The organism is Arthrobacter sp. CAU 1506, from assembly GCF_005047635.1.
Classification (GTDB): domain Bacteria; phylum Actinomycetota; class Actinomycetes; order Actinomycetales; family Micrococcaceae; genus Crystallibacter.
This window is the reverse complement of record NZ_SUKC01000011.1, coordinates 1-115,343: the sequence shown is the minus strand read 5'-3', so window position 1 is coordinate 115,343 and position 115,343 is coordinate 1. Positions and strand designations below refer to the sequence as shown.

98 protein-coding genes, 5 tRNA genes and 1 pseudogene (1 of these 104 running past the window's edge) are annotated in these 115,343 nt (G+C 66.5%); 61 read left to right on the top strand and 43 right to left on the bottom strand.

What is annotated here, in order from left to right; translation table 11 throughout:
• The 3 genes from nadC to E4J89_RS13520 form a co-directional block, all read left to right on the top strand.
• Window positions 1-407 carry the end of a carboxylating nicotinate-nucleotide diphosphorylase gene (gene nadC, locus E4J89_RS13530; RefSeq protein ID WP_136786670.1) on the top strand. The gene continues 520 nt to the left of window position 1, outside the view, so only the last 407 of its 927 coding nucleotides appear in the window; the start codon falls outside the window, past its left edge; it ends in the stop codon at window positions 405-407.
• On the top strand, window positions 404-1,546 hold the full coding sequence (locus E4J89_RS13525) for a cysteine desulfurase family protein (RefSeq protein ID WP_136786669.1): 1,143 nt from the start codon (window positions 404-406) through the stop codon (window positions 1,544-1,546). Before nadC ends, E4J89_RS13525 begins: the two co-directional genes overlap by 4 nt.
• A 245-nt stretch (window positions 1,547-1,791) precedes the next feature.
• A complete protein-coding gene (locus tag E4J89_RS13520) occupies window positions 1,792-2,568 on the top strand; it encodes a hypothetical protein (protein ID WP_136786668.1) in 777 nt (258 codons plus the stop codon).
• A gap of 174 nt (window positions 2,569-2,742) precedes the next feature.
• Here E4J89_RS13520 and E4J89_RS13515 read toward each other — a convergent pair whose 3' ends face one another.
• The 6 genes from E4J89_RS13515 to E4J89_RS13490 all read right to left on the bottom strand — a co-directional run bounded on the left by E4J89_RS13515 (window position 2,743) and on the right by E4J89_RS13490 (window position 12,346).
• Complete coding sequence (locus tag E4J89_RS13515) at window positions 2,743-3,201, bottom strand: MarR family transcriptional regulator (RefSeq protein ID WP_136786667.1); 459 nt, start codon at window positions 3,199-3,201, stop codon at window positions 2,743-2,745.
• Window positions 3,194-4,303, bottom strand: coding sequence for an LLM class flavin-dependent oxidoreductase (locus E4J89_RS13510; protein ID WP_136786666.1), 1,110 nt, complete (start codon window positions 4,301-4,303; stop codon window positions 3,194-3,196). Before E4J89_RS13510 ends, E4J89_RS13515 begins: the two co-directional genes overlap by 8 nt.
• Window positions 4,304-4,470: 167 nt before the next feature.
• Window positions 4,471-5,622, bottom strand: a complete 1,152-nt coding sequence (locus tag E4J89_RS13505; protein ID WP_136786665.1) for an aromatic acid exporter family protein — start codon at window positions 5,620-5,622, stop codon at window positions 4,471-4,473.
• Between the two features lie 37 nt (window positions 5,623-5,659).
• On the bottom strand, window positions 5,660-8,965 hold the full coding sequence (locus tag E4J89_RS13500) for an efflux RND transporter permease subunit (protein WP_136786664.1): 3,306 nt from the start codon (window positions 8,963-8,965) through the stop codon (window positions 5,660-5,662).
• Window positions 8,966-9,013: 48 nt separating this feature from the next.
• Entirely contained in the window at window positions 9,014-10,507 is a 1,494-nt protein-coding gene (locus E4J89_RS13495; protein WP_136786663.1) for a malate:quinone oxidoreductase, read from the bottom strand.
• A 162-nt stretch (window positions 10,508-10,669) separates the two neighbouring features.
• Window positions 10,670-12,346 carry an ABC transporter substrate-binding protein gene (locus tag E4J89_RS13490; RefSeq protein WP_136786662.1) on the bottom strand — a complete coding sequence of 559 codons (1,677 nt, stop codon included), beginning with the start codon at window positions 12,344-12,346 and terminating at the stop codon, window positions 10,670-10,672.
• A gap of 128 nt (window positions 12,347-12,474) precedes the next feature.
• On the opposite strand from E4J89_RS13490, the gene E4J89_RS13485 reads away from it, so the two are divergent.
• Both E4J89_RS13485 and E4J89_RS13480 read left to right on the top strand, forming a co-directional pair.
• The gene (locus tag E4J89_RS13485; protein ID WP_169304006.1) at window positions 12,475-14,295 is read left to right on the top strand and encodes an ABC transporter ATP-binding protein; all 1,821 of its coding nucleotides are present in this window, start codon (window positions 12,475-12,477) and stop codon (window positions 14,293-14,295) included.
• A gap of 70 nt (window positions 14,296-14,365) precedes the next feature.
• A complete protein-coding gene (locus E4J89_RS13480; protein ID WP_136786660.1) occupies window positions 14,366-14,593 on the top strand; it encodes a hypothetical protein in 228 nt (75 codons plus the stop codon).
• 41 nt (window positions 14,594-14,634) lie between these two features.
• Here E4J89_RS13480 and E4J89_RS13475 read toward each other — a convergent pair whose 3' ends face one another.
• The 5 genes from E4J89_RS13475 to bcp form a co-directional block, all read right to left on the bottom strand.
• Complete coding sequence (locus E4J89_RS13475) at window positions 14,635-15,582, bottom strand: ABC transporter permease (protein ID WP_136786659.1); 948 nt, start codon at window positions 15,580-15,582, stop codon at window positions 14,635-14,637.
• Entirely contained in the window at window positions 15,582-16,583 is a 1,002-nt protein-coding gene (locus E4J89_RS13470) for an ABC transporter permease (protein ID WP_136786658.1), read from the bottom strand. Before E4J89_RS13470 ends, E4J89_RS13475 begins: the two co-directional genes overlap by 1 nt.
• A 90-nt stretch (window positions 16,584-16,673) precedes the next feature.
• Window positions 16,674-18,368, bottom strand: a complete 1,695-nt coding sequence (locus tag E4J89_RS13465) for an ABC transporter substrate-binding protein (protein ID WP_136786657.1) — start codon at window positions 18,366-18,368, stop codon at window positions 16,674-16,676.
• Between the two features lie 403 nt (window positions 18,369-18,771).
• Window positions 18,772-18,856: transfer RNA gene (locus E4J89_RS13460), tRNA-Leu, on the bottom strand.
• A gap of 110 nt (window positions 18,857-18,966) precedes the next feature.
• Entirely contained in the window at window positions 18,967-19,440 is a 474-nt protein-coding gene (gene bcp, locus E4J89_RS13455) for a thioredoxin-dependent thiol peroxidase (RefSeq protein WP_136786656.1), read from the bottom strand.
• Window positions 19,441-19,530: 90 nt separating this feature from the next.
• Here bcp and E4J89_RS13450 point away from each other — a divergent pair, with 90 nt between their 5' ends.
• Window positions 19,531-20,022 (top strand): MarR family transcriptional regulator, encoded by a 492-nt coding sequence (locus E4J89_RS13450; protein WP_136786655.1) that lies wholly within the window; start codon window positions 19,531-19,533, stop codon window positions 20,020-20,022.
• 135 nt (window positions 20,023-20,157) lie between these two features.
• On the opposite strand, the gene E4J89_RS13445 is transcribed toward E4J89_RS13450, so the two are convergent.
• The 7 genes from E4J89_RS13445 to E4J89_RS19425 form a co-directional block, all read right to left on the bottom strand.
• Complete coding sequence (locus tag E4J89_RS13445) at window positions 20,158-21,141, bottom strand: nitronate monooxygenase (RefSeq protein ID WP_136786654.1); 984 nt, start codon at window positions 21,139-21,141, stop codon at window positions 20,158-20,160.
• Window positions 21,138-22,199, bottom strand: a complete 1,062-nt coding sequence (locus tag E4J89_RS13440; RefSeq protein ID WP_136786653.1) for a 2,3-butanediol dehydrogenase — start codon at window positions 22,197-22,199, stop codon at window positions 21,138-21,140. The genes E4J89_RS13445 and E4J89_RS13440 overlap by 4 nt, the downstream gene beginning before the upstream one ends.
• Before the next feature lie 245 nt (window positions 22,200-22,444).
• Window positions 22,445-22,517, bottom strand: a tRNA-Lys gene (locus tag E4J89_RS13435).
• 111 nt (window positions 22,518-22,628) lie between these two features.
• A complete protein-coding gene (locus E4J89_RS13430) occupies window positions 22,629-23,708 on the bottom strand; it encodes a PQQ-dependent sugar dehydrogenase (protein WP_136786652.1) in 1,080 nt (359 codons plus the stop codon).
• Between the two features lie 3 nt (window positions 23,709-23,711).
• Window positions 23,712-24,353: a hypothetical protein gene (locus E4J89_RS13425; protein ID WP_136786651.1), complete on the bottom strand. Its 642-nt coding sequence runs from the start codon at window positions 24,351-24,353 to the stop codon at window positions 23,712-23,714.
• Window positions 24,354-24,596: 243 nt separating this feature from the next.
• Window positions 24,597-25,025: a hypothetical protein gene (locus E4J89_RS13420; RefSeq protein ID WP_240691888.1), complete on the bottom strand. Its 429-nt coding sequence runs from the start codon at window positions 25,023-25,025 to the stop codon at window positions 24,597-24,599.
• A gap of 149 nt (window positions 25,026-25,174) precedes the next feature.
• On the bottom strand, window positions 25,175-25,330 hold the full coding sequence (locus tag E4J89_RS19425; RefSeq protein ID WP_169304005.1) for a hypothetical protein: 156 nt from the start codon (window positions 25,328-25,330) through the stop codon (window positions 25,175-25,177).
• 72 nt (window positions 25,331-25,402) lie between these two features.
• Between E4J89_RS19425 and E4J89_RS13415 the strand changes: the two genes are divergently transcribed.
• Together E4J89_RS13415 and E4J89_RS13410 are read left to right on the top strand one after the other, a co-directional pair.
• Window positions 25,403-26,320 (top strand): LysR family transcriptional regulator, encoded by a 918-nt coding sequence (locus E4J89_RS13415; RefSeq protein WP_136786649.1) that lies wholly within the window; start codon window positions 25,403-25,405, stop codon window positions 26,318-26,320.
• Between the two features lie 13 nt (window positions 26,321-26,333).
• Window positions 26,334-26,933: a nucleotidyltransferase family protein gene (locus tag E4J89_RS13410; RefSeq protein WP_136786648.1), complete on the top strand. Its 600-nt coding sequence runs from the start codon at window positions 26,334-26,336 to the stop codon at window positions 26,931-26,933.
• A gap of 282 nt (window positions 26,934-27,215) precedes the next feature.
• Here E4J89_RS13410 and E4J89_RS13405 read toward each other — a convergent pair whose 3' ends face one another.
• Window positions 27,216-27,692 carry a nucleoside deaminase gene (locus E4J89_RS13405; protein ID WP_136786647.1) on the bottom strand — a complete coding sequence of 159 codons (477 nt, stop codon included), beginning with the start codon at window positions 27,690-27,692 and terminating at the stop codon, window positions 27,216-27,218.
• A gap of 133 nt (window positions 27,693-27,825) precedes the next feature.
• Between E4J89_RS13405 and ilvD the strand changes: the two genes are divergently transcribed.
• The 7 genes from ilvD (at window position 27,826) to E4J89_RS13370 (ending at window position 38,888) form a co-directional block, all read left to right on the top strand.
• On the top strand, window positions 27,826-29,529 hold the full coding sequence (gene ilvD / locus E4J89_RS13400; RefSeq protein ID WP_136786646.1) for a dihydroxy-acid dehydratase: 1,704 nt from the start codon (window positions 27,826-27,828) through the stop codon (window positions 29,527-29,529).
• 421 nt (window positions 29,530-29,950) lie between these two features.
• Window positions 29,951-31,852 carry an acetolactate synthase large subunit gene (locus E4J89_RS13395; RefSeq protein WP_136786645.1) on the top strand — a complete coding sequence of 634 codons (1,902 nt, stop codon included), beginning with the start codon at window positions 29,951-29,953 and terminating at the stop codon, window positions 31,850-31,852.
• A 2-nt stretch (window positions 31,853-31,854) separates the two neighbouring features.
• A complete protein-coding gene (gene ilvN, locus E4J89_RS13390) occupies window positions 31,855-32,367 on the top strand; it encodes an acetolactate synthase small subunit (protein ID WP_136786644.1) in 513 nt (170 codons plus the stop codon).
• 37 nt (window positions 32,368-32,404) lie between these two features.
• The gene (gene ilvC / locus E4J89_RS13385) at window positions 32,405-33,430 is read left to right on the top strand and encodes a ketol-acid reductoisomerase (RefSeq protein WP_136786643.1); all 1,026 of its coding nucleotides are present in this window, start codon (window positions 32,405-32,407) and stop codon (window positions 33,428-33,430) included.
• A gap of 190 nt (window positions 33,431-33,620) precedes the next feature.
• Window positions 33,621-35,210, top strand: a complete 1,590-nt coding sequence (gene serA, locus E4J89_RS13380; protein WP_136786642.1) for a phosphoglycerate dehydrogenase — start codon at window positions 33,621-33,623, stop codon at window positions 35,208-35,210.
• 166 nt (window positions 35,211-35,376) lie between these two features.
• Window positions 35,377-38,190 (top strand): ABC transporter permease, encoded by a 2,814-nt coding sequence (locus tag E4J89_RS13375; protein ID WP_346763386.1) that lies wholly within the window; start codon window positions 35,377-35,379, stop codon window positions 38,188-38,190.
• Entirely contained in the window at window positions 38,187-38,888 is a 702-nt protein-coding gene (locus E4J89_RS13370) for an ATP-binding cassette domain-containing protein (RefSeq protein ID WP_136786641.1), read from the top strand. The genes E4J89_RS13375 and E4J89_RS13370 overlap by 4 nt, the downstream gene beginning before the upstream one ends.
• A gap of 260 nt (window positions 38,889-39,148) precedes the next feature.
• On the opposite strand, the gene E4J89_RS13365 is transcribed toward E4J89_RS13370, so the two are convergent.
• Window positions 39,149-40,099, bottom strand: a complete 951-nt coding sequence (locus E4J89_RS13365) for a hypothetical protein (protein ID WP_136786640.1) — start codon at window positions 40,097-40,099, stop codon at window positions 39,149-39,151.
• 115 nt (window positions 40,100-40,214) lie between these two features.
• Here E4J89_RS13365 and metG point away from each other — a divergent pair, with 115 nt between their 5' ends.
• A complete protein-coding gene (metG, locus tag E4J89_RS13360) occupies window positions 40,215-41,777 on the top strand; it encodes a methionine--tRNA ligase (protein WP_136786639.1) in 1,563 nt (520 codons plus the stop codon).
• Between the two features lie 203 nt (window positions 41,778-41,980).
• On the opposite strand, the gene E4J89_RS13355 is transcribed toward metG, so the two are convergent.
• A complete protein-coding gene (locus E4J89_RS13355) occupies window positions 41,981-42,499 on the bottom strand; it encodes a hypothetical protein (RefSeq protein ID WP_136786638.1) in 519 nt (172 codons plus the stop codon).
• Window positions 42,500-42,584: 85 nt separating this feature from the next.
• Entirely contained in the window at window positions 42,585-43,991 is a 1,407-nt protein-coding gene (locus E4J89_RS13350) for an APC family permease (RefSeq protein ID WP_240691887.1), read from the bottom strand.
• Between the two features lie 182 nt (window positions 43,992-44,173).
• Between E4J89_RS13350 and E4J89_RS13345 the strand changes: the two genes are divergently transcribed.
• Window positions 44,174-44,500, top strand: coding sequence for a cupin domain-containing protein (locus E4J89_RS13345; RefSeq protein ID WP_136786637.1), 327 nt, complete (start codon window positions 44,174-44,176; stop codon window positions 44,498-44,500).
• A 289-nt stretch (window positions 44,501-44,789) separates the two neighbouring features.
• Here the strand turns inward: E4J89_RS13345 and E4J89_RS13340 are convergent, their stop codons facing one another.
• Both E4J89_RS13340 and E4J89_RS13335 read right to left on the bottom strand, forming a co-directional pair.
• Window positions 44,790-47,282, bottom strand: a complete 2,493-nt coding sequence (locus E4J89_RS13340) for an ABC transporter permease (protein ID WP_240691886.1) — start codon at window positions 47,280-47,282, stop codon at window positions 44,790-44,792.
• Window positions 47,283-47,309: 27 nt separating this feature from the next.
• Entirely contained in the window at window positions 47,310-48,083 is a 774-nt protein-coding gene (locus E4J89_RS13335) for an ABC transporter ATP-binding protein (protein ID WP_136786635.1), read from the bottom strand.
• A gap of 721 nt (window positions 48,084-48,804) precedes the next feature.
• Here E4J89_RS13335 and E4J89_RS13330 point away from each other — a divergent pair.
• On the top strand, window positions 48,805-49,935 hold the full coding sequence (locus E4J89_RS13330) for an LCP family protein (protein ID WP_136786634.1): 1,131 nt from the start codon (window positions 48,805-48,807) through the stop codon (window positions 49,933-49,935).
• Window positions 49,936-50,090: 155 nt separating this feature from the next.
• Here the strand turns inward: E4J89_RS13330 and E4J89_RS13325 are convergent, their stop codons facing one another.
• Together E4J89_RS13325 and E4J89_RS13320 are read right to left on the bottom strand one after the other, a co-directional pair.
• Window positions 50,091-50,792 carry a response regulator transcription factor gene (locus E4J89_RS13325; protein WP_136786633.1) on the bottom strand — a complete coding sequence of 234 codons (702 nt, stop codon included), beginning with the start codon at window positions 50,790-50,792 and terminating at the stop codon, window positions 50,091-50,093.
• A gap of 234 nt (window positions 50,793-51,026) precedes the next feature.
• A complete protein-coding gene (locus E4J89_RS13320) occupies window positions 51,027-52,208 on the bottom strand; it encodes a histidine kinase (protein ID WP_136786632.1) in 1,182 nt (393 codons plus the stop codon).
• Window positions 52,209-52,415: 207 nt separating this feature from the next.
• Between E4J89_RS13320 and E4J89_RS13315 the strand changes: the two genes are divergently transcribed.
• The 3 genes from E4J89_RS13315 to E4J89_RS13305 all read left to right on the top strand — a co-directional run bounded on the left by E4J89_RS13315 (window position 52,416) and on the right by E4J89_RS13305 (window position 55,133).
• On the top strand, window positions 52,416-53,480 hold the full coding sequence (locus tag E4J89_RS13315) for a 3-isopropylmalate dehydrogenase (protein WP_136786631.1): 1,065 nt from the start codon (window positions 52,416-52,418) through the stop codon (window positions 53,478-53,480).
• A gap of 66 nt (window positions 53,481-53,546) precedes the next feature.
• Complete coding sequence (locus E4J89_RS13310) at window positions 53,547-54,650, top strand: branched-chain amino acid aminotransferase (protein ID WP_136786630.1); 1,104 nt, start codon at window positions 53,547-53,549, stop codon at window positions 54,648-54,650.
• A 108-nt stretch (window positions 54,651-54,758) separates the two neighbouring features.
• A complete protein-coding gene (locus tag E4J89_RS13305) occupies window positions 54,759-55,133 on the top strand; it encodes a DUF1304 family protein (protein ID WP_136786629.1) in 375 nt (124 codons plus the stop codon).
• A 39-nt stretch (window positions 55,134-55,172) separates the two neighbouring features.
• Here E4J89_RS13305 and E4J89_RS13300 read toward each other — a convergent pair whose 3' ends face one another.
• Complete coding sequence (locus tag E4J89_RS13300) at window positions 55,173-55,793, bottom strand: hypothetical protein (RefSeq protein ID WP_136786628.1); 621 nt, start codon at window positions 55,791-55,793, stop codon at window positions 55,173-55,175.
• Between the two features lie 188 nt (window positions 55,794-55,981).
• Entirely contained in the window at window positions 55,982-56,389 is a 408-nt protein-coding gene (locus tag E4J89_RS13295) for a hypothetical protein (protein ID WP_136786627.1), read from the bottom strand.
• Between the two features lie 193 nt (window positions 56,390-56,582).
• On the opposite strand from E4J89_RS13295, the gene E4J89_RS13290 reads away from it, so the two are divergent.
• From E4J89_RS13290 to E4J89_RS13245, 10 genes are all read left to right on the top strand, one after another.
• Window positions 56,583-57,365, top strand: a complete 783-nt coding sequence (locus tag E4J89_RS13290) for an MBL fold metallo-hydrolase (RefSeq protein WP_240691885.1) — start codon at window positions 56,583-56,585, stop codon at window positions 57,363-57,365.
• Between the two features lie 51 nt (window positions 57,366-57,416).
• The gene (locus tag E4J89_RS13285; protein WP_127511563.1) at window positions 57,417-58,190 is read left to right on the top strand and encodes a fumarylacetoacetate hydrolase family protein; all 774 of its coding nucleotides are present in this window, start codon (window positions 57,417-57,419) and stop codon (window positions 58,188-58,190) included.
• Between the two features lie 5 nt (window positions 58,191-58,195).
• The gene (locus E4J89_RS13280) at window positions 58,196-58,396 is read left to right on the top strand and encodes a hypothetical protein (RefSeq protein ID WP_136786625.1); all 201 of its coding nucleotides are present in this window, start codon (window positions 58,196-58,198) and stop codon (window positions 58,394-58,396) included.
• 54 nt (window positions 58,397-58,450) lie between these two features.
• A complete protein-coding gene (gltX, locus tag E4J89_RS13275) occupies window positions 58,451-59,950 on the top strand; it encodes a glutamate--tRNA ligase (protein ID WP_136786624.1) in 1,500 nt (499 codons plus the stop codon).
• A gap of 144 nt (window positions 59,951-60,094) precedes the next feature.
• Window positions 60,095-60,166 (top strand) — tRNA-Gln (locus E4J89_RS13270).
• A gap of 62 nt (window positions 60,167-60,228) precedes the next feature.
• A tRNA-Glu gene (locus tag E4J89_RS13265) sits at window positions 60,229-60,301 on the top strand.
• A 50-nt stretch (window positions 60,302-60,351) separates the two neighbouring features.
• Window positions 60,352-60,427, top strand: a tRNA-Glu gene (locus E4J89_RS13260).
• A gap of 100 nt (window positions 60,428-60,527) precedes the next feature.
• Entirely contained in the window at window positions 60,528-62,321 is a 1,794-nt protein-coding gene (locus E4J89_RS13255; RefSeq protein ID WP_136786713.1) for a dynamin family protein, read from the top strand.
• Entirely contained in the window at window positions 62,318-63,928 is a 1,611-nt protein-coding gene (locus tag E4J89_RS13250) for a GTPase (protein WP_136786623.1), read from the top strand. The genes E4J89_RS13255 and E4J89_RS13250 overlap by 4 nt, the downstream gene beginning before the upstream one ends.
• Window positions 63,929-64,018: 90 nt before the next feature.
• Window positions 64,019-65,002 carry a thiamine-phosphate kinase gene (locus E4J89_RS13245; RefSeq protein WP_136786712.1) on the top strand — a complete coding sequence of 328 codons (984 nt, stop codon included), beginning with the start codon at window positions 64,019-64,021 and terminating at the stop codon, window positions 65,000-65,002.
• Between the two features lie 8 nt (window positions 65,003-65,010).
• Here the strand turns inward: E4J89_RS13245 and E4J89_RS13240 are convergent, their stop codons facing one another.
• A complete protein-coding gene (locus E4J89_RS13240) occupies window positions 65,011-65,730 on the bottom strand; it encodes an IclR family transcriptional regulator (protein WP_136786622.1) in 720 nt (239 codons plus the stop codon).
• Window positions 65,731-65,879: 149 nt separating this feature from the next.
• Between E4J89_RS13240 and leuC the strand changes: the two genes are divergently transcribed.
• The 6 genes from leuC to E4J89_RS13210 all read left to right on the top strand — a co-directional run bounded on the left by leuC (window position 65,880) and on the right by E4J89_RS13210 (window position 72,473).
• Window positions 65,880-67,346, top strand: a complete 1,467-nt coding sequence (gene leuC, locus E4J89_RS13235) for a 3-isopropylmalate dehydratase large subunit (RefSeq protein ID WP_136786621.1) — start codon at window positions 65,880-65,882, stop codon at window positions 67,344-67,346.
• 15 nt (window positions 67,347-67,361) lie between these two features.
• Window positions 67,362-67,961, top strand: a complete 600-nt coding sequence (leuD, locus tag E4J89_RS13230; protein ID WP_136786620.1) for a 3-isopropylmalate dehydratase small subunit — start codon at window positions 67,362-67,364, stop codon at window positions 67,959-67,961.
• A gap of 224 nt (window positions 67,962-68,185) precedes the next feature.
• Complete coding sequence (gene murA / locus E4J89_RS13225) at window positions 68,186-69,502, top strand: UDP-N-acetylglucosamine 1-carboxyvinyltransferase (protein WP_136786619.1); 1,317 nt, start codon at window positions 68,186-68,188, stop codon at window positions 69,500-69,502.
• 6 nt (window positions 69,503-69,508) lie between these two features.
• On the top strand, window positions 69,509-70,294 hold the full coding sequence (locus E4J89_RS13220; protein ID WP_136786618.1) for a lysophospholipid acyltransferase family protein: 786 nt from the start codon (window positions 69,509-69,511) through the stop codon (window positions 70,292-70,294).
• Window positions 70,291-71,325, top strand: coding sequence for an NAD(P)H-dependent glycerol-3-phosphate dehydrogenase (locus E4J89_RS13215; protein ID WP_136786617.1), 1,035 nt, complete (start codon window positions 70,291-70,293; stop codon window positions 71,323-71,325). Before E4J89_RS13220 ends, E4J89_RS13215 begins: the two co-directional genes overlap by 4 nt.
• On the top strand, window positions 71,322-72,473 hold the full coding sequence (locus E4J89_RS13210) for a D-alanine--D-alanine ligase family protein (protein ID WP_136786616.1): 1,152 nt from the start codon (window positions 71,322-71,324) through the stop codon (window positions 72,471-72,473). The genes E4J89_RS13215 and E4J89_RS13210 overlap by 4 nt, the downstream gene beginning before the upstream one ends.
• Before the next feature lie 260 nt (window positions 72,474-72,733).
• Here the strand turns inward: E4J89_RS13210 and E4J89_RS13205 are convergent, their stop codons facing one another.
• Complete coding sequence (locus E4J89_RS13205) at window positions 72,734-73,213, bottom strand: DUF3515 domain-containing protein (RefSeq protein WP_136786615.1); 480 nt, start codon at window positions 73,211-73,213, stop codon at window positions 72,734-72,736.
• A 135-nt stretch (window positions 73,214-73,348) separates the two neighbouring features.
• Between E4J89_RS13205 and E4J89_RS13200 the strand changes: the two genes are divergently transcribed.
• The 4 genes from E4J89_RS13200 to rsmD all read left to right on the top strand — a co-directional run bounded on the left by E4J89_RS13200 (window position 73,349) and on the right by rsmD (window position 78,247).
• Window positions 73,349-74,383: an LCP family protein gene (locus E4J89_RS13200; RefSeq protein ID WP_136786614.1), complete on the top strand. Its 1,035-nt coding sequence runs from the start codon at window positions 73,349-73,351 to the stop codon at window positions 74,381-74,383.
• Between the two features lie 152 nt (window positions 74,384-74,535).
• Window positions 74,536-75,474: a DAK2 domain-containing protein gene (locus E4J89_RS13195; protein WP_136786711.1), complete on the top strand. Its 939-nt coding sequence runs from the start codon at window positions 74,536-74,538 to the stop codon at window positions 75,472-75,474.
• Window positions 75,464-77,653, top strand: a complete 2,190-nt coding sequence (locus E4J89_RS13190; protein ID WP_136786613.1) for an ATP-dependent DNA helicase RecG — start codon at window positions 75,464-75,466, stop codon at window positions 77,651-77,653. The genes E4J89_RS13195 and E4J89_RS13190 overlap by 11 nt, the downstream gene beginning before the upstream one ends.
• Window positions 77,654-77,656: 3 nt before the next feature.
• On the top strand, window positions 77,657-78,247 hold the full coding sequence (gene rsmD, locus E4J89_RS13185) for a 16S rRNA (guanine(966)-N(2))-methyltransferase RsmD (protein WP_136786612.1): 591 nt from the start codon (window positions 77,657-77,659) through the stop codon (window positions 78,245-78,247).
• On the opposite strand, the gene E4J89_RS13180 is transcribed toward rsmD, so the two are convergent.
• Both E4J89_RS13180 and E4J89_RS13175 read right to left on the bottom strand, forming a co-directional pair.
• A complete protein-coding gene (locus tag E4J89_RS13180; protein ID WP_136786611.1) occupies window positions 78,230-79,000 on the bottom strand; it encodes a fused MFS/spermidine synthase in 771 nt (256 codons plus the stop codon). The genes rsmD and E4J89_RS13180 overlap by 18 nt on opposite strands.
• Window positions 79,001-79,003: 3 nt before the next feature.
• Complete coding sequence (locus E4J89_RS13175) at window positions 79,004-80,245, bottom strand: aminotransferase class I/II-fold pyridoxal phosphate-dependent enzyme (RefSeq protein WP_136786610.1); 1,242 nt, start codon at window positions 80,243-80,245, stop codon at window positions 79,004-79,006.
• 75 nt (window positions 80,246-80,320) lie between these two features.
• Here E4J89_RS13175 and coaD point away from each other — a divergent pair, with 75 nt between their 5' ends.
• From coaD to fmdA, 8 genes are all read left to right on the top strand, one after another.
• Window positions 80,321-80,818: a pantetheine-phosphate adenylyltransferase gene (gene coaD, locus E4J89_RS13170; protein ID WP_136786609.1), complete on the top strand. Its 498-nt coding sequence runs from the start codon at window positions 80,321-80,323 to the stop codon at window positions 80,816-80,818.
• Between the two features lie 47 nt (window positions 80,819-80,865).
• A complete protein-coding gene (gene galU / locus E4J89_RS13165; RefSeq protein ID WP_136786608.1) occupies window positions 80,866-81,798 on the top strand; it encodes a UTP--glucose-1-phosphate uridylyltransferase GalU in 933 nt (310 codons plus the stop codon).
• A 119-nt stretch (window positions 81,799-81,917) separates the two neighbouring features.
• Window positions 81,918-82,481 carry a DUF177 domain-containing protein gene (locus tag E4J89_RS13160; protein ID WP_136786710.1) on the top strand — a complete coding sequence of 188 codons (564 nt, stop codon included), beginning with the start codon at window positions 81,918-81,920 and terminating at the stop codon, window positions 82,479-82,481.
• A gap of 2 nt (window positions 82,482-82,483) precedes the next feature.
• On the top strand, window positions 82,484-82,687 hold the full coding sequence (gene rpmF / locus E4J89_RS13155; protein ID WP_127511582.1) for a 50S ribosomal protein L32: 204 nt from the start codon (window positions 82,484-82,486) through the stop codon (window positions 82,685-82,687).
• Between the two features lie 11 nt (window positions 82,688-82,698).
• Window positions 82,699-83,418, top strand: coding sequence for a ribonuclease III (gene rnc, locus E4J89_RS13150; protein ID WP_136786607.1), 720 nt, complete (start codon window positions 82,699-82,701; stop codon window positions 83,416-83,418).
• Window positions 83,411-84,400 carry a bifunctional DNA-formamidopyrimidine glycosylase/DNA-(apurinic or apyrimidinic site) lyase gene (mutM, locus tag E4J89_RS13145; protein WP_136786606.1) on the top strand — a complete coding sequence of 330 codons (990 nt, stop codon included), beginning with the start codon at window positions 83,411-83,413 and terminating at the stop codon, window positions 84,398-84,400. The genes rnc and mutM overlap by 8 nt, the downstream gene beginning before the upstream one ends.
• A gap of 322 nt (window positions 84,401-84,722) precedes the next feature.
• Window positions 84,723-85,367 (top strand): AmiS/UreI family transporter, encoded by a 645-nt coding sequence (locus tag E4J89_RS13140; protein WP_136786605.1) that lies wholly within the window; start codon window positions 84,723-84,725, stop codon window positions 85,365-85,367.
• 313 nt (window positions 85,368-85,680) lie between these two features.
• On the top strand, window positions 85,681-86,937 hold the full coding sequence (fmdA, locus tag E4J89_RS13130) for a formamidase (RefSeq protein WP_136786603.1): 1,257 nt from the start codon (window positions 85,681-85,683) through the stop codon (window positions 86,935-86,937).
• A gap of 86 nt (window positions 86,938-87,023) precedes the next feature.
• On the opposite strand, the gene E4J89_RS13125 is transcribed toward fmdA, so the two are convergent.
• Genes E4J89_RS13125 through E4J89_RS13110 form a run of 4 tightly spaced genes read right to left on the bottom strand, consistent with a single transcriptional unit; the run spans window position 87,024 to window position 92,813 of the window.
• Window positions 87,024-87,839: a serine hydrolase domain-containing protein gene (locus tag E4J89_RS13125; protein ID WP_136786602.1), complete on the bottom strand. Its 816-nt coding sequence runs from the start codon at window positions 87,837-87,839 to the stop codon at window positions 87,024-87,026.
• Window positions 87,840-87,847: 8 nt separating this feature from the next.
• A complete protein-coding gene (locus tag E4J89_RS13120) occupies window positions 87,848-88,924 on the bottom strand; it encodes an NAD-dependent epimerase/dehydratase family protein (protein WP_136786601.1) in 1,077 nt (358 codons plus the stop codon).
• The gene (locus tag E4J89_RS13115) at window positions 88,921-91,794 is read right to left on the bottom strand and encodes an alpha/beta fold hydrolase (protein WP_136786600.1); all 2,874 of its coding nucleotides are present in this window, start codon (window positions 91,792-91,794) and stop codon (window positions 88,921-88,923) included. The genes E4J89_RS13120 and E4J89_RS13115 overlap by 4 nt, the downstream gene beginning before the upstream one ends.
• Window positions 91,788-92,813, bottom strand: coding sequence for a 3-oxoacyl-ACP synthase III (locus tag E4J89_RS13110; protein ID WP_136786599.1), 1,026 nt, complete (start codon window positions 92,811-92,813; stop codon window positions 91,788-91,790). Before E4J89_RS13110 ends, E4J89_RS13115 begins: the two co-directional genes overlap by 7 nt.
• A 430-nt stretch (window positions 92,814-93,243) precedes the next feature.
• Here E4J89_RS13110 and smc point away from each other — a divergent pair, with 430 nt between their 5' ends.
• The 6 genes from smc (at window position 93,244) to E4J89_RS19745 (ending at window position 100,855) form a co-directional block, all read left to right on the top strand.
• Window positions 93,244-96,909, top strand: a complete 3,666-nt coding sequence (gene smc, locus E4J89_RS13105) for a chromosome segregation protein SMC (RefSeq protein WP_205754497.1) — start codon at window positions 93,244-93,246, stop codon at window positions 96,907-96,909.
• Between the two features lie 16 nt (window positions 96,910-96,925).
• The gene (locus E4J89_RS13100) at window positions 96,926-97,705 is read left to right on the top strand and encodes an alpha/beta hydrolase (RefSeq protein WP_136786598.1); all 780 of its coding nucleotides are present in this window, start codon (window positions 96,926-96,928) and stop codon (window positions 97,703-97,705) included.
• Window positions 97,702-98,421 (top strand): alpha/beta hydrolase, encoded by a 720-nt coding sequence (locus tag E4J89_RS13095; RefSeq protein WP_136786597.1) that lies wholly within the window; start codon window positions 97,702-97,704, stop codon window positions 98,419-98,421. Before E4J89_RS13100 ends, E4J89_RS13095 begins: the two co-directional genes overlap by 4 nt.
• 283 nt (window positions 98,422-98,704) lie before the next feature.
• Window positions 98,705-99,688, top strand: a complete 984-nt coding sequence (locus E4J89_RS13090; protein ID WP_136786596.1) for a PfkB family carbohydrate kinase — start codon at window positions 98,705-98,707, stop codon at window positions 99,686-99,688.
• Entirely contained in the window at window positions 99,685-100,467 is a 783-nt protein-coding gene (locus E4J89_RS13085; RefSeq protein WP_136786595.1) for a 5'/3'-nucleotidase SurE, read from the top strand. The genes E4J89_RS13090 and E4J89_RS13085 overlap by 4 nt, the downstream gene beginning before the upstream one ends.
• A 127-nt stretch (window positions 100,468-100,594) precedes the next feature.
• Window positions 100,595-100,855, top strand: a complete 261-nt coding sequence (locus E4J89_RS19745; RefSeq protein WP_136786594.1) for a molybdopterin-dependent oxidoreductase — start codon at window positions 100,595-100,597, stop codon at window positions 100,853-100,855.
• Between the two features lie 7 nt (window positions 100,856-100,862).
• Here E4J89_RS19745 and E4J89_RS13075 read toward each other — a convergent pair whose 3' ends face one another.
• Together E4J89_RS13075 and E4J89_RS13070 are read right to left on the bottom strand one after the other, a co-directional pair.
• The gene (locus tag E4J89_RS13075; RefSeq protein ID WP_136786593.1) at window positions 100,863-102,899 is read right to left on the bottom strand and encodes a CocE/NonD family hydrolase; all 2,037 of its coding nucleotides are present in this window, start codon (window positions 102,897-102,899) and stop codon (window positions 100,863-100,865) included.
• Window positions 102,900-103,061: 162 nt separating this feature from the next.
• Complete coding sequence (locus tag E4J89_RS13070; RefSeq protein WP_240691884.1) at window positions 103,062-104,351, bottom strand: ATP-grasp domain-containing protein; 1,290 nt, start codon at window positions 104,349-104,351, stop codon at window positions 103,062-103,064.
• 193 nt (window positions 104,352-104,544) lie between these two features.
• Here E4J89_RS13070 and E4J89_RS13065 point away from each other — a divergent pair, with 193 nt between their 5' ends.
• Window positions 104,545-105,051, top strand: a complete 507-nt coding sequence (locus E4J89_RS13065) for a flavin reductase family protein (protein WP_240691883.1) — start codon at window positions 104,545-104,547, stop codon at window positions 105,049-105,051.
• Window positions 105,052-105,060: 9 nt separating this feature from the next.
• A complete protein-coding gene (locus E4J89_RS13060; RefSeq protein WP_346763385.1) occupies window positions 105,061-105,567 on the top strand; it encodes an ASCH domain-containing protein in 507 nt (168 codons plus the stop codon).
• Between the two features lie 54 nt (window positions 105,568-105,621).
• On the opposite strand, the gene E4J89_RS13055 is transcribed toward E4J89_RS13060, so the two are convergent.
• The 3 genes from E4J89_RS13055 to E4J89_RS13045 form a co-directional block, all read right to left on the bottom strand.
• Window positions 105,622-106,089 (bottom strand): GatB/YqeY domain-containing protein, encoded by a 468-nt coding sequence (locus E4J89_RS13055; RefSeq protein ID WP_136786591.1) that lies wholly within the window; start codon window positions 106,087-106,089, stop codon window positions 105,622-105,624.
• A 79-nt stretch (window positions 106,090-106,168) separates the two neighbouring features.
• Window positions 106,169-106,903, bottom strand: coding sequence for a glutamine amidotransferase (locus E4J89_RS13050; RefSeq protein WP_136786590.1), 735 nt, complete (start codon window positions 106,901-106,903; stop codon window positions 106,169-106,171).
• 171 nt (window positions 106,904-107,074) lie between these two features.
• Window positions 107,075-108,436 (bottom strand): CHAD domain-containing protein, encoded by a 1,362-nt coding sequence (locus E4J89_RS13045; RefSeq protein WP_136786589.1) that lies wholly within the window; start codon window positions 108,434-108,436, stop codon window positions 107,075-107,077.
• Window positions 108,437-108,528: 92 nt separating this feature from the next.
• On the opposite strand from E4J89_RS13045, the gene ftsY reads away from it, so the two are divergent.
• Window positions 108,529-109,737 (top strand): signal recognition particle-docking protein FtsY, encoded by a 1,209-nt coding sequence (gene ftsY, locus E4J89_RS13040; RefSeq protein WP_136786706.1) that lies wholly within the window; start codon window positions 108,529-108,531, stop codon window positions 109,735-109,737.
• Between the two features lie 13 nt (window positions 109,738-109,750).
• On the opposite strand, the gene E4J89_RS13035 is transcribed toward ftsY, so the two are convergent.
• Both E4J89_RS13035 and E4J89_RS13030 read right to left on the bottom strand, forming a co-directional pair.
• Window positions 109,751-110,758, bottom strand: a complete 1,008-nt coding sequence (locus E4J89_RS13035; protein WP_136786588.1) for a hypothetical protein — start codon at window positions 110,756-110,758, stop codon at window positions 109,751-109,753.
• 50 nt (window positions 110,759-110,808) lie between these two features.
• Entirely contained in the window at window positions 110,809-112,074 is a 1,266-nt protein-coding gene (locus E4J89_RS13030; protein ID WP_136786587.1) for an MFS transporter, read from the bottom strand.
• 579 nt (window positions 112,075-112,653) lie between these two features.
• On the opposite strand from E4J89_RS13030, the gene E4J89_RS13025 reads away from it, so the two are divergent.
• The 3 genes and pseudogenes from E4J89_RS13025 to E4J89_RS13015 form a co-directional block, all read left to right on the top strand.
• Entirely contained in the window at window positions 112,654-113,973 is a 1,320-nt protein-coding gene (locus E4J89_RS13025; protein WP_136786705.1) for an ammonium transporter, read from the top strand.
• A complete protein-coding gene (locus E4J89_RS13020; RefSeq protein WP_136786586.1) occupies window positions 113,970-114,308 on the top strand; it encodes a P-II family nitrogen regulator in 339 nt (112 codons plus the stop codon). Before E4J89_RS13025 ends, E4J89_RS13020 begins: the two co-directional genes overlap by 4 nt.
• A gap of 465 nt (window positions 114,309-114,773) precedes the next feature.
• A pseudogene (locus E4J89_RS13015) lies at window positions 114,774-115,343 on the top strand (hypothetical protein); the annotation flags it as partial.

Here is a 115,343-nt window from a genome sequence, read left to right as displayed (position 1 = left end):
TGGCCGTAGTCACCGCGGACGGCACCCGCGACCTGACCGAGGCGCTGCGCGAAGCCAAGGCCAAGCTGCCGCACACCGTGCACTTCGAAGTGGAAGTGGACCGGGCCGAGCAGATCGAGCCGGTGCTTGCCGCGGGCGTGGACACCATCATGCTGGACAACTTCGGCCTGGACGAGCTCCGCGCCGGCGTCCAGCAGGTGGACGGCCGGGCCCTGGTGGAAGCCAGCGGCAATGTCCGGCTGGAAACCGTGGGCGCGATCGCGCGGACCGGGGTGGACATCATCTCCTCCGGCGCGCTGACGCACAGCGTCCGGTCGCTGGACCTGGGCCTGGACATCCGTATTTCCGCCGAGTTCGCGGAGCGAGTGGCAGCTCCCGCGGCGGGCGGGGAAGCGGCGTCGTCGTGATTTATCTGGATGCCGCGGCCACCGCGCCGGTGCGCCGCGAGGTGCTGGAGGCCATGTGGCCGGCGCTAACGCAGGACTTCGGCAACCCGTCCAGCCACCACACCGTGGGAGAGGCGGCGCTGCGGGCGCTGGACTATGCCCGCGGCAAGGCGGCGGAGGTGCTGGGCTGCCGGCCCGGGGAGATCATCTTCACGTCCGGCGGGACCGAATCCAACAACCTGGCCATCAAGGGGATCGCGCTCGCTGCCCCGCGGGGCAGGCACATTGTCACCAGTGCGGTGGAGCATCCGTCCGTGCTGGAAGCGGTGGACTACCTGGTCCGGTTCCACGGCTTCGAGGCCACCCGGGTGCCGGTGGACGCCGAGGGCGCCGTGCGGCTGGACGCGCTGGGCGCAGCGCTGCGCGAGGACACCACGCTGTGCACGGTGATGTACGCCAACAACGAGGTGGGCACCATCCAGCCGGTGGCACGGATCGGCGGACTCTGCCGGGCCGCGGGCGTGCCGTTCCACACCGACGCCGTACAGGCCGCCGGCTGGCTGGACTTGGACGTCTCGGCCCTGGGCGTGGACGCGCTCAGCGTGTCCGGGCACAAGCTGGGCGCACCAAAGGGCTGCGGCCTGCTCTACGTTGCCGGCCGGGTTCCGCTGGAGCCGGTGCTTCACGGCGGGGGACAGGAACGCGGCCGGCGTTCCGGCACCGAGAACGTCGCCGGCGCGGTGGCGGTCGCCACGGCCTTGTCGCTGGCCGCCGGTGACCGTGTGGCCGACGTCGAGCGGCTCACCGGCTACCGCGATTACCTGATCGACACCGTGCTGCGCGAGCTGCCCGGCACGGTGCTGACCGGACACCGGACCGAGCGGCTGCCGGCCAGCGCCTCCTTCTGCTTCCCCGGAACCTCCGGCGAAGCGGTGCTGCTGGAATTGGAGCGCCGCGGCGTGGTCTGCTCCAGCGGTTCCGCCTGCGCAACCGGGTCCGACGAGGCCTCACCGGTGCTGCTGGCAATGGGCATCGACCGAACCGTGGCGCAAACCGCGGTGCGGCTGACCTTTACCGCCGGCGTGAAGGAATCCGAGATCGCGCTGGCAGCCCGATCCGTGGTTGCGGCGGTCAAAGAGGTCCAGTCGCTGCGGCGCTGAGACGGTTTCGGAGTACGGGGGAATTGACCCGCCGATCCGGATATCGCTGTCCGGTCAGGTGCGGGTAAGCTCCTGTCACGGCTCCGCATGGGCCTCTGGTGGGCGCGGGGCGGGCCGCATGTGCTGCTCGGGCGGAGGCCCGGAGGGTACACAGATGGGTGCCGGGTGGGACACGGTGCGCGCGGCTCTTCCGAACGGGTCGGCACAGTGGCTACGGTAGGAACCTGACGGAGGGGGAGCAGGCCATGAAGGCAGGGAACGTACTGGGCCGTGGTGCCGCTGCCGCCCTGTGTTTGGCACTGGTTTCCGGGTGCGGGCTGCTGCCAACCAACGACGCCGGTGCCTCGCCCAGCGCGGGCGCGTCACCTGCGGTGGCGGCGGGCGGCGACGCTTCGCCCGGGCCCGGCGCAGCAAAAGGGCCGGTCCGTCAAGCCACCATCGACGGCTGGAAGGTGTACACCGACCCCGACCGTGTGCTCAGCTTCGAGATACCCGCCGATTGGGTGGTGCAGCGGCAGGTCAAGCCCAGCCAACCCTCGGACAACGGACTGCATCTGGACATCCGTGACTCGTCCGGCAAGCTGGCCGCCGAACTGCACACCCGGTTGAAACTGCCGAAGGACACCTGCAGTGCGGGCGGCGTCACCGAACTGCGGGTGCTGCTCAGCGAACCGGCGAAGGTGCCAGCCGTGGCGTCCGCCGACACTGTCGATCCCGTCTTCGTTTACCGGACCCTGCTGGGCTACAAGTACTTCGGCTCCTACGGGCTGACCGACAAGCCGGCCGGCAACGGCTTCCAGGCCTGCACGGTGGAAAACACCGTCAACGGCCCGAAGTCCGTGGGTACCTACTCCTTTGGCACGGCCGTGCGCAATGGTACGCCGGCCCCGGGCGAAAAGACCGGCCTGCTGGACAAGTACGGGCTGATCGCGGAGGCGGAGCGCTTCCTCACCACCAAGCACTTCAAGACGGTGCAGCAGGTCATCATGACGCTGCAGATCTCCGGCGACGCCCCCGCCTGAGGCGGCACCGGCGACGTGAGGCGGAGGCGGCACCGGCGGCCTGCCGCGTGGTCTTGCCAGCTAAACCGTTGCGGCCAGTCGGTTCGCGCACATCCGGCCGCCACATGGGCGGGCATAAGGCCCGGTTGCTGCCGCATTCGCGGAAGCAACCGGGCCCTGTGGACCGCGGCGGCGTCAGTCGTTCTTCAGGCCGGCATGCAGTTTCTTGGTCAGCCCTCGGAGCTGGCCGAATTCATCCTCGGTGAGCAGCGGCGCGAGCATGGAGTGCAGGTGCTTAACGTGCTCCCGGCCAATTTCCTTCTGCAGCGCGCGGCCTTCCTCGGTCAGCGAGATCTCGATGCCCCGCTGGTCGTTCTGGGCCGTGCGCCGGAGCACCAGACCCTTCTTTTCCAGTCGGTCCACCATCCGGCTGAGGCTCGGCTGGCTGATCAGCAGCGCTTCATTCAGCTCGTTCAACCGGCTCCAGCCGCCCGGGCACAAGCTCAGATTGAAGAGCACGTCGTACTCCCGCATCGCGAGCTTTTTGAACTCGGGCAGTTGCTGCATCCGGCGCATCACCGCCACCTGGGTGCGGAACAGCGATTCCCAGGCCTCCGCCGTCGTCCTGATATCAGGAGTAGAGGATTCAGCCATTGGTCACCGACTCGCTGGCCAGCTGCTTGGCGTCGCGAGCTGCCTTGCGGCTGGCGTGCGTCGGGGCGTCCGGCACATGCGCCGGCTTGCGGGCGGCGAATTCCTTCTTCAGCACCGGCAGCACCTCTTCGCCGAACAGGTCCAGCTGCTCCAGCACGGTCTTCAACGGCAGGCCGGCGTGGTCGATCAGGAACAGCTGGCGCTGGTAGTCGCCAAAGTAGTCGGCGAAGGCCAGAGTTTTTTCGATGACCTGCTCCGGGCTGCCCACGGTCAGCGGGGTCTGCGCTGTGAAGTCCTCCAGCGACGGGCCGTGGCCGTAGACCGGGGCGTTGTCGAAGTACGGGCGGAATTCGTTGACCGCATCCTGCGAGTTCTTGCGCATGAAGAACTGGCCGCCCAGGCCCACAATGGCCTGGTCGGCGGTGCCGTGGCCGTAGTGCTCGTAGCGTTCCCGGTACAGGCCGATGAGCTGCATGTAGTGCTCCTTCGGCCAGAAGATGTTGTTCGCGAAGAAACCGTCGCCGTAGTAAGCGGCCAGTTCAGCCACCTGCGGGGTGCGGATGGAGCCGTGCCAGACGAAGGGTGCGACGCCGTCCAGCGGCTGCGGCGTGGAGGTGTAGTTGTGCAGCGGCGTGCGGTGCTTACCCTGCCAGTTGACTACTTCTTCATCCCAGAGCTTGCGCAGCAAGGCGTAGTTCTCCACGGTCAGCTCGAGCGAGTCCTGGATGTTCTTGCCGAACCAGGGGTACACCGGGGCAGTGTTGCCGCGGCCCAGGACCAGGTCCACGCGTCCGTCGGCCAGGTGCTGGAGCATGGCGAAGTCTTCGGCGATCTTCACTGGATCGTTGGTGGTGATCAGCGTGGTGGCGGTGGACAGCGTAATCCGCTCGGTCTGCGCGGCGATGTAGGCCAGCAGGGTGGTGGGGGAGGAGGAGAAGAACGGCGGGTTGTGGTGCTCGCCGATGGCATACACGTCCATGCCGATCTCTTCGACCTTTTTGGCGATGGCCACCGACGCCTTGATCCGTTCGCGTTCGGTGGGCATGCGGTTGGTGGTCGGGTCCAGGGTGACGTCGCTGACGCTGAATACGCCGAGTTCCATGGTTTGCCTCTTCTGTAGTGCTTGTCGGAGATCAGTTTACATGCATTTGCATTCACTGTCTCCAACGGGCGGCAAGGGCCAGGTATTCCCTTGGGGTTCTCACGCGGCTGGTCACCGTCGGAGTATAGATTTTTCCGATCGTGCGCGCAGATGGCACCGGTCCGCTATCACCGCTGCTGGTTCGTGGAATCGTCCAGCTGGCGGCGCAAAGCGGACAGGATGCGGTCCAGGCTGACCGCAACGTAGCCACCTGCCGTGCCCGGGGTCTCCGTGGTGACTGAGCCGGCCAGCTCTGTTGTCAGTTGCTGCTGTGCCGCGCTGGCGGCGTCCAGTTTTTCCTGCAGGTCCTCGGCGGCCAGGCTTCTGACCGCGGCTGCCGTGGCCTTCAGTGCCTCGGACATGGGCTCCAGCACCCGCGTGGGGATGTGCAGGTGATCGTCCCAGATCACCGCACCGAGCACCTCGGTGATGTCCTGGGTGTTAAACGCTGCGCGTTCCAGCGTGCGCAAATTACTCCAGTCGGCCTGAAGATCCCGGTCTTGGAACCTGCGCCGCGGGTTCGCTTTGCGGCTGCGGTCGGCGGTCGCCACGGCCTGGCGCACCTGTTCGCTCAGCCGGACGATGTTTTCTCCGTTGGAAGCCCACTCGTCGCGCTCCGGCGGCCAGTCCTCCAGCAGCGCCTCGGCGATCTCCTCCAACTGGCCCGCAAGGTCGGACTGTAATTGCTGCAGGCTGCGGCCCACCGCGCTGAAGTTCAGCGGCGGGATCAACAGGAAGTTCACCGTAATGCCCACAAGGACTCCCACCGCCATCTGCACCGCATAGCCCAGCGAGTAGTCGCCGGCATCGGAGCCGCCCACCAGCAGGACGAACAGCGCGGCCATCGGGACCCAGTCCCTGCCGGCGCCGAGGCGGGGCAGCCCGGCCACCAGAACACCCAGGAACACCAGCAGGCTCACGGTCAGCACGTGCAGCCCGACCGTCAGCAGCAGGAGCCAGGCCAGTCCGATCCCCAGCAGCAGTCCCGCCAGCGTCTGCAAAGACGTCTTGACGGAATCAGCAACGGTGGAATACATGCTGATCAGCGCACCGAGCGGGGCGTAATAGGGGTAGTCGGCCACCTCGCCGGGCAGTTGCCGGGCGATGATCCAGGCGATGCCACACGCCAGGGCCGTCTTGAACGCCAGCTGGATCCGCTGCCAGCCGCCGATCTGTTGGCCGTATCTCCGCATCGGCGCTGGAAGCCGGTCCACGAACCGGCTGATGGACCTGGCCAGCCGGCCGGGCGTGCCGGCTGGTGCGGTTTCAGGTTCTGGCATGCGCTGCACCTCCCGGGGTAAAGGGACCCGCCGGAGGTCAGCGCCCGGCCGGGACCAGCTCTGCCTCGAGTGTATTGCGCTTGATCTCCCGGCGCTCGTGCCGTCCCTCCACCAACCGGTACAGCACCGGCACCAGCACCAGCGTCAACGCGGTGGAGGAAACCAGGCCGCCGATCACCACCACGGCCAGCGGCTGCGAAATGAAGCCGCCCTCGCCGGTCAGTCCCAGCGCCATGGGCGTGAGCGCAAAGATGGTGGCCAGCGCGGTCATCAGGATGGGCCGCAGGCGGCGCCGCGCGCCGTGTGTAATGGCATCCGCCACGTTCATGCCGGGCTGCCCGTCATGCGGACGCCGGTACTGGTTGATCAGGTCGATCAGCACAATCGCGTTCGTCACCACGATGCCCACCAGCATCAGCATGCCGATCAGCGACGGCAGCCCCAGCGGAATCTGCGTGAGGACCAGCAGCCCGATGGCTCCGGTGGCCGCGAACGGAATGGAGACCAGCAGGATCAGCGGCTGCACCAAGGATTTGAAGGTCGCCACCATGATCACGTAGACAATGGCGACGGCGGCCAGCAGCGCCCAGCCCAGCTGCGTGAAGGATTCGGCCTGCTGGGTGGCCGCGCCGCCCAGGCTCGCGGTGACGCCCGCCGGCAACTCGGTGCCGTCCAGGACCGCCGCCACCTCGCCGCTGAGCGCACCCAGGTTGTCCCCCTCCGGGGTGACGGAGACGACGGCGGTGCGTTCGCCGCCGCTGGCGCTGATCGACGTCGGCACGTCGGTTTCTTTCACCGTGGCCAGATCGGTCAGCGGGAGCGGCCCGGCGGCGGTCGGCAGTTCGACGTCGCGCAGCTCGTCGACGCTGGAGAAGTCGCTGCCCTCGCCGATGAGCACGGGGAAGTCGGTGGTGCCGATCCGCACCGTGCCGCCGGGCAGCGGGCTGAGCGTTGACGCCAGCAGGCCCGCGACCTGTTCCTCGTCCAGGCCGGCAGCCACGGCCTTGGCGCGGTCCACGGACACCTGCACCACGGGTTCGGCGGCCGACAGGTTGCTGGATGCCTCCGCGGCTCCCGGCAGGTCCCGCAGCCGGTCCACCAGCCGGTCGGAAACATCCTGCAACTGCTCCGGCTCGCTGGCGGAGATCTCCACATCCACGGTGCTGGAGGTGCCGAAACCGCCGCCCTGCGTGCCCAGCGTGAACGTCGCGTCACCGGGCAGATCCTCGACGGCGGCGCGCACCTTGTCGCGCAACGCCGCCTGGTCGATGCCTTCCTCCGTGATGACGGTGTACTGGGCCACCGAGGCGCCCGCGGACAGGAACGTGCCGACGCCGCCGCCGGCATTGCCCATGGTGACCTGGACGTCCTGAATGCCGTCCATGCCGGCCAGCAGTTCCTCGACGGGAACCGATGCCTCGTCGGTGGATTCCAGACTGCTCCCGGCCGGCATCTGCATCCGAAGGCTGAAGCTGTTCTGGCCGCTGTCGCCCAGCAGGTTGGTCTGCATCAGCGGGACCATCGCGGCGGTGCCGGCCAGGACCAGCAGGGCGGCCACGGTGGTCACTACCGGGTGCCGCTGGGTGCCGGCGAGCACCGGCAGATAGCCGCGCTGCAGCAGGGAGCGCCGTTCTTTCTCCGACGCCGCTTCGCGGACCGCCAGCGCGTCCGGGCGTGACTGCGGCTGCGGCGACTTCACAAACCAGTACGCCAGCACCGGCACAATCGTCAGCGACACCGCCAGCGAGGCGAGCAACGCCAGTGCCGTGGTGACGGCGAAGGGCCGGAACAGCTCACCGGCCAGATCGCCGACGAACGCGATCGGCAGGAAGACCGCCACGGTAGTCAGCGTGGACGCGGTGATCGCGCCGGCGACTTCGCGCACCGCCGCCATGATGGCGTCGCGCTTGGCCTCGCCGTAGTTCAGATGCCGCCGGATGTTCTCGACCACCACGATCGAGTCGTCCACCACGCGGCCGATCGCGATGGTCAGCGCGCCCAGGGTGAGGATGTTCAGCGAGTAGCCGAGCGCGTTCAGGCCGATGAAGGTGGCCAGCAATGACAGCGGGATGGAAATCGCGGTGATCAGCGTGGCGCGCACGGACAGTAGGAAGACCAGGATGATCAACACCGCGAAGCCCAGCCCCAGCAGTCCCTCGGTGGTGAGGTCCTTGATGGACTTTTCAATGAACGGGGCCTGGTCAAACACGGTGGTGATCTGGGCGCCGTTGCCCAGTTCGGCCTCCAGCTCCGGCACCATCTCCTTGACGGCGTGCGAGATGGCCACCGTGTCGCCGTCCGGAGTCTTCGTGACGGCCAGCGCCAGCGTCAGCTCTCCGTTGGTTCGCGTGATCGAGGTCCGCTCGTCGTCCGCAATGGAAACTTTGGCCACATCCCCAATGGTGGCGGGATCTGCCGACGCGGCCTCCGGCTGCTGGCCGGGCTGTGACTGTCCCGGCACGGTGTCCGGGACCGGAACCTGGCCCTGGTCCGCCGAGCCGCCCGGCGGAGCGGGCTGGCCCCGGCCCGGGAACTGTCCCGGTGCCTGCCCCGCCGCCCCTGGCGAGGAAGTATCGGTGGGCTGCTCCGCCGTCGTTGTGTCAGCGGGGGAGAGCGGCAGGTTCTCGATGGCCTTCAGGCTGTCCAACGGACTGCCGATCTGCACCGAGAGGCTCTGGCCGTCCTGCTGCACCGCCCCGGCAGGAACCAGCCCGCCGCTACTGGCCAGACTGTCCACCAGGGCGGATACCCCGACGCCGGCCTCGGCCATGGCATCCTCGTCGGGCAGGATGGCGATGTGCCGGCCGGGGCCGCCGGAGACTTCGGCGCCGCGGACGCCGGCGATGTTCTGCAGCCGGGGCACGGTGAGCCGGTTCAGCTCGGTGCTCAGCTCGCTCAAGTCGACGTCGGATGAGACCGCCATGAAGACGATCGGGATATCATCGATGCTGCCCGCGAGGGACAGCGGCGCAACGTCGTCGGGCAGCTGCTGGCGGACGTTGGAAATGGCGCGGTCCACCTGGCTGCGTGCGCGGTCCAGGTTGGTGCCGTAGACGAACGTGAGGTTCACGGTGGAGAACCCGGTGCGCGACACCGCCGAGGACGATTCGAGGCCCTCCACGGCGGTGAGCGTACGCTCCAACGGTTCGCTGACCTGCTTGTCCACTACTTCCGGGGACGCGCCGGGCATGGAGCTGACCACGGTGACCCGCGGAAACTCCAGCGAAGGGATCAGCTCCTGTTTCAGCGATCCCATGGTGATCACGCCGAAAACGGCCACGAAGACCGTAATCAGCGCGATCAGCGCCCGGTTAGCCAGGGACAGCGTTGCCAGCTTGTGCATGGGTTGAAGCTTAGTTTGTCAGGGCTGGACCGCTGAAACGGACCGCTGTCAGGCCAGTTCGAGCACCTTGTTGGTATCGGCGGTGATCTCGGCCAGCAGGGACGGGTTCTCGTTCAGGTTGGCGCCGTAGCCGGGGATCATTTCCTTCAGCTTGGGCTCCCAGCCCTTGAACTCCAGCGGGAAGCAGCGTTCCAGCAGGCTGATCATGATCGGGGCCGCGGTGGACGCCCCGGGGGAGGCTCCCAGCAGGGCGGAAATGCTGCCGTCGGCGGAGGCGATCATCTCGGTGCCGAACTGCAGGGCGCCGCCCTTCTTCGGGTCCTTCTTGATGACCTGGACGCGCTGGCCGGCGGTGATCAGTTCCCACTGGTCGCCTTCAACCTCCGGGTGGAAAGCACGCAGGGCCTTGTTCTTGCCTTCGCGGGTCTTGAGCACCTCGGTGACCAGGTACTTGACCAGGCCAAAGTTGTCCTTGGCGACGGCCAGCATCGGGATCAGGTTGGACGGGCGGACGGATAGCGGCAGGTCCAGCAGCGATCCGGTCTTGAGGAACTTCGGCGAGAATCCGCCGTACGGGCCGAAGAGCAGGGAGCGCTTGCCGTTGACGAAGCGGGTGTCCAGGTGCGGCACGGACATGGGCGGTGCGCCCACGGAAGCCTGCCCGTACACCTTGGCGTTGTGGGCGGCAATGACGGTTTCGTCGGTGCAGCGCAGGAACTGGCCGGAGACCGGGAAGCCGCCGAAGCCCTTGGACTCGGGGATGCCGGAGCGCTGCAGCAGGTGCAGGGCGCCGCCGCCTGCGCCGATGAACACGAAGCGGGCGTTGACCTTGGTCTTTTCGCCGGTGCCATTGTTCTTCACGTCCAGCGTCCAGCGGCCGTCCGTATTGCGGGAGACGTCCAGCACGCGGTGGCCGTAGTTCAGTTCGACGCCGTTGGCGGTCAGGTAGCCGGCCAGCTTGCGGCTCAGCGAGCCGAAGTCCACGTCGGTGCCGCCGGTGACGCGGGATGCTGCCACACGCTGCTGTGCGTCGCGGCCACCCATGATCAGCGGGGTCCACTCGTTAATGGTGGCGTGGTCTTCGGTGAACTCGATCTGTTCAAACAGCGGTTCGTTTTTCAGCGCTTCATAGCGGCGCTTGAGGTAATCCGCGTGGTCGTTGCCCCAGACAAAGCTCATGTGCGGCAGCGGGTTGACGAATTCCTTCGGCGAGGAGATGTGGCCCTCGCGGATCATGTGCGACCAGAACTGGCGCGACACGTGGAACTTCTCGTTGATGCCCACGGCCTTGGCGGTCGCCACGGACCCGTCAGCGGCGGCGGGGGTGTAGTTCAGCTCGCAGAGCGCGGCGTGTCCGGTGCCGGCGTTGTTCCAGGGATCCGAGGCCTCCATGCCCACCTCGTCCAGGTTCTCGAACAGGCTGATGCTCCAGTCCGGCTGCAGCTGCTTGATGAAGGAGCCGAGGGTGGTGCTCATGATGCCGCCGCCAATCAGCGCGACGTCGACGTTGTTGGATGATCCCGAGGGGGTATTTGCAGTCAACTTCAATCTCCAATAGCAGCTTTGCCAGCATTGAGAAGCCTAGCGCTATGCCACAGCGAGACTAAAATTTGCCGTCTCCGTTGTGACCCAATAGACAGACGCAGCAGGGGGTTTCGTAGTAATGCAGCGTGACACACTGCCGCGGCGGCAGCCGATGCCAGTTTAGGCCGGGCCCAGCTGAATCAGGTTGTAGACCTCGTCCAGCATCGGGCTGGCCGGGTAACTCTCCACGCGTGCGCCCATGGCCAGCGCCGAGATCGGGAAGGCCAGCGGCACGGCCGGGACGGCGCGGGCCAGTTGCTCATTGATGCTGAGGTACGCGTCCACGCGGTCTTCGCCCTCGGGCAAGGTCTTCGCCCGGGCAATCTTGCTGCGGATCTGCGCGCTGTCGTAGCCGAATTCAGGCGTTTTGCTGCCGAAAAGCGGTCCCACGAAGTTGTCGGGATCGCGGTAGCTGCCGCTGATGCCGGCCAGGTGCAGGGCATGGTCGTCAGTGCCTTGGACCGCTTCCAGATAGCCCTCGTCCCACGGAACCGGCATCGGCTTGATATTGATTCCGACGGCGGTGAGCTGGCGGCTCAGCTCCGCGTACACCTTTTCGGGAGTGGGCAGGTAAGCCCGCGTCACGTCGAGCGGATAGTAGAAGGTGAGTTCCCCGCCGTCGTACCCTGCCGCTGCCAGCAGCTCGCGGGCACGATCCGGGTTGTACTCGTAATACGGGATGGTCTCGTTGTTCACGCCCAGGCTGCGCGGGATGAATTGCTTGGCCTCGGTGGTGCCCTGCAGGTAGAAACTGTCGATCAGCGTCTTCCGGTCGACGGCGTGCGCGATGGCCTGGCGCATTCGAATGTCTTTCAGCCCGTCGGCAGCCTGGTTCATACCCAGGTACGCCACCGAGAACGGGTCGCGCTGGAGGACCTGCATGCCGGCCCGGACCAGGTCCGCGTACGTGTCCGGGGTGACCAGGTCGTAGCCGTCGATGTCCCCGGCGGCCAGAGCGCGCAACCGGGCGGACGGATGCGGCAGCGTCTTGAACACCACGGTGCGCACGTCGCCGGCCGCGCCCCAGTACCCGTCGTAGGCGGAGAGCGCCACGCGGTCCTGATCCCAGTTGGCGAAGGCAAAGGGGCCGGTGCCCACCGGAGCCAGTCCGTAGCGGGAGACCTTGTTGCCGTTGCGTTCCTCCGTCAACCGGTCGGCCTTGCCGGCCTTGAGCGCGGCGGGCGAAGCGATGGCGAAGGCCGGCATCGCCAGCGATGCCACCAGCCCGGTGAACCGGCGCGTCAGGTTCAGCTGGACCTCCAGCGGGCCCACCACCTCGCAGCTTTCGTAGAGCGATTCGCCCTCGTCGGAGGCCAGCGCGCCGAAGACCGATCGGAAAGCCAGTCCGCCTTCCACCGGCTGGGAGTCCTCCGGGAGGTGGTACCAGCGTTCGAAGTTGGTGTGGACCGCTTCGGCGTCGAATGGAGTGCCGTCGTGGAAGGTGACACCTTCGCGCAGCCGGAAGCGATAGGAGCGGCCGTCATTCACCTCGTTCCATTCGACGGCCAGCCGAGGCGCCGGCACGCCGGTCGCCGGATCCACGCCAATCAGGGTCTCCAGCATTTGCCGGGTCACCCGGTACGACTCGGTGTCCAGGGCCAGCGCGGGGTCCAGGGTTACCGGAGTGGCGGCGATGCCCATCGTGAAGGTGGTGTCCTCAGGCGATGCCGTCGGCGGGGCGGCCGTCGTTGCTGAGGGCGCGGGCCGGCCGGGATCCGAAGTGCAACCGGCGAGCAACACAGCCGCTGCCGCGGCACCGGCTTTCAGCACGGTGCGGCGCGCGGGAAGTGGTGTCACGCTTCGGGCTCCTTCGGGGCGGGCAGGAATGATCCTTCAGTCTAATCGACGCCGATCCCGCACCCCCTGCGGCGAATTCCCGATGAGAGGTAGGCCACATCCGGCGTCGAATGGGGCAGGATGGACTCATGATCGAACAAGCCGACGCCACAGCGCTGCTCGAGGTCAGGGACCTGGCCGTTACGTTCCGCACGACCTACGGCGAAGTCGCAGCAGTGGAGGGCGCGTCGTTGCGCTTGGAACAGGGCCAGACGCTGGCGATCGTGGGCGAATCCGGTTCCGGCAAGTCCACCACGGCGATGTCCTTGATTGGCTTGCTGCCCGGCAACGGCCGAGTGACCGGCGGGAGTATCCGCTTCGACGGCCAGGAACTGGTGGGGCTGCCGGAGCAGCGGATGCGGGCCATCCGCGGCCGACAGATCGGACTGGTTCCGCAGGATCCGATGTCCAACCTGAATCCGGTTACCAAGATCGGCTCGCAGGTGGCCGAAACGCTGCTGGTGCATGGCATGGCGACCAAGCGCGATGTGGACCGTAAGGTCATCGAGGTGCTGGAAGCCGCGGGACTGCCCAACGCCAAGGAGCGCGCCAAACAGTACCCGCACGAGTTCTCCGGCGGCATGCGCCAGCGTGCCCTGATCGCCATCGGCCTGGCTTGCCGGCCGCGGCTGCTGATCGCCGATGAGCCGACGTCGGCCCTGGATGTGACCGTGCAGCGCACCATCCTGGACCAGATCGACTCGATGACGCAGGAGTTGGGCACTGCCGTGCTCCTGATTACCCATGATTTGGGGCTGGCCGCCGAACGCGCCGCCGAGCTGGTGGTGATGCACCGCGGCACCGTGGTGGAGGCCGGTCCGGCTCGGCAGCTGCTGGAGGACCCGCAGCATCCGTACACCCAGTCGTTGGTCAGGGCGGCACCCAGCGTGGCGGCCGTGCGCCTGTTGCCGGGCGCGTTTGTCCCCGGCCCGGAGTCGCGGCCTGACCGCGCAGAGAAGGTGTTCCAGAACCACGACGCCGGAGCGGCCTCGGCGGGGGCGGCTCCACTCGGGATGCGCGCCGCCGATCGGCTCGGTGCCGGAGCGGTCGCGGATTCGTCCGCCGGACTGGCCACTGGCGCTGCCGCCGGAGCCCGGGCCGTGGACAACATAGTGGAGTTGCGCGACCTGACGAAGGTGTACAAGATCCGCGGCCAGGCCGAGGACTTCTACGCGGCGAAGAACGTGACCTTGGATGTTCCACGCGGACAGACGGTCGCGATCGTGGGCGAATCGGGCTCCGGTAAGACCACCACGGCACGGATGCTCCTGAAGCTGATCGAACCGACCAGCGGCACGATGACCTTCGACGGCATGGACGTGGCCACCCTGTCCAAGCCGCAACTGCGGGAGTTCCGGCAGCGGGTGCAGCCGGTGTTCCAGGATCCCTATTCATCGTTGAACCCGATGTTCACGGTTGAACGGATCGTGGACGAGCCGCTGTCCACTTATAAGCGCGGCAACGCCAGGGAACGCTCCGCCCGGGTCCGCGAACTGATGGACCAGGTGGCCCTGCCGCAGAGCATGCTGCGCCGCTACCCGTCCGAGCTCTCCGGGGGACAGCGCCAGCGCGTTGCGATTGCCCGGGCGTTGGCGTTGAAGCCGGACCTGATTGTCTGCGACGAGCCGGTGTCGGCCCTGGACGTGCTGGTCCAAGCGCAGATCCTGAAACTGCTCGGTGACCTGCAGTCCGAACTGGGGCTGAGCTATCTCTTCATCTCGCATGATCTGGCCGTGGTTCGCCTGATCTCCGACTACGTTTGCGTGATGAAGGACGGCGAACTCGTGGAGGCGGCCAGCTCGGAGGAAGTCTTTACCAATCCGCGGCACCCGTATACCCGGCGGCTGCTGGCCTCCATCCCGAGCAACGAACTGGACATCGACGTGGAGGACCCGGAGATTGCCTCCTAAGCCAGCCGGACCCGGTTCCAGCCCGGAGCCGGAAAATCACCGCCCGGAGGGTTTTGGCTTCCGGACCGGTGTGAGGAGCGCCGCCGTCGCCACCGGTTTCGCCGTCTTCGTGCTGGTGATCGGCACGGTGCTGGTGGCTTTCGGCGCGATCATCTTCGCGGGCGAGGGCCAGTGGGGCGCGGTCTGGCTGCTGGTGGTGCTGGAACTGTTCTTTATCGCGGGCTTTGCAGCCATGTTGCATATGGCCCGCCAGCGGCGCCGCAACGGAGGAAAGCCGCCGGCGGCGCTGCCTGGCTGAATCCCTAGCGGGCCGCGGCGCCGGCGCTGTCCCCGTGCCGGTTACTTGGACCGCGTTTTCGGATCCAGTGCCTCGCGCAACGACTCGCCCAGCAGCGTGAAGCCCAGCGCCGTGATGGCGATGCAGAGTCCGGGCAGGAAAGCCAGCTGCGGTGCGATGCCGAGTTCGGCCTGGGCGTAGGTGAGCATCCGGCCCCATTCAGCGGTTTGTGGCCGCCCGCCGCCCAAACCCAGGAAGGAAAGGGCAGCGGCGTCGATCACCGCGGTGGCCAGCGTCAGCGTGGCCTGGACGATTACCGGCCCCAGGCTGTTGGGCAGCTGGTGGTTCATGATGATGGCGCCGCGGCTGAGGCCCAGCGTCTGCGCCGCCAGCATGTATTCGGCGCTGCGCTGCGAAATCATCGATGAGCGCAGCAGCCGGGCGAAGATCGGCACCTGCGCCACGCCGATGGCAATCATCACGGCGAAGGCACCCTGGCCCAGGATGGCCGCAATGGACACTGCCAGGAGCAGGTTCGGCACGGAGAGCAGGATGTCCACGGCACGCATGATCACGTTGTCGACCTTGCCGCCGATGCCGCCGGCGATGATGCCCAAGAGCATGCCGCCGGCCAGGCCGATGGCCGTGGACATGACACCGATGACCAGCGACGCCTGCGCGCCCCAGATCAGTTTGCTCAGCAGGTCGCCGCCGAAGCGGTCCAGCCCCAGCGGGAAGCCTTCCACTACACCGAAGCCCGGGATGTGGGTGGGCGTAATGTAGGTGCGGCCGGGCAGCTCTTCGCCGCCGTAACGGGCCAGCACCGGGGCCAGGACCGCCACCAGCAGGAACAGCCCCACGATGACGGCGCCGGCGATGGCTTGCGGGTTCTTGCGCAGCCGGCGGAAGGCGTCCTTCCACAGGCTGGTGCCGCCCGTGTCCCGGACGACGGGCACGGGTGCGGCGACGTCGGTATCGCCGCCGGGCTGGGGAGGAAGAGTTGTGCTCATCAGACACGCACCCTCGGGTCGATGACGCTGTAGGACACGTCCACCAGCAGATTAATCAGTGAATAGATCACGGCAATGAAAATAATGAACCCCTGCAGTACCGGATAGTCCAGATTGAAGATGGCGTCGCGCAGGAACCTGCCGATCCCGCTGAACGCGAAGACCGTCTCGGTCAGCACCGCGCCGGAGACCAACAGCCCCAGTTGCAGGCCAATGGTGGTGGTCACCGGCAGCATGGCATTGCGGAGCACAAAACGGTTGCGGATGGTTTTTTCCTGCAGCCCTTTGGCCCTGGCCGTGCGGACGTAGTCGGCATTCTGGACCTCCAGCACGGAGGCCCTGGTGATGCGGACAATGATGGCCAGCGGGATGGTGCCCAGCGCGATGCCGGGCAGGACCAGATGCATGAACGCGTCCCAGGCCGCGTCCCACTCCCGGGTGAGGATGCCGTCCAGCACGTAGAAGTCGGTCACGTGGGTGGCGTCGATGCGCGGATTCTGCCGGCCGTCGGTGGGGAACCAGGGCAGCTTGATGGCGAAGAGCCATTTGAGGATGAAGGCCAGGAAGAAGACCGGGACGGTGATGCCGATCAGCGACAGGACCACCGACGAATGGTCCGGCCACTTCCCGTAGTTCTTGGCTGCCTGATACCCGAGCGGAATGCCGATGCCGACGGCGAAGATCAAGGCCACGATGGTCAGTTCAAGGGTCGCCGGGAACCGGGTGCCGAATTCTTCAAGCACCGGCCGGCCGGTCAGGATCGAGGTGCCGAAATCGCCTTGAAGCAGCTTCCCCATGTAGACGAAGTACTGCTCGATCAGCGGCCGGTCGAAGCCGTAGAGCTCGTTGATCCGTGCCACCGCGTCGGGAGTGGCACGGTCGCCCAGCAATGCGGTGGCCGGGCCGCCGGGCAGGCTGCGCACCCACAGGAAGAGCAGCAGCGAGAGCCCGATGAGTGTGGGGATGAGCAACGCGATGCGTTTGCCGATAACTCTTAGCACAGTATCCTTCCGGCGCCTGGTGGGCGCCTCGTCCTGTTGCCGTGGGGTGGTAACGCCGGGACCCGCACGTGGCGGGTCCCGGCGGCGGGACTACTCGGTCAGTTTGATCGTGTTGAAGACCTCGTCGTTCACCGGGCTGGCCGGGTAGGACTCCACCCGGGGCGCGAAGGCCAGCGACGGGGCCGGATGCGCCAGCGGGATGGCCGGGACGTAGTCGGCGATGTCAGCGTTGATCTCCTCGTACAGCGGCGTCTGCTCTTCGACCTTGCTGGTGCCACGGGCCTCGGCCAGCTTGTCGAACAGTTCCTTGTTGTCGAAGCCGAATTCCGGCTTCTCCTGTCCGAAGAACACGCCGACAAAGTTGTCAGTGTCGTTGTAGTCGCCGGTCCAGCCCAGCAGGTGGATGCCATGGTCCTCGCTGGCTTGGACCCGGTCCAAGTAGTCCGGAGCCCACTTGTCCGGCTGCGCCTTGATGGTGATGCCCACTTCTTCCAGCTGGGCGCTCAAATTGGTGAACACCTGCTCCGGCGTCGGCATGTACGGCCGGGAGACGCCGGTGGGGTAGTTGAACTGCAGCTCCAGTCCATCCGCGTAGCCGGCCTCGGCCAGCAGTTCCTTGGCCTTCGCCGGATCGTACGCATAGGTCGTCACGTCGTCGTTGTAGCCGTTGACCATGTCCGGGACGAACTGCGAGGCGACCTTGGTTCCCTCGGGCAGCGTCTGCTTGACCAGCGCGTCCTTATCGATCGCGTAGGAGAGCGCCTGGCGCACCTTCAGGTCGGAGAGCGGCTTCACCTTCTGGTTGAGCCCCAGATAGAGAATGGTGAACGGATCGCGCGGCACGATCTTGAAGCCCGCGTCCGCCAGTGCCTGGGTGTCCGCCGGGGCTACCAGGTCGTAGCCGTCGATCTGTCCGGCTTCCAGGGCCTGGCGGCGGGCGTTCGGGTCGTCGATGATTCGGAAGATGATCTTGTCGATCTGTCCGCGGTCGCCCCAGTAGCCGTCGAAGTAGGACAGCTCCAGCGACTGGCCGGCCTCCCAGCTGTCGAACTTGAACGGCCCGGTGCCCACCGGGTGTCCCTCGGCGTATTCGCTCAACACCGGAGCTTCGGCCGAGCCGCCGACCTCGTCTGCCTTGAACTCTTCCATCGCTTTCGGGCTCTGCATCGCGAAGGCGGGCAGCGACAGTGCGGCGATGAAACCGGCGAACGGCTTGGCCAGCTTGACCGTGACTTCGGTGTCGCTGGCGGCTTCGCAAGAGTCGTAGACGGCGGTTTCGGGGGAGTCGGAGTAGCCCTTGAAGAGCGAGCCGTAGTAGTAGCTCACGGCCTGTGACTGCTGGACGCCGGTGAAGTTGTACCAGCGGTCGAAGTTGAAGCACACCGCTTCGGCGTTGAAGTCGGTGTCGTCGTGGAACTTCACGCCTTCCTTCAGCTTGAAGGTGTAGGACAGGCCGTCGTCGGACGCTTCCCAGGACTCGGCCAGCAACGGGGCCGGATCAGCCGTTCCGGGTTCCACGCCCACCAGGCCCTCGAAGATCTGGCGGCTCACGCGGAAGGATTCGCCGTCGCTCGCGTAGGCCGGATCCAGCGATTTCGGATCGGAAGAGGCGGCGAAAACGAAGGTCGAGTTGACGCCGCCTTCGCTTTCGGCGTCCGTTCCGCCGCCGCGCTCGCTTTGGGCACAGCCGGACAGGATGAGTGCGCCGGCGGCCAGGCCGGCTATAGCGGCTGCGGTGCGCCGGCCTCGGCGCGGGCCACCTGAAGTGGTTCCAGTGAATGACATGGACTGCTCCTCGTGGACGTGAGGTGGGGCGCCGACCGTGTGTGCGGCGACCGGCGGAGCCGCGCTATGGCACGGCTCCGCTTGATGAGAGCTTAGTCACATGAAAGATCGAAAGCATCGGTTTCACGTTCTGGCGTGGGACAAAAGCATCACAATTTGGTGACAGCACCGCATCCAGCACGACGGCGGTGCGCCTCTGCCGCGGGGCGGGGCGGGGCGCCGCTGTCGCGGAGCGGGACCGGGAGGCCGTGGCTTAACGCGAAGAGCCCCGCGGTTGCCGCGGGCGGTGCCGGGAGGCCGGGGCTCATCCCGAAGAGCCCCGCGGTTGTCGCGGAGCGGGACCGGGAGGCCGTGGCTTAACGCAAAGAGCCCCGCAGCTTCTGGGCTGCAGGGCTCTTGTTGGTGGTGCGCAAGGCGGGACTTGAACCCGCACGTCCGAAGACACTGGAACCTAAATCCAGCGCGTCTACCAATTCCGCCACTCGCGCATGTGCTCCGGGCCGGACTGCGGCCGTTGAGGAACAGCAATTAGTCTACCGGCAACCGGGGCAAGTCTCCGGCGGGTCCTGCCGGCCGCCGGCAGGACCCCTGTCGGGACCTAGTTGTCCAGGCCCAGGTCGCGCCGCAGTTTGGCCACGTGCCCGGTGGCGCGGACGTTGTACTGGGCCAGGGCCACCTTTCCCGCGGGGTCCACCACGATGGTGGAGCGGATCAGGCCCTCGTAGACCTTGCCGTAGTTCTTCTTTTCTCCCCAGGCGGCGTAGGCCTCGGCCACGGCGTGGTCTTCATCGGAGAGCAGGGGGAAATTCAGCTGCTCGTTCTCGGCGAATTTCACCAGCTTGGGGAGCGGGTCGGGGGAGATGCCCAGCACTGCGTAACCGGCTCCCTTGAGTGAGGCGAGGTTGTCACGGAAATCGCAAGCTTCCTTCGTGCAGCCCGGTGTCGAGGCGGCAGGATAGAAGTAGACCACAACGTTTTGGCCACGATAGTCGGCCAGTGAAACGGTGTTGCCGGCTGAGTCCGGGAGCGTAAATTCCGGCGCGATGTCGCCAGTTGAAAGTCGTTCGGCCATGGGGCAGCTCCTTCGCGATTTCGGGTTTCAGCACCAGCATAGCCAAGTCGGCCCCCTGACAGCCGGGGCAACATACGTATACTTGAGGGCATGCCGGATTTGAAAAATTGGCCGATGCCACGGTTGCTCTCCACCGCCGCGCGGTTGGTGGAGCATGAGTGGAACGACAAATTAGCCGGCCTCGGACTGACACACGCCGGCGTTATCGCCCTGGAAGTGTTGGCCGCCGATGGCGAGATGACCCAAGCGCAATTGGCGAACCGGGTGCGTGTGCAGGCCCAGACCATGGGTAAGACGCTGGGCCGGCTTGAAGTGCACGGGCACATTGTCCGGGCCCGTAGCGAGGTGGACCGACGTCGGCAGATCGTACAGATCAGCGACGAAGGCCAGTTGGCGCTTAAGAAGGCCGCGGAGTTGGAGCGGCTGCTCAGCAGCGGCAATGGCGACCAGATGGACGAGCTCAAGGAACGCCTGACCGTCATCATCCGCAGGCTCGGCAACACCCGTTTTGGCATCGGCGGGGCCGAACCCATCGACGTCGTCGAGCTCGAAAACCTCGAGAACCTCGAAGACGGCGACTGACCCGCCTTTCCAGCGCCGTTTTTTGCCGGCCTTGTCTCTCCACCGGCGGAGTCTAGGTCTTCACCACGCGAACTTCGCGAGCCTCGCGCCTGCTCGTTAAGGGATGCCGGGCCTCTATCACCGGAAGGCCAGGCTTCACCAGCGGGATGCCGACGCCCTCAAATGCGCGCGGAACCCGGCAAGATCAGCCACCACTTCGGCAGCAGTTTCCCCTCCGTGCGTGATGCCCGCAGACTGGCCGGCATAAACGGGTGCTTGGGCTACGTCCGCATCGCGGCGTGCTGCATCAATTGCCTCCGTGATCCGCGGAGCTGAAGCCACTTCGGCCTGCAGTGCCTCAAGGTCGTCCGCCCAACGGTCGCTGAACTGGTTGCGCAGCGCGCGGCCGCCGAACTCGGCGGGCCAGGGTACCTGCTGGGCGATGTCGAAGGCACGGGTGTAGACCGTGTCGTCCGTACCGGCACCGGCGATGGCCTCTTTGGCCCTGGCGGGGCTGGTGGATTCAGTGCAGGCCGCGAACCGGGTCCCGATCCACGCACCCTGCGCCCCGGCCGCCAGTACAGCTGCCACACCCCGTGCCGTCGCGATCCCGCCGGCAGCCAGGACCGGTTTCTCCGTCTGGTCCAGCGCCAACTGCAGCAGTGGCAAGGTGGCCACTTCGTTACGACCGTGGCCGCCACCTTCGCTGCCACGGACCACGACGACGTCGATGTCATCTTCCAGCGCACGCTGAAGGTCCGCGTGGTTCCCCACTTGCATGGCCACCAACGCGCCGGCGTCGCGGGCCATCGAAGCTGCCGCACTGGGATCGCCGAAGCTGATGCCGACCAGGTTCGGACGGTGTTCCAGCACCACCCGCAGTGGCTCCAAGGACTCGCTCAGCACCCACGCCATTAGCCCCGCGCCCCACGGCTTGCCCGAGGATGCAGCCAACGCCAGCTCGCGCTGCAGCCAATCCGTGGCGACTCCGCCGCCGATGCCCACCATGCCCAGTCCGCCGGCAGACGAAACCGCCGCAGCCAAGCGGCCGCCGGCAGCCCCGGCCATCGGGGCGTTGAAGATCGGCTGGGTCAGGCCAAGGCGGCCGCAGAGGTCATCGGAGGCTGGGGAGAAACTCATGCCGTCGGATTCACCAAGATCTTTACGTGCTCCTCATTGTTGTTAATCAGCTGGTCGAAGCCGCCGGAGACGAGGTCGTCCAGCGGGATCTTCGCGGTGATGAACGGGGCCAAATCCAGCTTGCCCTCCTGCACCAGCTTAATGGTGCTGGGATGGTCGTTCGCGTAGCCGATTGTCCCGCGCAGGTCGATCTCTTTGAGCACCAAGGAAGGCATATCCACTTCGGGCTTGTGGCCCCAGATGGAGACGTTGACAATGACGCCACCCGGCCGGACGGCATCCATCAGCATGTTCAGGACAACCGGGACCGAGCTGCACTCGAAACCGACGTCGGCGCCCTTGCCGCCCGTCAGGTCACGGACGCGCTGGGCAACATCGCCGTCCCTCGGGTCGAATACTTGATCCGCGACGCCGGTGTCCCGGGCCATTTTCTTGCGCGCCTCGCTGAGTTCCGAGATATAGACGGTCAAGCCGGAGGCCTTGAGTACGGCCGCGGTCAGCAAGCCAATGGGCCCAGCCCCTCCGACAATGGCGGTATCGCCGGACTTCGCCTGGCTGCGCACAAAAGCGTGGTGTCCCACCGAGAGCGGTTCGATCAGCGCCGCCTGGTCCAGCGGAATGTCCCCGATCGCGTGGACCCAGCGGCGCTCCACCACGATCTTCTCGGACAGCCCGCCGCCGCGTCCGCCCAGCCCGATGAAGTTCATGTCCTTGGACAGCTGATAGGCATGGCCGGGGCCGGTCTCGACGTCGCTGTGGATGATGTAGGGCTCAACCACCACGTTCTGGCCGACTTCCAGGTCGGTGACTCCGTCGCCCAGGGCGGAAATCGTCCCGGAGAACTCATGTCCCATGGTCACCGGTGCCTCTTCGCCCGAGATGGGGTGTGGCGAGCCCTTGGGCGGAATGAAGATTGGTCCTTCCAGGTACTCGTGCAGATCGGTGCCGCAGATGCCGCACCACGCCACGTCGATGGCGACCGTTCCGGGTTTGAGTTCCGGCTCCGGAATGTCCTCGATCCTGATGTCCCTCTGGTCGTAGTAGCGCGCAGCTTTCATGACGGACTCCTCAAACGCAGGCTGGGCCTTCATCCTACTGACGATGCGCAGCTTATTGAATGGCAGGACTACGTTCCGGCAAGAGGTCCGGCAGGGGTCCTCAGCGGCCGGCAAACCAGGTGGCCGTGCCGGCCGGCAAGGTGTTGGCAAGCCCTAGGAGTCCATGCCAACAGCCCAGGCCGATCAGGGCAAAAAAGAAACCCCGCCCGGCGAAGCTTTTCGCTTTGCCAGACGGGGTTTGTCTGTGCACCCCCCGGGACTCGAACCCGGAACCCATTGATTAAGAGTCAATTGCTCTGCCAGTTGAGCTAGAGGTGCATCTGTTCCTGAAGGTCTCAGCAGCGGTTTCCCTCTGTTTTTTCCCTCGCAACGACATGTAACTCTAGCAGGACATTTCTGCGAAAGTGAAATCGAGAGGGCTTTTGTAGCCTACTTCACAGGAACGGCCAGCATCCGGTCATTGTCAGTGCCGTTGGTGAGCACCCAGAGTCCTCCGCCCGGAGCAGCGACGACGTCGCGCAGCCGGCCGAATTCGCCCTCATAAAAGGCCTCGGGCTCTCCGGCTGACGTGCCGTCCAGTTCCACCTTCCATAGCCGCTGGCCGCGCAGCGCGGCAATCCATGCCGTGCCGTCCACCAGGGCCATGCCGCTCGGTGAAGCATCCGCGGTGGAGGGCCAGACCACTTTGGCGTCGATGAACCGATCGTCGCCGGGGGCACCGGTCACCTCCGGCCAGCCGTAGTTGCCGCCGGCTTCGATCAGGTTCAGCTCGTCGTCCCGGTCCGGGCCGAACTCCGTGGCCCAGAGGCGGCCGTCCGCGTCCCAGGCAAGTCCCTGCACGTTGCGGTGGCCGTAGCTGTACACCGGGCTGTCGCCGAACGGGTTGCCAGGCGCGGGATCGCCGTCGGCAGTGACGCGAAGGATCTTGCCACCCAACGAGGAGCGGTCCTGGGACCGGGAGGACACCGCTGCATCACCGGTGGCGATGTAGAGGTAGTCATCCGGGCCGAACTTGATCCTGCCCCCGTTGTGGTTCCCGGCTTTGGGGATTCCGGTGACAATCTCCCGCCCGTCGCTGAGCTGGCCGTCTTTCCAGCGGTAGCTGACCACGCGGTTGTCCTCTGGCGAGGTGAGGTAGACGTAAAGACGGGCATCGGCGTCGAAATTGGGGCTGAGCTCCAGCCCCAGCAATCCTCCCTCTCCGGTGGTTTCCAGTGGGGACTCCACCGGGACCGCGGCCACTGTTTCGCCGTCCACAACGTGTTTGATCAGGCCGGTGTTGTTCTCCGAAATGAGGGCGCTGCCGTCGGGCAGTACCGCGATGGACCACGGCTCGTCCAGCCCGGAAGCCGCGGTGCCCACCTCCTGGTTGGCCCCGGCGCTGCCGCCGCTGTTCGGCGCGCCGCTGACACCGCCGGTGCATCCGGTCAGGACGGTGGCCAGCACCACCGCCAGGCCCAGGTCGGCATTGCGCAGCTGTTTGACGCGGTCTTTGCTCTCGGCGTCCACGCGTTATCCCCTTCGCCGGTCCGGCCCGTCTCCGTTCTCAGCTGCGACGGACGATTCGATGACTGCCTCGCCCGCATAGCCGAGCCATTCGGTTTCATCGTAGAGGGGTTGGGTGGTGTGCGGCGACTGCTCGGCTGCCGCATCTTCGACGTCGGCAGGAGGCGGTTCCTCCGCCCCGGCGCCCTGCGCGGTGGTGGTGCCGGTTGCCCCCGGGGACTCCGGCATCGTCTCCTCGACCACCATGTCTTCGTCGGCAGCCGCAGTGAGGACCTCTTCCTCGTACATGGCGTCGGCGACGTGCTCCTGCCGGTTACCCGAGTCACCGAGCGGCCGGTCGGCGTCTGTGTCGCGGGCCTGCCGCTCCTGGTCGCGGGCTGCGTCTGCGGGATCTGCCGGAGGGTCGGAAGGGCGCGACGGCGGTGGCTGGCTCACAGCCGCGGTACCGGCGGGCGTGTCCTCCGGCATGGGAGGTGCGTTGGCAGCGGCGGCTTCGGCCCCGCCGTCGGAAGGGCCGCGAGTGAGGTTGCCCGGAGCTTGGGCTGTGGCTCCGGCGTCGGAGGATCCGGAGTTGCGGGAGAAGAGCCACCACAGCAGGGCAACAACGATCATCACCACAACGATCCCGACGACCCACATCCAGTCCATGGCCTTCACCTTCCAGTTGATGGTTATGGTGCACTGGTCCCGACGTTACGTCCGGGGGAGAACAGTGTCCATAGAACCGGCGGCCCGGTCAGCAAGGGGCTTACGGGCGGCTGAGCGCGGAAAACAAAGGCGGCTGCGCAGGCCGGGGCGTGCGCCTGGGCCCGGATATCCAGGGCGGCGGCGTGCACAGGGCGGGCACCTGGCCCGGGAAGCCAGGGCGGCTGTGTAGGCCGGCTCGGCAGCCTAGGCCCGGAAGATCAGCTCCGCCATGAAGCTGTGGAAGTCGGGCTGGTCCTCGGACTGGTCGATGGTGCGCCCCTCGCCGGGCAGCTTCCCTTCGGCCTGCACGCCGAAGCGGAACGTCCTACCCGTGCTGGTGCCCACTTCGTATTCACCGCCGCCCAGCTGGACCGCGTGCGAGAGGTTGGTCATGTTGATGGCAACGGGGACCCCGCCGGCCGTCAGGCTGGTGCCGTCGAACGGCGCGACGACCAGTTCCTGAGGCCGCCAGCGGTAGCCGATCACGTAGCAGTGCCCGGTATCGCCGCCCGGCGCTCCGTGGATGTTGTCCTGGCGGCTACTGCCGAAAACCAGGTTGTAGTCGCCGTAGTTGGGAATCTGGGAGTCAAAGATGGCGCTGAGCGCGTCCTTGAGTTCGTCGCTGGTGGGCATCGTGACCTTTGAATCTGCGGGGTGGGCTGGGCGGACGGCGCGTGCGGTGGCGGAAGCGGGCATTGCTCCCGGTCAGCCTAGGGGGCCGGACCCACAAAAAAGCGCCTGGCCCTTGTGGTGCCCGGCGCTCGATTGCGGTGGTGGAAAGGTCAGACGGCGTCGACCGCTTTCACCGGCATGGCCGAGTGGTCGGTCTCCCACGCGTGGCTGCGCGGCACCGGACCATGGTCACGGCGAACAACGACGGCGAGGCGCGCCAGGACGGCGGCCATCCCCACTACGGTCAGGGCTACTGAGACTGTCATGCCTACATTGTCAACTGCTCGGACCTTCAAGTTCAATCTAACGTTGCTAACCACACTATGTAGGATCGCTTTATGGACATCAGGCGGCTCCAAATTCTGCGGGAACTCGGCGACCGGGGGTCCGTCGTCGCGACGGCGGCTGCGATGAAGGTCACAGCCTCAGCGGTATCCCAGCAGCTGAAAGTGCTGCAGGAGGAAGTCGGCGTCACCCTGGTGGAGAAAGCCGGCAGGGGAGTGCGCCTGACCGAGGCTGGGCTCGCGATGGCAGCAGCTGCCTCGGACGTGTCTGCCGCCATGGAGCGCGCGCAGGCCACGGTGGACGGGTACCGCAGCGGCTGGCAGAACCAGATCCGTGCCGCATTCTTTCCCAGCGCGGCGGAGATGTTCCTGCCGGGCTTGATGTACCGGCTGCAGGAGATCGAGGGGCTGCACTTCGAACCCTGTATGGAGGACCCCTCCGTGGACGGCTTCCTGCGGTTGGCCGCCGACTACGACTTGGTGCTGGCACATAGCCAGCAGGGCGTGGAGGCCTTTGCGCGGAGCGGCATCACCGTGCTGCCCTTGCTGGACGAGCCACTGGATGTGGCTATGCCGGCCGGGCACCCGTTGGCCGAATTCGACGCTCTCAAGCCCGAGGACGTGGTGGGCTTCCCATGGATCGGTGTGCCTCCGGGCTTCCCTTTTGAACAAGTGCTGCGGCAGATCGAAGCACGCACCGGCCGGCTGGCCAAGCGGACCACGCGCTACGCCGACCTGCGGGTCATGGAAGCGATGGTGGCCGCCGGGCACGGCCTGGCGATCGTGCCGCGCTTCACCTCGCGCAAGGCGCAGACGGCCCGCGGTTTCGTGATGCGGCCGCTCGAAGGGATCCGTGCCAGCCGCAGCATTGTGGTGTTGGCCCGCAGCGATGTAGCCGAACGCAGCAGCGTGCACAGGGTCATCGGGATGCTGCAGCAGGAAGCTGTGGCGATCGCAAGCCAGCAGGGTTGAGGGGACGGGCCCGATGAAGACCCCTGTCCACGGTGTGCTGCTGGCGGCCGGTGCCGGGCGGCGGCTGGGTCTCGGGCCGAAAGCGCTGCTGGCCGGTGCGGATGGGGTTCCGCTGGTCCGGAAGGCCGCGGAGGTGCTCCGGCACGGCGGCTGCGCCAGCGTGGCGGTGGTCCTGGGCGCCGGCGCGGCCGAAGTGCACGTGGCTGCTGATCTGGCAGGCTGCTCGGTGCTGGTCAATGAGCAATGGAGCGAAGGAATGGCCGGATCGCTCCGCCTCGGCGTGCAGAGCGCCCTGCCCGACCAGGCGGTGCTCATTGCGCTGGTGGACCAGCCTGGGATCAGCCCCGAGCTGGTGGCCCGGCTGATCGACGCTGCCCAGCCGGGGCGGATCATCGCGGCCGGCTACCGCAGCCCGGAGGGCAAGCTGCGCCGCGGGCATCCGGTCCTGTTTGCGCCTAGTTTGGCAGCCCGGGCAGCAGAGCAGGCCACGGGCGACGCCGGTGCGCGCCCGTTCTTGTCGGCGCACCCCGAACTGGTGGAACTTGTGGACTGCTCGGACCTCTCCGATGGCGGCGACATCGATACGCCAGCGGACCTCGGCCGGCTCCGGTAGCGCCCGGCGGTGGTGGGCTGGCAGCCTTTTCGTGAAGGCGGGGTAAATCGGTCAGGGCAGGGGCCATGGAGGCCGCCCTCACCGATTTACCCCGCCCTCGCTGTTGGGAGTACGGGTCGCCTGCCCTGGGCCGGATCTCGGTGCGGCCGCAAGCGGCCTTACTCGATCACCGGGTTAGCGGGCAGGGGGTTTAGTTGCCCGGCGGCCCGGCGGTGCTCGATCACCGGGGTGGCGGGCGGAAGCGGCCTTATTCGATCACCCGGGGATGCAGACAAAGGCCGGTCAGTATTCCACTTTGTCCGGCAGCCGGTCCCAAAGCCGGAACGGTGCCAGGTAGTCGGTGGTTTCGTAGCCGTCGCGGACCACGGGCATGAGTTGCTTATCGCCCTCGGGGCCGAAGTAGTCGTAGAACAAGGCGTCGTCGAAACCGGAGCTGGCGGCGTCGTCGCGGTCCGCGGCATAGACAACCCGGTCAATCCGCGCCCAGAGCGCCGCGGCCAGGCACATGGGACATGGCTCGCAGCTGGAATACAGCACCGCGCCGGACAGGTTGAACCCGGTCTCCGCGGCGGCCCGGCGGATCGCCACCACTTCGGCGTGCGCGGTCGGATCATTCGTCGCGGTCACACGATTGACCCCGTCGAAGATCTGTCCGTCCCGGGTGACCACCGTGGCGCCAAAAGGTCCGCCGGACTTGCCGACGTTCTCCACGGCGATTTCAACGGCCCGGGCCAAGTACTCGTTGTTTCCGGCATTCATGGGCGCAGACTAACAGGCAAGCGTGGCCAACACCACAGATGCGGGCGCGTCGGTGCCGCCTCGGCACCCGCGGCAAGGCACCGCCGTCGTAATATGCCCTGAAGACTGCGGCGCGGGTCATAGAATCAAACCCATGAGCGCGGACGTAACCCCTGATATCAAGCCCCGTAGCCGGGTAGTCACCGATGGCATCCACGCCGCTCCGGCGCGCGGAATGTTTCGAGCAGTGGGAATGGGGGACGACGACTTTGCCAAGCCGCAGATCGGCGTCGCCAGTTCCTGGAACGAAATCACCCCCTGCAACCTTTCGCTGAACCGCCTGGCACAGGGCGCCAAGGAAGGCGTGCACGCTGGCGGCGGCTTCCCGATGCAGTTCGGCACCATCTCCGTCTCCGACGGCATTTCGATGGGCCACGAAGGCATGCACTTCTCGCTGGTCTCCCGCGAGGTCATCGCGGACTCGGTGGAAACCGTCATGCAGGCGGAGCGCATCGACGGGTCGGTGCTGCTGGCCGGCTGCGACAAGTCGCTGCCCGGCATGCTGATGGCCGCGGCCCGGCTGGACCTGGCCTCCGTCTTCCTCTACGCCGGATCCATCATGCCCGGCTGGGTCAAGCTTGAGGACGGCTCCGAAAAGGAAGTCACCCTCATCGACGCTTTCGAAGCCGTCGGGGCGTGCGCTGCCGGCAAGATGAGCATGGAAGACCTCACCCGCATCGAAAAGGCGATCTGTCCCGGCGAAGGTGCCTGTGGCGGCATGTACACCGCCAACACCATGGCGTGCATCGGTGAGGCGCTGGGTATGTCCCTGCCCGGCTCGGCCGCGCCGCCCTCCGCCGATCGCCGTCGTGATGAATTTGCCCGCAAGTCCGGCGAGGCGGTGGTGAACCTGCTCCGCAAGGGCATCACGGCCCGCGACATCATGACCAAGAAGGCGTTTGAGAATGCCATCGCCGTCACCATGGCCTTCGGCGGCTCCACCAACGCCGTGCTGCACCTGCTGGCGATCGCCCGTGAGGCGGAGGTGGACCTGACGCTCGAGGACTTCAACCGGATCGGCGACAAGATCCCGCACCTGGGTGACCTCAAGCCGTTCGGCCGCTACGTGATGACCGACGTGGACAAGATCGGCGGCGTGCCCGTCATCATGCGGGCGCTGCTCGACGCCGGCCTGCTGCACGGCGATTGCCTGACCGTCACCGGCAAGACCGTGGCGGAAAACCTGGCCGAGATCAACCCGCCGGACGTGGACGGCAAGATCCTGCGCGCGCTGGACAACCCGATCCACAAGACCGGCGGCATCACCATCCTGCACGGTTCCATGGCCCCCGAGGGCGCCGTGGTCAAGAGCGCCGGCTTCGACGCCGACGTCTTCGAAGGCACCGCCCGCGTGTTTGAACGCGAACAGGGTGCACTGGACGCACTGGACAACGGCCAGATCAAGGCCGGCGACGTGGTGGTGATCCGCTACGAAGGCCCCAAGGGCGGTCCGGGCATGCGCGAAATGCTGGCGATCACCGGCGCGATCAAGGGCGCCGGGCTGGGCAAGGACGTGCTGCTGCTCACCGACGGCCGGTTCTCCGGCGGCACCACCGGGTTGTGCATCGGGCACGTGGCGCCGGAAGCGGTCGACGGCGGTCCCATCGCGTTTGTGCGCGACGGCGACCGGATCCGGGTGGACATCGCCGCCCGCAGCTTCGACCTGCTGGTGGACGAAGCCGAGCTGGAAACCCGCCGGGTGGGCTGGGAGCCGTTGGCGCCCAAGTTCACCTCCGGCGTGTTGGCCAAGTACGCCAAGCTGGTGAACTCGGCCTCCACCGGCGCCTACTGCGGCTAAGCACGGCAAGGTTCGGCAGCCGTAACGGCTGAACCACGACGGCGGGTGCGCGCCCCGCGCGGGCCGCGCACCGCCGTCGTACCTCCCCGTCGTATTTCCGCAGGGGAGTGGCCGGGACCGCCCGGAGGGCACGGCGTCCATGTTTTGGACTCAATTGCCCAAATAGTGAGACACAGATGTCTCAGGTTGACACTGGTAAGCGCGTGGCACGAAACTGAAGCCATGCAAAGCGTATCCGTGGTCGTCCTTATCAAGCGCGTGGCGTAACGCCCGTCTGGTTCGACCACGTCACGCGCTAACCCCATCGGAGCCAACCGGCTCGACGGGGTTTTTTTATTTGCAGAAGAGCACAGGGCCTTCTTCCGCTCGCGGAGGACGGCAAGCACATCAAAGAAACGTAAGATCCGCAAAGGAAAATCCGATGACTAAGGGATCGCCAATCAGCCCCTCGCTGATGGCTCACAAGGCGCCGGCCGCGGCCGACGCCGTCAAAACCAAAGATGTAGCTGCCTCTGTCTCTTCCGTCGTGGACGGCCTCAGCCCGGTCATCGGGCCGAACAACATCGTGCCGCCCACGGAAATGACCGGCTCACAAGCCGTTGTCCGTTCGCTGGAAGAACTGGGCGTCGATGACGTCTTCGGGTTGCCAGGCGGGGCTATCCTCCCCACCTACGACCCGCTCATGGATTCGGCCAAGATCAACCATGTCTTGGTCCGTCATGAACAGGGTGCAGGCCACGCCGCACAGGGTTATGCCATGGTGACCGGCCGCGCCGGCGTCTGCATTGCCACCTCCGGGCCAGGCGCCACCAACCTGGTCACCGCCATTGCCGACGCGCACATGGATTCGGTGCCGATGGTGGCGATCACCGGGCAGGTGTCCTCGGCCGTGATCGGCTCGGACGCGTTCCAGGAAGCGGACATCGTCGGCATCACCATGCCGGTCACCAAGCACTCCTATCTGGTCACCAAGGCGCAGGAGATTCCGCGCGTGCTGGCCGAGGCGTTCCACATTGCCACCACCGGCCGCCCCGGCCCGGTGCTGGTGGACATCACCAAGGACGCCCAGCAGTCCATGATGAGCTTCTCCTGGCCGCCGAAGATCGACATCCCCGGCTACCGCACGGTGGTGCGCGGGCATTCCAAGCAGGTCCGTGAGGCGGCCAAACTGATCGCCGCGGCCGAACGCCCGGTGTTCTACGTGGGCGGTGGCGTGATCAAGGCCCACGCGTCCCAGGAGTTGCGCGAGCTGGCCGAGCTGGTGGGCGCCCCGGTGGTCACCACGCTGATGGCCCGCGGCGTGTTCCCGGATTCGCATCCGCAGCATGTTGGCATGCCGGGCATGCACGGCTCCGTCTCCGCGGTGACCGCGCTGCAGCAGGCAGACCTGCTGATCACGCTGGGCGCCCGCTTCGATGACCGCGTCACCGGCGTGCTGAGCACTTTTGCCCCGGGTGCCAAGGTGATCCACGCCGACATCGACCCGGCGGAGATCTCCAAGAACCGCACGGCCGATGTGCCGATCGTGGGCTCCGTCAAGGAAATCATTCCGGAACTGGCCGACGCCTGCCGCGAGCGATTCGCTGCGGAAGGCACGCCCGACCTCTCCGCCTGGTGGGCCATGCTGGACCGGCTCCGCGAGACCTACCCGCTGGGCTTCTCCGAACCCGACGACGGCCTGGTGGCCCCGCAGCAGGTGATCCAGCGGATCGGCGAGCTGACCGGGCCGGAAGCCGTCTACGTTGCCGGCGTGGGCCAGCACCAGATGTGGAGCGCGCAGTTCATCAAGTACGAGCGCCCGCACGCCTGGCTGAACTCGGGCGGCTTGGGCACCATGGGCTACTCGGTGCCGGCCGCGATGGGCGCCAAGGTGGGCAACCCGGACCGCGTGGTCTGGGCGATCGACGGCGACGGCTGCTTCCAGATGACCAACCAGGAACTGGCCACCTGCCGGCTGAACAACATCCCCATCAAGGTGGCGGTGATCAACAACTCCTCGCTGGGCATGGTCCGCCAGTGGCAGACCCTGTTCTACGACGGCCGGTACTCCAATACCGACCTGAACACCGGCCACGACACCGTGCGCGTGCCGGACTTCGTCAAGATGGCCGATGCTTACGACTGCGTGGGCCTGCGCTGCGAACGGGTCGAGGACATCGACGCCACCATCCAGCAGGCGCTGGCGATCAACGACCGTCCGGTAGTGATCGACTTCGTGGTCAGCCCCAACGCGATGGTGTGGCCGATGGTCCCCTCCGGCGTGAGCAACGACCTCATCCAGATTGCCCGCGACATGACCCCCGTATGGGAAGAGGAGGACTAGGCATGGCCCGCCATACCCTTTCAGTGCTGGTGGAGGACGTCCCGGGTGTACTGACCCGCGTCGCCAGCCTCTTCGCCCGCCGCGCATTCAACATCCATTCTCTGGCGGTCGGCCCGACGGAAGCTGACGGGTTTTCCCGTATCACCGTGGTGGTCGAGGCCGAGGGTGATCTGCTGGAGCAGGTCACCAAACAACTGAACAAGCTCGTCAACGTCATCAAGATCGTCGAGTTGGTTCCCGAAACTTCCGTGCAGCGCGACCACATCCTGGTCAAGGTCCGCGCGGATGCCGCAACACGGCTGCAGGTAACCCAGGCAGCAGATCTGTTCCGTGCCTCCGTGGTCGACGTGTCCACAGACTCGTTGGTTGTGGAGGCCACCGGCACCGCCGATAAGCTCGAAGCTCTGCTTGCAGTGCTGGAGCCGTTTGGCATCCGCGAAATAGTCCAATCCGGAACGCTGGCCATTGGCCGCGGCTCCCGCTCGATGAGCGACCGCGCGCTGCGTTCCGCCTGATTCCTTTCCACGAAATACCCAACAGGAGAAACCCAAAGTGACTGAGCTGTTTTACGACGACGACGCCGACCTCTCGATCATCCAGGGCCGCAAGGTCGCTGTCATCGGTTACGGCAGCCAGGGCCATGCCCACGCCCTGAGCCTGCGCGATTCCGGCGTTGACGTCCGCGTTGGCCTGGCCGAGGGCTCCAAGTCCCGCGCCAAGGCCGAGGCCGAGGGCCTCAAGGTCCTCTCCGTCGCCGACGCGGCCGCCGAGGCCGACGTGATCATGATCCTCACCCCAGACCAGGTCCAGGCCAAGGTCTACGCCGAATCCATCGCGGACAAGCTTGAAGAGGGCAACGCCCTGTTCTTCGGCCACGGCTTCAACATCCGCTTCGGCTTCATCCAGCCGCCGGCCAACGTCGACGTCGCCCTGGTTGCCCCCAAGGGCCCGGGCCACATCGTGCGCCGCGAGTTCGAAGCCGGCCGTGGTGTGCCGGACCTGATCGCCATCGAGCAGGACTACACCGGCGGTGCCAAGGCACTGGCGCTGTCCTACGCCAAGGGCATCGGCGGCACCCGCGCGGGCGTCATCGAGACCACCTTCACCGAAGAGACCGAGACGGATCTGTTCGGCGAGCAGGCAGTGCTCTGCGGCGGCGCTTCGCAGCTGGTGCAGTACGGCTTCGAGACCCTGACCGAAGCCGGCTACAAGCCGGAGATCGCCTACTTCGAGGTGCTGCACGAGCTCAAGCTGATCGTGGACCTGATGGTCGAGGGCGGCATCGCCAAGCAGCGCTGGTCGGTTTCCGACACCGCTGAGTTCGGCGACTACGTCTCCGGCCCGCGCGTGATCACCCCGGAGGTGAAGGAAAACATGAAGGCCGTCCTCGCGGACATCCAGAACGGTTCCTTCGCCAAGCGCTTCATGGACGACCAGGCCAACGGCGCCAAGGAATTCCTGGAACTGCGCCAGAAGGGTGAAGACCACCCGATCGAGGCCACCGGCCGCGAGCTGCGCAAGCTGTTCTCTTGGATCAAGTCCGATGACGACTACACCGAGGGCGTCACTGCCCGCTAGTCCGTGCTACGGCCGGCGCCCACGGCGGGCGCCGGCCGTCACTTTCTGCCTCACTGTCGTTCCGGCGGAGGCGCCGGGCCCGCCGGTTCGGTAACAACTGGGGGACCGGGCGGCAGCCGTTCTAGACTGGACCCACCCCCACTTATAGACGCACGGCCATCACCATGCATGCAGCGAAGGAACAACCCCTGTGGAAAAACCAGTAGTTCTCCTTGCCGAGGAACTCTCCCCAGCTACCGTCGAAGCCCTCGGGCCTGACTTCGAGATCCGCCAGACCGATGGAGCCGACAGGTCCCAGCTGCTGACCGCGATTGCCGACGTCGACGCCATCCTGGTCCGCTCCGCCACCAAGGTGGACGCCGAAGCCATTGCCGCGGCAAAGAACCTGAAGATCATCGCGCGCGCCGGCGTGGGCCTGGACAACGTGGACATCAAGGCCGCCACGCAGGCCGGTGTCATGGTCGTGAACGCACCGACCTCCAACATCATCTCCGCCGCGGAACTGACCGTCGGGCACATCCTGGGCCTGGCGCGCCACATCCCGGCCGCCAACGCCTCGCTCAAGGGCGGCGAGTGGAAGCGCTCCAAGTACACCGGCACCGAGCTCTACGAAAAGAAGATCGGCATCATCGGCCTCGGCCGCATCGGCGCCCTGATCGCTGCCCGCATGCAGGCGTTCGAGACGCAGATCCTGGCCTTTGACCCGTACGTGACCAGCGCCCGCGCCGCCCAGCTGGGCGTGCAGTTGGTCAGCCTGGACGAACTGCTGGAGCAGTCGGACTTCATCACCATCCACATGCCCAAGACCCCGGAGACGGTCGGCATGATCGGCGCCGACGCCTTCGACAAGATGAAGGACACCGCCTACGTGGTCAACGTGGCCCGCGGCGGCCTGATTGACGAATCCGACCTGTACGACGCGCTGAAGGAAGGCAAGATCGCCGGCGCCGCCGTCGACGTCTTCGTCAACGAGCCCAGCACCGACCTGCCGTTCTTCGAACTGGACAACGTTGTGGTCACCCCGCACCTGGGCGCCTCCACCGCTGAAGCCCAGGAAAAGGCCGGCATCTCGGTGGCCAAGTCGGTGCGCCTGGCGCTTGCCGGCGAGCTGGTGCCCGATGCCGTGAATGTGGCCGGCGGCGTGATCGCCCCGGACGTCCGCCCGGGCATCCCGCTGATCGAAAAGCTCGGCCGCATCTTCACCGCGTTGACCCACGATTCGGTGACCCAGATCGACGTCGAGGTCGCCGGCGAAATCGCCGAGCTGGACGTCAAGGCCCTGGAGCTGGCCGCGCTCAAGGGCGTGTTCAAGGATGTGGTCTCGGAGCAGGTTTCATACGTCAACGCCCCGGTACTGGCCGAACAGCGCGGCATCAACACCCGCCTGATCACCACCACCGAGTCCGAAGAGTACCGCAACGTGCTCACCATCCGCGGCGCACTGTCGGACGGCTCCCAGATCTCGGTCTCCGGAACGCTGACCGGCCCCAAGCAGATCCAGAAGATCGTGGCCATCAACGGCTACGAGGTGGAAATGCCGATCAGCGAGCACGTCATCGTGTTCCTCTACGAGGATCGTCCCGGTGTGATCGGCACGCTCGGCCGGTTGCTGGGCGAGCAGGACATCAACATCGCCGGCATGCAGGTCGCCCGCAATGAGGACAGCAAGCAGGCGCTGGCTGTGCTGACCGTGGACAGCGCACTCCCGCAGGACCTGCTGGACCAGCTGACCGTGGAAATCGGCGCCGTCGTCGCGCGCGAAGTGGACCTGCAGGACTAACGCTCCAGCCGCAGTAAAGCCCGCCCGGTCCTCGCTGCACTCGCAGGACACGGGCGGGCTTTGGCCCGACGCGCGGGTCGATTCCTCGACTGCGCGCACCTCATGAGAACCTTAATGCCGGGTCAATGCGACCTTTGACCTCATTGCCGCCGTATGGAGTGATTTTTTGGAAATCCGGTTCAACGCCGCGTCGCGCTTCATGCGCAGCCGGTCGCTCGTGGTCACGGTTGCCGTCCTCATCGCGGCGATGGTTCTCTCGATTTTCGTCCAGGGCCGGGCACAGGCGGCGCTGACCCGTGTGGTGGACGAAAACAGCCGCGGCGTGTACGACATCCTGGTCCTGCCCGGCGGCGCCGGCGGGGATGAACTGCGCCAGCCCGACTTCCTGTCCGGCAACGGCGGAATCGCCGCCACTGACCTGGACCAGGTCCGCGGGATCGACGGTGTGTCCGTCGCAGCACCGATTTCGCTGGTCTCCAAGGTGGTCCAGGACATCGAGTTCCCGCAACTGAAGGCGACGGACTACGTCGGCTACAACGCGAACATCGAGCAGTACCTGAAGTCGCAGGGCATCCAGGACGCCGTGCCGGAAGGTGAGTGGCCCGAGCCTGCTTCCGTGTTCAACGAAGAACCGACCAACTACCGGATCACCGCCAAGGCCGTCAGCAACGATGGCTTGAGCGACACCGTTCTGTTCGAAACCGCCGCCGAGGGCTCGCTGGGCCAGGCGAAGCTGGAGGAACTGGACGTTCCCGGCGGCACCAGCCTGCGCACCGTGGCTCCCGAAGACGAGACCGGCATCAAGTTCCCGGACCCCGCCGGTGGCAGCATGCACGGCGATTTTGACACCACCATTGCGCTGCCGATGCTCCCGCAGATCACCGAGACCGTGGTCGCCGTGGATCCGGCGGCCGAATCCGCGTTGCTCGGCGAGGCCGGCGACTTCCTGGCCCCGCTCAAGCAGGCGCCGGAAGCCACGGACCGCAACGCCCAGGAACTGGGCCAGTACTTCTCCTCGCAGTTCGGCATGGGCATGTTCTCCGAGGGCGGCGAAGGCGCCGCGATCGACGGGCACCCGTTCCAGTTCTGGAGCCCGTTCTTCGTCCAGTACCAGAACGCGGTTGAAGCCGGCACGCTCGACGACGAGTCGCAGGTCATCCCCATGGTGGTCCGCTCCGGCACCGACCTGGACCTGACCTACTCGGTCAAGATCGAAGAATTGGACGACGCCGGCAACACCGTCAAGGAAGTCGGCACCGTCAGCAAGGAACTGGGGGAGGGCTACCTGCCCTTCGCATCCAGCAAGCCGTTCCAGCTGCGCTGGCCGGGCGGCGAGGACTACAACTACCTGCTCGGCTCCGGCGGCGTCCAAATGGTCGCCGGCCTGCACCAGCCGCCGGTGTGGACCACTGACTTCATGTCCAACCCGGATTACGCGCTCGGCGACGCCGCCAGCGATGGCAGCTCCGAGCAGACCGCCACGCCGCAGGGCTGGATCCAGGTCAACAAGCTGCCGGAGAAGACCCTCCAGTGGCAGCTGGAACCGGACCAGAGCCAGCGCGCACCGGTGGAGGAGCAGTCCTACCGCAGCACCGTGGATTCCGGCACCGAATCCGCCACACCGCTGCCGTTCGTGTACGGCACCTTTGACGCCGCCGCGGTGCGGGAGGCTGCCGGCGATGTGAACTACCTGCCGTTGGGCGGCTATGACCCGACGCCGGTGACCATCACCCACGATGCCGAGGGCAAAAAGATCGACGAAACGGTGATGAAGCCGGGGCTTAGCGGTGCTGGCCTGTCCGTGCAGTCCGCCGGTGCGATCACCGACTTCGCCGGGCTTGCCGCGGTCCGTGGCACCAGCGCGGACGACGCCGTGATCGACGCCGTCCGGGTCCGGGTGGACGCCGGCGGTTCATGGGCTGACGCCGAGGACCAGATCAACACCGTTGCTGCCGCCATCGAGGACCTTGGCCTGCAGACTCAGGTCGTTGCCGGTTCGGCCCGCGAAGACGTTTCCATCTACGTTCCCGATTACCACAAGGACGCTTCCGGCACGGTCAGCGATCTCGGCACTGTGCAGCAGTCCTGGGTCCGTCAGGGCGCAGCCGGCGAAGTCCACGGTGCCCTGAGCGAATCCAGCGCTGCGCTGTTGGCCCTGACCGTCGGCGGTGCGGCCCTGTTGACCGCAGCCAGCGCCGTGGCCTTCACCCGTTCCCGCCGGACCGAAGCCGTGACGCTGCGGGCCATGGGCTGGAACCGGCGCCGCATCCGGTCCTGGTTCCTGAACGAGCTGCTGGTCGGCGGCGTGGCTGTGCTGGCGGTGGCGATCATTGCCAGTGCCATCAGCCGCAGCGCCGTGACGTTGTGGGTATCGCTCATCGCGCTGGTGGTCTACGGTGCCTCCTCCTTCATCTCTGCGGCCATGCTCAAGCCGCATCCGAAGAGGGATACCGAACCGTCCGGTGCTGCCGGTGTGCCGTCCGTGAAGACGCCCCTCCAGTTCGCCGCGAGGCAACTGAGCACCAACCGGTTCAACACCGTGGCGATTGCCTTGGCGGTGGCCGTGCTCGGCGCCGCGGCCGGAGCCCTGGTGGCCGTGCTGGCGGACATTCCACGCGCCGCCGGCAGTACCGCGCTCGGTTCGCTGGCCGCCTCGCAGCTCAGCGGACTCAACATCGCGCTGGCGCTGCTCGGCGTCGTGACCGCGCTGCTGTTGGCGCTGATGACCACCCGGTTTGAAGCCCAGCGGAAGCGCGAACAGTTCGCCATCCTCGGCGCCATGGGCTGGACGCCCACGCTGCTGCTGCAGGCCCGCCGCGGCGAGGCCGGCATCACCGCGGCCGTCGCCCTGCCGCTGGCGGTCATCGGCGCCGTCGTAACTGCCCTGTTTATTGCACCGCACGCTGCGGTGTGGGCCGCTGCCGCTGGCATCGTGGCCGTGCTCCTCTGGTTTGTTTTGATGACAAGGACCCGGAAATGATTGAAGAACGCCTGACCCGCGCTGCCATCAAGGAGCGCACCGAGGACCACGCCATGCCGGTGGAGCTGCGCGGCATCACCATCCGGTACGACGGCGGGGCCGAACCTCTGGTGATCGCCGAGGACTTCGACCTCGGCCTCGAAGCCGGGACCATGCACTGCCTGGCCGGCCGCAGCGGCTCCGGCAAGACCAGCATCCTTACCGTGGCTGCCGGTCTCCAGGAGCCCACTGCCGGCGAGGTGTTCTGGCAGGGCGATGCGCTCAGCACCATGGACGACGACCAGATCTCCGACCGCCGCCGTGCGCTGATCGGCTACGTGGACCAGGGCGGCGCGCTGATCGACGGCATGAGCGCTCTGGAGAACGTGCTGCTGCCGGCCGTACCCGACGGCCAGGTTGAAGAGCGCACCGAGATGGCCAAGGACCTGCTGGACCTGGTCGGTCTGGGCCGCCGCATGCGGCACCGCCCCGGCCAGCTCTCCGGCGGCGAACGCCAGCGCGTCGCGATCGCCCGCGCCCTGATCCTGGGCACCAAAGTCCTGGTGGTGGATGAGCCCACCGCCAACCTGGACCGCGAACAGGCCAACAAGATCATCCACATCCTGAAGGACACCACCCAGGACGGCATCGCCGTGCTCGTGGCCTCCCACGACCAGGAGCTCATCAAGGCCGCTGACAGCAGCACCAAGATGAACTAGCGAAGGCCTACCTAGCTGGGGCGGGGTCGGCCTCCGTCGGCGGAGCGGACGCGGCAGGTGCAGGGTCCCGGCAGGTTCAGGGTCCCGCCGGGACCAGTTCCCTCCGGGACCAGTTCCCTCCGGGACCCGGTCCTGCCGGCTCTGCTGCTAACCCGGATCCAAGTTCCACCCTGCTGTTGCAGGGTAAATCTGTCACTGCAGTATCCACGGTCCCTACCCCGACCGATCAACCCTGCACCGACAGCGGAAAGTCCTTGCTGCTAAGCAGCTGGCGGGCGGCCATGTGCATACACGGCGTTGTTATACGCCCGGAGAATGCGGCTCCGCAGACTGGCCTCGTGATCGAGTTGCGGCCAGCGCACGCGCACAATGCTCCAGCCGCGTTCCATCAGCGCAGTTTCGCGTTTCCGTTCATCCAAGAGAACAAAGTCAGTCGGCGCCTTGCCGTTGTACTTGATATCGCCGTCGAACTCCAAGATCAGCATCAGCTCGGGCCATGCCAAGTCTGCCCGATATCGGCCTTCAGTAGTATCAATTTCGTACTGCAAGACCGGAGGCGGGAACCCCCATTCCAATACTTTGAGCCGGAGCCTCGTTTCGCCGGCGGATTCGCTGAGCGCGTTCGCTGCGGCCAGCACTCGCCGAGCCTTGCTGATATGCGCGTACCCTGTCTGTTCTTCAAGGATCGCGCTGACCCCTTGGCGGCTGGCGCCGCGGTGAAGGGCCGAATCTGCAATCACCGTTGCCAGCTCATGTGGCAGGAGCTTGGCACAGTCGACGACGGTGCGTTCCCTGTTGGTCAAACGGAGGCCTCCCTGCATCACCACCTGTCCATCGGGAATCATCAATGCGTGCCGCACCACGCCAGCAGAATTGTCCCCATGCCGCGTCCCTTGGGTCACGTGGATCTCATTCGTCGCGTTCCAGACGTCCATGCCCCACAGGCGCGCAGCTGAGACATGGGTATAGATCAGGTGCGATCGCGAACTGAGATGATGGGCTCGAACGGCCCACACATCGCGATCCCACGGCTTCAGCGTCCGCCAGAACTCTGCCGAGGCGTAAACACCGTGCCGCACTCTCACGATGTTCCGCGCCCGGAGGGCAGCAGCTATCTCGGTTTCCTCATAGTTTGATCGTCGTAACTCCGCATAGGTCATCAGCCGGGCGTGGGGGATATCCACCGGACGGGGAGCGGAAGAAGTATGCATGGCACCAATGTGCCCGTGGATCGGCGACGCAGTCCACGGCCGCTCCGGAGCTGTGGAGAACTGAACTCTCCTGCGCATTTCGACAACCGCCGAACGCAGAGGGTAATTTCATAGAGTGACCTCCTCTGAGCCCAAGACCCCGTACTACATCACCACGGCCATCACGTACCCTAACGGCGTGCCGCACATCGGCCACGCCTACGAGTACATTGCCACGGACGCGATGGCCCGTTTCAAGCGGTTGGACGGCTACGATGTGATGTTCCTGACCGGCACCGACGAGCACGGCATGAAGATCGCGCAGACGGCAGCCAAGGAGGGCATTACGCCCAAGGAACTGGTGGACCGGAACACCGCGGTCTACAAGTCGGCGCACCAGGTCTTGGAGATCTCCTACGACCGGTTCATCCGCACCACTGATGCGGATCATTACCAGGCTTCCCAAGCCATCTGGAAGAAGATGGAAGAGGCCGGGGACATCTACCTGGGCAAGTACGAGGGCTGGTATTCGGTCCGCGACGAGGCCTACTACGCCGAGGATGAGACCGAGCTCCGCGAGGACGGCAAGCGCTATTCCATCCAGACGGATACCGAGCTGACCTGGACGGAGGAGGAGAGCTACTTCTTCCGGCTGTCCCAGTACCAGGACAAGCTGCTCAAGCTTTATGAGGAGCAGCCCAACTTCGGCGCGCCCCGCAGTCGCTTCAACGAAGTGATCAGCTTCGTCAAGGGTGGCCTGGAGGACCTGTCCATCTCCCGCACCACGTTCGATTGGGGCGTCCCGGTTCCAGGCAATGACAAGCACGTCATGTACGTGTGGGTGGACGCGCTGACCAACTACCTCACCGGCGTCGGGTATCCGGACATAGAGGCCGAGTCCTTCAAGAAGTACTGGCCGGCCGATGTCCACGTGATCGGCAAGGACATCTCCCGCTTCCACGCGGTGTACTGGCCGGCCTTCCTGATGTCCGCAGGGCTGGAACTGCCCCAGCGCGTGATGATCCACGGTTTCCTGAACAACAACGGCGTCAAGATGTCCAAGTCGCTGGGCAACGTGGTGGCCCCGGACGAGTGGGTTGCCCAGTACGGCCTGGACCAGGTGCGTTTCTTCCTGCTGCGCGAGGTTCCCTTCGGCGCCGACGGTTCGTACAGCCATGACGCGGTGGTGGGCCGGATGAACGCGGATCTGGCGAATAACCTGGGCAACCTGGCCCAGCGTTCGCTGTCCATGGTGGCGAAGAACTGTGAGGGCAAGGTCCCGCAGCCCGGCACCTTGGCGCCCGAGGACCACGAACTGTTGGCCCGCGCCGAACGTCTCCTGGAGAAGTCGCGCGCAGCCTACGAAGTGCAGGACTTCCACGGTTCGCTCGAGGCCATCTGGACCGTGCTTGGCGACACCAACGCCTACTTCGCGGAACAGGCTCCGTGGGTGCTGCGCAAAACGGACGTGGAGCGGATGAACACCGTGCTCTACGTGACGCTGGAAGTGCTGCGCATTGTCTCCATCCTCATCCAGCCGGTCATGCCCACGTCTGCGGGCAAGCTGCTGGACGTGCTGGGACAGCACGACGACGGCGCCCGCGACTTCGCTGCCATCGGCTCAGCCTTGGTGCCGGGAACCTCGTTGCCGGCGCCGACGCCGATCTTCCCGAAGTACGAGGAACCGGCCGCCGACTAACGCTCGGCTGCAGCCAGGAAGCGCCGGCGGCGGTCTTTGCTGTAGCCGAAGCTCATCTGCCCAGGACGAAGCGCTTAGCCGACGACGGCGTTCGCCTTAGCTCAGGATGGAAGGCGGCAACTCACTACGAGGTTCGCCTCGGCTCAGAACGAAGCGTCTTAGCCCACGACCAAGCGCCCAGGAGCAAAACGTGGCGCCTCAGCTCAGGGCGAAGCCAGGAAACGCTGCGGTGCGGTGGCGTTCATCATCCGTTCCACGCGTTTCTGCTGGGCCACCGCCTGTGCCTCCAGTTCCTGGAAGCGGAGGGCATCCAGGCGGGGGTCGCTGGGGGCCAGCTCAGCCAGGATTTGCCACATGCACTGCTTGCCGCGCAGCGCGGACAGCATCGATTCCAGCTCCAGTTGGGTCCCCACGCCGCCGGAAGCACGGGTCGGATTGAGCGGGTTCACCTTGCTGATGACGGCACCGGCAGCGGCTGCGAGCCGCTTGAGCGTGCTGCGCCGGTGGCCGAAGCTGCGGTGCAGCGCCTTCAGCTCCTTGCGCTCCGCGGACAGTTCCTCCCGCAACCTCCGGAGCTCGGCTTCCTGAGGCGTGCCCGCCCAAACCTGGCGGACGGCGTCGAACAGCTGCACACCTGCGGCCGAGCCCAACAGGTGGTAGTCCAGATAGGACGCGATGTCCTTGTGATTCAGCGTGCCTGTCGACAGTTTGTCAGCGGCCATGGCCTTCCTTTCTACTGCCCGTCATCTCAAGCGGACGGATTCCGCCGTCGTCGTCATGACTGTCCTTACCCACAAGAGCGCGCACTCATTCACCCAATTCCTCCGGGTGGCGGAACTTGGTTCTCCTGCCGTAGGCGCCCCGATTCCACATCCAGGTGAACAGCCACAGCACCAAACCGAGGCCGATCATCATGCCGGCAATCTGGTACTCAATCGGATCCTGCGCCCACGGCCCCACCAGGAAGAGGCAGGTGAACATGCCCAGGTAGGGCAGCACCGTGGGGGTCCGGAAGTGCTTGCGGTCCACCGGTTTCCGGCGCAGCACCAGCACCGCCAGGTTCACGATGGTGAAGACGCCCAGCAGCAGCAGCGCGGTGGTGCCGCCAAGTGCGGTAACGGTCTCGGCGCCCATCACGTTGGTGACCACGAAGATCAGTACGAAGGCAATGAGGGTGGTGAAGATGATCGAGGCCCAGGGGGAGCGGCGGTTCGAGTGCACCTTGCCCAGGAAATGCGGCAGCACGTCCTGGCGCGCCATGCCGTAGAGCAGCCTGCTGGCCATCAGCATGTTGATCAGCGCGGTATTGGCCACCGCGAACATGGACAGGAACGGGTAGATGACATCCACCGGCAGGCCCGGCGCTCCAATCTGCACGACTTCCAGCAGCGGAGTAGGGCTCTCCGACAACTGCCCGATCGGGACAATTGCCACCGCGGTGATCGACACCAACAGGTACACAATCATGGTGATGCCGAGGCCGGTGAGCATGACTTTGGGGAAGATCCGAGACGGGTCCTTGGTTTCCTCGGCCATGTTGACCGAATCTTCGAAGCCTACGAAGGAGAAGAAGGCCAAAGAGGTGGCCGCCGTGATGGCCAGGAAAACGCTCTTGTCATTCGAGGTTTCGAACACCATCACCCGGCTGAAGTCCACATTGCCCTGGCTCATCGCCCAGAATCCTATGAGGATCACGATCAGCAGTCCGGTGAACTCCACCAGGGTCAGGACCACGTTGAACTTCACCGATTCGCTGACGCCGCGGAAGTTGATCGCCGCAAGGACGGCCATGAAAATGATGGCTACCCAGGTCACCCCGGTCTGGTTCCAGTCCAGGTTGAAGCCGGCAATGAAGTTCTCGCCCAGGAACTTGGCGGCGGTGGAAGCCGAGGTAATGCCGGAACTGAGGACGGCGAAGGTCACCAAAAAGGTCAGAAAATGGATCCCGAAGGCCTTGTGTGTGTACAGCGCGGCGCCCGCAGCTTGCGGGTACTTTGTCACCAACTCCAGGTAGGAGAAGGCGGTGATGGTGGCCACGACAAACGCCAGCAGCAGGGGAGCCCACGCCGCGCCGCCCACCTCACCGGCCACCTGCCCGGTGAGGGCATAAACGCCGGTTCCCAGGATGTCGCCCACGATGAAAAGCAGCAGGAGCTTGGTGCCGATGGCCCGCTTCAGCTCCGGATGCTTCTTGGTTTCGGTGGATTCGCTCACGATCGACCTCCGTCCACGCGGTACCCGCCGTTGGTCTATCCGGCCAACGTAGCACCCGCCACGGACGATGTCTGCGGCACGGACGCGTGCGGGGGAGACACCCACCCAGATTGCTTTTCCCTAGGCCTCCGGGGGCCCGATCGGTAGAGTATCGGCTACTTGCGACGCGGAAGGATGCTCCGATGACCTACCAGACCATGTCCTTCGACAGTCTGCGTCCTGCCTCAGGCGCCGCCGTCTTCCACGGCTCCGAACACGGTGCGCATGCGTCCTTCTTCGTCAATTCCCGCGGCGCCGAGCGCCACCGCCACCCGTATGAAGAGATCTTTGTACTGCTCGACGGCGAGATCGACTTCATTATCGACGGCGAGTCCGGCCATGCAGCCTCCGAGACCGTGATCGTTATCCCGGCACATACCTGGCACGAGTTCACGGCGACCAGCGCCGACGGCGTGAAGATGGTCAACATCCATCCGGTCGCGCAGATGCAGACCGAATGGGCTAGATGACCCCGGGCCGCGTCGGGCGGACGCGGTCATCGGCCCTCCGGCCACGGCGGAACGCCCCCGCCGGGCGCTGCCCACGGGGCCTGACCCGCTGGCCACGGCGGAACGCACGCATCCCTCAGACGCGGTCATCCGGCCCTCAACCACTATTGAGCAGGTGCCCTTCCCAAGCCTGAGAAGGGCACCTGCTGATTCCTCGATGAGGGGGATTGCGGGGGAGGGGGACGACGACGGCGTGGCCTCGCGTGGCCTGCAACCTCCTAGCCCGCCCTCGCCGGCGCCCACATCCCGGCTAGACCGTTGCCAGGCCCTCCACAGGGGAGAGGCGCGCGGCGCGGCGGGCCGGCATCACCGAGGCCAGCAGCCCGGCCACCACGGCGACGGCCAGCACGGCCAGCAGTTGCAGCCACGGAACGTCCGGCACCACGGCGGCGAAGGCCCCCAGCGCGGACTGCGCGCCGAGCCAGCCGTACACCGCGCCCAGCACCGCGCCGATCAGCGCGGCCACGCCGGCGATCAGCACTGCCTCCAGAGCCAGCATGCCGCGCAGCTGCGATTTGGTGAGCCCCAGCGCCCTGAGCAGCGAGGACTCCTGCGTGCGTTCCAGCACCGAGAGCGAGAGCGTGTTCGCCACGCCCACCAGCGCGATCAGAACCGCCACGGCCAGCAGCCCGGTGACCACCAGCAGCAGCACGTCAATCACCTGGTTGAACGCGGCCCGCTCCACGGCGGCGCCGGAGATCTGGTATTCGTTCACGTCCAGTCCGGCTGCCAGCTGGCTGCGCAGGTCAAGCAGCGCCCAGGCGTCCAGATCGCGGTCCACCGAGACCCACAGCTGCGGCAAGGACGTGTAGTAGTCCTCGCTCTCGGCGGCGGGCAGCTTCGGCACGCCGATTTCCGCGGCCACGGCGGAGGAGATCAGCGGCGGCAGGGTCCGGCTGTCGGCCTCCACCACGGTCAGTTCCTTGGAGCCCTTGCTGCCGGTCACGGTCAGGGTCTTCAGCTCGGAGCCCTGCGGCATCAGCACGGTGTTCCCGTCCAGCACCAGGGTCTTGTCCTGCAGCAGGTCCAGCTGCTCCGGCGCCAGCTGGTACACGCCGGTGCGCGCCCCGTGGACCTCGGCATGACCGCCGTTCGTGATCAAACCGGCGGCCGCAATGCCGTCGTAATTCATAGCGGTGGCCGCCGCCGATACATCCAGCGGCTGCCCCTCCAAGGTGAGGTCGCCGACGGACAGGTCCACCGGGTACTCCGCGCCCAACTGGCCGTCGAAGGCGGTGCGCGAGGTCTGCGCGCCGGTCATCATCATCGCCACCAGGGTCACGCCGATCAGCAGCGCCGTGGCGGTCGCGGAGGTGCGGCCGGGGTTGCGGACGGCGTTGACTGCCGCCAGTTTGCCCGGGACGCCGGCCGGCTTCGCCAGCGCGCCCACCGCCGTCACCAGCGGCGGCACGAACAGTGTGGCGCACAGCAGCAGTCCGATAAAGGACAGCATGCCGCCGGGCAGGGCAATCAACAGGTTTGCGGAGACCGCGCCCAGCGCGAGCACGACGGCGCCGCCGACCGTGAGTGCGACGCCCACCGCGAGCCTGACCTTGCCTTTGGCGTTCCCGGCGCGGGCCTCGTCGGCCGGCCGCAGCGCAGCCAGCGGAGCAACCCGGGTCGCGGCACGGGCCGGGGCCAGCGCGGCCAGCACGGTGAGCAGGATCCCCACCACCAGCCCGACGGCGACGGCCACCGGCGGCACGGCCAGCGCGGCGAACTCGGTGTCCGGCTGCGCCTGCAGCACGGCGACGATGCCGGCCATCAGGCCTACCGCGCCCAGCACGCCCACGATGGACGCGCCCACGCCCACCAGCAGCGCTTCGGCCAGCACGGAGTTGCGGATCTGCTTGCGGTCCGCGCCGATGCAGCGCAGCAGCGCCAGCTCACGGGTGCGCTGGGCGATCAGCACGGAGAACGTATTGGCCACCACCAGGGCGGAGACCAGCAGCGCCACCAGCGCGAACGCCAGCAGCACCACGGTGAGCTGGTCGGTGCCGCCGGTGAAGCTCGCCACCACTGCCTTGGTCTGCTCTTCGGCGGTGTTCACGGTCGCATCGGCGAAACCGGCATCGGCCAGCGCGCCGGCCAAAGCGCTTTTCACCGCGGTCGCGTCGCCGCCGGCCGCCAGATCCAACTGGATGGAGCGCAGCTGCGGTCCGCCTTCGCCAGCCAGGTGCTGGACCAGTTCGCCGCCAGTAAAGAACTGCGGTTGGCCCATCATGAACGGATCCTTGGAGGCCTTCACGATGCCGGAAACTGTCAGCCCGGTGCCCGCGGCGGCGAGGTCCTCGGCCGCAACCAGACCGCCGGCCGGGGCCAGCTCTATGGTGTCGCCGGCGGCCAGTCCACGTTTTTCCGCGGTGCCGGCGTCCAGGGCCACCTCGCCGTCGCCCGGCAGTTTGCCGCTGAGCAGTTCCAGGTTGTCCAGCCCGGCGGGCGCCGTGTTCTGCAGCGCGCCGTAACCTGATTCGGTCGACGTGCCGAACGCGATCCACCCCATCTCCTGCGCGTACACCGCGCCCACGCCGTCGGTGCTCTTGACGGCGTCAACGGCCGGTGAATCCAGCGGAGCCTCGGGTCCCTCCGTTACCACCAGGTCCGCGTTCCGGAAACCGGCGCCGATGCTGTTGCCCAGCGACGCTTCCGTGGAGGCATTGACCATGAGCGTGGCGGTCAGGAAACCCACCGCCATCATCACGGCAAGCCCGACGGCGATGAACCGCCGCGCGTGCTGCCTCACCTGTGCGAGTGCTACTTGCAGCATGGCTTAGGCCCCCAGCTTGGCCAGCGAAGCCAGAATCGTGTCGGTGTCCGGGCGGTCCAGTTCGCCGACCAGCGCGCCGTCGTTCATCAGCACCACGCGGTCCGCGTAGGAGGCGGCCACCGGATCGTGCGTGACCATGATGATGGACTGCCCCATCTCCTGGCAGGACCGGCGCAACAGCGAAAGCACCTCGGCTCCCACTTTCGAATCAAGGTTGCCGGTGGGCTCGTCGCCGAACACCACATCGGGGCGCGTCAGCAGTGCCCGGGCCACGGCCACCCGCTGCTGCTGTCCGCCGGACAGCTCGTGCGGGCGGTGCGCCAGGCGGTCGGTCAGGCCGAGCGTCTTGGTGACGTAGCCGAACCACTCCTTGTCCACCGTCCCGTTGGCCAGCGAGATGGGCAGCGTGATGTTCTGCTCCGCGGTCAGCGTGGGCACCAGGTTGAAGGCCTGGAAGACGAAGCCCACGCGCTCGCGGCGCAGCTTGGTCAGCTGGGAGTCGTTGAGTCCGGTGATCTCCGTGCCGCCGATCCAGATGTTGCCCGAGTCGGCGGTGTCCAGCCCGGCCAGGCAATGCATCAACGTGGACTTGCCGGATCCGGACGGGCCCATGATCGCGGTGAACTTGCCTGCGTCGAAGTTCGCGTCCACATTCTTGAGGGCGTGCACACGGGTATCGCCGGTGCCGTAGATCTTGTTCAGGCCGCGGGTGGCAGCGGCCGAGGCGGCGCGTCCGGGGGCGGCGCCGACGAGTGATTGCTCAGTTTTAGTGGTCATACTCCTACGGTAGGGAACCGGTGCCCCGGTCCGGATCCGCCGCCGGGCTGGTATTCGGCGCCGCCGCGCTCATACCCAGGGTGGAGAAGCGGCCCCCGGCGGTCGACCAAACGAGCGCCAGCGAGTGCGTGGAGACCCGAGTGCGTGGAGACGCGCCCCCGGTGGTCGACCAAACGAGCGCCAGCGAGTGCGTAGAGACCGAGCCCGGACGGCGCGCCTCGACCACGGTTGCCGAACCCGGCACCGCGGCAGCGCTGGCACCGCGGCCGTCCGCGCGCCGGCAGCGCACGTCAGCAACCGTCAGGGCAGGGTAAATCGGTGAGGGCACCGTCCATGGAGGGTGCCCTCACCGATTTACCCCGCCCTCGGCCGAACGAGCGGCCGAAGCAGCCTCGGTGGCTAGACCGGACGGGGCACGATGGCGCAAGGCGTGCGCCGGCGAGTTCGGAGTGAGGCTGCCCTCGGTGCGGACCAAGCGTGGGGACGCCACCCCGGGGGTCGACCAAACGAGCGCCAGCGAGCGCGAGGTGACGCTGCCCCGGTGGCCGACCAAGCGAGTGCCAGCGAGCGCGTGGAGACCCGAGCGGAAACCCGGGCAGAGACCCGCCCAGAGACCGCGCCGGCCCCGAAGCCCTCCCCGCCACGGAGGCGGAACACTGCGGGACACGCCGCGGTGGTGAAACCTTTGGGCTACGGGCGCGGGAGAGTGGAACATTGAGCCATGAAGCTTACGCGCCTCGCCGCACTGCCCCTTGTCTCCCTGCTCGTTTTGACCGGCTGTGCCCCGAAGGAACAGCCCGCCCGCCCGCTGACGTCGGCCACGGCGACGCCAACACCGACGTCAAGTGTGGAAACAGGGGACATGCCGGCCGCGCTGGCCAAACTGGCTACCGCCATCTACGAGGGCGGCGAGCTCAAGGCCAACAAGCGGACGGCGACCGCTCTCGCGGACCGCAAACCGGTGGATACCAAGATCACCGTGAAGGCGTCCACCGGCAAATGGAACAAGCAGAAGATGGCCGTGCTGACGTCGGACAAGGACGTGACCCTCGCCGTCGAAAAGGACGGCACCTGGACCGCGGTCGGTGGTTGGTGGCCGTCGCTCGGCGTCAAGAAACCCGTGCTGGGCGGCAAGCGTCACGTCCTGGTCATCGGCTCCGACGCCCAGAAGAGTAAGGGCGAGAAGGTTCGGGAAGCACGAGCCGATGCCCTTCAGGTGGTCGGTGTGGACGGCAAGGGCGGCGGCGGAATCCTGGGCATTCCGCGCGACCTCTGGGTGAAAATGCCGGGCGGCGGGCAGGCGAAAATCAATGCGGCCATGATGCAGGGTGGACCTAAAGCTCAGCAGGAGGTCGTAACGGACGTGACGGGCCTGAAGGTGGAGGGCTACATCCTCACCGGTTTCAAGGGGTTCGAAAACTTGGTCGATGACATAGGCGGAGTGACCGTCGACGCCCCCGTCCCGGTGCTCGACGTCAAGGCGGGAAAGAGCAAGCTCGACGGCGAGACGGCGCTGGACTTCGCCCGGGAACGAAAGACCCTGCCGGGTGGCGACTTCGATCGTTCAGCACACCAGGGCGTCCTGCTGCTCGGCTTCGCCGCACTGGCGAAGATGAACGGTCCGGCCGGGCTCGTCGACCTGCTCTCCGCCGCCGATCCGCTTGTGGAGACCAACCTGACCGCGGAGCAGGCGCTGACGCTCGGAGCCTGGGCGTACAAGGCGGATCCGCGCAAGGTCGGCGGCGAAGTGCCCGAGCCCCCATTCGGGTACAGCTCAGACGGCCAGTTCATGCTGCATCTGGATGCGCCGACCCGCAAGATTTTCGATTCCTTCGCGGACGGCAACCTGTAGTTCCGGCGGCAGCGGCTGCCGGGCGCCTGAGAGTCGACGGCAACCTGTAGTTCGGCGGCTGCGCTGGCCGCAGTATGGCCGCGCATCCGGGGAGCCGGCGACATCTAGTAGCACGGCGGCAGCCGGCTGCCCCTTGATCCCGCGCGCACGCCGCTCTACGGCGTAACGACCCCGGTTTCGTAGGCGATCAGCACGGCCTGCACCCGGTCGCGCGCGTTGAGTTTGGCCAGGATATGGCCCACGTGGGTCTTCACGGTTGCCTCGGACAGGAACAGCTGGGCGGCAATTTCCGGGTTAGAGAGACCTTGGGCAATCAGCGTGAACACTTCGCGTTCCCGGGCCGTCAGCGTTTCGACGGCCGCATGGCTGCGGCTGGCCGCCGGGCCCGGTGTGCGCAGCATCGGTGCCACGTGGTCCAGCAGCCGCCGCGTGGTGGACGGCGCAATCACCGCATCTCCCCGGTGCACCGTGCGGATGGCGCCCAGCAGTTCCTCCGGCGGCGCGTCCTTGAGCAGGAAGCCGCTGGCTCCGGCCTGGATGGCGGCCAGCGCGTACTCGTCGAGGTCGAACGTTGTCAGCACCACGACCTTCAGGTCCGCCCGGTCCGAACCGGCGGGCTGCGCGGCGGCGGTGTCCAGCAGCCTGGTAGTCGCCTCAATGCCGTCCATGCCCGGCATGCGAACATCCATGAGCACGACGTCGGCGCGCACCTTTCCGAGCGCGCTCACGGCTTCGCGCCCATCGCCAGCTTCGGCCACAACCTCCAGGTCCGGTTGGGAATTGATCAGCATCTTGAAGCCGCCGCGGACCAGCTGCTGGTCGTCGACGAGAGCTACGCGGATAGGGGAGTCGGTCATCGGGATCTTTCTGGGTCGGCTGGAACGCGTTGGGGTTGGGGCGGTTCGGGGCTGCGGAACACGCTGGAGTTGGGGTCGGTTGGGGCTGAATGCGTTCGGTTGGGTTCGGGGATTGGAGGACACGTAGGAAGCGGTTGGGGCTGGGCGGGCAGGTCGGGGGTTCAGAGCTCGTCAGGCTGGAATCGGCCCACACCGAAGCTACTCAACCGTCAGGGAAGGTTGCCGACATCGGCGTCAGGCTTCGGTGTAGGGGATGAAGGCCGAGACGCGGAATCCGCCGCCGGCACGCGGTCCGGCCTGAACCGTTCCATCGTAGAGCGCCAGCCGTTCCGCCATCCCGGTGAGGCCCTGCTGGCTCCCCGCGGTGGCCGGGTCGGCGGCGGCGCCCCGGCCGTCGTCGTTAATCTGCAGTTCCAGGCCGCGGACAGTCCATTCCAGACGCACCTGCGCCGAGGCCTCCGGCCCCGCGTGCTTGAGGACGTTGGTCAGGCCTTCCTGCACCACCCGGTAAGCCGTCAGCTCGGCGCCCGCTGGCATCGACCGCCTCGGCCCGCCGAACTGCTCCAGCTGCACGACCAGCCCGGAGCGGCGGACGGTGTCAACCAGAGTTTCCACGTCGGCCAGCGTCGGCAACGGGCGGGTTGAGGCAATCTCGTCTCCGCGCAGCACGCCCAGCAACCGGCGCATGTCCTGCAGCGAATTGCGGCCGGTTTCCGCGATGGTTGCCAGGGTTCCGGTGGCAATGGCCGGGTCCTGCACGCTGGCGTACCGGGCGCCGTCGGCCTGCGTAATGATGACGGAGAGCGAATGCGCCACGATGTCATGCATTTCGCGCGCGATGTGGCTGCGTTCATCCGCGGCGGCCAGATCGCGCTCCTGCTGGCGTTCCACTTCAAGCCTGCGGGCTCGGTCCTCCAGCGCTTGGACCGTTAGCCGCCGGTTGCGGACCAAGTCGCCGAACATCCAGCAGGCGAGTACCAAGGCATCGACTGCTACCAGGGCAACCAGGTAGAACGGCGCAGTGCCGCCGGTGAAGGGATCCGTGATGCCGTAGCGGATCACGTACATCGCCCCGCCGAGCAGAGCCAGCACCAGGCCGCCCAGGCTGCTCCAACGGGGGCCGTACGCCGCCAACGAGTAGACGGTGACCAGCACAAACACATGCGCGGGCAGCGGCTCGCCGATGACAGCCACGTTCATCAGGGCCGCAGCCGCCATAGCCACCCCGGACTGCCAGGGATACGTCCGCCGCCATGCGAGCGGGACAACCAGCAACGCCGACATCACGAACGCCGGCAGGTGGGCCATCGCCAGGTACGGCAAGACAAACGCCACTACCGCCGCCAGCATCAGGATCAGATCTACTTTGCCGGTGTTGGCCTGGAGCCAGCGGTAGATTTTGTGGTGCACGCCCATGATCCACAACTCTAGGATGTCGGCGCGGACGGCCGCGTCATTCCGCGGTCTGAGATTAGTGGACGGGTGACTGTCGCGTAACCCCGGCCGACTGCCCGGGGACGAGCGCTGGAACGCCCGCCAGCACACCGACCAGCACCCCACCTTAATGTTTCACATATTGGGACGGTTTGCCCAGAATGTGGACCCCCTCCCTAAAATATATCCATGAGCGCAGCAACGAAGGCATTCTCCCTGGCAGTCATTCCCGGCGACGGCATCGGTCCGGAGGTCGTGGCCGAGGCGGTGAAGGTCCTTGAAGCGGCAACAGCCGGCGGCGATGCCACGTTCGAGCTGACCGAGTACCCGCTGGGCGCCGAACACTGGCTGGCCACGGGCGAGACCTTGCCCGAGGAGACGCTGGAGCAGCTGCGCAAGCATGACGCCATCCTGTTCGGCGCCGTCGGTGCAGCCCCCGGCGACACCCGCATCCCGTCCGGCATCATCGAACGGGAGATGCTGCTCAAGCTGCGCTTCTCGCTGGACCACTACGTGAACCTGCGCCCGGCCAAGCTGCTGCCCGGCGTGGCCAGCCCGCTGGCGAACCCCGGCGAGGTGGACTTCGTCGTCGTCCGCGAAGGCACCGAAGGTCCGTATGTGGGCAACGGCGGAGCGCTGCGGGTGGGCACGCCGCACGAGATCGCCACCGAGGTTTCGGTCAATACCGCGCACGGCGTGGAACGCGTGGTCCGCGATGCCTTCCGCCGCGCCTCCGCCCGCCGCAACAAGCTGACGCTGGTGCACAAGCACAACGTGCTGGTCTATGCCGGCCACCTGTGGCGCCGCACCGTGGAGACCGTCGGCGCGGAGTTCCCGGACGTCACCGTCGACTACCTGCACATCGACGCGGCCACCATCTTCATGGTCACCGACCCGGCGCGCTTCGACGTGATCGTCACCGACAACCTGTTCGGCGACATCATCACCGACCTGGCCGCGGCGATCACCGGCGGCATCGGGTTGGCGGCGTCCGGCAATATCAACATGGACCGCACCGCCCCGTCGATGTTCGAACCGGTGCACGGCTCGGCCCCGGACATCGCCGGCCAGCAGAAGGCCGATCCCACGGCAGCCATCCTGTCCGTGGCGCTGCTGCTGGAGCACCTGGGCCTGGCCGACGCCGCCGCCCGCGTGCAAAAGGCGGTGGAGGACGACGTCGCAGCCCGGGGGAGTGCCTCCCGCACCACTGCGCAAATCGGCGATGCCATCAGCGCCGCTTTGGCAGTAGGCTAGTTAGCGGTTACTAACCAAAACCATTTTATTGACGCACAAGGGCGTGCCCTCACCGCGGAGGAACCCATGACTGAAACCCTCGAATTCACCCAGCAGCTCTCGGACCGTCCGAAGAGCGCCGAGGAGCGCGCCGCCATCCTGGCGAACCCGGGCTTCGGCAAGCACTTCACGGACCACACGGCAGTGGTCGACTACAAGGTCGGCCCTGACGGCCAGGGCGGCTGGTCGAATGCGCGGATCGAACCCTACGGGCCCATCATGATGGATCCGGCCGCCGCGGTGCTGCACTACGGGCAAGAGATTTTTGAGGGCCTGAAGGCCTACCAGCACGACGACGGATCCGTCTGGACCTTCCGCGCGGAAGCCAATGCCGCCCGGCTCAACACCTCGGCCCGCCGCCTGGCGCTGCCGGAGTTGCCCGAAGAAACCTTCATCGAGTCGCTGCGTCAACTGGTCAGCACGGACAAAGCCTGGGTTCCCACCGGTGACGGCGAGGCGCTGTACCTGCGCCCGTTCATGATCGCCACCGAGGCGTTCTTGGGCGTGCGCCCGGCGCATGAGGTCTCCTACCGGGTGATTGCTTCACCGGCCGGAAACTATTGGGGCGGCGAACTCAAGCCGGTGTCCATTTGGCTTTCCGACCACTACTCCCGCGCCGGGGAAGGCGGCACCGGCGAGGCCAAATGCGGCGGCAACTACGCAGCATCGCTGGCCGCCCAGCTGGAAGCGGAAGCCAACGGCTGCCAGCAGGTGCTCTTCCTGGACAAGTTCAACGACAACGCCATCGAGGAACTCGGCGGGATGAACGTGTTCTTCGTCTTCAAGGACGGGCGCCTGGTCACGCCGGAACTCAACGGCCACATCCTGCACGGCGTCACCCGCTCCTCGGTGATCGAACTGGCCAAGGACCGCGGCCTGGACGTGCAGGAACGCAAGATCACCATCGACGAATGGCGCGACGGCGTGGCCGCCGGCGACATCACCGAAGCCTTCGCCTGCGGCACCGCCGCCGTGATCACCCCGATCGGCGAGCTGAAGGCCGACGGCTGGTCCATCGCGTCTCCGAGCGCCGGTTCCGGCGAAGTGGCCATGTCCATCCGGCAGGAACTGCTCGGCATCCAGACCGGTGCGGTGGAAGATTCGCGCGGCTGGCTCACCCGGCTGGCCTAGGCTGGTTGACCGGCTTGGCCTAGGCTGGCTGACCCGCCCGGCCTAGGGCTGACCCGCTTGGCTTAGCCAGCGCTTCCGTTCCGCGGCTGCCGGGGCCACACTAGGTCCATGACCGGGGTGGCTTACCTGCTTGCCGTGATCTTCGGCTTGGTCCTGATCGCCGTCGGCATCGCTGAGGCGTTCTACTTCCGCGACCAGCGCTTCCACAAGCTGTTCCTCATCCGGCCGCAGGACGTGGCAGCGGTCCGGCTCTGGACCATCAACCTCGGCTTCTACAACATGGTCTGGGGATTGGTCCTCATCGCCGGCGTGTTCATCGCCGCCAGCGGCAGGACCGCCATCGGCGAGACCATGGTCGTCTTCACCTGCCTCGCCCACGTGGTCCTCGGAGCAGTGCTGTGGATCTCCGAACGCCGGCTCTGGCAGAGCGCCCTGGCCCAAGCCATCCTGCCGCTGATCGTCCTCCTCCTGCTGCTGCTCTGACCCAGGAGGAGGACGACGGCGGCGCCCCATCTGGGGACGCTACCGCTTCCGGGCGGCGGCCTTGCGCTCGGCGGCCTTCCGGGCCTTCTTGGATACCGGCTTCAGTGCCTTGCGCTCGGCCTCTTCGGCGGCGATCCGGTTCTTCCGGGCGTCCACCAGATCGTTCCACAGTGCGGAGGCAAAGCTGCCGCCGTCGCGCTCGTAGACCTGGTACGGGTAAGACGCGAAGATTCCCACCGGCAAGCCCGTACCGGGGAGCCCCTTACCGGACTTCAGCGCGTAAGCGTCGCCAAGCGACCACGTCTCGGACAGGTAGCGGGCCAGGTTTTCGCGAATGAACACGTTGGCGTCCGGGGCCTCCGCAGCCTCGGCGAGCACGGCCTGCAGGCGTGCGGCCAGCAGCTCCGAGGCAGCATCGGAGAGATCCGCACCCCGATCCGCCGCAGCGTCGAGTTCGGCAGTGAACTCGTTGACCGCGGATTCCCAGTCGGTCGTCTCGCGGTTCTTCTGCCAGGTGGGGAACCAGACAATGTCCCCGTTGGCGTGGTTGTGGATGTGCTGCATTCCGCTATTGCGCTCGGCCGCCGCATGGTCGTGCTCAGCCGAGTCGTAGTCGGCCAGCAGCTCGGCCAAGGACAAGGTGTTCTGTGTTTCCGCCATGGAATTTTCCTATCGTGCAGCAGCAATGGTTCCATCAGGGGCAACCCCGCTGCCGCGCGAACTTATTCCGCGGTGAAACCTGCCGGCCACTCCGGTGTCGAATCTAGCCGGCCGGACCGGTGGCGCGTCCTACCGCCGGGGCGCGGCGCCAAAAACGCCGCCTAGACGCAGGCGGTTCGGTACCGGCGTCAGACGACGCTCGCGTCCACCTCAAGCAGCGGCAGGCGTTGGATATGCGGTGCCAGCCAAGCCCGCGCCTCGGCCTCGTCGTCGAAATAGCGGGCAAAATCCTCGTCGTCGAAGATCCTCAGAAAGAAGTTCGCCAGCACCCGGTCCACCGGCCCATCGCCGAGCACAGCCAGCGCAATAGAGGGTGTGAAGGTCTGGGCGACCGCCTGCACCTCCGAGGTGGCCCAGCGCACGCCGGCGATCCGCAGCAGCATCACCACCCGCCGGTCGCCCACCAGGTCGAAGAGGCGGTCGACCACCTGCTGCGCCAGCTCTGCGCCGACGCTCAGGCCACGATGGAGCGTCAGCACCATCAGGCCGTCGTCATCCAGTTGCACATCGAATGTTGAGTGAACTTCCTCCAGCACTGATCCCCCCATCGTCGTGCCGCGGTCAGCGGCCGGTGCAGGACCCCAGCCTATGCGACGGATGTCACATTGGCAGCATGGCGGAGGCGAATGTGAACCGAACCTTTCATATTTCGCAAATATTACGACGACGGTGCGCGCCTTCCGGTCAGCAGTCCTGCGGTGCCGGACGGGGAAGTGCGAGGATGGCCCTGTGACCGCTGAACAGAATTCCGCCCTGGTCCGCAGCAGCGACCTGACCCGCTACCGGTTGGCTCCCAATCCCGGACCGATGAGCCTGGACGGCACGCAGTCGTACCTGATTGCGGGCCCGGAGAGCAGGGGAGTGGTCGTGGTGGACCCGGGGCCGCTGGATGAGGCCCACCTGGCCGAACTGGCCGCCGCCGGCGAGATGGAACTCGTCCTGATCACGCACCACCACATCGACCACACCGAGGCCAGCGAGCGTTTCCACGAACTGACCGGTGCGCCCGTTCGGGCGCTGGACACCGCGCTCTGCTTCGGCGGCGACCCGTTGACGGACGGCGAAGTGATCAGGGCCGCCGGCGTCGACATCCATGTTCTGGCCACCCCCGGGCATACGGCAGACTCCGTCAGCTTCCACCTGCCCGCGGACGGCCCGCACGGCTCGGTCCTCACCGGCGACACCATCTTGGGGCGCGGGACCACCATCATTGCCTTCCCGGACGGCCGGCTCGGCCCCTATCTGGATTCGCTGGCCCGGCTGGAGATCCTCGGTCCGGCCAAAGTGTTGCCGGCGCATGGCGGCACCCTGCCGGACCTCTCGGCGATCTGCCGTGAATACGCCAGTCACCGCCAGATGCGGCTGGACCAGATCCGCGCCGCCCTTGCGCATCTCGGCGCCGAGGCCAGCGTGGACGACGTGACCGACCATGTCTACCACGACATCGATGCCGCCGTCCGGCTCGCTGCCGAAGCCTCGGTCGCGGCCCAGCTGGAGTACTTGCGCGGCTGACCGCCTGCCTCGGCTTGGAATCCATCCACCGGCAACCAGTAGGCTAAACCCATGCGTATAGCCCGGTTTGTCCTTGATTCCGACCCCCAGTACGGCATCGTCGAAGGCGAGGAGGGAAGCGAGCAGGTCACCGTCATCGCCGGCGACCCGTTCTTCAACGGCGTCCAGCCCACCGGAGCCCGGCACAAGCTCGAGGACGTCCGCCTGCTCGCCCCGATCATCCCGCGCAGCAAGGTGATCGGCATCGGCCGCAACTATGCCGAGCACATCAAGGAAATGGGCAACGAGACCCCGGCCGCACCGCTGATGTTCCTCAAGCCCAACACCTCGGTCATCGGGCCGAACGAGCCGCTGGTGCTGCCCGAGTTCTCCGACGAGGTTTCCTACGAAGCCGAACTCTGCGTCATCATCGGGCGGATCTGCAAGGACGTCCCGGTGGAGCGCGTGGATGATGTCATCTTCGGCTACACCTGCGGCAACGACCTGACGGCCCGCGATGCCCAGCGCACCGACAACCAGTGGGCCCGCGCCAAGGGTTTCGACGGCTCGGCCCCGCTCGGCCCGTGGATCGAAACCGAACTGGACACCGAAGACCTGGCCATCCGGGGCCGCCTCGACGGCGAACTGAAGCAGGACGGCAACACCTCGCAGATGATCTGGGGCGTCAAGGAGTTGGTCTCCTATGCCTCCCAGGCCTTCACGCTGCTGCCCGGCGATGTGATCATGACCGGCACGCCTTCCGGGGTCGGCACCATCGAAGCCGGCCAGCGCTACGAGGTGGAGATCGAAGGCATCGGCACGCTCTCGAACACGGCGCGCCGCTGATCCTCATGCGCTCCAGCCGCCGGTCGTTCGCAGTCTTTGCACTGGGGTCGCTGGCTACTTTTTCGGTGGCTGCCCGCGCCACGCATTATCTGGGCGGTCCCGCCTGGCTCACGGCAACCTTCCTCGCCGTCGGCATCCTGTTGGCGCTGTACTACCTGTACCGGTTGCTCAGTGCCTGGCTGGCCCGCAGCAGGCGCCCCAAGTAGCAGGCGCCGGGCCGGACCAGGGGACTGGCGCGGGAGACTAAACTGGGAGCCATCATGACTAATGCTGCTGCCATTCCCACTGTCGACGACGAAACTCCAGTCCGCGTGCGCTTCTGCCCGTCTCCCACGGGCACCCCGCATGTGGGCCTGATCCGCACCGCGCTGTTCAACTGGGCCTACGCCCGGCACACCGGCGGCACTATGGTGTTCCGGATCGAGGACACCGATGCTGCCCGCGACAGCGAGGAAAGTTACCAGCAGCTGCTCGAGGCGATGAAGTGGCTGGGCATTGACTGGGACGAGGGCGTTGAAGTGGGGGGCCCGCACAAGCCCTACCGGCAGTCCCAGCGTGGGGACATCTACCGGGACGTGATCGCCAAGCTCAAAGAAGCCGGCCACCTCTACGAGTCCTACTCCACCCCGGAAGAGGTCGAAGAGCGCCACCGCGCCGCCGGCCGCGACATCAAGCTCGGCTATGACAACTTTGATCGCCACCTGACGCCGGAGCAGGTCGCGGCGTTCAAGGCGGAGGGCCGCGAACCGGTGCTGCGCGTGCAGATGCCTGATGAAGACATCACCTTCACCGACCTGGTCCGCGGCGACATCACCTTCAAGGCTGGCAGCGTGCCGGACTTCGTGGTGGTGCGGGCCAACGGCAAGCCCCTTTACACGCTGGTCAATCCGGTGGATGACGCGCTGATGGGGATCACCCACGTGCTCCGCGGCGAAGATTTGCTCTCGTCGACACCTCGTCAGATCGCGCTTTACCGTGCGCTGGTGGACATCGGCGTTGCCCGCTACATGCCGCTGTTCGGCCACCTGCCCTACGTGATGGGTGAGGGCAACAAGAAGCTGTCCAAGCGCGACCCGGAATCGAACCTCTTCCTGCACCGCGAACGCGGCTTCATCCGCGAGGGGTTGCTGAACTACCTGTCGCTGCTGGGGTGGTCGCTGTCCGCCGACGAGGACATCTTCACCGTTGACCAGTTGGTGGAGAACTTCGATATCCACGACGTGCTGGCCAACCCGGCCCGGTTCGACCTGAAGAAGGCCGAAGCCATCAACGGAACGCACGTCCGGCTGCTGGAACCGGGCGACTTCAAGCTCCGGCTGGTGCCCTACCTGCAGCACGCCGGCCTGGTCGGCGAAGTACTGAACGAACGCGAGCAGATGATCCTGGCAGATGCCGCCCCGCTGGTCCAGGAACGCATCACGCTGCTGGGCGAAGCGCCGGAGATGCTTGCCTTCCTGTTCAAGAAAGACGACCAGATCGACGTCGCGCAAGATGCCCGCAAGGGGTTGCCGGAGAATCTCACCGAGGCGCTGGATGCCGCGTTGGCGGCGCTGGAGCCGATCGAAGAGTGGACGGCGGAGAACATCCAGGCGGCGCTGCGCTCGGCCTTGGTCGACGGCCTGGGGCTCAAGCCCAGGCTGGCTTTCGGACCGGTCCGGACCGCTGTGTCGGGACGGCGCATCTCGCCGCCCTTGTTCGAGTCCATGGTGATCCTCGGCAAGGAGTCCTCGCTGGCACGGCTGAAATCCTTCCGTGGCTGAGCCTGAACCCGAGCAGCGGGCGGTCCAGCCGCCCGTTTGCTGCTCGTTTTGCACTTTCGAGCAAGCATCCGGTAAAGTAATTACTCGTGCTGAGGCGCCAAGGAATGGGTAACAACCCCTTTCCACCGGCTCCGAAAGTGCCATTGGGATATGGTGTAATTGGCAACACAACGGTTTCTGGTACCGTCATTCTAGGTTCGAGTCCTGGTATCCCAGCGCTACAGCCTCCGCTTTCGCGGGGGCTGGATTGTGCGGAGGCAAACTCCAAGCAAACCTACGGCCCCATCGTATAGCGGCCTAGTACGCCGCCCTCTCACGGCGGTAACGCGGGTTCGAATCCCGCTGGGGTCACTGTCCACGCAGGACAAGGCAGCACCGGCCTTCAACAGTGCAAGCTATGCGGCCCCATCGTATAGCGGCCTAGTACGCCGCCCTCTCACGGCGGTAACGCGGGTTCGAATCCCGCTGGGGTCACCAATAACCGGTCTCGGACATTGTCCGGGGCCGGTTTTTTGTCTGCCGGGAGAGGTGCGTCTCAGAGCGGCCAAGGTTCGCGTGGTTGACCGCTCCTGCTGGCATGATGGGGAACGTGACCAGCATGGTGCCCGAGGGCCAAGACAGGGGAGCGGCAGGCGCCGTCGCGCTCTTGGAGCAAAGCCGCAGCACGCTGGAGGCGCTGGACTTGCCGCTGGACGTGACGGGAGCCGCCGAAGCACGCGGCGCCATCCAGGCGGCCGTTGCCCAGCTGGACGACTACATTTTGCCCCGCTTCCGCACGTTGGATGCGCCGCTGCTGGCAGTGGTGGGAGGCTCGACCGGCGCCGGAAAGTCGACCCTGGTCAACGCGCTGGCCGGCTTTCCGGCGACGCGCGCGGGCGCGATCCGGCCCACCACACGCCAGCCGGTCCTGCTGCATCATCCGAGCGACAGAGCTTGGTTCGCGGACCGGCGGATCCTGCCCGGCCTCAGCCGCATCAACGGAACACCAGCACAAGGCGCCGCCGACGACTACGCCGGCGGGACAGCGTCGGCAGCCGAGCCGGCCGGAACCTCGCTGGTGCTGTTGGCGGACCGCAGCATCCCTGCCGGCGTTGCGGTGCTGGACGCACCGGATGTCGATTCCATTTCCGACGACAACCGACGATTGGCCGGACAACTGCTGGCGGCGGCGGACTTGTGGATTTTCGTCACCACGGCCAACCGCTACGCGGATGCGGTGCCTTGGGCGTTACTCTTGGACGCCGCCCACCGGGACATCGAAGTCGCGGTGGTATTGGACCGGGTTCCGGCCGATGTGGAGGCGGAGGTCCGCACCGACCTGGCCGGACTGCTGCAGCGGCAGGGGCTCGCTGCTGCGAAACTGTTCGTCATTCTTGAATCCACGTTGGACGAACAGGGCATGCTGCCGGCCGGTGCCGTGGACCCGCTCCGCGCCTGGCTCGAGGAGTTGGCCGCCGATGCTTCCAGCCGGGCCGATATTGCCCGTCGCACGCTCGGCGGGGCCGTGCGCTCACTGGCCCACACTGTCCGGGCCGGCGCGGCTGCCGCGGACGATCAGAACGCCGCCGGGCAGAGGCTGCGCAAGATGGTCGATGGCGCCTATCAGGCAGCCACCGACCAGGCCCTCGCGGCGACGCAGGACGGGACGCTCCTGCGCGGCGAGGTGTTGGCCCGGTGGCAGGACTTTGTCGGCACCGGAGAGTTTTTCCGCGGCATCGAGAGCGGGATAGGCCGGCTGCGGGACCGGATCGGTGCGTTCTTTTCCGGCAAGCCCGCGCCGTCGGTAGTGGTCGAGGCAGCCATTGAGTCCGGGCTGCAGGCCGTCGTCGTCGAGGCCGCGGCCAAGGGGGCGGAACAGGCCGATGCCGGATGGCGGGTGGATCCGGCAGGGCAGGGCCTGCTCGGAAGCGACGACCTGTCCACTCCCAGCGCCGGGTTCTCGGACGACGTGGCGCGGGAGATCCGGGCGTGGCAGTCGGATCTGCTGGACCTGATCCGCAGCGAGGGCGAGGACAAGCGGTTCACCGCCCGCATGCTCTCCTTCGGTGTCAACGGACTCGGGGTGGCCCTGATGGTGGTCATTTTCGCGGCCACGGGCGGGCTGACAGGCTTGGAGATCGGCGTTGCAGGCGGAACGGCCGTGGTGGGTCAGAAGCTGCTCGAAGCCGTCTTCGGCGAGGACGCCGTCCGCCGGCTGGCCCGCAGGGCCCGTGCCCAATTGGAGGAGCGGACCACCAGGCTGATGCAGGCAGAAGCGCAGCGCTTCCTGTCCCGGATCCCGGCCCAGGAGCAACAAGCCGAGGCGATGCGCACGCTGGCAGACCAACTTCAGGCAGTGGGGGCAAAGACGGACTCGGAGGCGGCGGAATGAGCCGGCACCGGGGGAAACCCGAAGCGTCGGTGTTGGAGGCGCGGCTGGAAGCTCTGAATTCGGCCGCTGAACTTGCCGAGGGCGTGCTGCCGAAAGCGGACTTGGCGTCCACCATCGACGTCCTGGAACGTGCCAGCACTCGCCGCTCCTTGTCCGCTGACCATACCGTGGTGGGGTTCTTCGGAGCGACGGGCAGCGGCAAGTCCTCCCTCTTCAATGCCGTGTCCGGCACCCATCACGCCACCGTGGCGGCGCGTCGGCCGACCACTTCGGAAACACTGGCCGGCATTTGGGGAACAGCCGGCAGCGAGCCACTGCTCGACTGGCTGCAGGTCAACCACCGGCACGTTATGGCCGATGAATCGCTGGGCGGACACGGCAGCCTGATTCTGCTGGACCTGCCCGATTTCGATTCCACCGCCGTCGAGCACCGCGAGATCGTGCAACGGCTGGCCGGGCAGGTCGATGTACTGGTGTGGGTCCTGGATCCGCAGAAGTATGCCGACGCAGCCGTGCACCACGGGTTCCTGCGGCCGCTGGCCTCCCACGGGGCGGTAACACTGGTCGTGCTGAACCAGCTGGACCGGTTGGCCGAGAACCAACGGAAACCGGTCATGGCCTCGCTCAAGGACATCCTGGTGCAGGACGGGCTGGACCGGACAGATGTCTATCCTGTCTCCGCCCGGACCGGCGCGGGCGTTGACGAGCTCAAGGCGGCCATCACGGCGTTCGCCGACCGGCGGCAGGCCGCAACAAACCGTCTTATCGCCGATGTCCGCAACGCGGCTCGAGCGCTGGACGCAGGCCTCGACGCAGAACCGGCAGGCGTCAGCAAACCAGCCCGCGCCCAGCTCGCCGAGCAGCTCGCCCGGGCCGCGGGCGTTGACGCGATCTGCGACGCCGTGGCAACGTCCTACCGCCGGCAGTCGCACGCCCGGACGGGCTGGCCGGTGGTCCGCTGGCTGGGAAAGCTGCGCCGGGATCCGCTCAAACGGCTAAATCTGGACCGCAAAGATGTCAGCCCGATGTTGAACCGGTCGTCGATGCCGGCTCCCGGTCCGGCGCAACAGGCGCAGTCGGACAAGGCCGTGCGGCAGTTCGCCGACCATGCAGGCGAAGGGGCCAGCGCACCGTGGCGCGCGGCCATCCGCCGGTCGGCACGGTCCGCAGAGGAGACCCTCCCCGACGACTTGGACCAGGCCCTGGCGAGCACCGACCTGCGGTCCGAGCGCGCGTCCTGGTGGTGGCCGGTCTTTGGGGTGATCCAATGGTGTGCGTTGGTGGCTGCCTTGGCAGGCGCGCTCTGGCTGCTGGGCATCGCTGCGCTCGGCTACTTCCAGTTTCCGGTGCCGGAGACACCCAGGGTTGAGGGCTTTCCCGTACCCACCTTGTTGCTGGCTGCCGGGATCCTCGCCGGGGTGCTGCTGGCGCTGGCCTCCGGCCTGATCTCCCGCCTCGTCGCCAAATCCAGGGCAGCAACGGCACGACGGCGGCTGCGCGCCTCCGTGGCGCAGGTGGCGGAAGAGCGGATCGTCCAGCCGGTGCAGGATGCCGTCGCGCGGTACCAGGAATTCCGGCGGGCGGTTGCCAAGGCGTCCGGAGAATGACGCTGCCATAACGCCGTCTGACTGACCGTGCGAACTGCGGGACGTGGGCGGTAATGACTAGAGAGAAAGTACAGATTGACCGACGAATTGATGATCAACCACCTGGATGAGGGGTCCCTGCTGGACCGGATCTTTCCGCGCCTCGGCCGCGCCAATGTCCCGGTCGGCCCCGGCGATGATGCCGCCGTCATCGACGCACCGGATGCGCGGACCGTCATTTCGATCGACACCTTGGTCCAAGACCAAGACTTCCGGCTCGTCTGGCCCTCCGGATACCGGACCACCGGCTACGACGTCGGCTGGAAATCCGTGGCGCAAAACCTCTCGGACATCAACGCCATGGGTGCCGTGCCCACGTCCTTGGTCATCAGCCTCACGTTGCCCGGTTCGACGCCGGTGGCGTGGGTTGAGGATCTGGCCGACGGCGTGGCCGAGGCGATCCGGAAACTCGGCGCGGAGCGGTGCTCCGTCGTCGGCGGCGATCTGGGCCGGGGCAATGCGCTGGTTGTCACCGCGGCAGTCACCGGCGACCTCGAAGGCCGCCACCCGGTGCTGCGCAGCGGTGCGCGCCCCGGCGACATCGTGGCAGTGGCCGGGACGCTGGGGAAGGCAGCAGCTGGTTTGCGCCTGCTCGACAGCACGCACTTTGCCCGCGAATCCCCGGCTTCGCTGCAGGCGCTGGCCCGCATCCAGTCGCGGCCAAAACCACCACTGCACGCCGGCCCGGCGGCGGCAAAGGCCGGCGCGACGGCCATGATGGACATTTCGGACGGCCTGCTTCGCGACGCCGTCCGGCTGGCCCGGGCCAGCTCCGTCTCGGTCGACCTGTTCGCGGCCGAACTGCAGGAGTTTGTTGAACCGCTGCGCGAGGCAGCCAACCTGTTGGGGGCCGACCCGATGGAATGGGTGCTCGGCGGCGGCGAGGACCATGGCCTGCTAGGCACGTTCCCGACCGCGGAGGCCCTGCCGGAAGGTTTCGTCGCTGTAGGAACCGTGCGCGATACCGGACCTGCTCCCGCGACCCTGGACGGCACCGCCATCCAGACCGGTGGATGGGACCACTTCGGCAGCTGAACGGACTGCTAGTCGTTGGTCTTGCGCAGGGCCTCGGTGAGTTGTGCGGCCGCGTTGCAGACCACTTCGGCATGCAGCCGTCCGGGTTGCCGGGTGAGCCGCTCAATCGGGCCTGAAATGGACACGGCGGCGATGACCCGGCCGGATGGTCCGCGGACCGGTGCCGAGACAGAGGCCACTCCCGGTTCGCGTTCGCCCAGGCTTTGGCCCCAGCCGCGGCGGCGCACGCCGGCGAGGACGGTTGGCGTGAAGCGGGCGCCTTGCAGGCCTTCCAGCAGCCGTTCGTGGTCTTCCCATGCCAGCAGGACCTGGGCGGCGGAGCCCGCCTTCATGGAGAGCTGCGTTCCCACCGGAATGGTGTCACGCAGGCCAATCGGCCGCTCGGCAGAGGCCACGCAGACACGTGAATCGCCTTGCCGTCGGAACACCTGCGCGCTTTCGCCGGTGGCGTCGCGAAGATTCATCAGGACGGGGCCGGCCGCCGCAATGAGCCGGTCTTCTCCTGCAGCGGCGGCCAGTTCCACCAGCCGGCTGCCCAAGACGAACCTGCCTTGCATGTCCCGGCTGACCAGGCGGTGGTGCACCAGGGCCAAGGCAAGCCGGTGGGCGGTGGGCCGGGCCAAGCCGGTTGCAGCCACCAACTGGGCCAGGGAAGTAGGTCCGGCCTCGAGCGTATCGAGCACCATGGCCGCTTTGTCGATGACACCGACACCACTAGGATTGTCCATAGATTGATACTGTCATCTCACTATTTGAGATGCAAGTCGTTTCACTGGCGGGATCCGAGCCCGTGCTGGAAGAGTTGAATCACACACTTGGAGCAGGTCTCCCGTTGGGAGGCACCACCTGCATTGGTATTTGATGGAGGGATCTGGCCATGGCCGGTAACACTGCGGGCAAGACGCTCGCTGAAAAGGTCTGGGAAGCGCACGTGGTGCGCCGCGGCGACGGAGAAGGCGCAGCCCGCCAGCCCGACCTCCTCTTCATCGACCTCCATCTGGTGCACGAGGTTACCTCCCCGCAGGCCTTCGAGGGCCTGCGGTTGGCGGGCCGGAAGCTGCGTCGGCCGGATCTGACCATCGCCACCGAGGACCACAACACTCCCACCCTGGACATCGACAAGCCGATTGCCGACCCGACCAGCCGGACCCAGATCGAGACGCTGCGTGCCAACTGCCGGGAGTTCGGCGTCCGCCTGCACTCACTCGGGGATGCCGAGCAGGGGATCGTGCACGTGGTGGGCCCCCAGTTGGGGCTCACCCAGCCGGGCATGACGGTGGTCTGCGGCGACTCCCATACCTCCACGCACGGCGCATTCGGCGCCCTGGCCTTCGGCATCGGAACGTCCGAGGTCGAACACGTCATGGCGACCCAGACGCTGTCGCTGAAGCCGTTCAAGACGATGGCCATCAACGTCGAGGGCACGCTGCGTCCCGGGGTCACGGCCAAAGACATCATCCTGGCCGTCATCGCCAAGATCGGCACCGGCGGCGGGCAGGGCTACGTGCTGGAATACCGCGGCTCCGCCATCCGCGCGCTGAGCATGGAAGCCCGGATGACCATCTGCAACATGTCCATCGAGGCGGGTGCCCGCGCCGGAATGGTGGCCCCGGACCAGACCACCTTCGATTACCTCAAGGGTCGTCCGCATGCCCCGGAAGGTGCCGACTGGGATGCCGCCGTCGACTACTGGCAGACGCTGCGCACGGAGGACGACGCCGAATTCGACGCCGAAGTCTTCCTGGACGCCGACACGCTGGAGCCCTTCGTAACCTGGGGCACCAACCCCGGGCAAGGTGTTTCGCTGTCCGAGGCGGTGCCGTCGCCTGACGACTTTGCCGATGAAAACGCCAAGGCTGCGGCGGAACGTGCCCTGACCTACATGGGACTCGAAGCCGGCACCCCGATGAAGAACATCCAGGTGGACACCGTCTTCTTGGGCTCCTGCACCAACAGCCGGATCGAGGACCTGCGCATTGCCGCCGACATTATCCGCGGCCGGCAGAAGGCGCCGAACGTGCGGATGATGGTGGTTCCCGGCTCGGCCCGCGTCCGGCTCGAAGCCGAAGCCGAAGGCCTGGACCAGATCTTCAAAGCGTTCGGTGCGGAATGGCGCTTCGCTGGTTGCTCGATGTGCCTGGGCATGAACCCGGACCAGCTGGCTCCGGGGGAGCGTTGCGCCTCAACGTCCAACCGTAACTTCGAAGGCCGGCAAGGCAAGGGCGGCCGGACGCATCTGGTCTCGCCAGTCGTTGCTGCCGCCACTGCGGTGCGCGGCACGCTCAGCTCGCCCTCGGACCTGGACCCGGTCAACAACGACGCCGCCACGCGGTCTGCTGCTTAAGGAGCCTGAAGCATCATGGAGAAGTTCACCACCCATACCGGGATCGGCGTTCCCCTGCGGCAGTCCAACGTGGACACTGACCAGATCATCCCGGCGGTCTACCTCAAGCGGATCACCCGGACCGGTTTCGAAGATGCCCTCTTCGCCGGCTGGCGCAAACAGGAGGATTTCATCCTAAACCAGGAACCGTTCAACCGCGGATCCGTCCTGGTGGCCGGCCCCGACTTCGGCACCGGTTCCTCGCGCGAGCACGCCGTCTGGGCACTGAAGGACTACGGTTTCCGCGTAGTGCTCTCGTCCCGTTTCGCCGATATCTTCCGCGGCAACTCCGGTAAGCAGGGCCTGCTGGCCGCCGAAGTAGCCCAGGACGACATCGAGCTGATCTGGAAGGAACTCGAGAACCACCCGGGCACCGACATCACCGTTGACCTGGACGCGAAGACGGTGGTCTGCGGAACCATCACCGCTCCGTTCGAGATCGACGACTACACCCGCTGGCGGTTGCTCGAAGGCCTGGACGACATCGGCCTGACCCTGCACCATGAGGCGGAAATCACCTCCTACGAGGCCACCCGGCCCTCGTGGAAGCCGAAAACGCTTCCTGCGAAAGTCTGACCGCAGGCATCCTGCACCGAATCGGCGCCTTCGCGGGACTTATTCAGGTCCCGCGAAGGCGCCGATTTGCGTCCAGAGGTGGCATTATGCAAGTCAGCGGCAAGCGAGCAGCCGGCCGCGGCGCGCGCGGTCCGTTTATTTCGGAATGGTCACGGATTACCAATATGCTTAGCTGAGCCCAAGGCCCAGTCCGGCGTTAAACTAGCTTGAGGAAACAGGTATTCATGGCAAGTGTTTTGACCATTCGTGGTGGCGTACCCCTGACGGGAAAAGTGCCCGTCCGTGGTGCCAAGAACCTGGTTCCCAAAGCGATGGTCGCATCCTTGCTGGGCAGCGATGCCTCGGTCCTCCGGAATGTGCCCGAGATCAGGGACGTGGAGATTGTCACCAGCCTGCTGCGCCTGCACGGCGTGGAGGTATCCAAAGACCCGGTGACCGGCGACCTGACGCTGGATCCGACGAACGTCAAGACCGCGCAGATGAAGGACATTGACGCGCACGCCGGTGATTCCCGTATTCCGATTCTGTTCTGCGGGCCCCTGATCCACGCCATCGGCGAAGCGTTCATCCCCGACCTCGGCGGCTGCCGCATCGGCGACCGTCCCATCGACTACCACCTCGATGTTCTGCGCCAGTTCGGTGCCATCGTGGACAAGCGTCCCGGTGGCATCTCCATCTCGGCGCCCAGGGGGCTGCAGGGCGCCAAGCTCACGCTGCCGTATCCCAGTGTCGGGGCCACCGAACAGGTGCTCCTGACCGCCACCCGGGCCGAGGGCATCACCGAACTCAGCGGGGCGGCCATCGAGCCGGAGATCATGGACCTGATCGCCGTGCTGCAGAAGATGGGCGCCATCATCTCCGTCCAGACGGACCGCGTCATCCGCATTGAGGGTGTGCCGGAACTGGTTGGTTTCAACCACCGCGCGCTGCCCGACCGCAACGAGGCGGCCTCCTGGGCCTCGGCCGCGCTGGTCACGCAGGGCGACATCTACGTCGAGGGTGCCAACCAGGGCGACCTCACCGCTTTCCTGAACACCTACCGCAAGATCGGTGGCGCGTTCGATATTGACGACGACGGCATCCGCTTCTACCACCCCGGCGGGAGCCTGTCGCCGCTGGTGCTCGAGACCGATGTGCACCCCGGCTTCATGACCGACTGGCAGCAGCCCCTGGTGGTGGCCCTGACCCAGGCCGAAGGCGTCTCGATTGTGCACGAGACGGTCTACGAGAACCGATTCGGTTTCACCGAGGCACTGATCCGGATGGGGGCGAACATCCAGGTGCACCGCGAATGCCTTGGCAGCATCCCTTGCCGTTTCGGGCAGCGGAACTTCCTGCATTCCGCCGTGATCTCCGGGCCCACCCAGCTCACCGGTGCGGAGATCGACATTCCGGACCTCCGCGGCGGATTCAGCCACTTGATCGCCGCGCTGGCCGCGACCGGGACCTCCCGGGTCACCGGCATCGATGTCATCAATCGCGGCTACGAGCACTTCCAGTCGAAACTGGAAGGCCTCGGCGCGGACTTCGACGTCGAGTAGGCGGCCATGGGAGCAGGTACCAAAGAGCGTGTGGTGATCGGCATCCTGGCCGGCGTTGTCCGTCCGGTCCTGAACCTGGTGCTGCGGCGAAACTGGGCAGGGACCGAAAATTTCCGCGGCAGCCAGGGCATCATTGTCTGTCCGAACCACAACACCGAGATCGATCCCTTGGTTGTCGGCCACTATGTCTACAACCAGGGCGTCCTCCCGCATTTTCTGGCCAAGGCCTCGCTGTTCAAGATTCCGGTGGTAGGTCCGCTGTTGACCGCGGCACGCCAGATCCCCGTCGAACGGAGCAGCTCGGGGGCCAACCGCTCCCTGGAAGTGTCCCGTGAGGTGCTGGACGAGGGCGGCGCCGTCATCATTTATCCGGAAGGCACGCTGACGCGTGATCCGAATCTGTGGCCGATGCGCGGACACACCGGGGCCGCCCGGCTGGCACTGCAGACCGGAGCCCCCGTCATCCCGGTGGCGCACTGGGGAGCGAACGACTTGCTGCCCCGCTATGCCAAGAAACCGAGTCTTTTCCCGCGCAAGACGGCCCACGTAGTGGCCGGCGCGCCGGTCGACCTGTCCGATTTCGACGGCATGCCGATCACCAAGACGGTGCTCGAAGCGGCAACGAATAGGATTATGGACAGCATCACTGCGCTGTTGGCCGAGGTGCGCGGCGAAGAACCCCCTGCTGTCCGCTGGGATCCGTCCGCACACGGGCAAAAGTCGACCGGCCGGGACTTCGCGTCCGGCCCAGCGGTGCACACGGAAGAACTGCCGCCAGAGGAGAAACTGTGACCGAACGCCCCGACCTGCCTGCAGCTATTGCAGTTCTCGGAGCAGGAAGCTGGGGCACTACCTTCGCCAAGGTAGTTGCTGACGCGCACCCCGAGATCCAGGTTCGGCTGTGGGCGCGGCGTCCCGAGGTGGCGGAGGAAATCAACACCCAGCACCGGAATTCCAAATACCTCAAGGACATTGCGCTGCCCGGCAATATTGTTGCCTCCGCCGAGGTGGCCGATGTCCTCGTCGACGCACCGCTGGCCGTGCTGGCCGTGCCGGCCCAGACCCTGCGGCCGCAGTTGGCCTCCTGGAAACCGCTGCTGGATCCGGAGGCAGTGGTGGTGTCGCTCATGAAGGGCTTGGAGCGCGGCAGCGATGCACGCATGAGCGAAGTGATCAAGGAAGAGCTTGGGCTGTCCGACGACCGGGTGGCAGTCATCTCCGGCCCCAACCTGGCCATGGAGATCGCGCGCAAGGAACCCACCGCGTCTGTGGTGGCCTGCACGGATGAAGACGTGGCGCAGTGGATCGCCAGGCTCTGCACCGCAGCCTATTTCCGCCCGTACACCAATCCCGACGTGACCGGCGTCGAAATCGGCGGAATCGTCAAGAACGTCATTGCCCTGTGCGTGGGCATCTGCGACGGCAAAAGCATGGGCGACAACACCAAAGCCACGGTCATCACGCGCGGGCTGGCGGAGACAACCCGGCTCACCCTCGCCTTGGGCGGGGACGTGCAGACCATGGCAGGGCTGGCCGGGTTGGGCGACCTGGTCGCCACCTGCTCGTCGCCGTTGTCCCGCAACCATACCGCCGGCCGTTTGCTGGGCGAGGGGCTGACGCTTGATGAAGTGTCCGTCCAGATGACCCAAACCGCCGAAGGCATCAAATCCGGCCGGGCGGTGTTGGACCTGGCCACCAAGCTCGGCGTCGACATGCCCATTACCGAGGCCGTCGTGGCCGTCCTCGAGGGGCAGATTGCCGTCGACGAACTGGCCCCACGGCTTCTGGCCCGTGAACTCAAGTCCGAAGGTGAGCTGCAATGAACCAGGAATCAAGCCCGGCCGTGCCGGCGCCCACCGCCGCCCGCAAGCCCCGCGTCGCGGTACTTTTCGGCGGACGCTCCAGCGAGCATTCGGTCAGCTGCGTCACCGCGGCCGGTGTCCTGGGCGCCATCGACAAGGACAAGTACGACGTCGTTCCCATCGGTATTGCGCGCAACGGCCAGTGGGTGCAGGTCGCCGAAGATCCGGCCCAGTGGTCGCTGACATCGGGAACCATGCCGGAGATCAGCGCGTCCGCCGAACCGGTCATGCTGACCAGCCGCGAAACCGCTCCGGAGTTGGTGGTAGCACCGGCCGCGCAGGTACCGCAGAGCCTCGGCAACGTGGATGTGGTGCTGCCGCTGCTGCACGGACCGTTCGGTGAAGATGGCACCCTGCAGGGGCTGCTGGAGATGGCCGACGTCCGCTATGTCGGCGCCGGCGTGCTGGCCTCCGCGGTGGGCATGGACAAACACTTCATGAAGGTGGTCTTCGAATCGGCTGGCCTTACCGTGGGCCCCTATGTGGTCATCACCGACCGGCAATGGCAGCAGGACGCTGACGCCGCGCTCCAGCGGGCCGCTTCGCTTCAGTTCCCGGTCTTCGTCAAGCCCGCCCGCGCCGGGTCCTCGATGGGGATCACCCGTGTGACCGAACCCGCGGGGCTGCGGTCCGCCATCGAGGCAGCCCGCGAACACGACCCCAAGATCGTGGTGGAGGCCGGCATCAGCGGCCGGGAAATCGAAGTTGCCGTGCTTCAGGGCCGCGGCACCGAACCCACCCGCGCCAGCCTGCCCGGCGAAATCGCGGTGCAGCCAGGGGAACACCAGTTCTATGACTTCGAAGCCAAATACATCGACGGTGCGGCCGCCGCGCTGAGCTGCCCGGCGGACCTGCCGGCAGACGCCACCGAAAAGGTCCGCGAGCTCGCCGCCCTGGCCTTCGACGCGCTCGGGGGAGAGGGCCTCTCTCGCGTGGACTTCTTCTACACACCCGACGGCGAACTGATCATCAACGAAATCAACACCATGCCCGGCTTCACGCCCATCAGCATGTACCCGCAGATGTGGGCCAAGTCCGGGCTGCCGTACACCGAACTGATCGACGAACTGCTCTACCTGGCACTTAACCGCAAAACCGGCCTCCGCTAGCCCCCGGCAGTCGACCAAAGGCGCTTGTATGCTCTCCGGTGGTCGACCAAAGGCGCTTGCGCCTGCGTGGAGACCCGCGGAGACCCGTGGAGACTAAGGCCCTGTAATCTCCGGCGGCCGCCAGGTCTCTACTCGGCGCTGGAGCGCCTCCGTCGACCACCGACAGTGCACCGGTGGTCGACCAAAGGCACTTGCATGCTCTTCGGCGGTCGACCAAAGGCGCTTGCGCCTGCGTGGTGACCCGTGGAAACCCTCAGCGCCTACAGCACGTCCGAGATGCTGAGGCACTTGCGTTCCTGCGGAATCTCCGAGGCCGCCGCAGACAGATCCATCAGTACGGAACTCTCCGCCACGTCGTCGGGCTTAAAGATCAGTTCCGTGGCCGGCGTGCGCCCGTACGTCGTCGCAGTCCAGTAACCGTTCTCGCCCTCGCGCAGTACCCAATCCACGTCATTGACGGAAACACACTGATCCGTCGTTGGGCCGGGCACCTGAACTCCGCAGCGCAGGATCACCTGGGACGGGTCGCCCCAAGCAGCAGTGGACTGGCTGCTCGTCTCGCGGCGGGGGAAGTCGGCCACGTATTGGGGCAGGATCACCATCATCGGAGCGCAGCCGGGATTGGCCGCATCCGGCGCCGCGTCAACAGTGACCACCGGCGAACAGGCCGTGAGGCTCCCCAATAGTCCAAGCGAGATCAGGGCAGCCAAGCGGCGGCAATTGGGGAAAACGCGGGTCATGCTGCTAGCGTATCCCGGTCCTTGCACGCTGGTTGGGCCGCCGTGACGGCGGCCACGCCCAACGGGGATCCTGCACGGGCAAGCCTGCCGCGGGCTTTATCCTATTTGGTAGCCCCTCCCTAGGAAGAGACCTCATTGACTGCTGAACATGACAACGAGTACCGCCCCCGGCGGCAGCGCCGCCCGCGCAAGAAAGACCCCATCCGTACGGTCTTCTTCACGCTGTTGGGCATTGTTGTTGTGGCCGCGATTGTAGGAGGTGGCTACATCTTCAACCTGGCCAACTCCTTCAACAGCAAGTCGCAGACGATTGAGTCGGCCTTCCCGACAGACCGGATGGCGAAGGACCCCAACGACAAATCCGTCAACATTCTGCTGATGGGTTCGGACAGTCGCAACACCTCCGGGGGCAACCTCACCGAGACCTCGGATGGCAGCCGTTCGGACACCATGATGCTGATGCACGTCCCGGAAAACCGGGAGAACGTCTACGTCATGTCGATCATGCGTGATACCTGGGTGGACATCCCGGGGCAAGGCGAACACAAAATCAACGCTGCCATGGCGTTCGGCGGCGTGCCGCTGGTGGTGCAAACCATTGAAGGCATGTTCGAAACCCGCGTCGACCACGTGGCAATTATCGACTTCTCCGGGTTCAAGGAACTCACGGATGCCCTGGGCGGGGTGGAGATCAATAATCCGGAGGCCTTCTCGGCGAACGGTTCCACCGGTGAGTTCTTCCCTGCCGGTACCCAGACGCTGAGCGGAGATTCGGCGCTGTCCTTCGTGCGGGAACGCAAGGCCTTCAGCGACGGCGACTATTCGAGAGTCCGCAACCAGCAGTTGTTCGTGAAGGCTCTGATGTCCAAGTTCCTGACAGCGGAAACGCTGACCAACCCGGTGCGCATCAATGAGGTTGTCTCGGAATTCTCTCCGTTCCTCAGCGTCGACAATGAACTTGATGCGATGAAGGCAGGCTCCCTGGGCGTCTCGCTTCGGGACGTGCGGTCAAGCGACGTGCAGATGTTTACCTTGCCGACGCTCGGCACCGGCACGTCCGCGGACGGTCAGTCGATCGTGGTGCCGGACGAGGAGGCGATCGCTGAGATCGCATCCGCGCTGCAGAGCGACAGCCTCGGCGAGTACCTGAGCACCGCGGATCTCGAGTAGGTCCACAGTGCCGCCGCGGCTTGCCGCCGGGCTGGGCCGGCTGCGGTAGGCTCAGTTAACGCCGGAGAACTGAGGACGATCGTTGGCGGGCATCGCCGGCGCATGCAGATGGGATCATGTTGCAGACGAAGATTGCTGCCAATGCCGAAGCGCTGCGCCGCTGGCTGTCCAAAGCCGAAGTGGTCCTCGGGAACCACAGCGACCGCCTGAACGCGATCAACATCTTCCCCGTGGCCGACGGCGACACCGGGACCAACCTCTATCTGACCATTCGGGCCGCGGCTAAATCTGCCTCCGAAAACCCCACGTCCGACGTCGGCGAACTCCTGGCCGGTGCCGGCCAGGCCGCCATGGAGGAAGCACGCGGAAACTCGGGCACCTTGTTGTCCGTTTTCCTGGCGGCACTGGCCGAACCGCTGCGTGGGACTACCCGGTTGACCGGACCGCTGCTGGCCGCCGCCCTGCAGCGTGCCGAGATCCGCTGCTGGTCTGCGTTGAGCGAGCCGGTCGAAGGAACCATGCTCTCCGTCATCGCTGCGGTGTCGCGGACGGCCACGGCTGTGCACGGCGGCCAGAACGCCGACGACAGCAATCACGGCCTGGCGGCAACACTGGAAGCAGTTGTAGAGGAGGCCGTCGCCGCCGTCGTCAGGACCGAAGCCCAGCTCGGAGCCCTTGAATCGGCCCATATTGTCGACGCCGGGGCGGTGGGCTTCCTGCTGATCATGGACACCTTGCGTGCCAGTGCCCTGGGTGAGGAGCTGCAGCCTGAATTGCTGGACGGACTGCACGGATTCAACGTGCAGGATCCGCATTTGCATCTGGACCACATCGACGAAGGCGTCGAAGTGATGTGCACGATCAACCTCAGCCCCTTGGATGCCGCGACGCTGCGCCTCAAGCTCGACGAGCTGGGCGACTCGGTGATCATGAGTGCGGTGACCGAAGTGGAAGACGGGTACCGTTGGCGCGTCCACGCCCACGTGCCGGATGGCGATGCGGCGCTGGAACTCATCCGCGAACTGGGCGAGCCGATGAATGTCACCATGACCGAGCTGGCGGGTCCGCCGGAGCACAGCCATGGCGGCTGACCTTCCCGATGAGCTGGCTGTTCCGCTGGAGCGGCGGCTCGGCAAGCGTTCGGCGACGGCACTGGAAAAGCACCTGGGCATCACCGTCACCGGGGAACTGCTCAATTACTTCCCGCGGCGGTACCTGAAGCGTGGAGAGCTGACCATGATCGCCGAGCTGCCTCGCGACGAGGACGCCAGCCTGGTGGCCCGGGTCCTGAAATGCACGTCGCGCCGGATGCGTGCCCGCCGCGGCTCACTGACCGAAGTCGTGGTGACGGACAACTCCTCGGACATCAGCCTCACCTTTTTCAACGGCTACCAGGCCGAACGCGAGCTGAAGCCGGGCACCCTGGCCATGTTTTCCGGCAAGGTGACCTCCTACCGGGGCAGCCTCACGCTGACCAACCCGGACTACCAACTGCTTGAGGACGCCTTCGACTTCGACGCCGAGGAGGCCATGCGCCCGGTACCCATGTACCCGGCCACGGCGAAACTCGGCAGCTGGCGGATCAAGGCCGCAGTGGACGCCTTGCTGGACATCGTGGACCTGAGTCGCGTGGGAGACCCGATTCCGCCGGACATCGCGATCCGCGACGGCCTGCTCTCGCTGGCTGAGGCCTATGAGCAGATCCACCGGCCGGCATCGCTGGAGGCCGCCAACGCGGCCCGGGATCGTTTCCGGTACCAGGAGGCGTTGGTGTTGCAGGCGGCGCTGGGACGGAAGCGGGCCATCGCGGCGGCTGAACAGGCCACCGCGCGCCCGGGCCGACCCGGCGGGATCGCGGACAAATTCGATGCCCGGTTGCCCTTCGACCTGACCAACGGGCAGAGCGACGTCGGCCAGACGATCGCCGCGGAGTTGGCTGGCCATGCGCCGATGAACCGCTTGCTGCAGGGCGAAGTGGGTTCCGGCAAGACCCTGGTGGCCCTCCGGGCGATGCTTCAGGTGGTCGATTCCGGCGGCCAGGCCGCGCTGCTCGCGCCGACCGAGGTCTTGGCCAGCCAGCACTTCGAGTCGATCAGCCGGACGCTTGGCCCGCTGGCCCAGGGCGGCATGCTCGGCGGCGACGCCGACGGCACCAAGGTAGTGCTGCTGACCGGTTCCATGACCGGAACGGCCAAGCGCAGAGCGCTGCTCGATGTAGCCAGCGGAGAAGCGGGCATCGTCGTCGGTACCCATGCGCTGCTGTCCGACACCGTGCAGTTCCTGGACCTGGGGCTGGTAGTGGTGGATGAGCAGCACCGGTTTGGCGTGGAGCAGCGCGATAAATTGCGCAGCCGTGCCGACACTCCGCCGCACCTGCTGGTCATGACCGCTACGCCCATTCCCCGGACCGTCGCCATGACCGTCTTCGGGGACCTGGAGACGTCGGTGTTGACCGAGCTGCCCGCCGGGCGGGCGCCGATCAGCACCCACATGGTGGCGCTGCAGGAACACCCTGCGTGGGAGGACCGGATCTGGCAGCGCGCTCGCGAAGAGGTGGATGCAGGCCGGCAGGTCTACGTGGTCTGCCCCAAGATCGGCGACGACGAACTTGAGGAAGCCGATCCGCCGGACGATCTGGAGCAGGAACAGCAACGGCCGATGGCTTCGGTCGCCGGAATCATCGAGCACATCAGCGGCCTCCCGGTCCTGTCAGGTGTGCGGATCGGCATGCTGCACGGTCGGATGGACCCCGACCAGAAGGCTGCCGCCATGGCGGCGTTTAACGACGGCACGCTGGACATCCTGGTATCCACCACGGTGATCGAAGTCGGCGTCGACGTGCACAATGCCACCTTGATGGTGATCCTGGATGCCGACCGTTTCGGCATTTCGCAGCTCCACCAGCTCCGCGGCCGGGTGGGCCGCGGCGGTTTCCCCGGTACGTGCCTGCTGGTGACGCAGCTGGAACCGGGCCACCCCAGCCGGGAGCGTCTGCAGGCCGTCGCCGCCACCACCGACGGGTTCGAGCTGTCCCAGGCCGACCTGCAGCTGCGCCGCGAAGGAGACATCCTGGGTGCCTCCCAATCGGGCGGTAAATCGACTTTGAAGCTTCTGCGGGTGATTAAGGACGAGGCGGTCATCGCCCGTGCCCGCGAAGACGCCACCGCGATCCTGCAGCATGACGCGACGTTGTCGCAGTACCCGGAGCTGGCAGAGGCCATCGAGCTGTACCTGAACCCCGAGCGCGAGGCGTTCCTTGAGCGGGGCTAGCCGGTGAGCAGGATTGTGGCCGGCGTGGCCGGGGGACTGACCCTGGCGAGCGTCCCGGGCGATAACACACGGCCGACGACGGACCGGGTCAAGGAAGCGTTGTTTTCGCGTCTGGAGTCCTACGACGTGCTGGCCGGTGCACGGGTGCTGGACCTCTTCGCCGGATCGGGGGCGCTGGGCGTGGAAACCGCCAGCCGGGGCGCCGCGGCAGTCGATCTGGTCGAATCCGCAGACAAGGCAGCCGCAGTGTGCCGGCGCAACGCCGACCTGGTCAATCAGAAGCTGGGCCGGAAGACAGCCACCGTGCACCGCATGAAGGCGGAACGTTTCCTGGACGGTCTGCCGGCGGGACGCCATTGGGACCTGGTGCTGATGGATCCGCCCTATCCCTTGGGCGAGGACGCGCTGACCGAGGTCCTCAGGGCTCTGTCCGGCTTCCTTGCCGACGGCGCCGTCGTCGTCGTCGAGCGCTCGTCGCGTTCTCCCGAACCCGCTTGGCCGGACGGGCTTGAGCGGTTTGCGGTCAAGAAGTACGGCGAGACCCAACTGTGGTTCGCCGAGCCTCTGCTGGAGCCATCAGCCCCCGGCGAATGACTCAAGCTCGGGGCCGGTGAGCACGCTCGCAGGGTGCGGGCCGGCGGCCAGCAGCGCATCGGACCACTCGGATGGCCAGTCGCCACGGCGGGCGGCGAGCACGATGTTGCCGGCCCTGGTGCCGGTGAACATGCCGGTCTCGGCGAGGGCGGCAACGGACCCCGCGGCGGAGGCCAATTCCCTGGCCTGCCGTTTGGCGAACGCCAGCGGCGGATCGTCGCCCACGTTGACCAGCAGCACACCGTCCGGCTCCAGCACATCCAGCAACTCCTCGTAAAAGCCGGAGGTGGTGAGGTGTTCCGGGGCGTCGTCGCCGGCAAAAACATCCAGCACAATGACGTCGAAGGCTCCCTCAATATCGCCGAACGCCACTTCATGCCGCGCATCGCCAAAGTGGACTGTGAGGTCGGTTCCCTCTGGCATGGGCAGGTGCTCGAGGACGAAGTCCAATAACTCCCGCTCCAACTCCACTGCCACTTGGTCCGAACCGGGGCGGGTGGCCTGCACGTACCGGGCCAGCGTGAGGGCTCCGGCACCCAGGTGGAGGAACCGCAGCGGGGACCCCTGCGGCCCGGCCAGGTCAACGACGTTCGCAATCCGGCGCAGGTATTCGTAAAACACGTCGTCGGGGTGCCGCAGGTTGACGTGCGATTGCTCCGCACCGCCGATGCTCAGGACATAAGAACCCGGCACGCGCTGGTCCTTCTCGATGCTGGCGTGCAGGCCGCTGCCGCCGAGGTAACGGTCCGCCACGGCTCAAAGACCTTTCTGCAGGGAGGCGAGGCGCTGCGCGGCGTCCTTCAGGACCTCGGTCTTCTTGCAGAAAGCGAACCGCAGCAGCGAGCGGGTGCGCCGGGCGCCGTCGGGATGGCAGAAGACCGGCACCGGGATGGCCGCAACACCGATCTGTTCAGGCATCCGCCGGGCCAGGTCCAGCGAGTCGGCGAAGCCCAGCGGAGCCGTGTCCACGTTGACAAAGTAGGTGCCCTGCGGCGTGAAGACATCAAAGCCCGCTTGGCGCAGGCCGCTGCTCAGCAGATCTCGTTTGGCCTTCAAGGCCGAGGCAATGCCGGTGTAGAAGGAGTCGGGCAGTCCGAGCCCCAGGGCCACGGCGTCCTGGAACGGGGCGCCCGAACTGTAGGTGAGGAACTGCTTGACCGTCCGCACCGCTGCGACAAGGTCCGCCGGTCCGGAGAGCCAGCCGACCTTCCAGCCGGTGAAGGAGAACGTCTTGCCGGCCGACGAAATGGTGAGTGTCCGCTCGGCCGCGCCCGGCAAGGTCGCCATCGGGATGTGCGGGACATCGAAGGTGAGATGTTCGTAGACCTCGTCGGTGACGATCAGGGCGTCGTAGCGGTGTGCCAATTCCACAATGCGGGTCAACGCATCACGGGAAAAGACGCTGCCCATGGGGTTGTGCGGGTTGTTGACCACCACCATGCGGGTGCGCGCGGAGAAGGCCGCTTCGAGTGCGTCGAGGTCGGGCTGGAAGTCCGGAGCCAGCAGTGGCGACGTGGTATGCCGGGCGCCGCTCAATCCGATGATCGCGCCGTAGGAGTCATAAAAGGGCTCGAAGGTCAGCACCTCGTCGCCCGGTCCGGTCAGTGCCAGCAGGGTGGCTGCCAGAGCTTCGGTTGCTCCCGTGGTGACGATGATGTCGGTTTCCGGGTCGGGGGTCAGGCCGTAGAACCGTTCCTGATGATGCGCGACGGCGGTGCGCAGCGTCAGCGTCCCTTTGCCCGGCGCGTACTGGTTGGCGCCGTTGCGAATGGCGTCCATCGCGGCAGCAGCAATTTCGGCCGGACCGTCCTCGTCCGGGAAACCTTGTCCCAGGTTGATCGCACCCGTCCGGGCCGCGAGCGTGGTCATCTCTTCGAAAATGGTGACGCCGAGCCCGCCGTCGTCGCCCAGGAGGTTCGATCCTGCCGCGGTCCGCTGCCAGGGGGCAGCAACGTCGTCTCGGCGGCCGTGGACGAGTTGCCTCATTGCTGTGCTCATGACTCCCAGTATTACCACTGAAGTGTTACCGCGGCGCGTGGTGCGCGGCCTGTCGGATCGGCTAGATTCGACTCTATGCGCCGTGCCGTCTGCCCAGGATCCTACGACCCGCTTCATAAAGGCCACGTGGAGATCATTGCCCGTGCCGCGAGCATGTATGACGAAGTCATCGTTGCCGTGTCGACCAACTACGCCAAGAAGTACCGCTTCAGCCTGGATGAAAGGCTCTCCATGGCCAGCGAGACGCTCTCCTACCTCCGCGGCGTGAGCGTTGAGCCGATGGGTGAAGGACTGCTTGCCGAATACTGCCGTAGCCGTGGGGCCGGGGTCATCGTCAAGGGGCTGCGCTCGTCGCAGGACTACCACTACGAATTGCCGATGGCCCATATGAATCGGCACCTGGCCGGCATCGAGACCGTGTTCCTTGCCGGGGAGAACAGCTATTCGCACGTGTCCTCCACCCTGATCAAGGAAGTCGCGTCGCTGGGCGGGGACATTTCCGAGTTCGTCCCCAAGGCGGTTCTCAGCCGCTTCCGGAACGGGGGAGCGGCTCCGGAATCTACGTCCAGGTGATGTCGGGCGGTTACGGCTGAGTGGCTGTGTCGGCTAATCTCGTACCCATGTCTCATGCTCCATTAGTTCGTAAAGCCGTCGTCCCGGCTGCAGGCTTGGGAACAAGGTTCCTGCCGACGACGAAAGCCATGCCCAAGGAAATGCTGCCGGTCGTCGACAAGCCGGCCATCCAGTACGTGGTCGAAGAAGCTGCGCGGGCCGGCCTGACCGACGTCCTGATGATCACCGGGCGCAACAAGCGGTCCTTGGAGGACCACTTCGACCGTGTGCCGTTTGTCGAGGAGACGCTGGAGGCCAAGGGCGACCTCGCGAAGTTGGCCGCCGTCCGCGAATCCTCCGAGCTGGCGGATATCCACTACGTTCGCCAAGGCGATCCCATGGGCCTGGGCCACGCCGTTCTCCGTGCCAAACAGCACGTCGGAGACGAACCGTTCGCCGTCCTGCTGGGTGACGACCTCATTGACGAGCGCGACGAACTGCTCTCGGAGATGATTGCCGTGCAGCAGGCGACTGGCGGCTCCGTCATCGCCCTAATGGAAGTCGATCCGGAACAGATCAGTGCCTATGGCTGCGCGGACGTCAGCCCCGTTGAGGGCGCCGGGCACGTGAAGGTCCATGGTTTGGTGGAGAAGCCGGCCACCGCCGACGCGCCGTCGAACCTGGCCGTGATTGGCCGCTACGTCCTTCACCCCGCCGTCTTTGATGTCCTGGAGCAGACCGGTCCCGGGCGCGGCGGCGAAATCCAGCTGACCGACGCGCTGCAGACCCTGGCCAAGTCCGACGAGGACGGCGGCGGTGTGTATGCCGTGGTCTTCAAGGGGCGCCGCTACGACACCGGGGACAAGCTCAGCTACATCAAGGCAGTCATCTCGTTGGCTACCGAGCGCGAAGATCTAGGACCCGAACTGTGTTCTTGGATCCTCGACCTTGCCGTCCAGATCCAGGCAGAGTCGCCCTTGTCAGCGGCTGGGCAAGACTGACGCCCGCACCGGACGGCCGGTTTGGGCCCGCGGGAGTTTCGGGCTAAGATGATACGTCGGTCGTATGTTCTTGAGGAGTTTTCAGTACATTGGTCTTGAACCATGATCAAAGTTCGCCTTTGACCCTTGCGGTCAAAGATCTCGGGCGCAGCCCGGGCAGCATGCGGACTCTTGAAGAACATATTGCTGCGCCGAAGGACTTCGGGGCAGTGCTCATTGGCGTTCAGGAAGGCTCCGATATGGAGTTGGATCTGAAGCTTGAGGCCGTGCACGAGGGAATCCTGGTTTCCGGCACTGTATCCGTGGCTGTCACGGGCGAGTGCGGGCGATGCCTGGATCCCATCGCGTACGACCTTGACGTTAATGTGCAAGAACTCTTCTACTACGAGGACACTGAACTCCTCGAGGAAGAAGAGCAGGACGAACAGCGGCGGGTTGAGCGCGATTTCATCGATCTCGAACCGGCGCTGCGGGACGCAGTGGTGACCGCCCTGCCGTTCCAGCCGGTGTGCCGGGAAGACTGCCAAGGCTTGTGCCCAGAATGTGGGATTCGCCTTGAAGAGGATCCGGGTCACCATCATGAGGTAGTGGATCCTCGCTGGGCAGCCCTTGCCGGGCTGGCCGGCACGGCCGCCGACGAGGCGCCGAAAAGTAAAGAGTCAGACGAGAGAGAAGAGAGTTAGCCGTGGCTGTTCCCAAGCGGAAGATGTCCCGCTCGAATACGCGCGCACGCCGGTCCCAGTGGAAGGCCACTGCGCCCAACCTGGTCAAGACCGTTGAGAACGGCCGTGTCACCTACAGCCTGCCGCACCAGGCCAAGGTTGTCACCGACTCGGCAGGCACCGCGCTGTTCCTTGAGTACAAGGGCCGCAAGGTAGCCGACGCGTAACAACGTCCGGCATGCCTTCAACTGAAGAGCTTTTGGAGCGTCTCGGTGTCGATATCGACGCCGAGACGCTCCGTCTGGCTTTAACCCACCGTTCTTACGCCTACGAACACGGCGGCCTCCCCACGAACGAGCGCTTGGAGTTTCTGGGCGACTCGATTCTTGGTTTCTCCGTGACCGATGCGCTGTACCGGGACAACCCGGACCTGCCAGAGGGCGAGTTGGCCAAGCGGCGCTCCGCAGTGGTGTCCACCCGCGCGCTTGCCGGGATCGCCCGCTCGCTGGATCTGGGACAGCATGTGCTGCTCGGACAGGGCGAGAAGCTGACCAACGGCGCAGACAAGTCCTCTATCCTTGCGGACACCATGGAGGCGCTGTTCGGTGCCACCTACCTGTGCCACGGCATCGAGACCGCCCGCCAGTTGGTGATGCGCCTGATCGGGCCGCTCCTGGCAGACGCCGAAGCCCTCGGCGCCGGGACGGACTGGAAGACCAGCATCCAGGAACTGGCAGCAGCCCGGAAAATGGGCAACGTGACCTACCGCGTGGAGGGCTCGGGCCCGGACCACGCGAGGACGTTCGTCGCCACGCTGCTGATCGGCACCGCCGAACACGGCCAGGGGACCGGACACTCCAAGAAGGAAGCCGAACAGGAAGCCGCCGCCTCGACCTGGCGCGACCTGCGCGGTTCGTTCTCCGAACCTGTGACGGAGAACAGCGGATCAGATGCCTGAACTGCCTGAGGTGGAGGTTGTCCGCCGCGGGCTGGCCCAGTGGGTCCGCGGCCGGACGATCACCGGCGTCGACGTCCTTGATGAACGCTCCATCCGTCGGCACCTCCTCGGCGCCGATGACCTCCGGGGGAACCTGATCGGCGCGCACGTTGTCGACGTCGTCCGGCGGGGCAAGTTCCTCTGGATGCCCCTGCAGGAAGCGGACACCATGGGGGGCGGAAACCTAACCAGCCGTGACGACGGCGAGCCCAAGCTCGCGCTGATGGCGCACCTCGGCATGAGCGGACAGTTGCTGGTCGAGGACAGCGCTCAACCGGACGAGAAGCACCTCAAGGTGCGGCTGACGCTGAGCCCGGCCAATGACGCTGACGGTTCTCCCATGCCGGCCGAGCTGCGTTTCGTTGACCAGCGGATTTTCGGCGGCATGTTCCTGGCAGATCTGGCGCCTACCCGCGACGGCCACGCCGGCGGCATCTCCGAGACCGGTCTGGCGCTCATTCCTGTTGAAGCCTCACACATCGCCCGGGACCCGCTGGACCCGGCCTTCTCTTTTGATGCCTTCTACCAGCGCCTCCGTGCCCGCAAGACCGGCCTCAAGCGCGCGATCCTGGACCAGGCCTTGGTCTCAGGCATCGGGAACATCTACGCGGACGAGGCCCTGTGGGCTGCGAAGCTGCACTACGCCCGCCCCACGGAAACGCTCCGCCGCAAGGACGCGGAACGTCTTCTCGAAGCCTGCCGCGAGGTCATGACGCAGGCGTTGGCGGCCGGTGGCACCAGCTTCGATTCCCTCTACGTGAACGTCAACGGCGCCTCCGGCTACTTCGAACGGCACCTGAACGCCTACGGCCGCGAAGGCGAGCCCTGCTACCGCTGCAGCGATCTGGGCCGTTCCACCAAGATCCGCCGTGACACGTTCATGAACCGCTCGTCCTACACATGCCCCGTCTGCCAGCCGAGGCCCCGCAACGGCCGCTGGTAGCCATTTGGAAGTGTGTTGATCGACCTGAGCCCTGTGGTTGATCCACGCGGCGGCTGGGTCTCGGCCCCAAGGGGAACCGTAAATCCCGCTTTTCGGTAACAACTCGTCCTGTATATGCGGCGCTTGCCAACCGCAATCGCGCAACTGCCACCCGTGGCTGGCTATGGATATTTTCTTACTGCCACTCGTTCTTCAGCATTAACGTTTATCCGATTCTTGTCTACTTTTAGTTCTATAAGCCTGCTGATTGACGGGTTGATGGGAAACTGTTAGCTTTCAGCAAACATCGTTTTCGTTCGTCCGAATCTGCAATGGGGAGATTATGGCTAGCGCGGGACTTTTGTATGTTGGGGCAATTCTCTTTATCAATGGACTAATGCTGCTCGGCTGGATTCCTGGAAAATCTGCAGCCATTCTCAACTTATTCGTCGGAGCACTCCAAGTCATCGTTCCAGTAGTGCTGCTGACCCAGGCCGAAGGTGAACCGGCCGCCACTTTCGCGGCTGCTGGCCTCTTCCTTTTCGGATTCACCTACCTGTACGTAGGCATCCTCCAGCTAGCCGGGATCTCCCCAGAAGGGTTGGGTTGGTTCAGCCTGTTCGTTGCAGTGGTGGCGGTAGTGATCGGGGTGCTGAGCTTTGGCAACATCGGAGATCCGCTGTTTGGTTCCATTTGGTTGGCATGGTCGGTGCTGTGGTTCATGTTCTTCCTGCTGATGGGATTGGGCAAAGAGTCCATCGCCGCTATGACCGGTTGGTTCGCGATTTTCTGCGGTTGGCTAACCTGTGCAATTCCAGCCCTCTTGTTGCTGAGTGGAGCCTTCGTCTCCACCGGCGCCACCGCCGCTGTCGGAGGAACTGTCTTTGCCGCTTCGTTTGGCGTAGCCCTCTACCTGGGCCGGCCGGAGAATCCGGTTGGGGTTCGACGGGACGTCAGGGCAGCCGTTTCGAAGGAGGCCATGTCATGACGCTCTATGCATACGCCTGCCCTGTCTGCGAGGCGGTTGAAATGAACTATCCGATAGGCCAAGCACCGCAAGAAGCGCCATGTTCCTCATGCGGCCGGTTGATGCGTCGAGTCTTCAGCCCGCCCCGTCTTTCCGTAGCGAGCTCCAGCGCGTATAAGTTGCTCGATTCAACGGCTAAAAGCGCGTACGAACCTGATGTGGTGACCCGAAAAAGTGGAACTACTGCAAAATCTGGCAGAAGTCGTTTTACCCACAATCCCTTGCACTCCAAGCTTCCGCGCCCATAACCAATACAAATGATGGAGTAGAGAAAATGCCCGAAGTTATTTTCCCGCTCGATTCGCGTAAAAAGTTCGAGGAACAAGAAAAGATAGGCCATAACCGGTGGCATCCCGATATCCCGCCGGTGGCAACAGTCAAACCGGGTGATTCCTTTCGGGTCGATTGCCGCGAATGGTTCGATGGCGCGATAGCCAACGATGACTCGGCGGATGACATCCTGAACGCACCGCTGTTGGGCGTGCACAAGCTCAGCGGCCCGTTCGCCGTCGAAGGCGCAAAACCGGGCGACCTGCTGGTAGTGGACATCCTCGACGTTGGGCCCATCCAGCAGGAAGATTCAGGCCCGCTTGCGGGACAGGGGTGGGGATACACCGGTATCTTCGCGAAGCGGAACGGTGGAAGCTTCCTGACCGACCAGTTCCCCGATGCTTACAAGGCGGTATGGGACTTCAGCGGTCAGACCGCCACGTCCCGCCACGTCCCTGCCGTTGCGTTCACCGGCATCATCCACCCCGGCCTGATGGGAACGGCCCCGTCCGCCGACCTGCTCGGCAAATGGAATAAGCGAGAAGGGGATCTAATCGCCACCGACCCGCACCGGGTTCCGCCCCTAGCATTGCCGCCGGAACCCCAGGACGCTCTGCTGGGCACCCTATCCGGTGACGAGTTCGACCGGATTGCTGGCGAAGCTGCACGCACTGCTCCGCCGCGGGAGAACGGCGGAAACCAGGACATTAAGAACCTTTCCAAGGGTAGCCGGATCTTCTATCCCGTTTTCGTGGACGGTGCCAACCTCTCCGTGGGCGACCTGCACTTCTCCCAGGGGGACGGCGAGATCACCTTCTGTGGTGCCATCGAGATGGGTGGGTTCATCGACTTGCGGGTGGACATTATCAAGGGAGGCATGGAAACCTACGGCGTGAGCGAAAACGCCATCTTCATGCCGGGCAATGTCGAGCCGCAGTACAGCGAATGGCTGGCTTTCTCCGGCACCTCGGTCACTCTCGACGGGGAGCAGCGTTATCTGGACTCGCACCTGTCATATCAGCGGGCTTGTCTGCATGCGATCAACTACCTGACGAAGTTCGGCTATAGCCCGGAGCAGGCGTACCTACTGCTCGGAGCGGCTCCCATTGAGGGACGGCTCTCCGGCGTCGTCGATATCCCGAACTCCTGCTCCACGGTATATCTGCCGACTGCGATCTTCGATTTCGACGTTCGGCCGTCGGCCTCGGGACCGTTCCAGATCGACCCGGGGATCGGAGCACCGAAGGCTGCAGCCAGCTAGCTTGAATGCAGACTTCAGGCAGTCATGTGCCGTGGTGCGTCCGTCGGGCGACGGGCGTACCACGGCGCCATGCTGCCCGCCCGAAATCAGCCGGGCAGTTCCGCCAGTACGGCGTCCGTGTACTTCGGCCAGACCTCCGCGACCCAGGGTCCGAAGGCGCGGTCGGTAAGCGCGACGCAGGCGGCGCCGGCGTCGGGATCCACCCAGAGGAAGGTACCGGACTGGCCGAAGTGGCCGAAGGTGTTGGGCGAGCTGTTCGCGCCGGTCCAGTGCGGGTCCTTGTGGCCGCGGATCTCGAAGCCCAGGCCCCAGTCGTTGTCCTGCTGTCGCCCGAAGCCGGGCAGCACGCCAGATAGGCCGGGATAGGCCACCTTGGTTGCTTCCTGCAGCGTGGACGGGGCCAGCAGCGAGGGGTTCTGCAGTTCGGCGGCAAAGCGGGAAAGGTCCGCGGCGGTGGACGTGGCGCCGGCGGCGGGGGAGCCGTCCAGGCTGGTGTCCGACATGCCGAGCGGAGCCAGCACGCCTTCCCGAAGGTATTCCGCGAAGCTCATGCCCGCAGCGGATTCCAGCGTTTCACCGAGCACCTCGAAACCGGCGTTGGAGTAGAGCCGCCGGGCTCCCGGAGCAAAGCGGACTGTGCGGTCGCCGAAATCGTAACCGGCGCAGTGGGCCAGCAGATGCCGTACCGTGGCGCCCTCCGGGCCCGCCCCCTGTTCCAGTTCCAGTGCGCCCTCTTCGACCGCCAGCAGCACGGCATAGGCACTGAGCAGTTTGGTGACCGAGGCCAGCGGGAAACGGCGCTGCTGATCGCCGTGTGCAGCCACAACGGCACCGTCCGCGCCGACGACCGCGGTGGCCGCGTGGTCCACCGGCCACGACTCGATCAGTTTGACGCTCTCCACAGTGTCTCCTAGCTCGTTGTTCCGGAATAGTGGGCCGCCAGCCGGCGCAGCCCGTCCTCGATGCTGACGTCAGGTCTCCAGTCCAGCACCTCGCGGGTGCGGCGCTGGTCGAACCAGTGGGCCGTCGACAGTTGCTCGGCCAGGAACCTGGTCATCGGTGGCTCGTCCTTGACCAGTCCGCGCTTTCCGGCAGCCGTCCAGGCCCGCTCGATGACAGAACCGGCACCGCGGGCCAGCCAGCCCGGAACCGACCAAGCCGGCGCCTTCACGCCGGCGGCAGCGCAGATGCCTGCGATCAGCTCGCCGACCGGACGCGGCTGGCCGTTGGTGACCACCAGGGCCTGGCCATGCGCCTGATCCATCCGGTCGAGCGCCCGGACAATGGCTGCCGCGGCGTTGTCGATGTAGGTGGTGTCAATCAAGGCCGCGCCGTTGTCCAGCAGGGGCAGACGGCCGGCCTGGGCCCGCGCCACCACGCGCTCCACCAGTTGGGTATCGCCGGGGCCCCACACGACGTGAGGCCGGATGGCGGCAACTCGGAAGCCGGGGGAGTCCTCGGCGAGGGCAAGAAGCTCGGCGGCGGCTTTGGACCGGGCGTAATTGCCGTGGGCGCGCTCCGGATCAGCGGTCCCGGCGCCCGCACCGGCGATCGCTTCGCCGAAATGCGCCACCGAGGGTGAGGAAACGAACACGACGTCCCGCACGCCGGCGGATTTCGCCGCCGCCAGCAGGGTTTTGGTCCCGCCGATGTTGGTGGCGACGAACTCGCTCCACTCGCCGGTGAAGGAGACCTTCGCGGCCAGATGGATGACCGCCTGCACGCCGTGCACGGCTTGGGCGACCGCGTCGGGGTCGGTCAACGAGCCCAGCACCGTCTCGGCAGCGGGACCGACGTCGGCGGGCCGGCGTTGGAAGGTCCTGACCCGGTGGCCCTGGTCCAGCAGCAACCGTGCGACGGCGCCACCGAGCATCCCGCTGGCGCCGGTGACTAGGACGGCTCTACCGGTGGTCGACGGAGGGGCGCCAGCGCCGAGTGGAGACCGGTCGGCTGCCGGGGAGTCGCCCACTGGTTCGTTCTTGGTCATGGCTTGCGGATCCTTCCGCCGGCCAGCGATCGGGTTGCCCAGTCGGCAAGTCCGGCCCGGTCAATCTTGGAGTTGTGCCGGATGTCGGTGGGCAGTTCGGGCACCACCAGCACTGCGGCAAGATCCAGACCCGTAGAGCGAACGACGGCGGCGCGCACCTCCTCGCCGAGCGCACGCGGAGCGGTTCCCGGCCTGGCGGCCGGCGCTAGCGTTTCCAGGACGGCAACAGGTACTTGGGCGCCCACCGGACCGACGCCGACCACGGCAGCCAGCCGCACGACGTCGTGCGTTTCCGCCGCTTGCTCGGCAGCTACCGGCGTGGCGACACCGGACGCGGTAGTGATGATGTGCGCGAGACGCCCCTCGACCCAGAGCCGACCCTCGGCGTCGAGATGCCCCACGTCGCCGGTGCGGTGCCAACCCGGCACGGACGCACTGTGCTGTTGGGTGATCCAGAGCCCGTCGTAGCGGTCCTTGACGTGAGGGGCGCTGACCAGGATCTCGCCCGTGACGCCGGGGTTGGTGGTCGGCTGGTCGGAAACGCTGCCATCCGCAGCCACGGGGGCGATGGCCACCGTGGCTCCCGACACCGGGGTGCCGACGCAGACGCCATTGCCGGAACCGGCAGCGCGGATGCCGTCCAGGCTGATGTCCGTGACCGGTAGCGCCTCCGTCATCCCGTAGGGCGTGTGCAGGGTCGCCGACGGCACCAGCGACTGAACCTTGGCCAGCAGCGGTTCTGGAATGGGGGCGCCGGCTGAGAGCAGCAGCTTCACGCTGGAGAGCGCCACTCGGTGTTCGTCAGTCAGGCCATCGGCTGTGGCCAAAACGTTGGTCAGCGCGGCCGGCGAGGCGAACACCGCGGTGGCGTGCACTGCGGCGGCGGCGTCAGCCAGGGCGGCAGCGGTAAGGGTCTTCGGTGCAGTGACGTCCATGTCTGGCGTGACCGATGTGGCGCCGAGGGCCGGGCCCAGCAAGGCGAACGGTGCGAAGCCGGCCACCAGCGACGTGCCCGCCTCCAGCCCGTAGGTGTCCTTCAGGGTGTCCCGCATCGCGGCTAGCTGCCGGTGCGTGTACACCACGCCCTTGGCCGGACCGGTGGAACCGGAGGTGAAGAGGATTGCGGCGTCGTCGTCCGGGTCGGGGCCGGGGCCGGAGGTCTCTACGAAGGTCTCTGGGTGGGTCTCCACGCGGGTCTCCACGCGCTCGCTGGCGCTCGCTTGGTCGACCACCGGGGCGCTGACGTCGGTGGTCGATGGAGGCGCGCCAGCGCCGAGTAGAGACCGGTCGAGCGGCGGTGCCGAGTTGGCTGCGGCGGCTTCTACTAGTTCGGGCACGGTGTGCGCGATTCGGTAGAGCTTGCGCTTGGCTTCGCCCAGATCGGTGACGCTGATCCGCTGGCCGGGCCAGTTGAACAGCCGGGCGGCGACGAAGGCTCGTTCGATGCCGACGATGAACTTGGGGCCGGCACCCTTGATGGCGCGGCTGAGCCCGGCAGGTCCGAGCCCGGCGTCGGCCACGACGATAACGGCGCCGAGCTTCAGGCAGGCGTAAATCAGGCTGGTCAGTTCGATGCCCGGCGGGACCAGCAGATTGATCCGGTCGCCGGCCTTCACGCCGATCCCGGCAAGTCCGTCGGCCAGCAGGTCCACCTGTCCGGCCAACTCGGCCCAGGTCAGCGTCCGCGGCCCGGCGCCGGGCGCGGCCAGCGGCGCCATGTCGACGACGGCGGGGGAGTCGTCGGTGCGGCGCTCGTCGAGTTCGGCGAGCATGGGGCGGAAGGCCTGCGCGTGGGTCCCCACGGATCTCCGCGCAGGCCTGGCGGCCTTTGGTCGATCACCGGGGGCGGGGTCTACCTGGGTCTCCACGCGCTCGCTGGCGCTCGCTTGGTCGACCACCGGGGCGGCCTTTGGGCGATCACCGGGGGCGGTGGCTTGGTCGGCCACCGGGGTGCTGAGCCAGGTGAAGAGGGGGGTGGCGATGTCGCGGTCTTCGGGGAGGAGATGGCCAGCGCCTTCGAAGCGGTGCACGTCCGCCTGCGGCAGCCGGTCCATCAGATCGCGCAGGTAGCGGTCCGAGAAGACCGGGTCCTTGGGGCCCCACATGATCAGCGCCGGAACGTCCAGTGTGCGGATGCCCTCGGCCACCTCGATCAGCGTGCCCCAGCTGGGCGTGCCCTCGTCGGCGGGGATGTCCGCCACGAAGTTGCCCACGCCGGTGCGCCGCGCGGCGTGCCGGTACGGTGCCATGAACGCGTCCTTGACGTCCTTTTCCAACGGGGGATGCGCCAAGGCGTGGGTGACGCGCAGGAAGGCGGCCGACGTCGTCGTGCCCCATTGATGGACGGCCGGATGCAGTGCGAGTTTCAGCGGCGCGGGAAGGCCGAAGCCGGCGGGGTGGACGGCGGTGTTGGTCAGCACGACGCCGGAGAGCTGCTTGCGATGACGGGTGGCCCAACCCAGCGAGATGACGCCGCCCCAGTCGTGCCCGACGGTGACCACCGGACCGGTGATGCCAAGTTCGGCGGTCAGATCGCCCAAATCGGTGATCCGGTCCTCCAGCCGGCGGAAACGCCCGGTGCGCTCGGAGAATCCCATGTCCAGCTGATCGACGGCGACCACGCGCCATGGTGCCGCGGCGTCTCCGGCTGCGGCGAGCAGGGTGCGCCAGAGGTAGGACCAGGTCGGGTTGCCGTGGACGCATAGCAGAGTACCGACCGGCTCTATTCCGCGTTCGGCCAGCTGCGGGCCGTTGTCCAGGAGGTGCCAAGTGATCGCGGTGCCGGCCGGATCCACCGCGGCAGTGGAGGGAACGCGGACACGGCGGGACCAGGCCGGGTCGACTCCAGGCCAGAGGGGTTTGGCTACCACGCAATCTCCATCATCGTGGTGTTCAGGCCGGAGCCGACGCCCATGCAGAGCACGCGGTCGCCGCTGCTCAGGGTCTGCGACTCCTGGGCCAGCGTCATGGGGAGCGAGGCCGGTCCCACATTGCCCCACTTCGGGAAGGTGATCGGCACACGCTCGCGGACCAGATCGACCGCCTTGATGATCGCGTTGGTGTAGGACGTGGAGACCTGGTGCGTGACGTAGCGGTCCATCGCGGTCCAGTCCCACCCATCGCCGTGGGCCTCGTGCCAGGCGCTGACCACCAGTTCCAGCCCGTTGTCCAGCAGCCCTTTGGTGTCCGTGAACATTCCCGCGGGCCCGCCAACGCACAGTTCGTGGTGCTCGGTGCCGGCACGCGAGACGCCGCCAAGGATGCGGTGGGATTCGGGGTGGACGTCCGCGGGGCCGATCACGGCTGCGGCTGCCCCCGAGCCCAGAGTCAGCGTGGCGAATTCGCGCAGGTAGTCGGCGCGGGTGGAATCCGGACGGTTGAGGCGTTCGAATGTGGTCTCCTGGGTGGGCTGGGCATCCTCGCCCGCGACGATCAACGCATATTTGATCTGGCCGGAGTCAATCATGTTGGCGGCCAAGGTGATGCCGTTGACGAAGCCCAGGCATGCGTTCGCCAGATCGAAGTTCATAGCCGACGACGGGAGACCCAGTCCGTGGTGGATCTTCACCGCGACTGACGGCTCCAGGTTTACGCGCGTCACTGACGTATTGATCAGGAGCCCTATTTGGTCCGGCTCCACGCCGGCTTCGGCCATGGCCTTGGCACCGGCTTCGATGGCGGCGTCGTCGAAGGTTGAACCGGGTGACCACCAGCGGCGCTCAGTCACGCCGGCAACGCGTTCCAGCAACTTCCGGGAGAGCTTCAGGCGCTTCAAGCTGGGAGCGAGGCGCTCATCAAACTCGGCGGAACTGACGGCTACCGGCGCCTCCACGCTAGAGACGGCCAGCAAAGCCGCATTGTCATGTCGAAACGTCGCGTTACCGCTCAATATCCAGCCTTTATTCGTCTGTCGGGGACGGTCACCTGTACGCGGAGAATCCGGTATGGGCACCCGAAGTCTTAACTATGCACCCCGCGCCAACGTTCCGCACATATGGACAAAGGCATTGGTTTGTGGCAATTGTCTCTGCTACTGCTGCGCGGAACGTTTCGGCACACCCCTCGGTTATTCGGAGACCGGAGAATCGCGCACCGAATGGCCGCCCGGATCCACCCTGGCGGCAGGCGTTTGCTGCCGTTTCTTATTTAGGCGCCGGTCTGCGTAAAAGAGCACGCCGGCAAGTGTGCAAGCGACGGCGGCGGTCGCCTCCGCTAGGTACTACACCCGATTGTCCGGCGGGACAAGGCCGTGGCGCCGGAGAATACGCGGTAAACACGGTAGATTGTTGCAAGGAAATGTCCGCCGCGGGAGACACAACGTGCATCTTAAATCTCTGACTGTGCGGGGCTTTAAGTCTTTTGCGTCGGCGACGACCTTCGACTTCGAGCCCGGCGTCACCGCTGTTGTCGGTCCGAACGGGTCAGGCAAATCCAACGTGGTGGACGCGCTCGCCTGGGTGATGGGGGAGCAGGGCGCCAAAACGCTGCGCGGCGGCAAGATGGAGGACGTCATTTTTGCCGGCACCGCGGGCCGCCCGCCGCTGGGCCGCGCACATGTCTCGCTGACCATCGACAACAGCGACGGCGCCCTGCCGATCGAGTACTCCGAAGTCACCATTTCCCGCACCCTGTTCCGCACCGGCGGCTCCGAATACGCCATCAACGGCAGCAACTGCCGGCTGCTGGACATCCAGGAGCTGCTCTCGGACTCAGGCCTTGGCCGGGAAATGCACGTGATCGTCGGCCAGGGCCAGCTGGACAAGGTCCTGCACGCCACGCCGGAAGACCGCCGCGGCTTCGTGGAAGAAGCCGCCGGCATCCTCAAGCACCGGCGCCGCAAGGAAAAGACGGTCCGCAAGCTGGAGTCGATGCAGGCGAACCTGCAGCGGCTCACCGACCTGACCGGCGAAATCCGCCGCCAGTTGACCCCACTGGGCAAGCAGGCCGAGGTGGCCCGCCGGGCGCAGCAGGTGCAGTTCGAAGTCCGCGATGCGCGCGCCCGGCTGCTGGCGGACGAGCTGGTGGAACTCAGCACCTCGCTGGAGCAGGAGGTGGCCGACGAGGCCGCGCTGAAGGCCCGACAGGCCGAGGTGGAGCAGACCCTGGGCGCAGGCCGCCGCCGGCTGGCCGAACTGGAACGGCTCGCGGCCGAGGCCACGCCCAAGCTCAACGCCGCACGAGACAGCTGGTACCAGCTCTCGTCCACCCGGGAACGCTTCCGCGCCCTCGCCAGCCTTGCCAATGAACGACGGCGACTGCTCGGCTCCGCCGATCAGGAACCGGACAGCGGGCGGGACCCGGAGATCCTGGAGCAGCAGGCGGCCGAAGTCCGTGAGGAACAGGCCGAGCTGGAGTTCGAGCTTGAGGACCGCCGCGAGGTGTTGGACGACGCGATCGAAGCGCGTGCCGCTGCCGAGCGGGCGGCGCAGGACGAAGAGAAGCGGCTCACCAATATCCTGCGGGCCGCTGCCGACCGCCGCGAAGGACTGGCCAAACTGGCCGGCCAAGTGGGCGCGGCACGCTCCCGGGTGGAGTCTGCGGAGGCGGAGTTGGGCCGGCTCCGGTCGTCGATCACCGAAGGCGAGGAGCGCCGCCGGCACGCCCAGGCCGAGTTCACCGCACTCGAATCCCAGGCGGCCGGGGTGGAAGAAGGCGAAGAAGGCCTGGATGCCGCCTACGAGGACGCCAGCGACGAGTTGGCCGAGATCGAAGCGGACCTGGAACAGCTGCGGGCCGACGAACGCGAGGCCGAACGGGAACGTGACGCACTGACCGCGCGCAAGGAAGCGCTCGAAGTCGGTCTGAACCGGCGGGACGGCAGCGAGACGCTGCTGGCGTCCGGCACCGACGGCGTGCTCGCCCCGCTGGCGGACCTCATCACCGTGGAGCCCGGCTACGAGGCTGCCATAGCGGCGGCCCTGGGGCCGCTGGCGGAAGCCGTTGCGGTGGCCGACCAAGACGCGGCAGTCCGGGCCCTGGAACTGATGAAGGCCGACGACGCCGGCCAGGTGGACCTGCTTATCGCCGGTGCGGCGGGCGACGGGTCCCCGGTGGTCGACCAAGGGAGCGCCAGCGACCGCGTGGAGACCCCGGATCTCCACGCAGGCGCAAGCGACTTTGGTCGATCACCGGTGGCGGGTATTCCGGCGAACAGTTTGGTCCAGGCCAAGCAGGGCGTGGAAAGTGCCGTCCGCGCGCTGCTGGGCGCCGTCGTCGTGGTTGAAGACCTGCAGGCCGCCGCCCGCGTTATTGCAGCCGATCCGGCGCTGACCGCCGTCACCCGCGAGGGCGACATCTTCACGGCCTGCTCCGCTCGGGGCGGCTCCGCAGGCGGTCCCAGCCTGTTGGAAGTCCAGGCGGCCGTGGACGAGACCGCGCAGCGGCTGGAGGCTGCGACCGCCCGGGCAGAGCGGGCCAAGTTCGCGATTGCCGGCGCCACCGGGCGCCGGGACGAGGCCAAACTGCGAGCCGACGCGGCGCTGGAACAACTTCACGAGTCCGATGCCCGGCTGGCAGCTGTTGCCGAACGGCTGGGCCAGCTCGGCTCCGCGCTGCGGTCCGCCACCGGGGAGAGTGAACGGCTCGCCAAGCTGGTGGCTGCCGCGGAGGCCAACATCGTCACCGAGCAGCAGAAGCTCGCCGACATCACCGAACGGCTGGCCGCGGCACAGGCGGCCGAGGACGCGCCGGCAGACGCCGAGCCGTCAACCGACAAGCGGGACGAGCTCGCCGCCGCGGCAACCCATGCACGCCAGGTGGAAATGGAAGCACGGCTGGCGCTCCGCTCGGGCGAGGAGCAGTTGACCGCCATCGGCAACCGGGCGGCCTCGCTGGAACGGGCAGCGGCCACCGAGCGCCACGCCCGGGCGCAGGCTGCAGAGCGCGCCCGGAAGCGCCGCCTGCAGGCAGCCAAGGCCGCCGCAGTGGCCCAGGGAGCGCAGCAGACGCTGGCCTGGCTGGACGTCTCGGTGGATCTGGCCGAACGGGAACGCGACGAGGCCGAAGAGGTGCGCGCGGCGTGGGAGGCCGAGCTGTCCACCGTTCGCTCGTCCACCGACGCGCTCGCCGCCGAGCTGCGCGAGCTGACGGACACCGTGCACCGCGACGAACTGGCCCGCGCCCAGCAGCGGCTGAAGATCGAGGCGCTGGAGGCCCGCTCCATCGAAGACCTGGGGCTGACGCCGGACCATCTGATTGCCGAATACGGGCCGGACCAGCCGGTGCCGGTGGCCACCGCGGCGTCGAACGACAAATGGGCCGCGCTGCGGGCCCCGGTGGACGAAGAGGGCAACGCCGTCGTCGAGGGCATTCCGTTCGTCCGCGAGGAGCAGCAGAAGCGGCTCAAGAAGGCCGAGCGGGACCTGTCCGCGTTGGGCAAGGTCAACCCGCTGGCGCTGGAGGAGTTCGCCGCGCTGGAGGAGCGCCACCAGTTCCTGAGCACCCAGCTGGAGGACCTCAAAGCCACCCGCAAGGACCTGCTGGACATCATCAAGGAAGTCGACGAGCGGGTGGAACAGGTCTTCACCGAGGCCTACCACGACACCGCCGTCCAGTTCGAGCGGGTGTTCGGCCGCTTGTTCCCGGGCGGCGAGGGCCGGCTGGTGCTCACCGACCCGGAGGACATGCTCAACACGGGCATCGAGGTGGAAGCCCGGCCGGCCGGCAAGAAGATCAAGCGGTTGTCCCTGCTCTCCGGCGGCGAACGCTCGCTGACCGCGGTGGCGCTGCTGGTGGCGATCTTCAAGGCCCGCCCGTCCCCGTTCTACGTGATGGACGAGGTGGAAGCCGCGCTGGACGACACCAACCTGGGCCGGCTGATCACCATCTTCGAGGAGCTGCGCGAATCCAGCCAGCTGATTGTGATCACGCACCAGAAGCGCACCATGGAAGTGGCCGATGCGCTGTACGGCGTGACCATGCGCGGCGACGGAGTCACCACCGTGATCTCGCAGCGGCTGGAACATGCCAAGGCGCTGGTGGACTGAGGCAGGAAGGCGGGCGATGGTGAAGGTTCCGGGAGAAACAGCTCGGCAGCTGACCATCGACGGCTGCCGGCTGCGGTTGCGGACCGCCGGCATCGGCCCGGAGGTGTTCGTGCTGGTGCACGGGATCGGAGTGTCCGCCCGCTACTTTGAACCCCTCGCAGTCGAACTCGCCCGGCACGGCACCGTCCATCTGGTCGACCTGCCCGGCCACGGCGGGCTGCCCAGGCCGGACCGCGCTATGGATCTGGTGGACCTGGCCCGGTTGGTGCATGGCGCCATGACGGAGTTGGGGATTGGTCCGGCGGTTCTGGTGGGCCACTCGATGGGCTGCCAAGTGGTCACGGAGCTGGCCCTGCTGCATCCGGAGGCAGCCAGCGCGCTGGTGCTGCTGGCACCGTCCGCCAACCGGCACGAGCGTACCGCCTGGAAGCAGGGCCTGCGACTCTTCCAGGACGCGTTCCGGGAACCGCTGGCCGTGGACGTGATCGAAATTACCGACTACTTGCGCTGCGGTCCGCGCTGGTACCTCACCTTGCTGCCCGCGCTGCTCCGCCACCGGCCGGAGGACCGGATCGCCGGCGTCCGGGTGCCGGTGCGGATCATCCGCGGCAGCCGGGATCCCATTGTGCCGCTGTACTGGTGCCGGGAGCTGGCTGATGCCCTGCCGGGAACCACGGTGGACAACATCGACGGCGAGGGACACGTCATGATGTTCCGCTCGCCGAAGCCGGTGGCCGAGCTGTGTCTGGCCCCGGCCGGACCGCGCGGGGATGCCGCCGTCGGCGACCGGCCATGACCCGGCGACTCCGGCGGCACCGACTGCTCCGGGTGCTGCGGCGGGCCTTGGGCTGGCTGGAGGACTACATCTACCTCGGCCGGCATCACGTCCGCGGATTCCTCGCCAGAGCCGACCCGGCACAGTATCGAGAGGGCGCGGAGCAGCAGGCGAGCCCCGTCGTCGTGATTCCGGGCATTTACGAGTCCTGGACGTTCATGCTGCCGTTGATTGAGCATGTCTACGGCCGCGGGCATCCGGTGCACGTGGTCGAGCCGCTGGGGTACAACGTGGGCAGCGTCGCGCGGATGGCCGGCATCGTCGGCGACTACCTGCGTCAGCACGATCTGGAGAACGTCACGATCATTGCGCACAGCAAGGGCGGTCTGATCGGCAAATTTGTGATGACGACGGCGGAGTCCGCCGGGCGAGTGCCGCGGATGGTGGCAATCGGGACCCCGTTCTCCGGATCCCGCTACGCGGCATTTGCCGTGACCCCGATGGTCAGGGCGTTTTCGCCCAAGAACCGTGTGCTGAGGCAACTGCTGGTGAACCTGGAGGTCAATCACCGGATTGTGTCCATCTACAGCGCGTTCGATCCGCACATTCCCGGCGGCTGCCGGCTGGAAGGCGGCGTGAACGTCCGGCTGGAAAGCACCGGGCACTTCAAAATTCTTGCCGAGAAGCGCGTTCACGACATCATCGACCAGGTCCTGTCCGGAGCGACGCCGGCGTAGGGTCTCCGCGCGCTCGCTGGCGCTCGCTTGGTCGACCACCGGGGTGGCGGGCTTAGGGTATCCGCGCGCTCGCTGGCGCTCGCTTGGTCGACCACCGGGGACTCGCTTGGTCGACCACCGGGGGGAGGCCGCCCATTGTCCGGCCCGGCGAGCGGCGTTAGTGTCGAAAACGAAGGACCACTGCGGACGGATACCGGGCAGCCGCATTGCTGTGCTGACTGCCCGAGACACAGGAGGCAGGCTTGGCGATCAGCCGGACAAACCGCTTGGATCGGGGTGCGCAATGGGGTCGGTAGTTGTTTTCGCCCCGTCGCCCGGACTGACAGTGACGGTGGAGGATGTTGACGGCGGCCCGGACATCCACTTTCACGCCGGCGGTCAAGGCGTATGGCAGGCGCGAATGCTGACCGGACTCGGTGCGTCGGTCACCATGTGCTCCGTCTTCTCCGGCGAAACCGGAACCGTCATCCGGCATTTGATCGCCGACGAAGGCGTCCAGGTAGTACCGGTGGAGGGGCAGGGCAGCAGCGGCGCCTACATCCACGACCGGCGCGAGGGCTCCCGGGAAGTGGTGGCCGAAAATGCCGGAGAGAAGCTGACCCGCCATGACCTCGACGAACTCTACGGACAGACCCTGAAGGCCGGCATGGATGCCGGCACTGTGATCCTCAGCGGAGCGGTCCGCGAGGACGCCGTCCCGGCCGACGTCTACCGGAGGCTCGCTGCAGATCTGGGCACCGCGGGCTGCCGAGTGATCGTTGACCTGACCGGAGACAGGCTCACCGCTGCGCTCGAGGGCGGCGTCACCGTGGCCAAGATTGCCGACGACGAACTCACCGAGAGCGGGCGCGCGTCCTCGGACGGACCCGAGGCGATCATCGAGGCAATGCACGCCCTGCACGAGGAAGGTGCCGGCACGGTCATTGTGACCCGCGCGCACTTGCCGTCGCTGATGTTGCATGAGGGCGAGCTCAGCCAGATCCGTGTGCCGGAGATGCAGAGCGTGGATACTCACGGCGCCGGGGATTCGCTGACCGCCGGGGTGGCCGCCACGCTGGCCGACGGCGGATCGATGCACGAGGCGGTGGTACTGGGCACGGCCGCCGGCGCGCTAAACGTTACCCGCCACGGCCTCGGCACGGGCGAGGAGGGCGCCATCCGCAACCTGACCAAGCTGGTGACGGTCTCGGCCTATCAAGCCGAGGAACCCAGCGCTGACCAGCAGGTCAGTCCGGAGGAGCTGGCCCGAAAGGTGTGGAAACAATGACGACGCCCAAGATGGTCCTGATCACCAACGACGACGGCATCGACTCCCCGGGGTTGCATGCGCTGGCAGCCGGCGCTTTGGAGTCGGGGCTGAACGTGACCATCGCCGCTCCGGTCACCGAGGCCAGCGGCAGCAGCGCGTCCATTACCGCACGGGAAGACGAGGGCCGCATCCGGGTGGAACAGCGCACGTTGGAGGGGCTCGAGTCGGTGCCGGCTTTCGCCGTGCATGGCACCCCTGGTTTCATCTCCATGATCGCCACGCATGGCGCCTTCGGCGAGCGGCCGGATCTGGTGCTCTCCGGCGTCAACCGAGGCGCGAATGTGGGCCGTGTGATCCTGCACTCGGGCACCGTCGGCGCGGCGCTGACGGCCGGCGTGAACGGCGGACACGGCATGGCGGTGTCGCTGGACACCGGACTGAACCCGTCCCACTTGAATTGGGACATAGCCGCCCGGATGGCCACCGGTTTGCTGCCGTACTTGATGGACCAACGGGCGGGCACCGTCCTGAACCTCAACGTGCCGAACGTCAACGGATCCGAACTGCCCGAATTCAGGGCCGCGACGCTGGCGGAGTTCGGCATTGTTCAAACCACGGTGGCCGAGCGCGGCGACGAACATCTCCGGTTGGCCATCGCGGACAGCCAAGAGCAGGCCCCGCCGGAGAGCGACTTCGCGCTGCTGGCCGCCGGCTTCGCCACGGTGACCGGAATCCAGCCGGTCACCGAAAGCCACTTGCCGGACTTCTCCGCAGCCGTGGACCGGCGTCGTTCCTGAAAAAGGGCAGTCCCCGTACCACCGAAGCACATCGGAGGCATCATGAGCCGCATAGACCGGATCGCCGAACCATGGGGGACGCGGACCCCTTAGGCCGCGGGCCACAGACCGGGTCAATCACGGGCGGTTGGGTCCCAAAGATCTGTATGGCTGGCAGGCGAACGCGTCGCCGGACCGGTTGACCAAACCGCTCATCCGGGAAAACGGCAAGCTGGTGGAAACGGACTGGGACACCGCCATGGACCGGGTACTGGCCCAGGCGGCCCAGGGCATCAAGCACACCGACCTGTTGGCGGTGGCACAAAGGTGCCACCCCGAGACGGTCCGCCAGATGCACTGGGCCAACGCCAAGCTCAAGGAGTCTTCGACGCAGATGCTGATCAGCTGAGCCAGGCTCAGACCAGCTGACGCGGAATGCTGCGCTGCCAGTTCTGCGAGTAGACCCGCGGGTTGCCGTTGTCCTCGTCCAGTTCGTATGCATCCAACTGCGCGTTCACCACAAAGTCCGTCGGTGTGGAGGTCAGTACCGTCCTGGTCTGCACCTCCACCCGCCAGTCGCCGCGTTCGTAGCGCCGGACGGTCTGGGTTTCGCCGCGGACCGAATTCACGTCGTTGCCGCGGGAGCTGTACCACTCGTTGCTTACCCGCAGGATGTCCGTGCCGGTCTCGTCGATCCGGAACCGGCCCTGGTCGTTGATGATCTCCACCGTTGACGTGCCGGTCTCCAGATCGCGGATGGTCCGCCAGTGGTGGTTGCCCGGATTCAGCAGGGTGGTCGCCAGCTCCGGTGCCGTTTCCGGCTCCGCGAAGGGACGCAGCTCGCCGTCGTCGGCACGCGGCTTGCGCACCGGGAGGTCCAGCGTGCCGCCGGAGAAGATGGTGACCGTCGCCGGTTCCGGCGCCGGCCACACCAGCGGCCAGTACGACGTCGAGACGGACAGCCGCAGCCGGTGGCCGGCCGGGAATGACTGCGCCAGGCCATTGAGCGGGATTTCGATCCGGTAGCGCTCGCCGGGTTCCAGCGGCTGCGGCTGCTCGCTGCCGTCGCGGTGGGTCAGGTTGAGCAGACCGTAGGTGACCCGCGTTGCCTCCCCATTCGGTGCCACATCGGAAAGCCGGGCCACCAATTGGGCGACGGGCTTGTCCGAGGCGACCTCAAACGCGGCGACCGGCCGGCCGAAGACTTCAAGATCGCCCTCCAGCGGCTCGGTCTCGTAGACCAGCGAGCCGCCGTCCTCTTCGCGCTGGTCGGAGGGCAGGTCAGGCAGCGCCGCGTAGGACGCCCACTTGCCGGCGAACATGCCCACGCTCAGCGGCGAGAGGAGGTCGACGCCGCCGCCGGGCTCCACCGGCGCGCCTTCCGGGAACAAGCCATACCGGCCCAGTTGCCAGCGTTGGTTCTCGATGTTCGGCGACGGCCAGGACGGTTCGGCCACCCAGTGGCCGGGGCGGTCCTGGTAGGACGGTTCGGGGGAGACCGAGTCCTGCATCCAGGCCCGGACCATGGGCTCTTCCATCAAGCCGGTGTCCTTGTCCTTCAGCCAGTGGTCCCACCAGCGCACCGCTTCCTGCAGGAAACCGATGGCCGGACCGGGCACGCCCAGATGCGGGTACTTGTGCCCCCAGGGGCCGATCAGCCCTTGGCGCGGCACATCCAGGTTCTCCATCAGGCGGAAAATCGCGTTGGTGTAGCCGTCCGCCCAGCCGCCCACGGCCATGACCGGAATCTTCACCTGCGAGTAGTCCTCACAGACCGACGCCGGCTTCCAATAGTCGCCGCGGGTCTGGTGTTCTAGCCAGGTTTCCAGCCAGAGGCCGCTGCCGGAGAGCCGCTCGTGCCACATTTCGCGCCATTTGTCGCCGACGATTTCCGGGTCCGGCGGCAGGCTGTTGAACGCAAACATGACGGTGGCCTCGGAGAGGTTGTCGGCCAGCAGGCAACCGCCCATGTAGTGCATGTTGTCCACGTACAGGTCGTCGGTGGCCGAGGCGCTGATGATCGCCTTCAGGGCCGGCGGCTGGCGGGCGGCCATCTGCAGGCTGTTGAATCCGCCCCAGGAGATGCCCATCATCCCCACCTTGCCGTCACACCAGGGCTGGTCCGCCAGCCAGGCAATCACGTCCTCGGCGTCTTCGTGTTCCTGCGGCCGGTATTCGTCCGTCATCACTCCGTCGGAATCGCCGCTCCCGCGCATGTCCACCCGGACGCTGACGTAGCCGTGGCCGGCCATGTAGGGATGGTTCAGCTGGTCGCGGCCGCGGGAGTTGTCCCGCTTGCGGTACGGAATGTATTCAAGGATGGCCGGGACCGGAAGCTGCTCGGCACCCTCCGGCATCCAAATCCGTGCCGCCAGGTGGGCGCCGTCGCGCATCGGAATGAAGACGTTTTCGATGGCACGGACCGGGTGGGGAAGGTCCTCGATGGTTTTCATGCAGTGCTCAGTGCTCCTTTCGGATGTTGTCTGCACCGGACGTTGGCTGGGCCGGATGCCGCCCGCGCTCTGCTGCTGCCCGTACCGGGCGCTGCCAGCGCAGGGGCGGGCTTGGTACGCCTGCGCCGGGCCGCAAGACTGCGGCCCGGCGCAGGCACAGGACTAGGCGGCGGGAACTGCCTCAAACTCAAACGGCAGTGCTTCGACGGCGGCGTTGTAGCGCTCCACCAGTTGGTCACGGTCGTCGGCGCCCAGATACAGGATGCCGACGGCGTAGCGGTAGCTGTCCTGGTTGGGCAGTTCAGACAGCCGGTCTCCCACCTGCACCTGCCGGGTGAAGTTGGCGTGCGGGATCTGCTTGGCCAGCCGGGCAACGTCCTGCTCGTCGGGGACGCGGGTCACGATCGCGTCCTCGTCATGGAAAACCATGCACTGGGAGGCGACGGCGAATTCACCCTTGCGGTGCGGCATGGTCGGTTCCACACCGAGTGCAATGTCGATCGCTACCTCATGGTTGGACACCCCGTCCACCTTGGCGAAGAGATCGCTGTGGGACTGGGAAATGCGCGTGTTGACCTCGATCAGCCAGAGCTGGTCTTCGGCCTGGTCCCACATGAATTCGGCGTTGAAGCAGCCGTTGTCGAACCCCACGTGCCGCAGGTACCGCTCGGCCAGCTCGATCATCCGCTGCTGGACGGGCTCCGGGACGCTGTTCGCCGGATAGTCCAGTCGTTCGAAGCTGGTTCCGGCGGCGTCCTTGTGCATGTCGAAGACACCGTGGGCGTTGTACGAGCCATGGAACATGGTGCCTTCCGGGGCGGCCTGGGTTCCGGAAACGAACTGTTCGGCCAGGCAGGTGTTGCCGCCGGCGTTCTGCAGTTCCGGTGGCAGGTCCACCATCTTCAGGACCTCGTTGAAAGCGTCGCCGACCTGTTCGATCTCGGCGCGGATCTGTCGGATGGCGTCGTTGAAGTCTTCTTCGCTGCGGATCTCGAAGCCGAGGTTGGACGAGTGCGCCTTGACCGGTTTCACCCAGAAGGGGAACGGAATATCGATTTGCTGCAGGGCGCCGTCGTCGAAAGGGTCAAAGGAGGCAAACTGCGGCACTACCTCTGGGATGGACGCCTGCTGCTCCAGCCGGCTCCAATACTTGTGTTCACACTTGAGCACGCTTTCCAGTGTGGGCGCCGCGATGCCGTATTCCTTGGCGAGGATGGGGCCGATGACGCTGGTGGGGAAGTCCCAGTGGGAGACGATCGCGTCCACGCTGCCGTCAAAGTCCCGTAGCTGCTGCCGTGCTGCCTCCAGCAAGCCGTGGAAATCGATGTCCTGCGCGCCGACCAGGCGGTCGTAGTCCAGCAGGCTGTGGAAAGTGTAGTTTTCGGCTCCGCGGACGGTCTGCAGTTCGCCTGCCTGGAAATCTGTCAGTCCCAGAATAAATACGTTCTTCAAATTGATGCCTCCCGTTCTTGGTGGTGATGCTCATCAGCCGGTGCGAGGGGCGAAAGGCCAGGTCCGAATCTGTGCTGCCGGACCTCTTCGACCCAACCACGCCCCAGATAGGCCGTCAAGGAGCCAACCGGGCCGGGAGGGGTTGGGACGGGCCCCTGTGAGGTGAGGCATTCAGGTACGGCATGATGGGGGCATGGCGCAGAAACAGGCACCGTCGGAGCAGCCTATGAGCGACTTCGCGAAGGGCTTCGACTATCCGATGTATGTGGTCACCGCCGTGGACAATAAAGGCGAGCGGTCCGGCTGCCTGGTCGGCTTCGCCACGCAGTGCAGCCTCAAGCCTGCACTGTTCCTGGTCTGCATCTCACAGCAGAACCACACTCACCCCGTGGCGATGGAGGCCAGCGTCCTCGCAGTGCATGTGCTGGCGCGCAGCCAGCGCGCGCTCGCAGAACTGTTCGGCGAAACAACCGGTGACGAGGTCGACAAGTTCTCCCGCTGCGACTGGGAGCCGGGCCCGGAAGAGGTTCCGCTGTTGGCGGACGCAGCGCGGGTCATGGTCGGCCGGGTCGTGAAGAAGGTCGACCTGGGCGACCACACCGGTTTCCTGCTGTCGCCGCTCCAGACAGGCGGAGGCGAGGCCACCGACCTTCTGTCCTTCACCGACGTCAAGGATTTCGACGCCGGCCACCCCGCCTAGGATTCCAAGGTGACGACAACTCAACCCTGCGCCAGCCCTGACCGTGATGCCGCCCGGCGGATGTGGCGCGAGTATGCCGCGGCGCGGCCTGGGGACATCAGCCAAGGCGAGGAGGTTGTCGCCGACCATTTCGGCGACAGCGCCGCGCTCGCGGACGAGCTGCTGGGGCTGGTGCTCGCCGGTCAGAAGCGCGCCACGGCAACGCTTGCGGCTGAATTCCACCTGCAGGGAGAACGCCTGCCACGAATCGGGGACCACTGGGTGGCCTGCGATGGCTCGGGCAAGCCGCAAGCCATTCTGCGCTCCACCGAGCTGCGGCTGGGGCCGCCGGCCAGCGTGGACCAGGCATTCGCCTGGGATGAGGGCGAAGATGACCGGCAGCGCTCTACCTGGCTGGAGCAACATCTGGCCTACTGGCAGCGGGTCTGCGCCGCGCAGGGGATCGAGTGGCGCGGCGACAACGAAGTGGTGTTCGAGCGGTTCCGGATTGTCTGGCCGCCGGATCTCGCTAACTAATCATGCGCAGGGAGGTTGCCGCCGGGCCGGGCGCCGCCCCGCGACCTTCCTGCGTTACTGCTGCGCCAGCCGCCCGCGGACCATGTCGCTGACCGCCTTGCCGTCGTAGCGGCCGGCAACCTTCTCGGTGACCGGCTTCATCACCGCACCCATCTGCCGCATGGACAGTTCCACACCGTCGGCCTTGAGCCCGGCGATGGTGGAGTCCACGATCTCAGCTACTTCGGCCTCGCTCAGCGGCTTGGGCAGGTAGGCCTCGATGATTTCAGCCTCGGCAGTCTCCGCCGCGGCCCGTTCCGACTCACCGGCCTCGGAGTAGATGCGTGCAGTATCGCGACGCTTGGCCGCTTCCTTCTGCAGCAGGGCGGTGGTCTGGGCATCGTCCAGCTCCACCGGGGTCTTGCCCGACTTTTCCTTAGTGGTGATCTCGCCCAGCACATTGCGGACGGTGGTCAGCGCCGTCTTGTTTCCGGCCTTCATGTGGGCGACGACGTCGGCCTGCAGCTGCTCTTTCAAACTCACGTGAGTTCCTCGCTTCGGTGTTGTTGTGGTCAATGAGTGGTTCGGTCGCTGAATTCAGCAGTCGACGCCAGGTGCGGCATCAGGTGGTGGCATAGCGGGCGACGAAGTTGCGCAGTATCCGTTGTGGGACCGACACCGTCTTGCTGCGCACCTGCTCCATCACGGCCTCCGCTTGGTCCGGCGGAAAATAGCCTGCATTCCGGTAAATCCAGATCCGGGTCAGCAGGCCTTGAGTGTCCAGTTCGGCATGGAACTGGGTGGCATAAAGGTGGTTCTGCAGCCGGAACATTTGGTACGGGCAATGCTCGGATTCGGCCAAATGGACCGCGCCCGCGGGCAACACGGAACAGGCCTCCTTGTGCCCTACGAACGCGCTGAATTCCCGCGGCAAGCCGGCGAGCAGGGGATCGGCGGCGCCGTCGTCGGTCAGCTCCACCTGCACTGCGCCAATCGGCTCACCGTATTGCTTGTCGACCACCCCGCCGCCATGCCGTCCCAGCGTACCCACCCCGTAGCAGGCGCCCAGAAACGGAAAATCGCGGGCGACGACGGTGTCCAGCAGTTGCTCTAGCTCGGCTTCTACCCGCAGCTGGACGGACGACTTGGTTGCGTCGTCGTCGCTTGAGGTGAAGGGGCTGCCGCCCAGGATGATGCCGCTGTAGTCGTCAAGATCGATGACCGGCATCGGTTCGGCTTCCAGCCGGACGCGGCGCAGGTGGTTCGGGTCCAGACCGCCGAACCGGACGAAGGCCGCATATTCCTCATCGGCTGCGGTGTCGTCGGCCCGGGTGGCCAGCAGCAGGAACGGCTTCATGCGTTGATCGTACAGTCGCCGCGGCGTGCGTCGGTACGGCGGCCGGCAGAGGCGGCACCGATAGGGCAGGAGTCACCGCGGCTGTGGCAGCAGCCACCGCCGCGCCTGCTGGTACGGCGGTTGGCCCGGCCGGCACCCGAGCTTGCCAGCCCGAGCTGGCGCCGAGGCTGCTCAGGATGGTTTCCATGGTTTGCCCCAGCTCTTCGGCTTGGCCGAGGGATAACGGTCCCAGAGCGTGTGGAACCGCGATACTGCCTCCTGGGCGGTCGCCTGCTCCAGGGCGTCCAGACGGCCATAGAGGAAGGTGTCCTCGCCGTCGTAGGCCGCCCGGGCCGCCACCCGGCGCAGCAGTTGACGGGCCACGACGGCATCCTGGTGCTCGCCCAAGACACCCTGGATTTCGTGGGCCGCTTGGCCCAAGGCAGCGACGTCGACGGGGGAGAGCGCCGCGGCCGCTTCGGCGGCATAGCGCAGCTGTTTGGCTCGTCTACGGACCTTGTGCAGCGCTGCTTCGGCCCGTTCCGTGCCCTCCGGGGTGGCGAGGGCGGAGCGGGCGGCTGCACGGAGGCGCTTGAACTGCCGGCCCACCAGCCGTGGCACCACCTGCCGGGCGGGTTCGAAGGCGAGCGGGGCCAGTTGCGGGTGGTCCAGCCAGACCTCGAGATCGGCCTCCAGCTGCCGATAGCGCTCACTGTCGAGGGCCAGCACCACCTGCCGGTGGCCGGCGTCCAGCCATTCCGCCAGCTCCGAGGTCAGACGGCGCACGGCAGGTGCAGTGCCCGGGGCGCCCGGCAGCACCGTCCGCTCCAGCTGCCGCTGCAACTGACGGGCCAAATCCGGACGCGCGTCCCCATCGGCCCTGTCGCTGCTGGTCCCATCGCCGTGCTCGTCCGTTCCGGGTCCGCCGTCGTCATGCGCTTCTGCCTCGGCGCCCCCGCTGGTGTCGTGGTGCCCGTCCGTTCCGCCGGCGTCGCGCTCGTCCGATCCGGTGCCGCCGTCGTGCCTGTCCGATCCGGTGCCGCCGGCGTCGCGCTCGTCCGGTGCGGTGCCGCCGTCGTGCCTGTCCGATCCGGACCCGTTGTCTTTCGCCTGGCCCTGGACCTCGCTCTGGGTTTGGTCCCCAGAGGCAGCAACCAGCAGCCGTCCCAGGCGTTCAGCCTGCACCTCCGCATCCCTGGCCGAAGCCAGTTCGCCGGCGAGCCACTTCAACCCGCCCTCCAGCCGGTCCGGCGGCGGATCCAGCAGTTTGCGGTAGGCCTTCAGGACCGAGCGCATCCGGCGGGTCGCGGTGCGCATCTGGTGCACGGCGTCCGGGGCGTTCTGCCGGGCGGGGCCGGCTAGTTCGACCAGGTGAAGAAACTGTCCGCGGACGGCATGCAGCAGCATGTCGGCGGCCGGACCCTTGAGATCCGGCTCTGCAGCCGGGCCCTTGAGGTCTGGCTCGGCAGGCGGCAGCCGCGGCGATGCGCCGTGCTCGTGACCGGCCGGTGCGGCCTTCTTCCGTGCGTCCTGTTCGCTGCCGTTGGGGGACATGCCCGCAGTGTACCGCCGAGGGTCAACGGAGCCCCGGTGCCGCTGCACGGCCGGTGGCGGTGGCCGGTAGGCTAGACCCCGTGGACGCAACCATGATCATCATTTACGTCGTCATCGCCATTGCCGTCATCGGCCTCGTGGCAACGCTGCTGCTGCGCGGGCGCAAGACTCCGCCGGGCACTTACACCACCACCCGGGATGCCAACGACCCGGCCACGCCGCCGGCCGGGGGCGGCACCGACACACTGGAAGCGCCCCGCGGACCGACCGCCACGGCACCGCCGACAGGGGTGCCGACCGAAGAAGAACCGCTGCCGGTCGGCGTCGAAATTCCGGAGGACGCCGCAGCGCTGGAGACCATTCCGGTGGAGACGCCGGCACCGGTGCAGGGCCGTCTGGCCCGGTTGCGCGCCCGGTTGGTGAAGTCCAACAACGCGCTGGGCAAGGGGCTGCTGGCTCTGCTCGCGAGCGACAAAATTGACGACGACGTCTGGGACGAAATCGAAGAGACCCTGCTGCTGGCCGACCTCGGCACCGAGCCGACACTGGAACTGGTGGACGCGCTCAAGGACCGCGTCAAGGTGGAAGGCAGCCGCAATCCGGAGCAGGTGAAGACCATGCTGCGCGAGGAACTGATCAAGCTGGTGGATCCGACCATGGACCGGTCACTCGCCGTGATGCGCCACGCCGACCGCCCCGCGGTGATGATGGTGGTGGGCGTCAACGGCGTCGGCAAGACCACCACGGTGGGCAAGCTGGCCCGCGTGCTGGTGGCGGAGGACAAGGACGTGATCCTGGGTGCCGCGGATACCTTCCGGGCCGCCGCGGCCGAACAGCTCGCCACCTGGGGCTCGCGGGTGGGCGTTCCCACGGTGAAGTCCGACGTCGATGGCGCGGACCCAGCCTCCGTCGCGTTTGAGGCGGTGAAGGCCGGCATCGACCAGGAGGTCGACGTGGTCATGGTGGACACCGCCGGTCGCCTGCAGAACAAAGTGGGCCTGATGGACGAGCTCGGCAAGGTCAAGCGCGTGATCGAAAAGCAGGCCGAGGTGGACGAAGTCCTGTTGGTGCTGGACGCCACCACCGGCCAGAATGGGCTGAACCAGGCCAAGGTCTTTGCCGAGGTCGTCAACATCACCGGCATCGTGCTGACCAAGCTCGACGGCACCGCCAAGGGCGGCATCGTCGTCGCGATCCAACGCAGCCTCGGCGTGCCGGTGAAGCTGGTGGGCCTGGGCGAAGGCGCCGACGACCTGGCCCCGTTCGAAACCGAAGACTTCGTGGACGCGCTGCTGAACTAGCGGCGGGGCTTCGTTAGGCCAACGTACGCTGCCTGAGCACGCTGCACGACGGCGGTCCCTCCTTCCGGACATCACGTCCGGCTGGAGGGACCGGTTTTTTTAACAGAGGGACCGCCTTTTTAATCCGTGAAGACCGAAGATGGGTTCGCGGTGCGGATTCAGATCCGGCCCCGTACGTGGGCCGACGGTGCAATTTAAGTCCGCGGTGGGAGTCTGGGCCCGGCGCGAATTTACGGACGCGGAGCGAATCCGCGCCGGGTTCGGACGCCGCCCCGGGCTCAGAGGGGAGCGCCGGGCTTCGCAGTGCGGTCAGCACACCCCACAGCACCGCCGCGATGGCCAGCCAGGTGTTGTCCACGCTGCCGCCGGTGTCGGGGCCGAGCAGCCAACTGATGCCGAGCGAAACGTAGCTGAAGCTGAGCACGGTCCGCAGGAGAGAACGAGCCTGCGGCCAGAGGGCGTGCAGCAGACAGGTCCCGGCCAGCACGATGCCGAGGGCACCCTGCACCGGCCAGTGGTCGATGCCCATGGTCCAGTACTCGGGCTGGGAGCCGGTGGTGCGGGACACCTCGAGGGCGTACCAGGCGTAGGCTGCCCAGAAGGGGAGAGCCAGCACCGCGAGCACCAGTAGCGGCCAGTCGACGGACAGCCGCGGCCTCTGGAACCGGGAACCGGCGCGCCGGGCGGACCACAGCAGGCCTAGGGACATGACGCCGAGCACGGCGGCCATCACCACCGGGCCGAAGCTGAAGCCGAGCAAGGCACCCAAGAGGAGCGCCGCCGTCGTAAGCCACAGCAGAGCGAGGACCGGCCAGATGCCCCGCGGCCGGCACGCCGCCCAGCCGAAGGGCAGGGCCACCGCGAACGTGGTGAGGACGCCCCAGCTGGTCTCCAGCGCCGCGACCTCGGCGTAGTAGGAATCTTCAACGAACATGGTCGAAAGGTCGATCAGCCCGAAACCGGGCAATATTGCCCAAAACAGCACGGCGATCGCCGCGAAAATACGTCCCCCAACGGTCATGGGTCAGAGGATAGCGGCGAACGTGGTGCCTGGCTATGGCTTTCCGCGGGTCAATCCGCGGCCGTTTCCTTGACCGGCTTGCTCAGCGTCTCGCGGCCGAACACCAGCCAGAGCAACGCTGCCGCCAGCATTACCGCACCGGTGGCGCCGAAGGCCCAAGCGTAACTTAGCCGGTCGGCCAGCATGCCGGCGAGGACCGGGCCGACGATGGCGCCCGCGTCGGTGCCCATCTGGAAGACGGCCAGCACCTTGCCGCCGGTGCGGTCGCTGCCGATGATGTCGCCTACGGCAGCCTGTTGCGCGGGCCCCAGCAGCCCGGACCCGAAGCCGGCAACCACCGAGGCCGCCACGAAGACCGGGACGGAATCGGTGAAGCCGATGGCGGCGATCGACAGTCCGGCAATGGTGAGCCCGGCGACCACCAGCGGGCGGCGGCCGGCGGTGTCGGCCAAGCGGCCGGAAAAGGTGAGGGCCAGCGCGTTGCCGACGGCGAAGACGGCCAACGCCAGGCCTGCGGTTGCCGGCCCGGCCCCCAGCACGGCGGCCGCAAACAGCGGAATCAGTGCCATCCGCACCCCGAACGTGGCCCAGCCATTGGCGAACGCGGAGACGACGGCGGCGCGGTAGCCGGGATCCGACAGCGCCTCGCGCAGATCCATCGCCTCCGGCACCGGTCCGTCGTCGGCGGTCTTGGGCGCAGGCTTCTTCAGCAAGATGGCGACGACGGCGGCCGCCACGAGCAGGGCTAGGGCATAGACCACGAAGGGCATCCGGAGCCCGAACCCGGCCAGCAGGCCACCGACCACCGGCCCCAGGATGCCGCCCATCAGGAAGGTGCCCGCGTAGAGACTGGAGACCCGGCCGCGTCCGCTCGGCGGGGCCAGCCTCAGGATCAGTGCCATCGCAGACACCGTAAACATGGTGGAGCCCAGACCGCCGAGACCGCGGAAGATCAGTAGTTGCCAGTAGTCCTGCGCCATCGCACAGGCGCCGGTTGAAGCGGCCACAATGAGCAGCCCGGTGAGATAGACCCGGCGCTCGCCCCAGCGGCCTACGAGCGCCCCACCCACGGGGGCGAACACCAGCCGGGCGAGGGCGAACACACTGACAATGACGCTGGCCGCAGCCACACCGACATCGAAACTTGCGGCAAACTGCGGCAGGACCGGCGCCACCAAGCCGTACCCGAGGGCGATGACAAATGCCGCCGCAACCAAGACCTTGATGTCCCGCGGCAGCGGCGTCTGCGCCTCCTTGCCTTGGCGCTGCAGGCCAGGCAGGCGGAGATGGTGCTCGGTGCGGCGGGAAACTGGCATGCCATTAAGCCTAGCCCGCTGGGTCCGATGTCCTTGCGGCAGTGCGAGCGACGGCGGCAGCGGCTGCGAGGGCGACGGCGGCGGCGGCAGCGGTAGCGACGGCAACAGCACCGCCGAACGCTCCGGCCCCCGGGCGTAACGCGGGCGTCGACCGTAGGCGAGCTCCGCTGTCATGCGTTGCCTGCCCGCCGCAATCGCCGAGCCGCCCCTGCGAGATGAGCTCCGTCGTCGTGCGTTGCCCGCCGACCGAATTTGCGGAGCCGCCCCTGCGAGATGAGCTCCGCCGTCGTGCGTTGCGTGCTCACCGTATTTGCCGAGCCTCCCCTGCGAGACGGGCGCCGTCGTCGTGCGTTGCCCGCCGACCGAAATTGCGGAGCCGCCCCTGCGAGATGAGCTCCGCCGTCGTCGTGCGTTGCCTGCCCACGTAACACTGCTGAAACACGCCGGATAAGCCGGTTTTACTTGGGCGGGTTTCTTGTAACGCGGCCGCAATGCAGCTTCCGGCTTGCCGAAACACGCCGTCGGCAGTCTTGAGTCAGCGGCGGGAAGCTACCTGCCAAAGGACGAGAGGACGTGAAGATGGATCTGTCAGCAGGTCACGTCTGGGTAATGATTTCGGCAGCCTTGGTGCTGCTCATGACGCCGGGATTGGCGTTCTTTTACGGCGGCATGACGCGGGCCAAATCCGCCCTGAACATGATGATGATGAGCTTCTCCGCCGTTGCGCTGGTTGCCGTGGTCTGGGTGCTCTGGGGTTACTCCATGAGCAGTGGCGAGGGAGTGGCCCAGCTCTTCGGCAATCCGTTCGCTGCCCTCGGCCTTGAGCCGCTGCTCAACACCGAAGACCTGATCGGTGCAGGTTACGGTGCGACCTTCGCGATCATCACCGTGGCCCTCATCTCCGGGGCCATCGCCGACCGGGCCAAGTTCGGCGCCTGGGCGCTCTTCGTGCCGGTCTGGGTCACGTTGGTCTATTGCCCGCTGGCCTTCATGATTTGGGGTGGGGGACTGCTCGGCGCTGAAGGAGCTATCGGCGCCTGGGCCGGAGAAGCGATCGACTTCGCCGGTGGCACCGTGGTGCACATCAACGCTGGTGTGGCCGGCCTGGTCCTGGCCCTGATCCTGGGCAAGCGCAAGGGCTTCGGTAAGGATCCGGCCCAGCGCCCGCACAACATTCCGCTGGTGATGATCGGCGCCAGCTTGCTGTGGTTTGGTTGGTTCGGCTTCAACGGCGGTGCGGCGGGAACCGCGGAGGAAGCCGGCCTGATCTGGGTCAACACCATGGCCGCCCCGGCCGCAGCAATGATCGGCTGGTTGGTGACTGAACGCATCCGCGATGGCCGCCCCACTTCGTTGGGCGCAGCCTCCGGCGTGGTTGCCGGACTCGTGGCTATCACTCCGGCTTGCGCGAACGTGTCCCCGGTGGGCGCGGTGGGCCTCGGCCTGGTGGCCGGTGTGCTGGCAGCGCTGGCAGTTGGGTTGAAGTACCGCTGGGGCTATGACGACTCGCTGGACGTAGTAGGTGTACACCTGGTGGCGGGCCTGGTCGGAACGCTGGCGCTGGGCTTCATCGCCCTGCCGGTCGAGGGAGCGGGCGGCGGCCTCTTCTACGGTGGCGGCTTCGCCCAACTGTGGGCACAGACCGTGGCAGCAGTGGTGTCCGTGGTGTTCTGCGCGGTGCTCACCGTCATCATCGGGCTGGCGATCCACAAGACCATTGGCTTCCGGGTGACCGAAGAGCAAGAGGTCACCGGCGTGGATCTGACCCAGCACGCGGAATCCGCGTACGAATTCGGCGGCCTGGGAACCGGCGGTACGTTCATCCCGCACCCGGCTACCGACCGCAGCGCCCATAACGCCGGCATCGGAACCCACGTCAAAGAAGAGGTCAACGCATGAAACTGGTCACAGCGATTATTCGGCCGCAAAAGCTCGATTCCATCCGCAACAGCCTGGAGAGCTACGGGGTCCAAGGGTTGACGATCAGCCAGGCCAGTGGATACGGCCGGCAGCGCGGCCACACCGAGGTCTACCGCGGCGCGGAATACACCGTGGACCTGCTGCCTAAGATCCGCATCGAAGTGCTGGTCTCAGACGAACAAGCCGACGACATCGTTGATGTCCTCGTGGCCACGGCCAATACCGGTCACGCCGGTGACGGCAAGGTCTGGCTGGTAGATGTTCAAGAAGCCGTTCGGGTGCGCACCGGCGAACGCGGAGAAGCCGCCCTCTAGGCCCGTATTCTCCGACGTTCTCTGACGTAGCTGACAGCTTCGGAAGCCCGGTTGCTTTGGCCGCCCCTGTGGCGGCCGGGCAGCCGGGCTTTGCTGTGAGAGGCGTAGCGGAAGTTTTCCCCGCCCGGCGAGGATTGCCTCCACACGCGCGTGGGACTTGTCATCAGCCCGGGCGGCTTGTCTTCAACTCGGGTCCTCGGTAAACCGGTGCCGTCTTCCACGGGCGGGCATCATCCCCGCAAGCCGACTTATCCCTGTAGACCGGCTTGCCCTGCACTGGGCATGTCACCACACGCCGTCTTGGCCTTCGCCGGTTGCCTTCATCGCACATACCGACTTTGCCTCCAACGACGGAAATTGCCTTCTCAGGTCTGACTTGACCTCCACAGGCACGTGGCGGCGGGGGTTGTGCACATACGTCGAACGCCTGTTCTACCCGGGGCTTGTGCTGCGTAGCGTTGAAGTATGGCAGCGGAACCGTTGGACGAGGCACAGGAGCCGGAGGAACACTCCGGCTCCACGGCCACGCCCCCGGACGCCGTATCGATGCCTTCTGCCGTCCCCGGAGCCGTGTCTTCCCGGACACCAGCCGGAACCGATTCCACTGACAGCGACGGCACCTCCGAGGGAACAGCGGAATCCTCTGACGAAGGGTCAACCGCACACTACCCTGACGGACCGACAGAACCCGGTGCCGTCACCGGCGGACCGACAGAACCCGGTGCCGTCGCCGGCGGGCCAGCCGAACCCGGCCCAAGCACCCCAACCGTCCCAGCCCTGTCTGCCGCGGATCGCGCCCTGGCTGAGGACCGCACATTATCAGATGCTGCCGCCATTGATCCTGCCCCTGAAGCCGCCGAAGATCCTGACAGCGCCGGTCCCGAAGACGATACCGCGGTGGGGTCGCCAGCGGGGCGGGAGTTGTGGGCGGAGGACTGGCGGGAGCTGGAACCGGCGGAACTGGCCGGGCTGCTCGCCGGCACCGACCCCGGGACCCTGGACGACTGGTCCACGCTGGAATACCTCAAAGCCGTC

Bases quoted from the DNA above. Each gene is read 5' to 3' on its own strand.
- E4J89_RS13520 (WP_136786668.1), top strand. From the start codon at position 1,792: ATGAAGGCAGGGAACGTACTGGGCCGTGGTGCCGCTGCCGCCCTGTGT.
- E4J89_RS13515 (WP_136786667.1), bottom strand. From the start codon at position 3,201: ATGGCTGAATCCTCTACTCCTGATATCAGGACGACGGCGGAGGCCTGG.
- E4J89_RS13510 (WP_136786666.1), bottom strand. From the start codon at position 4,303: ATGGAACTCGGCGTATTCAGCGTCAGCGACGTCACCCTGGACCCGACC.
- E4J89_RS13505 (WP_136786665.1), bottom strand. From the start codon at position 5,622: ATGCCAGAACCTGAAACCGCACCAGCCGGCACGCCCGGCCGGCTGGCC.
- E4J89_RS13500 (WP_136786664.1), bottom strand. From the start codon at position 8,965: ATGCACAAGCTGGCAACGCTGTCCCTGGCTAACCGGGCGCTGATCGCG.
- E4J89_RS13485 (WP_169304006.1), top strand. From the start codon at position 12,475: ATGATCGAACAAGCCGACGCCACAGCGCTGCTCGAGGTCAGGGACCTG.
- E4J89_RS13475 (WP_136786659.1), bottom strand. From the start codon at position 15,582: ATGAGCACAACTCTTCCTCCCCAGCCCGGCGGCGATACCGACGTCGCC.
- E4J89_RS13465 (WP_136786657.1), bottom strand. From the start codon at position 18,368: ATGTCATTCACTGGAACCACTTCAGGTGGCCCGCGCCGAGGCCGGCGC.
- bcp (WP_136786656.1), bottom strand. From the start codon at position 19,440: ATGGCCGAACGACTTTCAACTGGCGACATCGCGCCGGAATTTACGCTC.
- E4J89_RS13450 (WP_136786655.1), top strand. From the start codon at position 19,531: ATGCCGGATTTGAAAAATTGGCCGATGCCACGGTTGCTCTCCACCGCC.
- E4J89_RS13445 (WP_136786654.1), bottom strand. From the start codon at position 21,141: ATGAGTTTCTCCCCAGCCTCCGATGACCTCTGCGGCCGCCTTGGCCTG.
- E4J89_RS13440 (WP_136786653.1), bottom strand. From the start codon at position 22,199: ATGAAAGCTGCGCGCTACTACGACCAGAGGGACATCAGGATCGAGGAC.
- E4J89_RS13425 (WP_136786651.1), bottom strand. From the start codon at position 24,353: ATGGACTGGATGTGGGTCGTCGGGATCGTTGTGGTGATGATCGTTGTT.
- E4J89_RS13420 (WP_240691888.1), bottom strand. From the start codon at position 25,025: ATGCCCACCAGCGACGAACTCAAGGACGCGCTCAGCGCCATCTTTGAC.
- E4J89_RS19425 (WP_169304005.1), bottom strand. From the start codon at position 25,330: ATGACAGTCTCAGTAGCCCTGACCGTAGTGGGGATGGCCGCCGTCCTG.
- E4J89_RS13415 (WP_136786649.1), top strand. From the start codon at position 25,403: ATGGACATCAGGCGGCTCCAAATTCTGCGGGAACTCGGCGACCGGGGG.
- E4J89_RS13410 (WP_136786648.1), top strand. From the start codon at position 26,334: ATGAAGACCCCTGTCCACGGTGTGCTGCTGGCGGCCGGTGCCGGGCGG.
- E4J89_RS13405 (WP_136786647.1), bottom strand. From the start codon at position 27,692: ATGAATGCCGGAAACAACGAGTACTTGGCCCGGGCCGTTGAAATCGCC.
- ilvD (WP_136786646.1), top strand. From the start codon at position 27,826: ATGAGCGCGGACGTAACCCCTGATATCAAGCCCCGTAGCCGGGTAGTC.
- E4J89_RS13395 (WP_136786645.1), top strand. From the start codon at position 29,951: ATGACTAAGGGATCGCCAATCAGCCCCTCGCTGATGGCTCACAAGGCG.
- ilvN (WP_136786644.1), top strand. From the start codon at position 31,855: ATGGCCCGCCATACCCTTTCAGTGCTGGTGGAGGACGTCCCGGGTGTA.
- E4J89_RS13370 (WP_136786641.1), top strand. From the start codon at position 38,187: ATGATTGAAGAACGCCTGACCCGCGCTGCCATCAAGGAGCGCACCGAG.
- E4J89_RS13365 (WP_136786640.1), bottom strand. From the start codon at position 40,099: ATGCATACTTCTTCCGCTCCCCGTCCGGTGGATATCCCCCACGCCCGG.
- E4J89_RS13355 (WP_136786638.1), bottom strand. From the start codon at position 42,499: ATGGCCGCTGACAAACTGTCGACAGGCACGCTGAATCACAAGGACATC.
- E4J89_RS13345 (WP_136786637.1), top strand. From the start codon at position 44,174: ATGACCTACCAGACCATGTCCTTCGACAGTCTGCGTCCTGCCTCAGGC.
- E4J89_RS13335 (WP_136786635.1), bottom strand. From the start codon at position 48,083: ATGACCACTAAAACTGAGCAATCACTCGTCGGCGCCGCCCCCGGACGC.
- E4J89_RS13330 (WP_136786634.1), top strand. From the start codon at position 48,805: ATGAAGCTTACGCGCCTCGCCGCACTGCCCCTTGTCTCCCTGCTCGTT.
- E4J89_RS13325 (WP_136786633.1), bottom strand. From the start codon at position 50,792: ATGACCGACTCCCCTATCCGCGTAGCTCTCGTCGACGACCAGCAGCTG.
- E4J89_RS13320 (WP_136786632.1), bottom strand. From the start codon at position 52,208: ATGGGCGTGCACCACAAAATCTACCGCTGGCTCCAGGCCAACACCGGC.
- E4J89_RS13315 (WP_136786631.1), top strand. From the start codon at position 52,416: ATGAGCGCAGCAACGAAGGCATTCTCCCTGGCAGTCATTCCCGGCGAC.
- E4J89_RS13310 (WP_136786630.1), top strand. From the start codon at position 53,547: ATGACTGAAACCCTCGAATTCACCCAGCAGCTCTCGGACCGTCCGAAG.
- E4J89_RS13305 (WP_136786629.1), top strand. From the start codon at position 54,759: ATGACCGGGGTGGCTTACCTGCTTGCCGTGATCTTCGGCTTGGTCCTG.
- E4J89_RS13300 (WP_136786628.1), bottom strand. From the start codon at position 55,793: ATGGCGGAAACACAGAACACCTTGTCCTTGGCCGAGCTGCTGGCCGAC.
- E4J89_RS13285 (WP_127511563.1), top strand. From the start codon at position 57,417: ATGCGTATAGCCCGGTTTGTCCTTGATTCCGACCCCCAGTACGGCATC.
- E4J89_RS13280 (WP_136786625.1), top strand. From the start codon at position 58,196: ATGCGCTCCAGCCGCCGGTCGTTCGCAGTCTTTGCACTGGGGTCGCTG.
- gltX (WP_136786624.1), top strand. From the start codon at position 58,451: ATGACTAATGCTGCTGCCATTCCCACTGTCGACGACGAAACTCCAGTC.
- E4J89_RS13255 (WP_136786713.1), top strand. From the start codon at position 60,528: ATGATGGGGAACGTGACCAGCATGGTGCCCGAGGGCCAAGACAGGGGA.
- E4J89_RS13250 (WP_136786623.1), top strand. From the start codon at position 62,318: ATGAGCCGGCACCGGGGGAAACCCGAAGCGTCGGTGTTGGAGGCGCGG.
- E4J89_RS13245 (WP_136786712.1), top strand. From the start codon at position 64,019: ATGATCAACCACCTGGATGAGGGGTCCCTGCTGGACCGGATCTTTCCG.
- E4J89_RS13240 (WP_136786622.1), bottom strand. From the start codon at position 65,730: ATGGACAATCCTAGTGGTGTCGGTGTCATCGACAAAGCGGCCATGGTG.
- leuC (WP_136786621.1), top strand. From the start codon at position 65,880: ATGGCCGGTAACACTGCGGGCAAGACGCTCGCTGAAAAGGTCTGGGAA.
- leuD (WP_136786620.1), top strand. From the start codon at position 67,362: ATGGAGAAGTTCACCACCCATACCGGGATCGGCGTTCCCCTGCGGCAG.
- murA (WP_136786619.1), top strand. From the start codon at position 68,186: ATGGCAAGTGTTTTGACCATTCGTGGTGGCGTACCCCTGACGGGAAAA.
- E4J89_RS13220 (WP_136786618.1), top strand. From the start codon at position 69,509: ATGGGAGCAGGTACCAAAGAGCGTGTGGTGATCGGCATCCTGGCCGGC.
- E4J89_RS13210 (WP_136786616.1), top strand. From the start codon at position 71,322: ATGAACCAGGAATCAAGCCCGGCCGTGCCGGCGCCCACCGCCGCCCGC.
- E4J89_RS13205 (WP_136786615.1), bottom strand. From the start codon at position 73,213: ATGACCCGCGTTTTCCCCAATTGCCGCCGCTTGGCTGCCCTGATCTCG.
- E4J89_RS13190 (WP_136786613.1), top strand. From the start codon at position 75,464: ATGGCGGCTGACCTTCCCGATGAGCTGGCTGTTCCGCTGGAGCGGCGG.
- E4J89_RS13175 (WP_136786610.1), bottom strand. From the start codon at position 80,245: ATGAGCACAGCAATGAGGCAACTCGTCCACGGCCGCCGAGACGACGTT.
- coaD (WP_136786609.1), top strand. From the start codon at position 80,321: ATGCGCCGTGCCGTCTGCCCAGGATCCTACGACCCGCTTCATAAAGGC.
- galU (WP_136786608.1), top strand. From the start codon at position 80,866: ATGTCTCATGCTCCATTAGTTCGTAAAGCCGTCGTCCCGGCTGCAGGC.
- rnc (WP_136786607.1), top strand. From the start codon at position 82,699: ATGCCTTCAACTGAAGAGCTTTTGGAGCGTCTCGGTGTCGATATCGAC.
- mutM (WP_136786606.1), top strand. From the start codon at position 83,411: ATGCCTGAACTGCCTGAGGTGGAGGTTGTCCGCCGCGGGCTGGCCCAG.
- E4J89_RS13140 (WP_136786605.1), top strand. From the start codon at position 84,723: ATGGCTAGCGCGGGACTTTTGTATGTTGGGGCAATTCTCTTTATCAAT.
- fmdA (WP_136786603.1), top strand. From the start codon at position 85,681: ATGCCCGAAGTTATTTTCCCGCTCGATTCGCGTAAAAAGTTCGAGGAA.
- E4J89_RS13120 (WP_136786601.1), bottom strand. From the start codon at position 88,924: ATGACCAAGAACGAACCAGTGGGCGACTCCCCGGCAGCCGACCGGTCT.
- E4J89_RS13100 (WP_136786598.1), top strand. From the start codon at position 96,926: ATGGTGAAGGTTCCGGGAGAAACAGCTCGGCAGCTGACCATCGACGGC.
- E4J89_RS13095 (WP_136786597.1), top strand. From the start codon at position 97,702: ATGACCCGGCGACTCCGGCGGCACCGACTGCTCCGGGTGCTGCGGCGG.
- E4J89_RS13090 (WP_136786596.1), top strand. From the start codon at position 98,705: ATGGGGTCGGTAGTTGTTTTCGCCCCGTCGCCCGGACTGACAGTGACG.
- E4J89_RS13085 (WP_136786595.1), top strand. From the start codon at position 99,685: ATGACGACGCCCAAGATGGTCCTGATCACCAACGACGACGGCATCGAC.
- E4J89_RS13075 (WP_136786593.1), bottom strand. From the start codon at position 102,899: ATGAAAACCATCGAGGACCTTCCCCACCCGGTCCGTGCCATCGAAAAC.
- E4J89_RS13065 (WP_240691883.1), top strand. From the start codon at position 104,545: ATGGCGCAGAAACAGGCACCGTCGGAGCAGCCTATGAGCGACTTCGCG.
- E4J89_RS13050 (WP_136786590.1), bottom strand. From the start codon at position 106,903: ATGAAGCCGTTCCTGCTGCTGGCCACCCGGGCCGACGACACCGCAGCC.
- E4J89_RS13045 (WP_136786589.1), bottom strand. From the start codon at position 108,436: ATGTCCCCCAACGGCAGCGAACAGGACGCACGGAAGAAGGCCGCACCG.
- ftsY (WP_136786706.1), top strand. From the start codon at position 108,529: ATGATCATCATTTACGTCGTCATCGCCATTGCCGTCATCGGCCTCGTG.
- E4J89_RS13035 (WP_136786588.1), bottom strand. From the start codon at position 110,758: ATGACCGTTGGGGGACGTATTTTCGCGGCGATCGCCGTGCTGTTTTGG.
- E4J89_RS13030 (WP_136786587.1), bottom strand. From the start codon at position 112,074: ATGCCAGTTTCCCGCCGCACCGAGCACCATCTCCGCCTGCCTGGCCTG.
- E4J89_RS13025 (WP_136786705.1), top strand. From the start codon at position 112,654: ATGGATCTGTCAGCAGGTCACGTCTGGGTAATGATTTCGGCAGCCTTG.
- E4J89_RS13020 (WP_136786586.1), top strand. From the start codon at position 113,970: ATGAAACTGGTCACAGCGATTATTCGGCCGCAAAAGCTCGATTCCATC.